The sequence below is a fragment of the Streptomyces cyaneochromogenes genome (genome assembly GCF_003963535.1).
GTDB lineage: Bacteria > Actinomycetota > Actinomycetes > Streptomycetales > Streptomycetaceae > Streptomyces > Streptomyces shaanxiensis.
In genome coordinates, this window is sequence record NZ_CP034539.1 from 7,005,605 (window position 1) to 7,120,947 (window position 115,343).

A 115,343-nucleotide genomic window follows, 5' to 3' on the forward strand; every position below is an offset into this window, starting at 1 on the left:
GCCGAGATCTCGAAGGTCTCGCCGGTCACCGCCTTCGCGGGCCTGCGCCCGTGCTGGACGATCGGGCGGACGTCGAGGACGGGTATGCGCCCGACGCCGCCGGCCGTGTCGCGCGCGGGGGGTCGCTCCGCGGCGGGCGGTCCGGTGTCGGCGGTGACGGCGCGGGGGATGGGGGGTGCTTCGGTGCGGGACGTCGGGGGTGAGGACGTCAGGGGTGAGGTCGACTGGTGGTGCATGGCGGGCATGACCGCTCCTGTCCGCGTCAACGTGGGTGGGCGGATGGCTGTGGGGAGGTGGGTCCTGCGGGGTCCTGCGGGGGTGCTGCGAGGTCCTGCGTGGTGCTGTGGGGTCCTGCGTGGTGGTGCGGGGTGTTTCCCCGGTGCGCCCGGGGGCGCACGGGTGGGGTGTACCGCTGGAGCCTTCCCACCCTATTCGGGTGGGCAATCCGGCACTTTGTTAACTACTCACGCGTATGTCTACGCACAAGACCGGCCCCGTTCCACAGGAACGGGGCCGGTACCCGCACTTCGCCGGGAAGAGACCGCTACGAGCCCGGTACCTGCAGGAGTTTGTTCGGCGAGCCGAGCCCGCGCCCGGAGACCTTGCCGGACACGGCCTGGGCCACCAGCGCCTTGGACACCTGTGCGGGACGCGCCTTGGGATGGTCGGCCAGATAGAGCGCGGCCACGCCCGCCACGTGCGGCGACGCCATCGACGTACCCGAGTAGGTCGCCTTGCTCGTGTCGCTCGCGTAGGACGCCGACGTGATCCCGACACCCGGGGCGAACAGGTCCAGCGCCGAGCCGAAGTTGGAGAAGCTCGCCTTGGCGTCCTTCTTGTCGGTGGCGCCGACGGTGATGGCCTCCTTCACCGCCGCGGGGGAGTAGAGCCCCGCCGGCAACCCGTCGTTGCCCGCGGCCACCGTGTAGGTGACGCCGGACGCGATGGAGTTGCGTACGGCGGCGTCCAGCTGCGCGTTCCGGTAGCCGCCGAGGCTGAGGTTGGCGACGGCCGGCTTCTTGGCGTGCCTGGTCACCCAGTCGATGCCCGCGATGACATCGGCGGTGGTGCCGCCACCGGCGTTGTCGAGGACCCGTACGGCGACGACCTTGGCGTTCTTGGCGACGCCGTACTTGCTGCCCGCGATGGTGCCGGCGACATGGGTGCCGTGGCCGTTGCCGTCACTCGCGGTCCTGTCGTCGCCGACGAAGTCCCAGCCGTAGCTCGCCCGGCCGCCGAAGTCCTTGTGCGAGATGCGGATGCCGGTGTCGATCACGTAGACCGTCGCGCCGGTGCCCGCGGACTCCGGCCAGGTGTAGCTGTTGTCCAGCGGAAGGTTGGCCTGATCGATGCGGTCGAGCCCCCAGGACGGCGGATTCTTCTGGCTGTGGTCCAGGGTCACGCGGGTGTCCTGGACGACCGAGGCGACGCGGGAGTCCGCCGCGAGCCGCTTGGCCTGTCTCTCGTCGGCCCGGATGGCATAGCCGTTGAGGACGGTGCCGTAGGTGTGGCTTATTTTCGCCCCGTACTTCTCGGCGAGACTCTTTCCCGCCGCCGACGGAGCCTTCGTTCCCCCCTTGAGTGTCACCACGTAACTGCCACCGACGGAGCCGGGTTCCCCGGCGCCGAGTATCTGCCCCTCCGATGCGGCGTGCGCGGGCATGCCGGTGGCCGAAAGCGCGGCGACACAGGTCACCGCGGTCAGCCCACCCGCCCAGCGCAGACGCCGTATGCGCGTCCGTGCCATGGTGTGAGTTCCCCTCCTCAACTCGGCGCACGGCGGCCCCGGATCGCCGGGTGCACCTGGCGTGGACCGGTGCGCCGATGTCACCCTCTCGTGAGGTGAGAAGTCGCCACAAGGACGCCTACGGGGGCGGAATCGGCCAAATCGGCCATGGGGGATCTGTAAAGGTTGCGGCTGCTTTCGGACGAAGGTGCTCATCGCTCCTTGCTTGACAGTCACTTGATCGCCGCAAAACGCACGGTGGTTACCAAGCCCCGCATACCGATACCGTCGGGTTCGATGACGGGACCCACACCGCCGTGGGCCCCCTGCCACGCGCTGCCCTAGGTGGAACTGTGAAGGCGATCCGTCGATTCACCGTCCGACCCGTCCTCCCCGAACCCCTCCGGCCCCTGAGCGACCTCGCGCGCAACCTGCGCTGGTCCTGGCACGCGGAGACCCGTGATCTCTTCCGGTCCGTCGATCCCGAGCGCTGGGCCTCCTCGGGACAGGACCCCGTACGGCTGCTGGGCAGCGTTCCGCCCGGGCGGCTCGCCGAGCTGGCCGAGGACCGGTCGTTTCTGCGCCGGCTGAGCGCGGCCGCGGGTGACCTCGACGACTATGTCACCGGCGGGCGCTGGTACCAGGAGCAGCCCGCCGGACTCCCCGCCGCCGTCGCCTACTTCTCCCCCGAGTTCGGCATCACGGCCGCCCTGCCCCAGTACTCCGGCGGCCTCGGCATCCTCGCCGGCGACCACCTCAAGGCGGCCAGTGACCTGGGGGTCCCCCTCATCGGGGTCGGGCTGCTGTACCGGCACGGGTACTTCCGGCAGAGTCTGTCCCGGGACGGCTGGCAGCAGGAGCACTATCCCGTCCTGGACCCCAACGAGCTGCCGCTGGCCCTCCTGAAGGAGCCCGACGGCACACCCGCCCAGGTCTCCCTCGCCCTGCCCGGCGGCAGGCAGCTGCACGCCAGGGTCTGGATCGCCCAGGTCGGCCGCGTGCCCCTGCTGATGCTCGACTCGGACGTCGAGGAGAACGACCTCGGCGAACGCGGCGTGACCGACCGGCTCTACGGCGGCGGCAGCGAGCACCGGCTGCTGCAGGAGATGCTGCTGGGTATAGGAGGGGTGCGGGCGGTCCGGACGTACTGCCGTCTGACCGGCCACCCGGCCCCCGAGGTCTTCCACACCAACGAGGGACACGCAGGCTTCCTCGGCCTGGAGCGCATCGCCGAGCTGGCCGCCGAGGGGCTGGACTTCGACTCGGCGCTGGAGGCCGTCCGCGCCGGCACGGTCTTCACCACCCACACGCCCGTCCCGGCCGGCATCGACCGCTTCGACCGCGAGCTGGTCGCCCACCACTTCGGCCCCGACGCGGAACTCCACGGCATCGACGTCGAGCGCATCCTCCGGCTCGGCATGGAGACCTACCCCGGCGGCGAACCGAACCTCTTCAACATGGCGGTGATGGGCCTGCGCCTGGGCCAGCGGGCCAACGGCGTCTCGCTGCTGCACGGCAACGTCAGCCGCGAGATGTTCTCGGGCCTGTGGCCGGGATTCGACCCCGACGAGGTGCCCATCACCTCGGTCACCAACGGCGTCCACGCCCCGACCTGGGTCGCCCCCGAGGTCTTCCGCCTCGGCGCCCGCCAGATCGGCGACCGGCGTACCGAGGACGCGCTGACCGTCGGCGGCTCGGACCGCTGGGACGCGGTCGCGGAGATCCCCGACCAGGACATCTGGGAGCTGCGCCGGAACCTGCGCGAGCAGCTGGTGACGGAGGTGCGGGAACGGCTGCGCGTGTCATGGCGTCAACGCGGCGCGGGGACGGCCGAGTTGGGCTGGATCGACGGTGTGCTGGACCCCGACGTCCTGACGATCGGATTCGCGCGCCGCGTCCCGTCGTACAAGCGACTGACGCTGATGCTCAGGGACCGCGACCGCCTGATGGACCTGCTCCTGCATCCGGAGCGGCCCATCCAGATCGTGGTGGCGGGCAAGGCGCACCCGGCGGACGACGGCGGAAAGCGCCTGGTCCAGGAACTGGTGAGGTTCGCGGACGACCCGCGGGTCAGGCACCGCATCGTCTTCCTTCCCGACTACGGCATGGCCATGGCGCAGAAGCTCTACCCGGGCTGCGACATCTGGCTCAACAACCCGCTGCGACCGCTGGAGGCCTGCGGCACCTCCGGCATGAAGGCCGCGCTGAACGGCTGTCTCAACCTCTCCGTCCTGGACGGCTGGTGGGACGAGTGGTTCCAGCCCGACTTCGGCTGGGCGATCCCCACGGCGGACGGCACCGGCACCGACCCCGACCACCGCGACGACATAGAGGCGGCGGCGCTCTACGACCTGCTGGAGCAGCGCGTCACGCCCCGCTTCTACGAGCACGGCCAGGCGGGCCTGCCGGACCGCTGGATCGAGATGGTCCGCCAGACCCTGACGCTGCTCGGCCCGAAGGTCCTGGCGGGCAGGATGGTCCGCGAGTACGTGGAACGCCTCTACACCCCGGCCGCGCACGCGCACCGCACGATGACACCGGAGGCGGCACGCGAGCTCGCCGGCTGGAAGGCGCGGGTGCGCTCGGCCTGGCACGACGTCACCGTCGACCACGTCGAGACATCGGCGGCGACACCCACCGCCGAACTCGGCTCGACGCTCAGTCTCCGGGTACGGGTGGGCCTCGGCGCTCTCGCCCCGGACGACGTGGAGGTCCAGGCGGTCTCGGGCCGCGTCGACCTCGAGGACAGCATCGCGGACGCCTCGACGGTGCCGCTGAAGCCGGTGGGGAGCCCGGACGCGGAGGGGCGGTGGGTGTACGAGGGGCCGCTGGCCCTGGACCGGACGGGGCCGTACGGGTACACGGTGCGGATTCTGCCGACGCACCGGTTGCTGGCGTCGGGGGCGGAGTTGGGGTTGGTGGCGGTGCCTTCGGAGGATGTGGGGGAGGGGGCGGGGGTGTTGATGCGGTGATCCGCGGCTCAGATCTCCTGGACCGGCGCGCACAACCGCCGCAGCACCACCCCGATCCGCCGCGCATACGCGTGCTGCAGCCCGCGCGTGGCAGCTCCCCCCGCCCGCGCGTACCACTTCGCCCCCCGGCTGAAGGCACGCACGGTCAGCCAGACCGTGCCGTCCCCCGTCCGCTCCACGACGAACGCCTCCTCGCCGCACTCCGGATGGCCGGAGAGCGTCCCGTACGCCCAGCCGATGCGCCGGTGCTCCTCCACCGTCCAGACCACCCGGCACGGCGCCTTGATGACGCCGGCGAGGGTGACCGTGACGTCCACGTCGGGGGCCGCGCGGTCGGACGACGCGTCGATGCCGACGCCCATCGCGCGGTGCATCTCCCAGGTCATGACCGCCTCGGCCGCTCTGCGGAAGACCTCCTCGCCCTCGCCGATGCGGGTGCGCACATGCAGGGGGTGGAAGCCGGGCGGGCAGAAGCCGTGCTCCCGGGTCGCGCCGACGTCGTCGTACGTGAAGGACATGGGTCCCAAGCGTAAGGCGGCACCCGGGGATGCCTTCGTCCCGGGTGCCGCCTCGGTCAGTCGTGCGTCAGTCGTGCCTCAGCAGGCCTGCGGTCAGCTGACGTTGACCGCCGACCACGCGGCCGCAACCGCCTTGTACTCGGTGCTGCTCGTGCCGCCGTACAGGGCGGACGCCGCGCTCAGGGTCGCCGTGCGGGCGGCCTTGTAGTTCGTCGTCGACGTCATGTACTCGGTCAGCGCCTTGTACCAGATCGCGGCGGCCTTGGCGCGGCCGATCCCGGTGACCGTCGAGCCGTTGGACGTCGGGGAGTCGTAGCTCACCCCGTTGATCGTCTTCGAACCGCTGCCCTCCGACAGGAGGAAGAAGAAGTGGTTCGCGGGGCCCGAGGAGTAGTGGACGTCCAGGCCGCCGAGCGAGGAGGACCAGTAGTCGGCCGAGTTGCCGTCCTTGCTCGGCTTGTCCATGTGGCGCAGCGGGCTGCCGTCGCCGTTGATGTCGATCTCCTCGCCGATGAGGTAGTCACCCACGTCGGAGGAGTTCGCCGCGTAGAACTCCACGGCCGTGCCGAAGATGTCGGAGGTGGCCTCGTTCAGGCCGCCCGACTCGCCCGAGTAGTTCAGGCCCGCCGTGTTCGACGTGACGCCGTGGGTCATCTCGTGGCCGGCGACGTCCAGCGAGGTGAGCGGCTTGACGTTGCCCTCGCCGTCGCCGTACGTCATGCAGAAGCAGCTGTCGGACCAGAACGCGTTGACGTAGGCGTTGCCGTAGTGGACGCGGGAGTACGCGGCCTTGCCGTCGTTCTTGATGCCGCTGCGGCCGAAGGTGTTCTTGTAGTAGTCCCACGTCGTCTGGGCGCCGTAGGCCGCGTCGACGGCCGCGCTCTGGTCGCTGGAGGAGCTGGAGGCCGCGCCGGTGCCCCAGGTGTCGTCCGCGTCCGTGAACAGCGTGCCCGCGGAACTGCTGGTGCTGCGCGCCTTGTTGTACGTCTTGTGGCCGCCGCGCGTCGTGTCGTACAGCTGGTACGTCGAACCCGACAGGGTCGTGCCGAGGGTGACCGTGCCGGAGTAGACGCTCTTGCCGGTGCCGGTCTCGATGCCCTGGTACTCGTAGAGCTTCTCGCCGGTGGCGGCGTCGGTGATGACGTGCAGCTCGTTCGGGGTGCCGTCCTCCTGGAGGCCGCCGACGACCGTCTCGTAGGCGAGGGTCGGCTTGCCGTTCGCGGCCCAGATCACCTTGCGGGGCGCGTTGTCCGCCTCGGTCTTCTCCGAGCCGGCCGCCTTGGCCAGCTTCACGGCCTGGCCCTCGGCCTTGGCCGCGGTGATCGCCGGCTTGAGCGAGGCGACCTTGATGGTGGCCTTCGTCGCCTTGGTGACGCCCTGGGTCCTGCCGGCCGCCGACTCGTGGACGACCAGGTCGCCGCCGAGGACGGGCAGGCCCGCGTAGGTGCGCTCGTAGCGGGTGTGGACCGTGCCGTCGGCGTCCTTGACGACGTCCTTGACGACCAGCTTCTCCTGGGAGCCGAGGCCTATCGCGTCGGCGGTCTCGGCGGCCTCGGCCTGCTGGTCCTTGATGAGCGCGGTGCGCGCGGCGGGGGCCAGCGCGACCGGGACGGCGAGCGGGGCGGCCTTTGTGCCGCCCTGCGCCTGGTCCTCGGCGGCGGAACTTCCGGCGGTCAGGCCGGTGGTGAGGAGGGCTCCGGCCGCCACGGCGGTGGCGACGGCCAGAGTGGTGCGCTTGCGACGCGCGTAGAGGGGGGTCACACGAGCTCCTTTGTGGGGGAAAAGCGTTGGTGCTGGTGCGGCGGATGAGGGAAGCGTGACACCTAGGACGCGTACATGTCAGGAGCGGATCGTGATGTTGGCCAAAATTTGACTGTCCGGTGAACGTTTCAGAAATGTAAACGGGCGCCGTCCCGGCGGGAGTTGAACCCACCGAGACGACGCCCTGTCCTGGTCAGACCGTCAACGGGCCTACGGGAAAGTGAGCTTCCAGCTGTTGATGTAACCGGTGTCGATGGCCGCGTTGTCCTGCACCCGCAGCTGCCACACGCCGTTGGCCACCTCGGAGGACGCGTTCACCGTGTACGTGGTGTCGAGGTTGTCCGAGCTGCCGCCGGTGCCGTATCCCTTCAGCGTGTAGGCCGTGCCGTCGGGGGCGACCAGGTCCACCTTGAGGTCACCGATGTAGGTGTGGACGATGTCCACGGCGACCTGGAGGTTGGACGGCGCGTTGCCGGTCCGGCCGGAGACCGTGATCGGGGAGGTCACCGCCGCCCCGTTGTCCGGGATCGACACGTCGGTGCCGCTCTCGAAGGACGTGCCGCCACCGCCGCCGCCCCCGTCGGAGCGCGTGCCCACGTTGACGCCCGCCCAGGCGTCCTGCACAGCCTTGTACTCGGCGCTCGTGGTGCCGTACAGCTCACCGGTCGCCGCGAGGGTGCCGGTGCGGGCGCCCGAGTAGTTGGTGGTGGAGGTGAACTTGGTGGTCAGCGCGCGGAACCAGATCTTCTCCGCCTTGTCCCGGCCGATGCCGGTGACCGGAAGGCCGTCCGAGGTGGGCGAGTTGTAGGTGACACCGTTGATCGTCTTGGTGCCGCTGCCCTCGCTCAGCAGGTAGAAGAAGTGGTTCGCGGGGCCCGACGAGTAGTGCACGTCGATCGAGCCGATGCCTGAGTACCAGGCGTCCTTCGACGAGCCGTCCTGGCTCGGCTTGTCCATGTAGCGCAACGGGGTGCCGTCGCCGTTGATGTTGATCTCCTCGCCGATGAGGTAGTCACCGACGTCGGAGGAGTTGTTCGCGAAGAACTCGACGGTCGAGCCGAAGATGTCGGAGGTGGCCTCGTTCAGGCCGCCGGACTCGCCGCTGTAGTTCAGGCCCGCCGTGTTCGAGGTGAGCCCGTGGGTCATCTCGTGCGCGGCCACGTCGATCGACGTCAGCGGGTTGGAGTTGCCCGAGCCGTCGCCGTACGTCATGCAGAAGCAGCTGTCGGACCAGAACGCGTTGACGTAGTTGTTGCCGTAGTGGACCCGGGAGTACGCGCCGACGCCGTCGCCGCGGATACCCGAACGCCCGTGCACGTTCTTGTAGTAGTCCCAGGTCAGCGCGGCACCGTAGTGCGCGTCGGCGCCCGCGGACTCCAGGTTGGACGGGCTGCCGTTGCCCCAGACGTCGTCCGAGCCGGAGAAGAGGGTGCCGGTGCCGGAGGTGCCGCGGTTCAGGTTGTACGTCTTGTGGTTGCCGCGCGCGCCGTCGGTGAGGTTGTACGTCGAACCGGACTGCGTGGTCGTGAGGTTGACCGTGCCCGAGTACACCGTGTTGCCGGTGCCGGTCTCGATCGCCTCCCACTCGTACAGCTTCTCGCCGGTGGTGGCGTCGGTGATGACGTGCAGTTCCTGCGGGGTGCCGTCGTGCTGGAAGCCGCCGACGACCGTCTCGTACGCCACGGTCGGCTTGCCGTTCGCGGCCCAGATCACCTTGCGCGGCGCCTTGTTGACGTCCGGGCTCTTGGCCTTCTCCGCCTTGGCGGCGGCCAGCGCCTGCTTCTCGGCCTTGGCGGTGGAAACGGCGGCCTTCGTCGTCGCCGGCTTGATGGCGGCGCGGGTGGCCTTGACGACCGCCTCGGTCGCACCGGACTTCGCGGTCTCGACGACGAGGTCGCCGCCGAGGACGGGCAGGCCGTCGTAGGTGCGCTCGTAGCGGGTGTGGACCGTGCCGTTGCCGTCCTTGAGGACGTCACGGACGACCAGCTTCTCCTTGGCACCGAGGCCCAGGTCCTTCGCGGTGTCCGCCTTCGTGGCGTTGGCCTCGCGTATCAGCGCGGCGCGCTGGGCGGGGGACAGCTTGACGGACTCGGCGCCCGGGATGACCTTGCCCGCGGCCGACGGTGCCTTCTCCGGGGCTGCGGTGGCGGCGCCCGACTGGACGGCCGCGGCGATCAGGGCGGAGACACCGACGAGGGCGACGGCGGCGGCCCGGCGGTGCGTGGTGTGACGGCGCGTGGTGTGGGGGGCGCGTCTGTGGGAGGAACTGTCTCTCAACACTGACTCCTTCTGCGCGGCCGCGGATCACGCGGCCAGGGGAGACCGGCCGGCGGGTGGGCCGTCCGGGCGACACGGGGTGGTACGCAGAACGACGTGCGCGTGCGGGAACTGACGTGCGCGTGCGGGAGTTCAGCCGCGAGCACCGCCATGTGACGGTCTTGTGGGGTTGCTGTGCCGCGGCCGTGGGAAGAGTGCCAGCTGATTGCGGTTTCTGTCAGGGGCGCGTCAGGAAGTTGGCCGGAAATCGTTCGTTGTCCGGGAGTTCATGTTCGGTATACGGACCGGAACGCCAAGGGCCCACACCGTCCCGTAAAGGACGCCGTGGGCCCGCCCGTCCCGCCGTACCGCCTACAGCTCGCCGCCCGGCAGGTCGAAGCGCGCGAGATCCCGCAACCAGGCGTGGGCCGTGCCGTCGGACGGCGCGCGCCAGTCGCCGCGCGGCGAGAGCGAGCCGCCGGCCGAGACCTTCGGTCCGTTCGGCATGGCCGAGCGCTTGAACTGTGCGAACGCGAAGAAACGGCGGCAGAAGACCTCCAGCCAGCGCCGGATCTCCGCCAGGTCGTACGCCACCCGCTTGGCCTCGGGGAAGCCGGGCGGCCAGGCACCGCCCTTCGGGTCGTGCCAGGCGTGCCAGGCCAGGAAGGCGATCTTCGACGGCCTGAAGCCGTAGCGCAGGACGTGGAAGAGCGTGAAGTCGTGCAGCGCGTACGGGCCGATCTTCGACTCGGTGGACTGCATCTCCTCGCCGGGCACCAGCTCCGGGCTGATCTCCGTGTCGAGGATCGCCGCCAGTGTCCGGCCGGTCTCCTCGTCGAACTGCTCGCTGCCGATGACCCAGCGGATCAGATGCTGGATCAGCGTCTTCGGCACCCCGCCGTTGACGTTGTAGTGGCTCATCTGGTCGCCCACGCCGTACGTGGACCAGCCCAGCGCCAGCTCCGACAGGTCGCCGGTGCCGAGCACGATGCCGCCGCGCTGGTTGGCGAGGCGGAACAGGTAGTCGGTGCGCAGACCGGCCTGCACGTTCTCGAAGGTGACGTCGTACACCGGCTCACCGGACGCGAACGGGTGGCCCATCTCCTTGAGCATCAGCCGCGCGGTCGGCGTGATGTCCAGCTCGGCCGGGGTGACGCCGAGCGAGTTCATCAGCTTGTGGGCGTTGTCCTTGGTGTGGTCGCTGGTGGCGAACCCGGGCAGGGTGAAGGCCAGGATGTCGCTGCGCGGGCGCCCGGCGCGGTCCATCGCCCGGGCGGCGACGATCAGCGCGTGCGTGGAGTCCAGGCCCCCGGACACCCCGATGACCACCTTCGGGCCGCCGATCGAGGCCAGCCGCTGCTGGAGCCCCGCGACCTGGATGTTGTACGCCTCGTAGCAGTCCAGGGCGAGGCGCTCGGCGTCGGCGGGCACGAACGGGAAGCGCTCGACCCGGCGCTTCAGGCCCAGGTCCGTCGTCGGCGGGTCCAGCCGGAACTCCACCCGCCGGAAGTCACCGGTGCGCCCGGCGTGCGCGCGGCGGTTGTCGTCGAACGTGCCCATCCGGGCCCGCTCCTGCCGCAGCAGGTCGAGATCGACGTCGGCCACCGCGAACTGGTCGCCGAGCGGGAAGCGGTCCGTCTCGGCGAGCAGGGCGCCGTTCTCGTAGATCATGGTCTGCCCGTCCCAGGACAGGTCGGTCGTCGACTCGCCCAGACCGGCCGCCGAGTAGACGTACGCCGCAAGGCAGCGCGCCGACGCCGCCCGGCACAGCAGCCGGCGGTCCTCGGCCCGGCCGACCGTGATCGGGCTGCCCGAGAGGTTGGCGAGCACGGTCGCGCCGGCCAGGGCCGCCTCCGCGCTCGGCGGCACCGGGACCCACATGTCCTCGCAGATCTCCGCGTGCAGCACCAGACCGGGGACGTCCCGCGCCTCGAAGAGCAGGTCGACCCCGAACGGCACCTCGGTGCCGCCGATGCGGATCGTCCCGCCGCGCTCGTCCTCGCCGGAGGCGATCTGGCGCCGCTCGTAGAACTCCCGGTAGTTCGGCGGGTACGACTTGGGCGCGACGCCCAGGATCCGGCCCCGGTGCACGACCACCGCGCAGTTGTAGATCCGGTGGCGATGGCGCAGCGGGGCGCCCACGACCAGCACCGGGAGCAGGTCCGCCGACCCGGCCACCACCGCCCCGAGCGCCTCCTCGACCTCGTCGAGCACCGGGTCCTGCAGCAGCAGGTCCTCGATCGAGTAGCCGGTCAGGCCCAGCTCGGGGAAGACGGCGACGGCCACGCCCTCCTGCGCGCACGCGCGTGCCTGCCGCAGGACCGCCTCCGCGTTGGCCCGCGGGTCGGCGATGACGGTGTGGCCCGTGCAGGCGGCGACGCGCGCGAAGCCGTGCTGGTAGATCGACCAGAAGTTCAACGGACTTCCCCAGGAGAAGCGGACAGTGCTGCCACCGAGCATAGATCGCCTGATCAGGCCCGCGCCGTTCCGGGCGAGGCGGGCCGCTCCCCGTGCCAGGACCGCCACAGCGCCGCGTACGCCCCGTCCGCCGCGACCAGCTCGTCGTGGGTGCCGAGCTCGGTGAGCAGGCCGTTCTCCATCACGGCCACGCGGTCCGCGTCGTGCGCGGTGTGCAGGCGGTGCGCGATGGCGATGACCGTACGGCCTTCCAGTACGGCGGCCAGGGCGCGCTCGGTGTGCCGGGCGGTCGTCGGGTCGAGCAGGGCCGTCGCCTCGTCGAGGATCAGGGTGTGCGGGTCGGCCAGGACGACCCGGGCGAGGGCGAGCTGCTGGGCCTGGGATCCGTCCGTGCGGCAGCCGCCGTCGCCCAGCGCCGTGTCGAGGCCGTCGGGCAGCAGCCGTACCCAGGCATCGGCGCCGACCGCGGTGAGCGCCGCCCACAACTCCTCGTCCGTGGCGGACGGTTCGGCGATACGGAGGTTGTCGCGGACCGTGCCGAGGAAGACGTGGTGCTCCTGGGTGACCAGGACGACCTGGCGGCGCAGCACCTCCGGGCCGAGGGCCACGACCGGTACGCCGCCGACCGTCACCGAGCCGGCGCTCGGCGCGTCCACGCCCGCCAGCAGCCGGCTCAGGGTCGTCTTGCCGGCGCCGGACGGGCCGACCACCGCGAGTCGTTCCCCCGGCCGCACGGTCAGGTCGACGCCGCCGAGGACCTCGCCGCCGCGGTCGTAGGCGTAGCGCACGCCGGTCACGTCGATGCGGTCGTCGGCGGGGGTCGGCGAGTCGGCGTCCGTCGCCCGCGGGGCCTGCGCGAGGCCCTCCACGCGGGCGAACGAGGCGCCGCTGCTCTGCAGTTGCTCGACCCGCATCAGGATCTCGTCGAGCGGACCGACCATCTGCTGCAAGTACAGGGCGGCCGCGACCACGGTGCCCAGGCTGATCGTGCCCCGGGCGTGCAGTGCCCCGCCGACGAGCAGGACCGTCGCCACGGGGACGAGGTAGGCGATCTCGACCGACGGGAAGAACACCGAGCGCAGGAAGAGGGTGTGCAGGCGGGTCCGGCGGGACGTCTCCAGCGCGTCCCGGCTCGCCGTCACCCGCCGCCGCTCCAGCCGCAGCGCCTCCACTGTGCGGGCGCCGGACGCGGTCGCCGCGAGGATCTCCGCGACGTCTGAGGTGGCCGTGCCCTCTGCCAGGTAGCCGGTGCGGGCGCGGCGCAGATACCAGCGCAGCACCGGCCAGAGTCCGGCCAGGCCGAGCAGACCGCAGGCGCCGAGCAGGGGGTCCAGCGCGACGACCGCGCCCAGCAGGAACAGGACCTGGACGGAGTTGATCAGCAGCTCGGGCCCGGCGTCGCGCAGGGTGGTGCCGACGGTGGCAACGTCCGCGGTGCCGCGCGCCGTCAGGTCTCCGGTGCCGGCGCGTTCCACGACCGACGCGGGCAGGGCGAGGGTGCGGTCCACGAACTCCTCGCGGATGCGGGCGAGGGTGCGTTCGCCGAAGCGGTGGCCTACGTAGCGGGCCCAGCGGGCCAGCAACAGCTGGGCTGTGGCCGCCATCAGGATGGCCAGGGCGAGTTTGTCCACGGCCGATGTGCCGCCGCCGCGTCTGACTTCGTCGATGATGCGGCCCACCAGCCAGGGGCTGGCCAGACCGGCGATCGCTGCGAGGGAGTTCAGGGCGAGTACGGCTGTGAAGGCTTTGGCGTCGGTTCGGATCAGGCGGACTGTGGCGCGGCGGACGTCTCGGGGCTCAGCGACGGGAAGGGTTGTGCGGCTATGAGCTCGGGACTTGGGGTTGTTTGCCGGGTGCGGGTGCTTTGTGGCTTGCCGCGCCCCGCGGCGGAGCCGCTTATTGATACGGCCCCGCGCCCCTTTGGGGAGTTTGGCTTCCGTCACCTGGCAAGCTCCTCGGCGTTCTCGTCCCGGGACACCAGGGTTCGGTAGCCCGGCTCCCCTTCCAGCAACTCGCGGTGGGTTCCTGTGGCCTCCACCTTGCCGTCGACCAGGTAGTGCACGGTGTCCGCCTGGTCCAGGAGCAGTGGGGACGTGGTGGTCACCAGCGTCGTGCTGCCCTGCCGTGCGGCGTGCAGGCGTTCCGCGACCCGTGCCTCCGTGTGGGCGTCCAGTGCCGACGTCGGCTCGATCGCCAGGAGTACCTCCGGGTCGGCCAGCAGGGCGCGGACCAGGCGGACGCGCTGGCGCTGGCCGCCGGAGAGGTTGCGGCCCTGGGCGTCGATCGGGGTGTCGAGGCCGTCGGGGAGGCCGCGGACGATGTCCTCGGCGACCGCCGTGTGCACCGCTTGGGTGATCGCCGTTTCGTCCCGGTCCGCATGGCCGGCCGCCAGCTCTCGCAGCGTGCCCGCGAACAGGTCCGCCTCGTGGTCGGCGACCAGGACGCGCGCCCGGACCTGCGCCAACGCGATCTCGCTCAGGGGCACTTCGCCCCAGGTCGCCGCCGACGGGACGTAGCGGCCGAGGCGGTCGACGACGGCCGTGGCGTCGGTCGGCAGCGCGGCGGCCAGCGCGGTGAGCCGGCCCGGCGGCACCCGCACCCCGGACTCGGGGTCGTGCAGCGCCGCCGGCTCCGCGGGCGCGTCCCGCGTGCCGGTGTCCGTCATCGGCTCCAGCCGCAGGAACCGTACGACCCGCCGCGCCGCCACCACCCCACGGCTGACCTGGTAGCCGCACTCGATGAGGAACGCCACCGGCCCCACCAGCACCGCGACGTAGCCGTACACCGACACCAGCTCGCCCACGGTGATGGCCCCCTGCGCGGCCAGCCGCGCCGCAAGCCAGGTCACCACCGCCAGGAACAGCGTGGGCAGCCCCACGCCGAGCGCCTGCACCCAGCTGGTCACCGCCCCGACCCGGTACCCCTGCGCCCGCAGCCGCTGTGAGTCGCGGTGGAAGGCGTCGGCGACCAGGCCCTTGCCGCCGAGGCCGTTGAGGACGCGCAGGCCGCCCGCGAGGTCGGCGATCCGCGCGGTCAGTACGCCCTGCCGCTCCCGGTACTCCGTCTCCGTACCCTGCAACCGTCCCAGCAGCGGCCCGACGAGCACGCCGATCAGCGGCATCCCGAGCAGCACCACGACGGCGATCGGCACCGACACCGACACCAGCAGCCCGGCGACCACCAGATAGGCGACGACGGCACCGACGCCCGGGCCGACGACGGTCATGGACTGGCTGATGGTCTGGACGTCGCCCACGCCGATGGTGACGACCTCTCCGGCCCCGATCCGGCGGGGCAGCGTGGCACCCAGTCGTACCGCGTGCCCGATGAGCACCTTGACCGTGCGGAAGTTGCTGTCCATCCGCACCCGCGTCATCGTGCGGTGCCGCATGATGCTCAGCCAGGCGTTGAACGCCCCCACCGTGAACAGCGCGGCCGTCCACGCCACCAACGCCCCGTAATCGCCGGCCGCCAGCCCGTCGTCGACGGCACGGGACATCAGGTACGGGGTCGCCGCCAGCAGCACCATCCACACGCTGGAGATCAGCGCCCCCATGGCGGACCGCATGCGCTGGCGCATGACGAGCCACCACAGATACCGCCATCCGCCGCGACAGTCCGGTGTCCCGGGATCCTCGTACGCGTCGATCATCGTTCCCCGTACCCCGTTCGTCGTCCCTCGTGCCGTTCGACTACGCCAGACTGTCCCGCCACGCCCGGTGCAGATCCGCGAACCTGCCCGTCCCGGCGACGAGTTCGGCCGGTGTGCCGTCCTCGACGATCCGGCCGTGCTCCATGACCAGGACCCGGTCCGCTATCTCGACCGTGGAGAGGCGATGGGCGATCACGACGGCCGTACGTCCGTTGAGGACCGTCGACATCGCGCGCTGCACGGCCCGTTCGCCGGGGATGTCGAGGGAGCTGGTCGCCTCGTCGAGGATGAGCACGGCCGGGTCGGCGAGCAACGCCCGGGCGAAGGCGACGAGTTGACGCTGACCTGCGGAGATACGGCCGCCCCGCTTGCGTACGTCGGTGTCGTAGCCGTCGGGCAGGGAGCTGATGAAGTCGTGGGCGCCGATGGCCTTCGCCGCCTGCTCGATCTCCTCGCGGGTGGCGTCCGGCCTGCCGATGGCGATGTTCTCGGCGACCGTGCCGGAGAACAGGAACGCCTCCTGCGTGACCATCACCACCCCGCGCCGCAGTTCGGGCACGGCCAGCTCGCGCAGGTCGACGCCGTCCAGCAGGACCCGGCCGTCGGAGGCGTCGTAGAACCGGGCGAGCAGCTTGGCCAGCGTCGACTTGCCCGCGCCGGTCGAGCCGACCACCGCGACGGTCTGGCCGGCCGGGATCGTCAGGTCGAAACGGGGCAGCACCTCGCCGCCGGTGCGGTAGCCGAACCGGACGCCGTCGAAGACGACCTCGCGGCCGGGGTGCTCCGAGGCGAGTGCCGGAAGCCGCCGGGGCGACTTCGGCTCGGGGACGGACGGCGTCTGGGCCAGCAGCCCGGCGATCTTCTCCAGGGAGGCGGCCGCCGACTGGTAGGAGTTGAGGAACATGCCGAGCCGGTCGATCGGGTCGTACAGGCGGCGCAGGTACAGCACGGCAGCCGCCAGCACACCGAGGGCCAGCGTGCCGCCCGCGACCCGGTAGGCGCCCCACAGCACGATCCCGGCGACGGCCGTGTTGGCGACGAGCCGCGAACCGACGACGTAGCGGGCCATCTCCAGCAGCGCGTCGCCGTTCGTCCGCTCGTGCCGGGTGTTGAGGACCCGGAAGTCGGCGTCGTTGGCGGCCTCGCGGCGGAAGGCGCGCACCGGGCGGATGCCGTTCATCGTCTCGACGAACTTGACGATCACGGCGGCGATCGCGGTGGACCGCAGGGTGTACACGCGGGCCGCGCGCCGCCGGTAGAGCCGTACGAGGAGATACAGCGGCACGAACGACGCCATGGCGACCGCGCCGAGCCCGAGGTCGAGCCAGAGCAGCATCGCCGAGATGTAGACGAACGACAGGATGACGGTGACGAGTTCCTGCAGGCCCTCGTCGAGCAGCTCTCGCAGGGACTCCACGTCCGTGGTGGAACGCGAGATGAGCCGTCCCGAGGTGTAGCGCTCGTGGAAGTCGACGCTCAGGGCCTGGGCATGGCGGAAGATCCGGCCGCGCAGGTCGAGCAGCACGTCCTGGTTGACGCGGGCGGAGAGCAGGATGAACGCGTACTGGAGTATCCCGGAGGCGAGTGCGCACAGCAGATAGCCGACGGCGACCGCGATCAGCGGCCCGAGGTCGTCGCGCCGGAACGCCGGTACGGCCGAGTCGATGGCGTACGCCACCAGCAGCGGGCCCGCCTGCACGGCCGCCTGCTGGAGCAGCAGCAGGAGCGTCGTGACGGCGACGCGGGCCTTCATCGGGGCGAGCAGGGAGCGCAGGAGGGCTGCGGTGGCGCCCGGGGGAGTGGGCAGGACGTCCTGGTCGAAGGGGTCGTCCGGCCTGCGTGATTCGGGTTCCTCGGCCGGTTGTTCCTTGCCCGGTGCGGTGGTGGTCGCCGTCATCGGTCGGCCTCCTCGGTCCCGGCCATCAGGTGGGCGTACTCGGCGTTCGTGCGCAGCAGTTCGTGATGCGTGCCGACCGCGGCGATACGGCCGCCGGAGAGCAGGGCGACGCGGTCCGCGAGCAGCACGGTGGACGGGCGGTGGGCGACGATGAGGGCGGTGGTGTCCGCCAGTACCTCCCGCAGGGCGGCCTCGACCGCGGCCTCGGTGTGCACGTCGAGGGCGGACAGGGGGTCGTCGAGCACGAGGAACCGGGGCCGGCCGACGACGGCCCGGGCCAGCGCCAGCCGTTGCCGCTGGCCGCCGGAGAGGCTGAGTCCCTGCTCGCCGACCTGGGTTCCGGTGCCGTGGGGCAGGGCGTGCGCGAAGTCCGCCTGCGCGACGCCGAGCGCCCGCTCCAGCTCGGGCTCTCCGGCGCCGTCCGAGGCTCCCATGAGCACGTTGTCCGCGACGCTGGCCGAGAAGAGGGTGGGTTCCTCGAAGGCGACCGCGACGAGGGAGCGCAGCTGTTCTCGGGACATGGCGGTGATGTCGGCGCCGTCCAGCGTTATCCGGCCGGACGTCACCTCGTGGAGGCGGGGGACGAGGGCGGTGAGGGTTGTCTTGCCGCTGCCCGTCGCGCCGACCAGGGCCATGGATTCGCCGGGGCGTACGTGGAGGTCTATGCGGACGAGGGCAGACGGAGAGTCGGCGGGGGCATCGGGGTAGCGGAACGAGACTTCGTGGAAGCGGATGCCGTCGTTGAAGCGGATGCCATCGTTCTCGGCTGCGGGTTTGTGGGGGCTGGTCACGCCCCGCGGCGGAGCCGCACAACGATCCAGTCCCGCGCCCCTTTGGGACGCCTCCGTCTCCGGCGTTTCATCCATGACCTCGAAGTACCGCTCCGTCGCCGTCGCCGCCTCCTGGCTCATCGCCAGCAGGAATCCGATCGAGTCCACCGGCCACCTGAGCGCCAGGGCCGTCGACAGGAACGCCACCAGCGTCCCCGCCGACAACTCGCCGTCCGCCACCTGCACGGTGCCCAGCACCAGCGCCGCCCCGATGGCCAGTTCCGGCAGTGTCACGATGACGCCCCAGATCGTGGCCAGCAGCCGGGCCTTGCGCAGTTCCGTGCCGCGCAGTGTCCGGGACAGCTCCTTGAACGCCCGCGCCTGACTGCGGTGCCGCCCGAACCCCTTGATGATCCGGATCCCGAGCACGCTCTCCTCGACGACCGTCGTCAGGTCGCCGACCTGGTCCTGCGCGCGGCGCGCCACCGCGGCGTACCGTCGCTCGAAGATCACGCAGGTGACCATCACGGGCACGGCCGGGATCAGGATCACCAGCCCCAGCGTCCAGTCCTGGAGCAGCATGATGATCACGCCGACGAGGATCGTCACGCCGTTGACCAGCAGAAACGTCAGCGGAAAGGCGAGGAACATGCGCAGCAGCATCAGGTCGGTCGTGCCCCGCGACAGCAACTGCCCGGACGCCCACCGATCGTGGAACGCCACCGGCAGCCGCTGCAGGTGCCGGTACAGATCCGCCCGCATCGCCGCTTCGACGCCCGCCAGCGGCCGGGCCACCAGCCATCGCCGCAGCCCGAACAGCAACGCCTCCGCGAACCCGAGCAGCAGCAGACACAGCGCCCCGAGCCACACCCCGGCCGGGTCCCGGTCGGCGACGGGTCCGTCCACCATCCACTTCAGGACGAGCGGGATGACCAGCGCCAGACAGGAGGCCAGGATCGCCACGAACGCGGCGGTGAACAACCGCAAACGCACGGGCCGCACATAGGGCCACAGCCGCAGCAGCGTACGTACGGCGGAACGGTCGGTCCTGTCCTCGTCGGTTGCACGTGTCGTCACCATCAGCAGCGAGCCTACGGATCGCCACTGACACTGCCCACCGAGTTTTGGCCGGTCCGCGATCGGCCGCTGGTCCTACGACCTGGCTGTTCGAGGGGTCGTACATCTGCGAAGGGCAGGGTCGTAGGGCCCCATCAACCGATCGGTCGATGCGTCTTCGAGCGCGACGGCCGATGTGCCGGCCCCGGCCCCGCCGCGACCCTGATGCCATGTCCGTCATAGAAGTCACCGACCTGCGCAAGTCCTACGGCGGCCGGACCGTCGTGGACGACGTCTCCTTCACCGTCGACGAGGGCGAGATCTTCGGCATCCTCGGCCCGAACGGCGCCGGCAAGACCACCACCGTCGAGTGCGTCGAGGGCCTGCGCGTACCCGACGCGGGCCGGGTCCGTGTCACCGGCCTCGACCCCGTCGCCGACCACGCGCGCGTGGCCCGTGTCCTCGGCGCCCAGCTCCAGGAGAGCGAACTCCAGGACAAACTCACCGTCCGCGAGGCCCTGGAGCTGTACGCCGCCCTCTACGACAAGCCCGCCGACTGGCGGCCCCTCGCCGAGCGCCTCGGCCTGACCGCCAGGCTGACCACCCGGTTCGGCAAGCTGTCCGGCGGCCAGAAACAGCGCCTGTTCATCGCGCTCGCCCTGATCGGCAACCCCAGGATCGTGGTCCTGGACGAGCTGACCACCGGCCTCGACCCGCGCGCCCGCCGCGACACCTGGGAGCTCGTCGAGGACGTCCGGGCGAACGGTGTCACCGTCCTGCTCGTCACGCACTTCATGGAGGAGGCCCAGCGCCTGTGCGACCGGATCGCGGTGATCGACAAGGGGCGGGTGGCCGCCCTGGACACCCCGGCCGGGCTGATCCGCCGCTCGGCGGGCGGCACCGTCATCAGCTTCACCCCGTCCGCACCGCTGGACGACCGTGACCTGAACGCGCTGCCCGCGCTCGCCTCCGTGGCGCACAAGGACGGCCGTATCACCCTGTCCGGCACCGACGAGACGGTCAACGCCGTCATCACCCTCCTCGCCCGCAGCCACGTCACCGCCCACCAGCTGCGCGTCAGCGACGCCACCCTCGACGACGCGTTCCTCGACCTGACCAGGGAGGAGGCGGCATGAACATCGCCGTATTGAGGACCGAGACCCGCCTGTTCGGCCGCGAACCCGGCAGTCTCTTCTGGATCCTGCTGTTCCCGACCCTGCTGCTGGTGATCCTCGGCTCGATCCCGGCCTTCCACGAGCACGAGCGCGACCTCGGCGGGCTGCGGACGATCGACGTGTACGTCCCGGTGTCGGTGCTGCTCGGTCTGATCGTCAGCGGCCTGCAGGCGATGCCGCAGACCCTCACCGGCTACCGCGAACGCGGCATCCTGCGCCGGATGTCCACCACTCCGGTCCGCCCGTCCGCCCTGCTGACCGCCCAGATGACGGTCTACGGTGCCGCCGCCCTGGCGTCCGCGCTGCTCGCCCTCGTGGTGGGCCGGCTCGCCTTCGACGTACGGCTGCCCGAGCAGCCCTTCGGATACCTTCTCGCCCTCCTCCTGACCGTCCTGGCCGCGCTCTCGCTCGGCGCGCTGGTCTCCGCCCTGTCCCGCACCACGAAGATCGCCGGTGCCATCGGGTCCGCGGTGTTCTTCCCGGCGATGTTCTGCGCGGGCGTGTGGATGCCGGTGCAGGCCATGCCGGACGTGCTGGCCGAGGCCGTCGGCTACACGCCCTTCGGGGCGGCCTCCCAAGCCCTGAACCAGGCTGCCGCCGGCGACTGGCCGGGCTGGGCCCACCTGGGCGTCGTCGCCGCCTGGATCGTGCTGCTGACGGCCGGCGCCGCGCGCTGGTTCCGCTGGGAGTAGGAGGCCGGCCGTGCAGACTGGGGGCATGACGGCGGTGGACACCGACATCGAGCGGCGCTGGGAGCTCATCCGCAGCAAGGGGCCGTACGGACTGCTCGCCGTCGCCACGCTGCTGGCGGTCGCCACCGCCGAACTGACGCCGGGTACGGCGGAACGCGGCGCGGTCGCGGTGCTGGTCGCCGCGGGGTTCGTACTCCAGCTGTGGTGGGGCCGCACGAGCCGCACCCGCCCGGGCCCGTCCACCGCGGGCACGGTGTACTACGGCGTGCGCTGGGCGCTCGGCTTCGCGCTCACCTGGTTGAACCCGTTCTTCGCGTTCTACGTGGCCGCCGGGTACTTCGACGCCGAGGAGCTGATGCCCCGCCGGAGTCTTCGGTGGGTCGGTCCCTTCGCCTGCGCGATCGCCGTCTCGGGTGCGCAGGCCGGGGGACTGCCGTTCCACGCGCCCGTGCAGTGGGCGGTGTTCGCCGGGCTCGTGGTGGTCAACAGCGTCATGCTGACGGTCGTCGGCCACCTCACCTCGCAGCAGGAGGAACGCTCCCGCGCCCGCGCCGAGACCATCGCCGAACTCGAACGCACCAACACCGCGTTGCAGCAGGCGCTCGACGAGAACGCCGCCCTCCACGCCCAACTCCTCGTCCAGGCCCGGGAAGCGGGCGTCGCCGACGAGCGGCGCCGTCTCGCCGCCGAGATCCACGACACCATCGCCCAGGGCCTTACCGGCATCATCGCCCAGCTCCAGGTCGTCGCGAACGCCCCCGACCTGCCCACCGCCCGCACCCACCTCGACCGCGCCGCGACCCTGGCCCGGCACAGCCTCGGCGAGGCCCGCCGCTCGGTGCACAACCTCGCCCCCGTGGCCCTGGAGAACGACGGACTGCCCGAGGCGCTGAAGAGCACGGTCGCCGAATGGGGCGAACGGACCGGCGTACGCGCCGAGTTCACGGTCACCGGCACCGCGGAGCAACTCCACGACGAGGTCTCGGCGACGCTGCTGAGAATCGCCCAGGAAGCCCTCTCCAACGCCTCCCGCCACGCCCGCGCGACTCGTGTGGGCGTCACTCTCACGTTCCTCGGCGACGAGGTGATCCTCGACATCCGCGACGACGGCCAAGGCTTCGACCCGCTCACCCTCCCCGAGCGCACCCTCCCCCACTCTCGAATTCGCTCGAGCGGGGGGACCCCCATCGGCGGCTTCGGCCTGGCCGGCATGCGGGCCCGCGCCGAGCGCATCGCCGGCTGCCTCACCGTCGAGTCCGAACCGGGACGCGGCACGGCCCTGTCGGCTCGCGTACCGTTGGTCCGCCATGAGTGACGAGATGATCGACGAGGCGAGTGACGGGGCGCATGACGAGGCGTCCGTCTCCTTGCTGATCGTCGACGACCATCCCGTCGTACGCGACGGCCTGCGCGGCATGTTCGAGTCCGCCCCCGGCTTCGTCGTGCTCGGCGAGGCGGCCGGCGGCGAGGAGGCCCTGGAGCTGGCCGCCGCCCTCGACCCCGACGTGATCCTGATGGACCTGCGCATGCCGGGCGGCGGCGGGGTCGCGGCGATCGCCCACCTCACCCGCACCGGCGCCCGCGCCAAGGTCCTCGTACTGACCACGTACGACACCGACTCCGACACCCTCCCGGCCATCGAGGCGGGAGCGACGGGCTACCTCCTCAAGGACGCCCCGCGCGGCGAGTTGTTCACCGCGGTGCGGGCCGCCGCCGAGGGCCGTACGGTCCTCTCCCCGGCGGTCGCCTCCCGTCTCGTCTCCGCCGTCCGTGCCCCGAAGGCCCCCGGCATCGAGCCCCTCTCCGCCCGTGAACGCGAGGTCCTGGCCCTGGTCGCCAAGGGCACGTCCAACCGCGAGATCGCCCGCGAACTGTTCATCAGCGAGGCGACCGTGAAGACCCACCTCACCCACCTGTACGCCAAGCTGGGCGTCAACGACCGCGCGGCGGCGGTCGCGACGGCGTACGAGCGGGGAATCCTCGGCTAGCTGGCTAGCTGGCTAGCTGGCTAGCTGGTCGGGTAGGGCAGGAGACCGGCGGCGATCCGCTCCCAGGACGCCTTGAGCTCCGCGAGCAACTCCGGCCTGTCGGGCGCCAGATCGGCCTGCTCGCGCTGGTCGGCGCCGAGGTCGTAGAGGTGGTCGGTGCCCTTCTCGTCCCGGTAGTACTTCCAGTTCCCGCGCCGCAGCGCCCGGTTGGCCCGCACCCGCCAGAACAGGTCCCGCTCCGGCAGCTCCGCGCCGCGCAACAGGTAGCCCGCGAGGCTCGTGCCGTCCAGCGGGTACGCGGGGTCGGGCCGGGCACCGCCGATCTCCAGCAGGGTCGCCGTCCAGTCGGGGGAGAAGTTCGGCTCATGGCTGACCTGGTGGCCGTCGATACGGGCCGGCCAGCGCACGATCGTCGGCACCCGGATGCCGCCTTCAAGCAGCACGAACTTCTCGCCGCTCAGCGGCCAGTTGTAGGAATAGCGCTCACCGCCGTTGTCGCTGGCGAAGAGCACCAGGGTGTTCTCCTCCTGCCCGGAGCGGCGCAGCGCGGCGAGCACCTCGCCGACGGCGGCGTCCAGGCTCTCGACCATCTCCTTGTACTTCTCGACCGAGCCGCCGTCGTAGTGATTGAGCGCCGTGATGACCTCGGCCCGGCTCTTGGCGGCGCGGATCCTCGCCTCGATCTCGGCGCCGGTCTCCTCGTCGCCCTCCGCGAGCCACGGCCAGTGCGGGGTGGTGAAGTTGAGGTTCAGCAGCCACGGCTTGGCGTGGTCCCGGCCGACGTACTCGACGGCCCGCTCGGTCAGGACGTTCGTGTAGTAACGCAGGTCCTTGTAGGTGGCGTCGCCCTCGTAGAGGTCGTAGTCGCCGAGCTGGCCGAGCTTGGAGAAGTACTCCAGTACGCCGCCGTGGTTGCCGAAGAACTCGTCCCAGCCGGACTTGGTGGGGCTGTAGTCGGGCAGCCAGCCGCAGTGCCACTTGCCGATCAGCGCGGTGGCGTAGCCGGCCTTCTTCAGCAGGGAGGCGAGGGTGGGGTGGTTCGGGTCGAGCCCCTGTGTCTTGTTCCCGAGCGGCTCGGCGAGGCCGCCCTGCGTACGCCCCGGATACCGCCCGGTGTAGAGGCTGAACCGGGTCGGCGAGCAGGTGGCGGACCCCGAGTACGCGTCGGTGAACCGCACGCCCTGCCGTGCCAGCCGGTCCAGGTGCGGCGTCCTGATGTGCGGGGCGCCGTACGAGGACAGGTCGGCCCAGCCGAGGTCGTCGCCGAGGATGACCAGGATGTTGGGCCGCTTGCCGGAGGAGGCGGCGCGGCGGGCCTCGAAGGGGCGTTCGGCAGGGGCGGCTTCGGCGGCCTCCGCGGTGGTCGTCGCTCCGGCGACGGCGGTCACGGCGCCCCCGCCGACGAGACCACCGAAGGCACGGCGGGATATCTCGGGCATGTGCCTCAGTCGATCAACGGACCCCGCTCTGTGACCAGTGGTCCGGCGGGGAGTTCATGAGGTTGAAACGTCGCCTCAGCCGACCACCTTCAGCAACAGCACCGCCCGCGCCGGCACCGTGATCGCCGCCCCCGCCCGGTGCTCCGTCCCGGGCGCCTCCTCCTGTTCCTCCCGCGAGGTGTCGACGACCACCTCGTACCGCTCCGCCCACGGCCGCCCCGGCAGCACGAAGCTCACCGGCCGGTCACCGGCGTGCAGCACGGCCAGGAAGCTGTCGTCCACTATCGGCGCCCCGCGCTCGTCCCGGCCCGGGATGTCCCGCCCGGACAGATACATGCCGAGCGTGGCGGCGGGCGCGTACCAGTCCCGTTCCGTCATCTCGGTGCCCCGCGCGGTGAACCAGGCCAGGTCCCGCAGCCCGTCCGCCGAGTGGGCCCGCCCGGAGAAGAACGCACGCCGCCGCAGCACGGGATGCCGGTGCCGCAGCTCGATCAGCCGGGACGTCAGATCGAACAGCGCCTTCCAGCCCGGCTCCTGAAGCAGCCCCCAGTCCAGCCAGCTGATCTCGTTGTCCTGGCAGTACGCGTTGTTGTTGCCGCGCTGCGTCCGCCCCAGCTCGTCGCCCGCGACCAGCATCGGCACACCCGTCGACAGCAGCAGCGTCGTCAGCAGGTTCCGCAACTGCCGTCGCCGCAGCGCCCGTACGCGCTCGTCGTCCGTCTCGCCCTCGGCGCCGCAGTTCCAGGCCCGGTTGTCGTCGGAGCCGTCCCGGTTGCCCTCGCCGTTCGCCTCGTTGTGCTTGCGCTCGTAGGACACCATGTCCCGCAGCGTGAAACCGTCGTGCGCGGTCACGAAGTTCACCGACGCGTACGGCCGCCGCCCGCCCCACGCGTACAGATCGCTCGACCCCGACAGCCGGTACCCCAGATCCCGCACGTCCGGCAGCGCGCCCCGCCAGAAGTCCCGTACGGCATTGCGGTAGCGGTCGTTCCACTCCGTCCACAGCGGTGGAAAGGCACCCACCTGGTACCCGCCCGACCCCACGTCCCAGGGCTCGGCGATCAGCTTCACCCGCCGCAGCACCGGATCCTGCGCGATGACGGCGAGGAACGGCGAGAGCATGTCGACGTCGTGCATGGAGCGGGCCAGCGCCGCCGCCAGGTCGAACCGGAAGCCGTCCACTCCCATCTCCGTCACCCAGTACCGCAGGGAGTCGGTGATGAGCCGCAGGACGTGCGGCTGGACGACGTGCAGGGTGTTCCCGCAGCCCGTGTAGTCGGCATACCTGCGCGCGTCCGACTGCAACCGGTAGTACCCCCGGTTGTCGATGCCCTTCAGCGACAGCGTCGGGCCCAGCTCGCCCGCCTCCGCCGTGTGGTTGTAGACCACGTCGAGGATGACCTCGATCCCGGCCGCGTGCAGCGCGTGCACCATCCGCTTGAACTCGCCGACCTGCTGACCGGTCGTACCGGAGGCGGCGTAGGCGGCGTGCGGGGCGAAGTAGCCGATGGAGTTGTAGCCCCAGTAGTTGCGCAGGCCCTTGCGCAGCAGATGGTCCTCGTGCGCGAACTGATGAACCGGGAGGAGCTCGACGGCCGTCACACCCAGCTTCACCAGGTGCTCGATCGCCGCCGGGTGCGCGAGGCCGGCGTACGTCCCGCGCAGCTCCTCCGGGATCCCCGGGTGCAGCTTCGTGAAGCCCCGTACGTGCACCTCGTAGATCACCGAGTCGGCCCAAGGCGTCTTGGGCCGCCGGTCGTCCATCCACTCGTCGTCCGGCGCGTCGTCGTGGACGACGACACCCTTCGGGACGTACGGCGCCGAGTCCCGGTCGTCGCGCACGGTGTCCGCGACATGCTGCTGGGGCCAGTCACGCACATGGCCGTACACCTCCGGCGGCAGGCTGAAGTCGCCGTCCACCGCGCGCGCGTACGGGTCGAGGAGGAGCTTCGCCGGGTTCCAGCGGCCGCCGGTCCACGGGTCCCAGCGGCCGTGCACCCGGTAGCCGTAGCGCTGCCCCGGCATGACACCCGGCACGAACCCGTGCCAGATCTCGTGCGTCAGTTCGGTGAGCCTGGCCCGCGTCTCCTTCCCCTGCTCATCGAAGAGACACAGCTCGACGGCTTCCGCGCCCCCCGCCCACAGCGCGAAGTTGGTGCCCGCCACCCCGTCCGGGCCGACCCGGAACCGGGCGCCGAGCGGCACGGGCGTGCCCGGCCACACGGGCACCGCGGGGGCCTTGCGCCGCGCGCCGTTCACGACGGCGGCCGGGCGCCCCTCCTCAGCGGCGACCGCGGCGGCCACCGCCTCCTGCTCGGCTGCGCTCGACACCTGACGGCCTCCCACGGCTCAGGGACCACACGAATGGGGAAGGAGAGCCCCGGAGTCCCGGTCCGCGGCTGCCCATCGCGTCGTCCTCCCCACTGTTCTGCCCACCGCTTGGCTCGCACTCACGTTTCCCCAGGACCACCCCGGTCGTTGGGGTCTTCGTGAGGCACGTACAAGGGCGCGCGCGGCGCGCGGGGGCCGTGTTGGCCGCCGTACTGACATGGGCCGGCCTGCTGGCCGGGGCGACCGGCTGCACGTCGGACGGGGGCGGCATCGACCAGATGCTGGGCAAACCGCCGGCGCCCGAGGAGGTCATCCGGGTCCTGCCCGACGACGGTTCCAAGGGCGCACGCCCCGACGACAGGCTGCTCGTCCGGGTGCTCAGCGGGCGCCTGGAGTCGGTGAAGGTCGTCAAGTCCCAGGACGCCCAGGAGACACCGGTGCCCGGACGCATCTCCGAGGACGGCCGGCGCTGGGAGCCCGACGACCCCGGACTCGCGCTGGCCGCCCGGTACACGGTCGACGCGGTGGCCGTCGACGGCCACGGGCGCCGCAGCGCACGGCACACGACCTTCACCACGTACGTCCCCGACGAGCGGTTCATCGGATACGTCACCCCGGAGAACCGCTCCACCGTCGGCACCGGAATGATCGTCTCCCTGGAGTTCAACCGGGAGATCGAGCACCGCGCCGCCGTCGAACGCGCCGTCCAGGTCACCGCCGAACCGGCCGTGGAGATCAGCCCGCACTGGTTCGGCAAGTCCCGCCTCGACTTCCGCCCCCAGCACCACTGGAAACCGGGCACCCAGGTCACCGTGGCGCTGCGCCTGCGCGACGTCGAGGGCGCGCCGGGGGTGTACGGCCTCCAGCACAAGACGTTCTCGTTCACCGTCGGCCGCCACCAGGTCTCCGTCGTCGACGCGACCCGGCACACCATGGAGGTACGGCGCGACGGCGAGCTCCTCGCGACCGTGCCGATCACGGCGGGCGCCCCGAAGATGACCACCTACAACGGCAAGATGGTCGTCACCGAGATGCTGGAACTCACCCGGATGAACGGCGCCACGGTCGGCTTCAAGAAGAAGAACGGCAAGGGCGAGTACGACATCCCGGACGTCCCGCACGCCATGCGCCTCACCGACTCCGGCACCTTCCTGCACGGCAACTACTGGGCGGACGCCACCACCTTCGGACGGACCAATGTCAGCCACGGCTGCGTGGGACTCAGGGACGTGAAGGGCGGCAGCTCGGAGACGCCCGCGGGCTGGTTCTTCGACCGCAGCCTGGTCGGCGACGTCGTCGAGGTCGTCCACAGCAACGACAAAAAGGTCGCTCCCGACAATGGCCTCGGAGGATGGAATATGGGCTGGAAGGAGTGGAAGGCGGGGAGTGCGGTGAAGTAACAGGACAGGGGTGTGAGTTGCTCGACCAACCGGCTATCTGCTGATGTTGGAACTGAACAGTGACAATCGCGCGGCGCCGACGCCCATGACCTTGTGGTTAATATGCGCCGATGCGCGCGGCGGGCGCGCGGGGGAACGGGCGGACCAGGCCCGAGGGCCTGGTGGCCGGGGAGGGGAGAAGGACTTGAACGTGCGGCCGATATCGGGGGCGTCGGTTGACGCGCGCGGCAGGCGTGGGCACAAGGGACTGGCGGCACTCGCCGGTGCGCTGCTGCTCGCCGTCACCGCGTGCGGCGGAGGCGGCGGATCGGACTCGGGAGCCGGTGACGGCAAGGGCAAGGACGCCGGCACGGCCCAGACCAAGAAGTCCCAGGCCGTGGTGACCATAGCTCCGGGCGACGGCGCCAAGTCCGTCGAGACCAGCGGCGCGCTGAAGGTCACCGCGGCCAAGGGCAAGTTGACGGACGTCGAGGTCAAGGACGCCAAGGGCAAGGCGATAGCCGGGGAGATATCCGGCGACGGCGGCACCTGGACGCCGTCCACGCATCTCGCGGCCGCCACGAAGTACACGGTGCACGCGGTCGCCAAGGACTCCGCGGGCCTGGAGGCGTCCAAGGAGGCCGACTTCACCACCCTGACCCCGACGAACACCTTCCTCGGCCACTTCACCCCCGAGGACGGTTCCGAGGTCGGCGTCGGAATGCCCTTCTCCGTCCGCTTCACCCGGGGCATCACCCACCCCGAGGACGTCGAGAAGGCGATCACCATCAGGACCGAGCCGGCCGTCGAGGTCGCGGGCCACTGGTTCGGCAACGACCGCCTCGACTTCCGTCCCGAGAAGTACTGGAAGGAAGGCACCAAGGTCACCGTCGACCTCAACCTCGACGGCGTCGAGGGCCGCGACGGCGTCTACGGCGAGCAGGACAAGAAGGTCACCTTCACCATCGGTCGCAACCAGGTCTCGGTCGTCGACGCGAAGGCCAAGAAGATGAAGGTCACGCAGGACGGCAAGGTCGTCAAGACCATCCCCGTCACCACCGGCGCGCCCGGGTACGAGACCTGGAACGGTCAGATGGTCATGACCGAGAAGTTCGTCCAGACCCGTATGAACGGCGACACGGTCGGCTACGAGGGCGAGTACGACATCAAGGACGTCCCGCACGCCACCCGCCTGACCGACTCCGGCACCTTCATCCACGGCAACTACTGGGCCGGCGGCGCCTTCGGCAACACCAACGCCAGCCACGGCTGCATCGGCCTGCGCGACGTCAAGGGCGCGTGGGACAAGGGCACCCCGGCGGCGTGGTTCTACAACCACTCGATGATCGGTGACGTGGTGGTCGTGAAGAACTCCGCCGACGGCACGGTGGCTCCGGACAACGGCCTGAACGGCTGGAACATGTCCTGGGAGAAGTGGAAGGCGTAAAGCGCGTCCGATCGGTGGCCCCGGCGTCCGTCCTCTCTGTGAGGTAGGGCACCGGGGCCACTGCCGTTGGACCGGTTCCCGTCAGTCCCCGTGCCCCCCGGCCGAGTGTGAGCGACCGCACCGACCCGGTTCCCGTTAGTCCCCGTTAACCTGCTCGCATGACCGTGAATCTCGAAGTCGCCGAAGGTGTCGGTACCCTCCGCCTCGACCGCCCGCCGATGAACGCGCTGGACGTCGCCACTCAGGACAGGCTCAAGGAGCTCGCCGAGGAGGCGGGCCGGCGTGACGACGTACGGGCCGTGGTGATCTACGGCGGGGAGAAGGTGTTCGCGGCGGGCGCGGACATCAAGGAGATGCAGGCCATGGACCACACGGCGATGGTCCTGCGCGCCCGGGCCCTGCAGGAGTCGTTCACGGCGGTGGCCCGGATCCCGAAGCCCGTGGTGGCGGCGGTGACGGGCTACGCGCTCGGCGGCGGCTGCGAGTTGGCGCTGTGCGCGGACTACCGGATCGCCGCGGACAACGCCAAGCTGGGCCAGCCGGAGATCCTGCTCGGCCTGATCCCGGGCGCGGGCGGCACGCAGCGCCTGTCCCGCCTGATCGGGCCGTCGAAGGCGAAGGACCTGATCTTCACCGGCCGGATGGTGAAGGCGGACGAGGCGCGGGAGTTGGGCCTCGTGGACCGCGTCGTGGCGGCGGACCAGGTCTACGCCGAGGCGCACGCCTGGGCGGCGAAGCTGGCGCAGGGGCCGGCGATCGCGCTGCGGGCGGCGAAGGAATCGATCGACACGGGCCTGGAGACGGACATCGAGACGGGCCTGGCCGTCGAACGGAACTGGTTCGCGGGCCTGTTCGCGACGGAGGACCGGGAGCGGGGGATGCGGAGTTTCGTGGAGGAGGGCCCCGGCAAGGCGAAGTTCCTCTGAGGGCCGAGGAAACCTCGGTCTGAAACTCTCCCGAATCACTTGCAATTGACGGGATGTCTGATCCGGGGTCCCTCGATGGGGCGGTTTATGGCAGCCTTAAGGCAACCTTAAGCCTGTCTTGTCGAGGGAGCCTGTCGATTGCCTCCAGCCGAGCCGTCGTCGCAGGTCGGACGGGCTGTGCATGACCCCGAACTGCCCCTGTCATATGCCGGTGGAGCCGTGCGGAATAGGGAATTCCGGGGGGTGTATTCCGCGGTAACGGCCCCGGAGGGGGCTGTCGGCGGCCATGATGGGGGCATGGCGGGGCTGGAGGGTATCGAACAGCCGCGGGGACACGGCCGTGCGACTGCGGCACGCTGGTCGCCGGGGGTCGAGGACGAAGCTGCCTCGAAGGCGCTCGAACTGTTCGGCAATCCTACGGAGGCGGAGGTTCCGCTCCCCTCCCGTCCCGAGTCCGCGGCCACGGCGCGGCGGCTCGCCCAGGTGGTGGTCCTTCGCCAGTGGGGCCTGACCCCGAAGATGACGGAGGACGCGGTCCTGCTCGTCTCGGAACTGGTCGGCAACGCCGTCCGTCACACCGGCGCCCGCGTCTTCGGCCTCCGCATGCGCCGCCGCCGCGGCTGGATCCGCATCGAGGTCCGCGACCCGTCGCGCGGCCTGCCCTGCCTGATGCCGGTTCAGGAGATGGACGTCAGCGGCCGGGGCCTGTTCCTGGTGGACAAACTCTCCGACCGCTGGGGCGTGGACCTGCTGCCGCGAGGCAAGACGACGTGGTTCGAAATGCGGGTGGCCGACCGCTAGCGTCCGGTGGCATCGCCCATGCCCCCGTGGGGGACTCCGTCCCGAACCCCCGCCCACCCTCAGCGGGCCGTCGCACTTCTGGGCGCCGGTCCCGTCATTTCAGCCTGTCCGGCGTTTGAGGACGAGGCCCTTTCGGGGCCGCAGCGGGGGTCTGGGGGCGGCAGCCCCCAGGGGCGGGACGGGTAAGGGCGGCGGGGGCGAGAAAAGGCTGTTGGGCAGCGACCCGGGACCGGCCGCCTATCGGGTGAATCATGAGTTTTTCGACGCAATCCTCATTAAATAGTCCGGTGACCTAGACCGACTCCCCGCCGGACACCCAGTCGCGGCCCCGCCAACGCCCCGCCCAACCCCGCCGCACGGAAGACCCGCCGATGAACCTCATCCACCGCACCCTCCTAGCCGGCCTCGGCCTCCTCGCCCTCGCCGCCTGCGGCACCGAATCCCCCAAGGACAAGACCCACCCCGCCACCGACCCCCACGGCACCCAGGCCGCCATCCCCGCCCCACCGAAGAAGAAACCCTTCGACGGCCTCCCCGGCATGCCCCCCGTCCTCGACCCGAAGGACGTCTACGCCGCCGACCGCCCGGGCAAACTCTCCCCCGTCGTCAAGGACTTCCCGTCCCGCGTGTACGTCCCCAACAGCGAGTCGGACACCGTCTCCGTCATCGACCCGAAGACGTACGAGATCATCGAGACGATCCGCGTCGGCCGCCAGCCCCAGCACGTCGTCCCGTCCTGGGACATGAAGACCCTCTGGGTCAACAACAACCGCGGCCACACCCTCACCCCCATCGACCCGAAGACCGGCAAGGCGGGCAAGGAGGTGGAGGTCCACGACCCGTACAACCTCTACTTCACCCCCAACGGCAAGTACGCCATCGTGATGGCCTCCCTCGACCGCGAACTGGTCTTCCGCGACCCCCACACCATGAAGCGGATCAAGACCGAGCCGGTCACCTGCTACGGCGTCAACCACGCCGACTTCTCCCTCGACGGCCGGTACTTCATCGTCTCCTGCGAGTTCAGCGGCGAACTGCTCAAGGTCGACACCCAGAGGATGAAGGTCGTCGGTCAGCAGAAGCTCCCCTTCGACGGCGCGATGCCCCAGGACGTGAAGATCTCCCCGGACGGCAAGAGGTTCTACATCGCCGACATGATGGCCGACGGTATGTGGGTCCTGGACGGTGACAAGTTCACCGAGCCCACCCTCCTGCGCACCGGCAAGGGCTGCCACGGCCTCTACGTCAGCCGCGACTCACGCGAGATGTACGTCTCCAACCGCGGCGAAGGCAGCGTCTCCGTCTTCGACTTCACGAAGAACAAGCTCACCAAGAAGTGGCGTCTTCCGGACGGCGGCAGCCCCGACATGGGCGGCGTCTCCGCCGACGGCAAGGTGCTGTGGCTGTCGGGCCGCTACGACTCCGAGGTGTACGCCATCGACACCCGCACCGGGAAACAGCTAGCCCGCGTCCCGGTCGGCAGCGGCCCGCACGGCCTCGCCGTCTACCCGCAGCCCGGCCGCTACTCCCTGGGCCACACCGGCATCTTCCGTTAACAAAACGGCAGTTGACCGGCAGTCAGCGGACACGCCGTCGTACGGGTGACGCTCCACGCCCCACCGCCGTAGGCCCGGGATGGTACTCCCATGATCACAACTCGCCTGCGGCGGCGGGCCGCTGCCGCCGTCCTGTCCCTCTCGGCGGTCCTCGCGACGACGGCCGCCACGGCTCCCGAGGCCCCCCGCACCTCGGTCGCCGATCTCCCCGCCTCGGTCGCCGCGACCGTGGCGAAGGCCGCCGTCCCCCTCCCGGCCGCCGCCCCCGTCCCGGCCGCCTGTCCCGTCCAGTACGAGGACAAGGTCAAGGCCGCCGCCGACCGCCGCGTCGACGTCGACCGCATCACCCCCGACCCGGCGTGGCGCACCACCTGCGGCACGCTCTACCGGGCCGACGGCCGCGGCCCGGAGATCGTCTTCCAGGAGGGCTTCAGGCCCAAGGACGTGGTGGCCGGCCAGTACGACCTCGAGCAGTACGTCCTGGTCAACCAGCCCTCCCCGTACGTGTCCACGACGTACGACCACGACCTGTACAAGAAGTGGTGGAAGTCGGGCTGGAACTACTACATCGACGCCCCCGGCGGCATCGACGTCAACAGGACCATCGGCGACACCCACAAATGGGCCGACCAGGTCGAGGTGGCCTTCCCCGGCGGCATCGACCGGAAGTACGTCATCGGCGTCTGCCCGGTGAACAAGACGACCAAGGTCGAGATCATGAGCGGCTGCCAGAGCAATCCGCACTTCGAGGCCTGGCACTGATCCCCGGCACCGGAAGACCTGGCCGCTCTGCTCGAACGCTCGCCCGGGTGGTCGCCGCGCTGGAAGCGCGCGCGGGCAGTTAATCTGATCAGACCTGCGGCAGTCAGCCAGCACAAAACGACAGACGCGAGCAAACGCGAGTAAAGGGGCGGAGCGGTGGCGCACATCGACATCGAGGAAGCACGCAAGCAGTTCGAGCGCATCGATGCGGACGGTGACGGCACCATCACCGCCGCCGAGTTCAAGAGCGCCCTGGCCCAGGGCGGCGACTGGAACGTGACCGAGGCGGTGGCCGAAGCGATCATCAAGAGCCGCGACCTGAACGGCGACAAGCTCCTGTCGTTCGACGAGTTCTGGGCCTTCCTGAGCAAGTGATCCATGGCGAAAGGGGCGCCCGGCCGGCCTGCTCGGCCGCCGGGCGCCCCTTTGTCATGCCGTCCGGGCGGCCTGCCTGCGGTACTGCCCCGGCGCCACCCCGTACGCCCGCTTGAAGGCCTTGGCGAACGCGAACTCCGACGTGTAGCCGGTGAGCTGGGCGATCGTGCGCAAGGGGGTGTCGTCCGCGCGCAGCAGCCGGGCCGCCGTCGTCATGCGCCACCAGGTCAGATACGCCAGCGGAGGCTCGCCCACCAGCGCCGCGAACCGGCGGGCGAAGGCCGCGCGGGAGAGGCCGGCGCGGGCGCCGAGATCCTCGACCGTCCAGGGGTGGCCAGGGTCGCCGTGGATGCAGCGCAGCGCCGCCGCGACGCCCGGGTCGGCCAGGGCGGCCGCCCAGCCCGTGGGACGCCCGGAGCGGTGCCGCTCGCTCAGCCACCAGGCGCGCAGGATGTACAGCAGCAGGGTGTCGAGGAGCGAGGCGACGACCGTGTCCGAGCCCGGCTGCGGCTCTTCCAGCTCCGCGCCCAGCAGCTCCACCGCCGTCCGCAGGGAGCGGTGGGCGCCGACGCGGGCCGGGAGATGGACGACGTCCGGGAGCTCGGCGAGGAGAGGGTGCGCGCGGGAGCGGTCCAGCATGTACGCGCCGCACAGCAGCACCGCCGGCGGGCCCGAGGGCGCGGGCGGCGCGGTGGGCGTCGCTTCGGGCCATGTGCCGTCGGGCAGCGGCCGCACGTCCTCCAGCGGTACGTCGAGACCGCCGGCCAGCCCGTACTCCCGGCCCTGCGCCAGGAACACCACGTCGCCGGGCCCCATGGCCACCGGCTCGCCCGCGGCAGGGATCAGCCATGCCGACCCCTGCAGCACGACATGGAACCCCGTCCCGTCCGAGGCCGGGAAGCGCCAGCCCCAGGGCGCGTACAAGTCCTGGCGCCTGGAGTGCGGGCGGCCGGTGCGCATGGCGGCGACGGCGTCGCTGAGCACGTCCATGTCCGCACGATAGCCGGTGGGCCGGCGGGTGAGACGTACGGACAGGAAACCGAGAGCCGCAGACATGGATCGTCTCGTACGGCGCTCATAGCGTCGTTCCCATGCCAGCCACCACCGCACGCACCGTGCTCTTCCACGACATCGGCGGACCCGAGGTCCTGACGATCGAGGACGTGCCCCTCCCCGACCCCGGCCCCGGCCAAGTCGCCGTCCGCGTCGAGGCGTTGGGCCTCAACCGAGCCGAAGCGCTCTTCCGCGCCGGAACCTACTACTACCAGCCCGCCCTCCCCGCCTCCCGCCTCGGATACGAGGCCTCGGGCGTCGTCGAGGCGATCGGTGAGGGCGTCACCGAACTCGCCGTCGGCGACCCGGTGCTGACCGGGCCCGGCATCGAGATGAGCGCGCAGGGCGTGTACGCCGAGCGGGTGGTGCTCCCCGAGACCGCCGTCCTGCGGCGTCCCGCCTCGGTGGACGCGGTGACCGGGGCCGCGGCCTGGCTGACGTACACGACTGCGTACGGCGCCCTGCTGGAAACCGCCGGACTCAAGCCCGGTGACCACGTCCTGATCACCGGCGCGTCCAGCGGGGTCGGCACCGCGGCCATCCAGGTCGCCCGCCGCATCGGCGCGATCCCCCTCGCGACGACCCGCACCGAGGCGAAACGGCAGGCCCTGCTGGATCTGGGAGCGGCCGAGGTCATCGTGTCGGGAGAGACGAGCGACGGCATGCTGACGGTGGCGAAGGAGACCAGGCGCCTCACCGACGGCCGTGGCGCCCAGGTCGTCTTCGACGCGATCGGCGGCCCGGCCTTCCGGCATCTCGGCGACGCGATCGCGCAGGGCGGGACCCTCGTCGTCTACGGCTGGCTGGACCCGCGGCCCGCCGAGATCCCCCGGACCTGGCCCTTCACCATCCACACGTACGCCAACTTCAGCCTCACCACCACACCCGGCGGACGTCGCCGCTCCACGGCCTTCCTCGACGCCGGCCTCACCGACGGCGGCTTCCGCCCGGTGATCGCCGAGGTCTTCGAGGGCCTGGACGCGATCCGCGACGCACATCGCCTGATGGAGTCCAACACCCACACGGGCAAGATCGTCGTACGGCTCTGAGCCGCACCGCGCTCCTACCTCACACGATCTCCAGCGGCCGGTGCGGCCCGTCCGGCAACTCGACGCCGACCGGGTCCCCGGCCCGCACCACACCCCCGCTGACGACCACGCTCATGATCCCGGACCTGAACCGCACCCCACCCTCGGCGTCACGCCCGACGACCTGCTTCATCAGCCCCTTCTGGAAGTCGTCGATCTGCGCACAGGGATTCCGCAGCCCGGTCACCTCGACGACGGCCTCGTCGCCGAGCCTCAGCAGAGTTCCGGTGGGCAGCCCCAGCAGATCGATCCCCCGCGTGGTGACGTTCTCCCCGAGCTCCCCGGCCCTCACCTCGAACCCGGCCGCACGTACCTCGTCGAACAACTCCGCATGAATGAGGTGCACCTGCCGCAGATTCGGCTGCGAAGGATCCTTCCGCATACGGAACCGATGCTTCACGTTCGCACCCGCGTGCACGTCGCCCTCCACCCCGAATCCGGCGATCAGCGTGATGCTCTCCCGGTTCGGCTTGGTGAACGAGTACGTCCCGTTACTGCTGACCGCGGCGACAGTCCCACCCATGAGAAGCTCCCCTGTTCTGCGGCGACGGATGATTCGCCGCAGGTCAGAGCCTATAGGGAGCTCAAAGGGGACTATGCGGCACCGGCGAGGGAGGGCGGCCCCGGATGCCACGCCGATCCACCCGCCATGCGGCTCAGGGCGCAACTCGCTGTGGCGGGCCACTGGATCGTCATGCGTTCTCGGCCCATTCCCGCAGGGCGGCCTTGCTGGGGAAGTCCGCGACGTTCTTGTCCAGCGGGTCGTCCGTGTACTGGTGGAAGCGCCACTTGGCCTTGATGCGGGGCTTGCCTGCCGTCACGTAGTCAGCGATCCAGAGGCCGTCGCCCGCGTAGGACGTTCGGTCGACATTGAGCCAGTAGTTTCTGTTTGCGTACAGGATCACCGGATTGTTCGGCCGCTTCTCCTTCACCTTCCGGATGAAGAGATCCTTCTCCGCGTTGCTCGCATGCGTCCCGTCGCTCGTCGTCTCCCAGTCGACGGCGAGGATGTCGCCGGCTCTCTCGGGGGCCTTGCTGACGAAGTACTCGGCCTGGGCGGAGAGGTTGCCGGGCCAGAGGAAGTGGTAGAAGCCGACGACCAGGCCGGCGTCGCGGGCGCGCTTGGTCTGGGCGGCGAGTTTGGGGTTGACGTAGGAGCGGCCCTCGGTCGCCTTGATGAAGACGAAGGAGAGGCCGTCCGTGTCGTAGGAGGAGGACTGGTACGCGCTCACGTCGATGCCGCGCAGCATGGGGGAGCTCCCTGAAGTGCCGGTGGGGGGACAGGGGTTGGACTTGTTGTATGCCCCACCCTGGCATGGGTGATCCGTCCATGACACGGAAATATGAACCTTCGACCGCCGGTGCACACTCCGGTGTCCGACGGTGGAGGGATTGGCGTGGGTGCGGTGACCTCGGGGCATGACGGAGAGGTTCTGGAGGGCGGCGAGCGGTCCGGCGACGCCTGGCAGGGGGTGGACGAGGCGGCACTCGCGCGGGCCGTGCGTGCGCAGGCGGCGCGGCCGGTGGCGGGCATCGACGACATGGCGGCGTATCTCGCCGACCAGGTGTCGGACGCCTCGCACCGCGAGGTCATCGGCCCGCTCCTCGACGGGCAGGGGGCCGGCGGCGTCGTGGTGCGGCGCGGCACGGTTCTCGCCTCGTGGGGCGACCCGACGCGCGCGGAGATGGCGTACAGCGCCACGAAGAGCGTGCTCTCGCTGGTGGCGGGCGTCGCCTTCGACGACGGCAGGCTGCGCCTGGACGAGCCGGTGGCGCAGGCTGTGGACCTGCCGGAGTTCGGCACCTCCCACGGCCGTGCGATCACCTGGCGCCATCTGTTGGACCAGACCAGCCAGTGGGAGGGCGAGCTGTGGTCCAAGCCGACCTGGGCGGACGTGCAGAGCACCCGTGAGGGCACGGAGTCGGCCGGGGGACCGCCCGGCGCCGGGTGGGCCTACAACGACGTGCGGGTGAACCTGACGGCACTGGCCCTCACCGTCCTGTTCGGCCGCGCCCTGCCGGACGTGCTGCGCGAGCGCGTCATGACGCCGATCGGCGCCGGGGACGGCTGGTCCTGGCACGGCTACGAGAACTCGCTGGTCGAGATCGACGGCGTGGCGGTGCCGGTGGTCTCCGGAGGCGCGCACTGGGGCGGCGGCCTGTGGATCAGCGCCCTGGACCTGGCCCGCCTCGGCCGGCTCTGTCTGCGGGGCGGGCGATGGGGCGGCCGTCAGGTCCTGTCACGGCGCTGGATCGAGGAGCTGTGGACGCCCTGTCGGGTCAAGCCCGAGTACGGCCTGTCCTGGTGGCTCAACGACGACGGCACGGTGTGGCCGCACGCCCCGCGCACGGGCCGCTGCGCCCGCGGCAACGGCGGCAACCACCTGCTGTGGGTGGATCCGGCGCGCGACCTGGTGATCGCTTCGCGATGGGGTACGCGGGTCGAGCGCCTGCTGACGGAGGTGTCGGCGGCGATCAGCACTCGATGATGTTGACCGCCGGCCCGCCCCGAGCCGTCTCCTTGCGGTCACTCTTCTTCGGGCTGTTCGGATTGACGTGGTGGCCGTGTGGTGGCCGAGCGTGCAAACCGGCTCTCGGCCAACCGTGAAATTGGAGGTTCGCAGGGGGAGCGATGGTTGTGGCATCTCGACAATCGCGCTCCACCTGCGTCCCCGTTCGGGCGGTCGCTGGCCCTGACCTGTTGTGGTGGTGCTGGGTTACAGGCACCTGGGTGCGGAAGGCGCCGTCAATACCTGACCGACCGTCAGGGAGTGGCCTGTGGGGTGGCTCACTCTTGAAATGCCCTTGATCCGGTCAAGGGCGTCCCATACGTTTCTTTCGCCACTGCTGTACAGCATGGCCACATCAATTTCATAGCGGGCTCTGGGGAGAGCCTGGGGGGAGACAAGGGTATGACCAACCCTTGGTTCCGGCGGCTTCGTGCTGCCCGGACGCTCGGCGTGCTGCTCGGCAGCGCCGTCGTCCTGGGCGCGCTGCCCGCCGCCACCAGTCCGGCCGGCGCGGCCGGCAGCACACCGCCGGCCTCGGGCGAGGCGGCCGCGTTCGCACTGGCAGAGGGGCGCGCAGCGGCATCCGGGCGGGCGGCCTGCCCGTCCGCCTCGCTGCTTCCGGCCTGGCTGATCACCGCGACTACGCCTCCTTCGCCCAGGCCTACGGCCGCGACTGGGCGCAGCGCCTGCGGCTGGTCCAACTGCCCGCCTGTGCGCTGACCACGCCGAAGGCGGCCGCCTGCCAGACGGTCACCCCGCTCGCCACGGACAACGACGTCCGCGCGCAGAAGCTCACCGCGGACGTCCCGGCCGCCGTCGCCGCCGACTCGGCGATGGTGCAGCGGCGCACCCTGCCGTTCGGCGCCTCCGTCACGCCCTACGTGAACGGCGTCAAGAACGAGGCGAACACGGAGAGAGCGTCCAACTCACGTGCGACGTGCTGGAGTTCGCCGACCCCGCCGCGTCCGCTTCGGCGCAGGTAGCGGCCGAGCGCGGAGAGGGCGAGGGTCTCGCCGATGCGGCTGCGGTGGCGCATCGCGTCGACGACGCTGCGGGCTGCGTTGTACGCGGGGATGCTCTCTCACGGAGCTGCTTCGAACCGTTCGACGCCGAGGCCGAAGGTCTTTGCGGCGTACTGCGCCACCACGGTCGGCGGGTAGGAAATCGTCGGGCGGTGTGTGCCGCGCGGCACGGCGATGTGTACTGCTGCGGGGATGTCGTCGATCAGCTCATGCAGGGCCAGGGCGGATTCACCGCACACGACGGCGCGAGGGGCCCGTGCGCACACGGCCAGCAGATCCGCGTGCGCGGTCTCCGGGGCGTCTGCCCGCCGGTACACCCCACGGGAGAGTTCGTCTATCTCCGCTTCCGTGACCAAGTGCGCCAGATCGCGAGGGGAGAGCAGGGCCTGACGTGCTTGCGCCGTCGTGAACGTGGGGGAGAGGCCGGCGAGCCGCTGTTCCAGGCGCGAGTTTTCCGCAGCGTCCATGTATCGAATGATCCGCCGCGTAAGCAAGGAAGGCCCTGACAGCGCTGAAAGAAGCGAACGTGCAGGTCAGGGCCCATCCCCTCAGCACTCGATGATGTTGACCGCCAGCCCGCCCCGAGCCGTCTCCTTGTACTTCACGGACATGTCGGCGCCGGTGTCCTTCATCGTCTTGATGACCTTGTCCAGGGACACCTTGTGCGAACCGTCCCCGCGCATCGCCATCTTCGCCGCCGTGACCGCCTTCACCGCGGCCATGCCGTTGCGCTCGATGCAGGGGATCTGGACGAGGCCGCCGACGGGGTCGCAGGTGAGGCCGAGGTTGTGCTCCATGCCGATCTCGGCGGCGTTCTCGACCTGCTCCGGGGAGCCGCCGAGCACCTCCGCCAGCGCGCCCGCCGCCATGGAGCAGGCCGAGCCGACCTCGCCCTGGCAGCCGACCTCGGCGCCGGAGATGGAGGCGTTCTCCTTGAAGAGCATGCCGATGGCGCCGGCGGCGAGCAGGAAGCGGACCACGCCGTCCTCGTCGGCGCCCGGCACGAAGTTGATGTAGTAGTGCAGGACCGCCGGGATGATGCCCGCCGCGCCGTTCGTCGGGGCGGTGACGACCCGTCCGCCCGCCGCGTTCTCCTCGTTCACGGCCATCGCGTAGAGCGTGATCCACTCCATCGCGTGCGCCAACGCATCGCCCTCCGCGCGGAGTTGGCGGGCGGAGACGGCGGCACGGCGACGGACCTTCAGGCCACCCGGCAGGATGCCCTCCCGCGACATCCCCCGCGACACGCACTCCCGCATGACCCGCCATATCTCCAGCAGGCCGGTGCGGATCTCCTCCTCGGTGCGCCACGCCCGCTCGTTCTCCAGCATCAGCGAGGAGATCGACAGGCCCGTCTCCTTGGTCAGACGCAGCAACTCGTCGCCCGTGCGGAAGGGGTACTTCAGCACCGTGTCGTCGAGCTTGATGCGATCCGCGCCGACCGCCTCCTCGTCGACGACGAAGCCGCCGCCCACCGAGTAGTACGTCTTCGACAGCAGCTCCGTCCCGGAGGCGTCGTACGCCCACAGCGTCATGCCGTTCGCGTGGTACGGGAGCGTCTTACGACGGTGCAGGACCATGTCGTCGTCGAACGAGAACCCGATCTCGTGCTCGTCGAGCAGCCGTATCCGGCCCGACGACTTGATCGTCTCGACCCGCTCGTCCGCCGTCTCCACGTTCACCGTCCGCGGCGAGGCGCCCTCCAGGCCGAGCAGCACCGCCTTCGGTGTGCCGTGGCCGTGGCCGGTGGCGCCGAGCGAGCCGTACAGCTCGGACCGTACCGACGCGACGGAGGACAGCAGGTCCTCGTTGCGCAGCCGACGGGCGAACATACGAGCCGCTCGCATCGGGCCGACCGTGTGGGAACTCGACGGGCCGATGCCGATCGAGAACAGGTCGAAGACCGAGATGGCCACGGGGACTCCTCAATTGGGGGTGGTGCAGAAGGTTCTGCGGGGTGCCCCGCCCGCTCACTGACCAGTGTGCGGGACACCCCACAAAAAGGAACTACTTGTTCAGACCGGGGTACAGCGGGTGCTTGTCGGCCAGTGCCCTGACGCGGGCCTTGAGCGCTGCGGCGTCGGCGGTCCCGAAGGGAGCGGGCGCCTTCAGCGTCTCTGCGATGACGTCGGCGACCTCGGTGAAGTCCTCGGCGGTGAAGCCGCGGGTGGCCAGCGCCGGGGTGCCGATGCGCAGGCCCGAGGTGACCATCGGCGGGCGCGGGTCGTTGGGGACCGCGTTGCGGTTGACCGTGATGCCGACCTCGTGCAGACGGTCCTCGGCCTGCTGCCCGTCCAGCTCGGACGCACGCAGGTCGACCAGGATCAGGTGCACGTCGGTGCCGCCGGACAGCACGTTCACGCCCGCCTCGCGCGCGTCGGCGGCGGTCAGACGCGCGGCGAGGATCTGCGCGCCCTCGACCGTGCGGCGCTGACGCTCCTTGAACTCCTCCGACGCGGCGACCTTGAAGGAGACCGCCTTGGCCGCGATCACGTGCTCCAGGGGGCCGCCCTGGAAGCCCGGGAAGACGGAGGAGTTCAGCTTCTTCGCGAAGGCCTGCTTGGCGAGGATGATGCCGCCGCGCGGCCCGCCGAGGGTCTTGTGCGTGGTGGAGGTGACCACGTCCGCGTACTCGACCGGGTTGGGGTGCAGCCCCGCCGCGACCAGCCCGGCGAAGTGCGCCATGTCGACCCACAGGTACGCCTCGACCTCGTCGGCGATCCGCCGGAACTCGGCGAAGTCCAGCCGGCGCGGGTACGCCGACCAGCCGGCGATGATCACCTTCGGCCGGTGCTCCTTGGCCAGCCGCTCCAGCTCGGCCATGTCGACCAGGCCGGTGGCGGTGTCGACGTGGTAGGCGACCACGTTGAACTGCTTGCCGGAGAAGTTCAGCCGCATGCCGTGGGTGAGGTGGCCGCCGTGGGCCAGGTCCAGGCCGAGGATGGTGTCGCCGGGCTGGGCCAGGGCGAACAGGGCGGCCTGGTTGGCGGAGGCGCCGGAGTGGGGCTGGACGTTGGCGTACTCGGCGCCGAACAGCTCCTTGACCCGGTCGATGGCGATCTGCTCGGCGACATCGACGTGCTCGCAGCCGCCGTAGTAACGCCGGCCGGGGTAGCCCTCGGCGTACTTGTTCGTGGCGACCGAGCCCTGCGCCTCCATGACCGCGACCGGCGCGAAGTTCTCGGAGGCGATCATCTCCAGGGTGGACTGCTGGCGCTCCAGCTCGGCGTCGAGCGCGGCGGCGATCGCCGGGTCTAGCTCGTGCAGGGGTGTGTTCAGAAGCGACTTGTCAGACATAGGGGGATGTGACTCCTCAGCCGGCGGTGTGGGCGACGTACTCGTCGGCGGTGAGCAGGTCGGCCGGCTCCTCCGTGACGCGTACCTTGAACAGCCAGCCGCCCTCGAAGGGGGCGGAGTTCACCAGCGCCGGGTCGTTCACCACGTCCTCGTTGATCTCGGTGACCTCACCGGTGACCGGGGAGTACAGGTCGGACACCGACTTGGTCGACTCCAGCTCACCGCAGGTGTCACCCGCGGTCACCGTCGAGCCGACCTCGGGGAGCTGGGCGTAGACGACATCGCCGAGCGCGTTGGCCGCGAACTCGGTGATGCCGACCGTCGAGACGCCGTCCTCGGCGGTCGACAGCCACTCGTGCTCCTTGCTGTAGCGCAGCTGCTGGGGGTTGCTCATGGCCTGAATTCTCCTGTACGCGCGGGAGTGGTGATGAATGGGGGACTGCTGGAAGCGTGCGTGAGCAGCGCGAATGTGCGCAGGGTCACGCGGTCGCCGCTGTCAGTGTGTACTTTTCGGCGCTGGATCCGCCGCTTCCACTGTTACTTCTGGCGCTTGTAGAACGGCAGCGCCACGACCTCGTACGGCTCATGACTGCCCCGGATGTCCACACCGACCCCGGCCGTGCCCGGCGCCGAGTGCGCCGCGTCGACGTAGGCCATGGCGATGGGCTTGCCCAGCGTGGGGGAGGGCGCACCGGAGGTGACCTCGCCGATCACCTCGCCGCCGGCGACGACCGGGTACCCGGCGCGCGGGACGCGACGCCCCTCGGCGACCAGGCCGACGAGGACGCGGGGCGGGTTCTCCGCGGCACGGGAGGCGGCCTCCCGCAGTGCCTCGCGCCCGACGAAGTCGCCCTCCTTCTCGAACTTCACCACCCGGCCGAGCCCGGCGTCGAAGGGGGTGAGGGAGGTCGACAGCTCATGGCCGTACAGCGGCATGCCCGCCTCGAGGCGCAGGGTGTCGCGGCAGGAGAGACCGCAGGGGACCAGGCCGACGCCCTCGCCCGCCTTGGTCAGCGCCTGCCACAGCTCGACGGCGTGCTCCGGCCTCACGAACAGCTCGAAGCCGTCCTCGCCGGTGTAGCCGGTGCGCGCGATGAGGGCGGGGACGCCGGCGACGGTGCCGGGCAGGCCGGCGTAGTACTTCAGGCCGTCCAGGTCGGCGTCGGTGAGGGACTTCAGGATGCCGGGGGACTCGGGGCCCTGGACGGCGAGCAGCGCGTAGGCGTCCCGGTCGTCGCGGACCTCGGCGTCGAAGCCGGCGGAACGCTCGACGAGCGCGTCGAGGACGATCTGCGCGTTACTCGCATTCGCCACGACCATGTACTCGGTCTCGGCGAGCCGGTAGACGATCAGGTCGTCGAGGATGCCGCCGTCCTCGCGGCAGATCATGGTGTAGCGGGCGCGGCCGACGCCAACGGAGGCGATGTTGCCGACCAGGGCGAAGTTCAGAAGGGCGGCGGCCTGGGGCCCCGTGACCGTGATCTCGCCCATGTGCGAGAGGTCGAAGAGCCCGGCCTTCGTGCGTACGGCGTTGTGCTCGTCGCGCTCGGAGCCGTAACGCAGCGGCATGTCCCAGCCGGCGAAGTCGGTCATCGTCGCGCCGAGCGAACGATGCAGGGCATCGAGCGCGGTGTGACGGAGTTCTCCTGTACTGCTCATCGGTCGGTCGTCTCCCAGGGCATGACATCGGGCGAGGTCGTTCCTCCCCATCTGTCATCGGAACCTGAGAGGTTCGCCATGACCCGCGTAGGACGAGGTCACGGCTTGCACCTTGGGTGGAGCCACTGACGACGCAGCGGCCCGCTTTTCAGATGTGCCTCGCCCGCGCGGTAACGGGGCCTGAGAGATTCAAGGGAGGGACTTGCTCCTTCGGCGCCCCAGCGACGCACTGCTGCTGGGGACTCTCCCGCGCGGATTCAAACGGCCGGTATGCAGTTGGCGCGCACATCATTGCACGCATCCCGGCGTCGCGGCAGGGGGGTCGGGTACAGGTGTCACACAGGGGCCACAGGGAAATACAGCACCCTGTAGCAGGCTTGTTGCGGTAAGAGAACGGAAACGAGAGACGCCGGGTATTACCTTCTCTTTACACTCGACGGGGAGGGGACTCGTGACCCGCCCCAGGGGAGGACGATCAAGGTGAAGAGGACCACGGCGTACGCCACGACCTCGGGCCTCGCGCTGCCGAAGCAGCCCACGACTCCCGTCCGGGAAGCGTGCGACGCGCGCCCGGCCCCCGTGGTCCGCGACCTGCGCGAGCGCTCCGGACACAGCCCGCACGCCCTGCTCTTCGGTCCCAAGGACCTCGTCGTGGTCACCGGTCTGCCCGGCAGCGGCAAGTCCACGCTGATGAAGCGGACCGTGAAGGGCGTCCGCATCGACTCCCAGGACACCCGGGACCGCTGGGAAGCCCGCATGCCCGGCTTCCTCCCCTACGGCCTCTACCGCCCCCTGGTCCGCCTCGCGCACTACGCCGGACTGCGCCGCGCCCTGCGCTCCGGCGCGGGCGTCGTCGTGCACGACTGCGGTACGCAGGCCTGGGTGCGCGGCTGGCTGGCCCGCGAGGCCCGCCGCCGCGGCGGCACCCTGCACCTGCTGCTGCTCGACGTCACCCCGCACACGGCCCTGGAGGGCCAGCGCGAACGCGGCCGAGGCGTCTCGCGCTACGCCTTCCTGCGCCACCGCAGAGCGGCCTCCGGCCTGCTGCGCTCGGTGGAGAAGGGCGACCTGCCCCAGCGGTGCGGCTCGGCGGTGCTGATCGACAGGTCGGCGGCGGACGTACTGCGCCGGATCGGGTTCGTGGGCTGAGCGGCCGCGGACCTGGCAGATCTCGCCGACCTCACGGACCTCGCGGTCGCGGACCTGCGTGGGCCGGACACCCGATAGCCTTTTGAGCCACAGACGTGGTTCACAGCAGGCGGTCATTTCAGATGGACTTCGCAGCGGATCTCCCCGCGGACTTCCCGGCACACGCACACCTCCACCCGCACGGCGGCTGGCCCGGCAACGAGCTGGAGGAGGTGCTCTCGGCCTCCCTCGGCATGCCGTCGGCGGGCGGCCGGATCATCGAGGTGCTGGGCCGCAGCTTCGTCTGGGTGCCCCTGCCCAACGGCGGCGGCCCGCACAGCGGCCCGCTGGACCTGCCCACGGTGCAGATCGAGGGCCAGGTGTACGTCCCGGTCTTCAGCTCCGAGGAACAGTTCCGCCAGGTCGTCGGCTCCCACATGTCGTACACCGTCGCCCCGGCGGTCGAGTTCGCCCGCGGCCTGCCCCCGCAGGTGGGCATCGCCGTGAACCCCGACGGCGTGGTCGGCGTCCCGCTGCCCCCGACTGCGGTGGCCGAGCTGTGCCGCGTGGGCCGCACCCCGCTGGACGGCCTCACCACCGGCGGCCGCGTCAGGCTCTACGAGCCCGACTGGCAGGACGACCCGGTCGACTTCCTGGCCGCCGCCTCGGCCGAGTTCGCGGCGACCGGCGTGGTCGCGACGGCCCGTCGCTGCCTGGCGGCCATCGAGACGGCCGCCCCCGTGATGTTCATAGGCGTCGAACTCTCCCACTGGGAGGGCGACTTGCGAGCCGCCCCCATGGATGCCCTCGCCCGCACCCTGGGCCGCGTCCCGGCCCCGTGGCCGGTCAACCTGGTCCTGTTGGACGTGGCGCAGGATCCGGTGATCGACTGGATGCGCCAGAAGGTGCGTCCCTTTTACCAGCGGGATTTCTAGCGTCCCTCGGGGCAGCGCCCCCAGGGGCGCGGGGCTGTATACATGTGCGGCTCCGCCGCGTGGGCGCGACCAGCCACAATGCACCCGCACTCGCGCACGCAGCACAAGTCCCGAGCTGCCGGGCGCCTAAGCTGTCACTCAACGCGAGGTAACTCTGAAGGGGCGGTACCACAGGTGAGCGCGAGCCTCAGCGGCAGCGTCGAGCACATGCTGCGCCAGGTGACGCCAGGGCGCTACGACGCCTACGAGGCCCTCCTGCGCGCGCTCGCGACCCCGTCCACCGGCCAGATCTGGATGCTGCTGTGGCACGGGCAGGCCGGCTCCCCGGACGCCCAGTACGGAAACATGGAGGTCGAGGGCTACGGCTACGCCCCGTGCGTCACCTCCGCCCAGGAACTGTCGGCCAGCGGCTGGAACCGCTCGTACGAGGTCGTCGACGGAGTCGACGTGGCCCGCACCCTCTACCCGGACCACTACGGCCTGTGGCTGAACCCGCACGCCCCGGGCGGCGGCGTAGGCATTCCCTGGCTCGACCTGCGCCGCATCGCCACCGGCCTGGACCGCCAGCCCGCCGGTCCCCTCCGGCTGTCCGAACCCGGGATCGAGATCCCGCAGTTCTACGCCCTGCTCGCACAGAACGCCCACCGCACGCCGGCCGTTCGCGCGCTGCGCCGTGCCTGGGTGCAGCCGGCGCTCGGTGCGCCGTATCTCGCCATCGGGCTCGACGTGTACGACACCAGCCCGCCCGCCGTGGACTCGGTGCGCTCGATGATGTCGCAGTCGATCGGCGCGGTCCCGGACGGGCTGCCCGTCTCGACCGTGGCGATGTCCGACGAGTGCGACCCGGTCGCCATGTGGATGCGCGCCAACGGCCGCCCCTTCTACGACCGCGAGGCACACGCCCCCGCCCCCGCACAGGCTCCGGCGGCCGGTTACGGCTACCCACCGGCACAGGGGCGTTACTGATCATCATCGGCTAACCTACTGTTCAGTCGGCAGGCCGGTTGTCGTAGGTCCGAACGGCCGTCAACTTCGCTTTCCGAGGCAGATCTTCGCGCGTAGATGCGATCGGAAGGTCCTAGTCCGCCCTCATACGCCCCAGCTGGCACGCGTCCGGCGGTCGTTACCTCCTGTTCGGATAACGGAACCCCCCTGCCAGCATCACGGTTACGCATACTTTCCTCGCCAACTCTGGCAACAGATCGCCAAAGCATTGAAGACTCCCGGCAAGACACGGGCCGGTCGGTCCTGTGTGCGAGTTGGAGCAACCGCTACCGCGGCAGCCAGGGGGGTCGGCAACCGCCGGCCGAGAGGGGTCAATCTCACAGTGACGGCACCGATCGAGACCAGCGGATCGCAGGCCGAGGCCCAACCCGAGGCCGTGCTGAAGGGCGTCGAGTCCAAGCGGATCGAGGGACGGTCTCTCGGGCGGATCGCCTGGACCCGCTTCAAGCGCGACAAGGTGGCGGTGGCGGGCGGCATCGTTGTCGTGCTGCTGATCCTGACGGCCGCTCTCTCCCGGCCGCTGCAGTCGATGCTCGGGCTGGACCCGAACGCCTTCAACCAGGACCTGATCGACCCCAACACCTCGCTGCCCAAGGGCGACTTCGGCGGGATGAGCTGGGATCACCCGCTGGGTGTCGAGCCGAAGTTCGGCCGGGACATCCTCGCGCGCATCCTGGAGGGCTCCTGGGTCTCCCTGGTCGTCGCCTTCGGTGCGACGATCCTGTCCAACGTGATCGGGACGGTGCTCGGCCTGATCGCCGGGTACTACGGCGGGCGGGTCGACGCCATCGTCAGCCGCCTCATGGACACCTTCCTCGCGTTCCCGCTGCTCCTCTTCGCCATCGCCATCTCCGCGACGCTCCAGGGCGGCGCCTTCGGCCTCGAAGGGCTGCCCCTGCACATCTCGGTGCTCATCTTCGTCATCGGGTTCTTCAACTGGCCGTACATGGGGCGCATCGTGCGCGGTCAGACCCTGGCGCTGCGCGAGCGGGAGTTCGTCGACGCCTCCCGGGGGATGGGGGCCGGCGGCCCGTACATCCTCTTCAAGGAACTGCTGCCGAACCTCGTCGCGCCGATCATCGTCTACTCGACGCTGCTCATCCCGACGAACATCCTCTTCGAGGCCTCGCTGAGCTTCCTCGGTGTGGGTATTCAGCCGCCCCAGGCTTCCTGGGGAGGAATGCTCAACCAGGCCGTCGACTTCTTCGAGGTCGACCCGCAATACATGATCGTTCCCGGCCTGGCGATCTTCATCACGGTGCTGGCCTTCAACCTCCTCGGTGACGGCCTCCGGGACGCACTGGACCCCCGCAGCCGCTGACGTCCGCGGTCGCGACACCCGGCTGCGACCCGACGTCCCACCCAAGTATCCAACTACGAAGGGGAATCCGACCATCATGCGAAGGTCAGCAATGGCCGCAGTTGCGGTCGCCAGTAGCGCCGGCCTGCTTCTCGCGGGCTGCAGCAAGGCCGACGAAGGCACCGACACGCCCAAGGGCGCCGGCGTCAACGCCGCGACCAAAGCAGTGGTGAACGAGTCCACCCACAAGGGCGGCACGGTCACCTACGCGAGCTCCGACGCTCCCGAGTCCCTGGACCCGGGCAACATGTACTACGCCTACGGCTACAACTTCAGCCGCCTCTACGCGCGTCCTTTGATGACCTTCAAGCCCGCCCCCGGCGAGGCGGGCAACGAACTCGTCCCGGACCTCGCCGAGAGCGCGGGCACGCCCAGCGACGGCGGCAAGACCTGGACGTACAAGATCCGCCAGGGCGTCAAGTACGAGGACGGGACCGCGGTCACCTCGAAAGACGTCAAGTACGCCGTGGAGCGCTCGAACTTCGCGCGTGACGTGCTCTCCCTCGGCCCGAACTACTTCCAGCAGCTGCTGGACGACCCGGACAAGTACAAGGGCCCCTACAAGGACAAGAGCGAAAAGGGCATCTCGTCCATCGAGACCCCGGACGACCAGACGATCGTCTTCCACCTGAACAAGGCCTTCTCCGAGTTCGACTTCCTGGTCAGTGCCCCGCAGACGGCCCCGGTGCCGCGGGCCAAGGACACGGGTGTGGACTACACCAAGAAGGTCATCTCCTCCGGCTCGTACAAGTTCGAGAAGTACGAGGAGGGCAAGCAGATCGTCCTGGTCCGCAACCCCGAGTGGGACGCCAAGACGGACCCGCTGCGCAAGCAGTACCCGGACAAGATCGTGGTGAACCTCAAGGTCAACAAGGCCACGATCGACAAGGACGTGATGTCCGGGGCCACCATGATCGACATCCAGGGAACCGGTGTCGACGCGCAGACCCAGGCGCAGATCCTGAACGACAAGGATCAGATGGCCAACACGGACAACGCGCTGGGCGGTCGCCTCATCTACACGGCGATCAACACCAAGCTGGCGCCGTTCGACAACGTCGAGTGCCGCAAGGCCGTCGAGTACGCGATCGACAAGACCGCCGTGCAGACCGCGATGGGCGGCCCGATCCGCGGTGACATCGCCACCACGGTCCTGCCCACCGATGTCTCGGGCTACGAGAAGGCCGACCTGTACGCCACCAAGGACAGCAAGGGTGACGTGGCCAAGGCCAAGGAGCACCTGAAGGCCTGCGGCAAGGAGGGCGGCTTCAAGACCTCCATCTCGGCCCGCACGGACCGGCAGGGCGAGGTCGACGCGGCCACGGCGATCGTCGGCGCGCTGAAGAAGGTCGGCATCGACGCGGACATCAAGCAGTACCCGTCCGGCAAGTACTTCTCCGACTACGCGGGCGTGCCCAACTTCGACAAGAAGAACAACATCGGCCTGATGATGATGCAGTGGGGCGCCGACTGGCCCACCGGCTACGGCTTCCTGCAGCAGATCCTGCACGGCAAGGCCATCAGCCAGTCCGGTAACACCAACCTGTCCCAGCTGGACAACCCCGAGATCAACAAGCTGCTGGACGAGGCGATCGGCAACACCGACGAGGCCGCGCGCACCAAGGCGTACACCGAGGTCGACCAGATGGCCATGGAGCAGGCCGCCATCGTGCCGCTGACCTACTTCAAGGTCCTGCTGTACCGCACGCCGCACGCCACCAACCTGGTGTCGACGTCCGCCTTCAGCGGTCAGTACGACTACCTCAACGTCGGCACCACCGAGAAGAAGTAGCCCCGGAAGGCAGGTGAAGGCATTGGCGCCCGCGGGGTTTGTCACCCGCGGGCGCCGGCGCCGGTCCTCGTGATCTCGTACATCATCCGCCGGACGATCGCGGCGGTGATCCTGCTGCTCGTCGTCACCGCGGTCACCTTCGGCATCTTCTTCATCCTGCCGAAGCTTGCAGGACAGACCGCCGACCAACTGGCCCAGCAGTACATCGGCAAGAACCCCACGCCCGAGGACATCGCGGCGGTCAAGCGCAACCTCGGCCTGGACCAGCCGGTCTACGTCCAGTACTGGGACTTCATCAAGGGGATCGTCTCCGGTGCCACGTACGACATCGGCCCCACCACGGTCCGCTGTGACGCCCCGTGCTTCGGCTACTCCTTCAAGGACCACATCGAGGTCTGGCCGCAGCTGACCCAACGGCTGCCGGTCACCCTCTCGCTGGCCCTCGGCGCCGCCGTGCTGTGGCTCGTCGGTGGTATCGCGGCGGGTGTCATCTCCGCGCTCAAGCCGGGCTCGTTCTTCGACCGGTCCGCCATGGGCGTGGCGCTCGCGGGCGTCTCCCTGCCCATGTTCTTCACCGGGCAGCTGGCCCTGCTGCTGTTCAGCTATCAGCTGGAGATCTTCGGCAGAACCTATGTGCCCTTCACGGAGAACCCCTCCCAGTGGGCCAACACCCTGTTCCTGCCGTGGTGTTCGCTGGCACTGCTCTACTCGGCCATCTACGCCCGGCTCACCCGCTCGGGCATGCTGGAGACGATGAACGAGGACTTCATCCGCACCGCACGGGCCAAGGGCCTGCGCGAGCGCAAGGTGGTCGTCCGGCACGGTCTGCGGGCCGCGCTGACCCCGCTGGTGACGGTCTTCGGCATGGATATCGGCCTGCTGCTCGGCGGCGCCGTCATCACCGAGACGGTGTTCTCCCTGCACGGCATCGGCGAGTACGCGGTCCAGGCGATCACCGCCAACGACCTTCCCCCGATCCTCGGGGTGACGCTCCTCGCGGCGTTCTTCGTCGTCTTCATGAACCTTGTGGTGGACCTGCTGTACGCCACGATCGACCCGCGGGTGAGGCTCTCGTGACCGACCTGACCAAGAGCGGTGCCGCCGTGGGCGAGCCCGCACGCACCGGTGCCGCTCCCGAGACGTTCCTCGAAGTGCGCGACCTCAAGGTGCACTTCCCGACCGACGACGGCCTCGTCAAGTCCGTCGACGGTCTCTCCTTCCAGCTGGAGAAGGGCAAGACCCTCGGCATCGTGGGCGAGTCCGGCTCCGGCAAGTCCGTGACCTCGCTGGCCATCATGGGCCTGCACCGGCTCGGCAACCGCGGCAAGAACGTGCGGATGTCCGGCGAGATCTGGCTCGACGGCAAGGAACTCGTCGCGGCGAGCCCCGACGAGGTGCGCCGGCTGCGCGGCCGCGACATGGCGATGATCTTCCAGGACCCGCTGTCCGCGATGCACCCGTACTACACGGTCGGCAACCAGATCGTGGAGGCGTACCGGGTCCACAACGACGTCGACAAGAAGACCGCCCGCAAACGCGCCGTCGAACTCCTCGACCGCGTCGGCATCCCCGAGCCGGACAAGCGCGTCGACAGCTATCCGCACGAGTTCTCCGGCGGTATGCGCCAGCGCGCCATGATCGCCATGGCCCTGGTCAACAACCCCGAGCTGCTGATCGCGGACGAGCCGACCACCGCGCTCGACGTGACCGTGCAGGCGCAGATCCTGGACCTCATCCGGGATCTGCAGAAGGAGTTCGGCTCCGCGGTCATCATCATCACGCACGACCTCGGCGTGGTCGCCGAGATCGCCGACGACATCCTGGTGATGTACGGCGGACGCTGCGTGGAACGCGGACCCGTGGACAAGATCTTCTACGAGCCGTCGCACCCCTACACCTGGGGCCTGCTCGGTTCGATGCCGCGCATCGACCGCGCTCAGACCGAGCGGCTCATCCCGGTCAAGGGCCAGCCGCCCAGCCTCATCAACGTCCCCTCGGGATGCGCGTTCAACCCGCGCTGCCCGTATGCGGATGTCCCCAAGGGCGGGATCACCCGCACCGAGCGCCCCGAGCTGCGCGAGGTGGGCAGCAGGCACTTCACCGCCTGCCACCTCTCGCAGGAGGACCGCAGCCGGATCTGGACCGAAGAGATTGCGCCGAAGCTGTGAGCGAGACCGAAACCCGGGCAGGGACGCCGGCCGTGACCAACGACGATGAGAAACCGCTGCTCAGGGTCGAGGGCCTGGTCAAGCACTTCCCCATCAAGAAGGGCCTGCTGCAGCGTCAGGTCGGGGCGGTCAAGGCCGTCGACGGCATCGACTTCGAGGTGCGCCGCGGCGAGACCCTCGGCGTCGTCGGCGAGTCCGGCTGCGGCAAGTCGACCATGGGCCGGCTCATCACCCGGCTGCTGGAGCCCAGCGGCGGGAAGATCGAGTTCGACGGCACGGACATCACGCACCTCAACACGGGCGGCATGCGTCCGCTCCGCCGCGACGTGCAGATGATCTTCCAGGACCCCTACGGCTCGCTGAACCCCCGCCACACCATCGGCACCATCGTCTCGGCGCCGTTCCGGCTGCAGGGCGTGGAGCCCGAGGGCGGCGTCAAGAAGGAGGTCCAGCGCCTCCTGGAGCTGGTGGGCCTCAGCCCCGAGCACTTCAACCGCTATCCGCACGAGTTCTCCGGCGGTCAGCGCCAGCGCATCGGCATCGCCCGGGCCCTGGCCCTGAAGCCGCGGATGGTCGTGGCGGACGAGCCGGTCTCCGCGCTCGACGTGTCGATCCAGGCGCAGGTCGTGAACCTGATGGACGACCTGCAGGACGAACTCGGCCTGACCTACGTGATCATCGCGCACGACCTGTCGGTCGTACGGCATGTCTCGGACCGCATCGCGGTGATGTACCTCGGCAAGATCGTCGAGCTCGCCGACCGGAACGCGCTGTACGAGGCGCCGATGCACCCGTACACCAAGGCCCTGCTGTCGGCGGTGCCGATCCCGGACCCGAAGCGGCGCACGGCGAAGAGCGAGCGCATCCTGCTCAAGGGCGACGTGCCCTCGCCCATCGCCCCGCCGAGCGGCTGCCGCTTCCACACCCGGTGCTGGAAGGCGACGGAGATCTGCCGGACGACCGAGCCGCCGCTCATCGAGCTGCGCCCCGGTCAGCGGGTGGCCTGCCATCACCCCGAGAACTTCGCGGACCAAGCCCCGCAGGACACGGTGCTGCTGACCGCCGCGAAGGAGGCGGCGGAGCTGGTCTCCGAGGAGGTGCTGGCGGAGGCGGCGGCGACGTCCGAGGAGGCTGTCGAGGAAGCCACGTCCGAGGCGTCCTCCGAGGAGACCTCCTCCGAGGGTTCCGCCTCCTCCGACAAGCCCAGCTCCGGCGAGTCCACCGACAAGTAACCCAAGCCGGGCCCCCGCCTTCCTTTGCAAGGCGGGGGCCTTGTGCTGCGCAAGAATGTACGGGTGCTCCAGCAACTGTTCAGCCCGTCCGTCCAGCACACGCTCGACCTGATCGGCATCTTCGTCTTCGCGATCTCCGGCGCCCTGCTGGCCGTCCGCAAGAACTTCGACGTCTTCGGCATCGCCGTCCTCGCCGAGGTCACCGCCCTGGGCGGCGGGCTGTTCCGGGACGTGGTCATCGGTGCCGTGCCCCCGGCCGCCTTCACGGATCTCGGGTACTTCCTCACCCCGCTGCTCGCCGCGCTCCTCGTCTTCTTCCTCCACCCGCACGTGGAGCGCATCCAGACCGGCGTGAACGTCTTCGACGCGGCGGGCCTCGGCCTGTTCTGCGTCGCCGGGACGACGAAGGCGTACGAGTACGGCCTCGGCCTCACCGCGTCCGCCTGCCTCGGCCTCGCGACCGCCGTGGGCGGCGGTGTGCTGCGCGACGTCCTGGCCAACGAGGTGCCGTCACTGCTGCGCTGGGACCGCGACCTGTACGCGGTCCCGGCGATGGTCGGCGCCACGATGGTCGTCCTGTGTATCCGCTACGACGCCCTGACCCCGCTCACCAGCGCTTTCGCGGCCGTCACGGCCTTCGTGCTGCGTCTGCTGGCGATGCGGTACCACTGGCGAGCTCCGCGTGCCTGGAACCGGCGCTCGACGGTGCGAGAGGAGTAGTCCCCGGCGCCGAACCGTCCTGCTGCGGGGTCCCCATCACCTGGGTCAGCCAGCGGAACGCGGGCACGACCTGCGGCTTCCACAGCGCCATGGTGTGACCGCCCGCACTCTTCGGGATGAACACCACGTCCACGGTCGTCGGCGCCTTCGCGGCCCGCTTGAGGGCCATGGCCGCCTCGTACCCGTCCTTGGGCTGGCCGGACATGTAGAGCGCGACGCGCGGCGGGACACGGGAGTCCTTGAGGATCACATACGGGTTGTTCGCCGCCCGCAGGGCCGGGGACCTGCCGGCGAGCGACTGGGGTACGGCGGCGGGGTCGTTGTAGCCGGACATGCTGACCGCGGCCCGGTAGCGGTCGGGGTGGGCGACGGCCAGCTTCGTCGCGCAGTGCGCGCCCGCCGAGTACCCGGCGACCGCCCAGCCGTTCGGCGCGGCCTGGGCCCGGAAGTTGTCCATGACCATCTTCGGCACGTCGATGCTGAGCCAGCTGTCGGCGTTTACCTGGCCGGCGATGTTGGCGCAGCCGGTGTCCTTGCCCGGCAGCAGCGTGGTGCGCGGCGAGACGATGATGAACGGCGTGATCTGCCCGCCGCGCATCAGCGGCGCCAGCTGCTCGGGCGCGTCCATCGTCCCGTACCAGGCCTTCGACGAGCCCGGATAGCCCGGCAGCACCTCGACGACCGGGAACCGGTGATTGCGGTAGGCGGGATCGTGGTACTGCGGCGGCAGCCAGACGTTGACCTCGGCGTGCACGCCGGACACCCGGCCCTTGAGGTGTGTGACGAGCACCCCGCCCTCCGCGCGCATGCCGGGACCCTTGCCCTGCTTGAAGGTCTGCTTGACCTTGGGCAGCTTCTCCAGCGCGATCCCACCGGTGCCGCTCGCCCCGAGGTCGGCCGCCTCCTGCACATGATTGCTGGTGCCGAGCAGGTCGCCCCAGTTGTCGTACAGCTGGTTGGAGTTGTTGACCATCGTGAAGACGAGGGCGACCGCCGTGCCCTGGGCGAACAGCACCATCAGCAGCCTGGCGACGCCCCGCACGGCCCTCGGTCCGCGCACCCGCGACCAGAGGACCAGCGGCAGCGCGACGGCGGCGACGCACAGCGCGATCAGCGTGTAGAGGAACGGGGTCCCGGTGAGACTCATGTCCTCATAGAGGGGGAGAACGGGCTCCGGGTTTCGGGCGAGCAGGGACACTTACCGAAAAGTTGCCCTTGTCTCCATGCTGGCCGGTCATCCGGAGGAAACAGAAAAGCTACCGCTTAGTAGTTAGTTGTTGTACCGTTCATCCATGCCAGAAGCAGCCTCCGCACCGACGGCCCCGCGGGCCACGATCGGCGACAGCGAGTTCGACCGCGACACCGCGCTCACCCTGCGCGAACCCGGCGTCTACGACATCGACCTCTCCGCCGGCTGGACCATCATCAGCGCCGTCAACGGCGGCTATCTGCTCGCCGTCCTCGGTCGCGCCCTCGGGGACGCCCTTCCGCACAGCGACCCGTTCACCATCTCCGCGCACTATCTGACGGCGTCCCAGCCGGGCCCGGCCGTCGTCCGCACGGACGTGGTGCGCACGGGCCGCACGCTGTCGACCGGCCAGGCCTCGCTCTTCCAGTACGACGAGCAGGGCCGCGAGGTGGAGCGCATCCGCGTCCTCGCCTCGTACGGCGACCTCGACACCCTCCCCGACGACGTCCGTACGACGGCCAGGCCGCCGGCGTTCCCGCCCATGGAGCACTGCTTCGGTCCCGAGGACGGCCCCGCCCCGGTGGACGGCAGCTCGGCCATCGCCGACCGCCTGATGCTCAAGCTCGACCCGTCCACCCTGGGCTGGGCCCTCGGCCGGCCCTCGGGCAAGGGTGAGATGCGCGCCTGGTTCGGCCTGGCCGACGGCCGTGACGCCGACCCGCTCTCTCTCCTGCTGGCGGTCGACGCCCTGCCGCCCACCGCCTTCGAGATCGGCATCTCGGGCTGGGTCCCGACGGTGGAACTGACGGTCCACGTACGCTGCCGCCCGGCTCCGGGTCCGCTGCGGGTGTCGATCACGACGCGCAACCTCGCGGGCGGGTTCCTGGAGGAGGACGCGGAGGTCTGGGACAGCGCGGACCGACTGGTGGCGCAGTCACGGCAGTTGGCACGGGCAAGGCTGAGCTGACGCCGGTACGGGCGGCGGTTTTTGAGGTGCGCTTTGCCCGGCGCACAGGCCGTCGACAGCAGGGCCTCAAGGAAGCCCCAAGCGGCGTTGATTGAGTCCGGCTCCAGGACTTTCCTCATCATCCTTGGAGCTGTTTCTCATGAAGCGTGCGCGTCTCCTCCCTGCCGTGGCCCTGCTGGCGCTCTTGGCCCTGGCCCTGGTGGCCTGCGGCTCCGGCGACTCGTCGTCGAACTCGAACAGCGGCAACTCCGGTCAGCAGTCGTCGTGCCAGGCGCCGAGCGGCGCTCCGTCCGGGGCGCCGGGCGGTGCGCCGTCGGGTGCGCCTACCGCGCAGGCGTCCCGCGCTCCCTCCGGCGCTCCCGGTGGTGGCCCCGGCGGCGGCCAGGGTGGGGCTCAGGGCGGCGGGCAGGGCGGCGGCTGTGGCGGTCCGGGTGGCGGCCAGGGCGGCGGGGCGGCTCCCAGCGGGGCGCCGAGCGCGGCGGCGACCGAGTCCAAGAACTGACGCAGGGCGCCTATCGGTAGTCGTACGGCAGGGGCGGCACTCCCGGTGAACGGGGGTGCCGCCCCTTGGTGTTGTCGGCGGTCGTCGCCGGTACTCACTCCAGCCAGTGCTCGCGGCCGATGCTGATCAGCCGCATCCGGCTGGTCGCGACCTGGGCGACGCGCTGCCGTTCCTCCAGGGGTGCCTCCAGGGCGTCCAGGAACAGGGAGGCCGTCATCAGCATCTGGTCGACGTAGAGGTTGGCGAGCATGAGGAGGTCGTCGTCGGTCCAGCCGTAGGAGACGGGGTCCTTGGTGAGCGCGACCTTCACCTCCTCGGCGAACTGGGCCAGTTGGCCCTGGATCGCCGCCCGAACCGACTGCACCCCGCCGTGTCGTTCGCGGGCGATGAAGCGGACGTGGGCCGGGTGCGTCTCGACGTGCCGGGCGATCAACTCGACGGCGCGCTCTATGCGCTGGTCGCTGTCACCGGCGGAGGCGACGATCGTGCGGATCATGGGGTGCAGGCTGCCGAGCGCCTCCTCGACGAGGGCGACGCCGAGGTCGGCGGTGGAGCGGAAGTGCCGGTAGAAGGCCGTGGGGGCGACGCCGACCTCGCGGGTGACCTCGCGCAGACCCAGACTGCTCAGGCTCTGCTCCTCCAGCAGTCCCAACGCGGCGTCCAGGAGCGCCTGCCGGGTCTTCTGTTTCTGGGCCTGCCGGATGCCGAGGGTGTGACTCATACCATGCAGTTAACAACTGTTCTCTGGAATTGAAAAGCCGTAGGGCGCGCTAGACTTGGAGTCAGTGAACAACTGTTACTACAACTGTTCACCGAAACGTAACGCGAGAGATCACGTGAGAGATCTCGAAGGGGGATCCGACCCATGCTGTTCCTCGTTGCCGCACTCCTGCTGCTGGGCGTGCTGCTGGGCGCCGTGGCCCACGCACCGCTCGCCTTCACCGCCGTCGCCGCCGCCGTGATCGCCGCCTGGCTGGCCATCTTCGCCGCCCGCGAGCGTCACGCCCGCCGCAACTGACTCCGCCCACCCGACCGACTCCTCGGGAGCTGACACCCATGCACCTCACCGCACCGGCCACCGCCCGCCCCGGCACGCGCACCCGCGACGCCGACGGCATGGCCGTGGCGTCCTTCGTCCTCGGCCTCCTCGGCCTCCTGGTCTTCAACATCTTCCTCGGCCCGACCGCCATCGTCCTGGCGGCGGTGTCCCTGTGGCGCGGCACGAAGCGCCGGGGCCGGGCGTTCCTGGGCATGGGCCTGGGAGTCGCCGACCTGCTGGTCCTGCTCGCGTTCATGCAGGTGGACAACACGCTGTCGTGGAGCTTCTAGGCACCGCGAGCGGGAGCGTCCCGAGCATCCAGGGCATCCCGAGCTGACGGCAAGCGGCCGGGGACGAGCCGCAGCCGCAGGCGGGGCGCAGGGAGTGCCGCAGAGGGGAAGCGGCGGGGCGCCGCAGACTGCGTGCGGTGGTTGGCCTGCCGAGTGCCGAGTGCCGAGTGCCAGGTGGCGAGCGCCAGGTGGCGAGCGCCGACTGCGGACTGTCGACGCCGACCGCCACCGCCGGCCGCCGCGTGCCGAGCCCCTCCCGCCGGGCGTTTCGAGCCCCGACCGTTGGTCGCCGGGCGCTGTCGCTGAGCGCTGTGCGCCAATCGCCGTGGGCCAAGCCCCTGCCGCCGCGCGTCGAGCCCCGGTCGTCGGCTGCCGGGCGCGGCCACTGACCGCCGTGCGCCAACCGCCGCACGCCAAGCCCCCGGCCACCCCGCGCCGAGCCCCAACCGTCGGCTGCCGGCGCCAACCCCCGTGGGCAGTCGTTCCGCAGGGCGGAACGGGTGGGCACGGCCCGCAGTGCCGGGTGCTTCGCGACCGACCTCAAGGGTGGTGCAGGCAAGGCGCAACGGCTAGCCAGAAGCTTGGCGTACCCGCCCGTGGGCGCGGCCTGAAGCACCGGGTGTGCCGGGTGTATCGCCACCCACCCCGACCCCGGCGCGGGCAAGTCGCGCGACCTGGCCGCAGCCCAGGGCAACCTTGGCACGAGGTCGGCCGACAGGGGCCCGTAGAATCGGCGTCACCATGGCTTACCTCGACCACGCCGCGACGACCCCCATGCTCCCGGAGGCGGCAGAGGCACTGACCGCCCAGCTGAGCGTCACCGGCAACGCCTCCTCCCTCCACGCATCAGGCCGCCGCGCGAGGCGCACCGTCGAGGAGGCCCGCGAAACCCTCGCGGAAGCGCTCGGCGCCCGCCCCAGCGAAGTCGTCTTCACCTCCGGCGGCACCGAGGCCGACAACCTCGCGGTCAAGGGCCTGTACTGGTCCCGCCGCGACGCCGACCCGGCAGGCATCCGCACCCGCGTCCTGGCCAGCCCCGTCGAACACCACGCCGTCCTCGACGCCGTCCACTGGCTCGCCGAGCACGAGGGTGCCGACGTCGAGTACCTCCCGGTCGACTCCCACGGACGGGTCCACCCGGACGCCCTGCGCGAAGCCATCGCCCGCAACCCCGACGACGTCGCCCTGGCCACCGTGATGTGGGCCAACAACGAGATCGGCACGGTCATGCCGGTTCGTGAACTGGCCGACGTGGCAAGGGAGTTCGGCGTCCCCCTGCACGCCGACGCCGTCCAGGCCTTCGGTCAGGTCCCCGTCGACTTCGCCACCTCCGGCCTCGCCGCGATGACGGTGTCGGGCCACAAGATCGGCGGCCCGTACGGCATCGGCGCGCTGATCCTCGGCCGTGAGTACACCCCCGTACCCGTCCTGCACGGCGGCGGCCAGGAGCGCCACGTCCGCTCCGGCACCCTCGACGTCCCCGCGATCGCCTCCTTCGCGGTCGCCGGCCGCCTCGCCGCCGAGCAGCGCGCATGGTTCACCACAGAGATCGGCGCCCTGCGCGACGCCCTGGTCGAGTCGGTCCGTACGGCCGTCCCGGACGCCATCCTCGGCGGCGACCCGGCACCCGGCGGCCGCCTCCCGGCCAACGCGCACTTCACCTTCCCGGGCTGCGAGGGCGACTCCCTGCTGCTGCTCCTGGACGCCCAGGGCATCGAGTGCTCCACCGGCTCCGCCTGCACCGCGGGCGTCGCCCAGCCCAGCCATGTCCTCCTGGCCACCGGCACCGACCCGGACCTGGCCCGCGGCACCCTCCGCTTCTCCCTCGGCCACACCTCCACGGAGGCCGACGTCGAGGCGGTCGCCAAGGCGATCGGGCCGGCGGTGGAACGGGCGCGGGCGGCGGGGCTGACGTAGGGACACGGCAGCGGGACACTCCGGGCGTGAACCTCGTATCGCAGGTCTTCGCCCTGCTCGCGGCCGTGACGCACATCGTCGTAGGCACGCTGGAGCGCTTCTTCTACGACCGTCCCGCCGTACGCGTCTTCCTCACCACCTCCGAGGCGGACGCCACCGAAGTCACCCTCTGGCGCTCGGGCGTGGCCGTCTACAACATCCTTCTCGGCCTGGGCCTCGTCGCCGGAGTCGTCGCCCTGCACACCGACGACACCACGGTCGGCCGCACACTGATCGGCTACCTGTGCGCGTTCCTGATCGCCTCCGCCGTCCTCTTCGCTGTCTCGTTCCCGAAACTGTGGCGGGGCGCGCTGGGCCAGGGGCTGGCACCCGCGGTGGCCCTCGCCGCCACGCTGTTCTGACCGCTCAGGCAGGCGCCGCCGTACCCGCCTGCCGTACGAGCTTCATGTACCGGTCCCAGTCCCAGTGCTCCCCGGGATCCGTGTGGTCGGTGCCCGGCACCTCCACATGCCCGATGATGTGCTCGCGGTCGACGGGGATGTCGTACCGCGCGCATATCCGGGCCGTCAGCCGTGCCGAGGCCTCGTACATCTCGTCCGTCAGGTCCTGCGGCCGGTCCACGAAGCCCTCGTGCTCGATGCCGATGCTGCGCTCGTTGTAGTCGCGGTTGCCCGCGTGGTACGCCACGTCCAGCTCGCGGATCATCTGCGTGATGTGGCCGTCCTTGCGGACGATGTAATGCGCGGCGGCACCATGCTCCGGGTCCTGGAACACCTTCACCGCGCTGGCGAAGCTGCCCTGGGTGACATGGATGATCACCATGTCTATGCCGTAGTCGTCGGGCCGGTCCGCCCGCCGCCAGTTCGCGTCCGACGCGGCCACCCACCGCGCCCCGGCGAAGTCGACCTCGCCCTCCTTGCGCGGCTTCTCCACGCCCGGAACCCGCCACCACAGGCGCGCCAGCTCGTCGCGGGCCAGCACGGCCGTGCCCACGGCGGCCGCCGTCCCGCCGATGAGCAACGCGCGACGGCCGACCTTCCGGTCGCCGTCCTTCGGAGCCTTCCGCTGTCCCATGTGATCGTCAACGGATACTCGCGGGCCCTGGTTCCCGCGCCCCCGTACCCTGGAAGGGTTATGACTCACACCGCGCAGCCCTCCCGCCCCCTCCGCGTCCTCGCCGCCATGTCCGGCGGCGTCGATTCCGCCGTCGCAGCCGCCCGCGCCGCCGAGGCGGGGCACGACGTGACCGGCGTCCACCTCGCGCTCTCCGCGAACCCCCAGTCCTTCCGCACGGGCGCGCGGGGCTGTTGCACCATCGAGGACTCCCGCGACGCCCGCCGCGCGGCCGACGTGATCGGCATCCCGTTCTACGTGTGGGACCTCGCCGACCGGTTCCGCGAGGACGTCGTCGAGGACTTCATCGCCGAGTACGAGGCCGGCCGCACCCCGAACCCGTGCCTGCGCTGCAACGAGAAGATCAAGTTCGCGGCCCTGCTCGACAAGGCGCTGGCGCTGGGCTTCGACGCCGTCTGCACGGGGCACTACGCGCAGGTCGTGCTGAACGACGACGGCACGCGTGAGCTGCACCGCGCCTCCGACATGGCCAAGGACCAGTCGTACGTCCTCGGCGTCCTGGACGAGAAGCAGCTGGCGCACGCGATGTTCCCGCTCGGCGACACGGTGACGACCAAGGACGAGATCCGCGCGGAGGCCGAGCGCAGGGGCCTGGCGGTCGCGAAGAAGCCCGACTCGCACGACATCTGCTTCATCGCCGACGGCGACACCCAGGGCTTCCTCGCCGGCCGCCTCGGCAAGGCGGAGGGCGACATCGTCGACGAGTCGGGCACCAAGCTCGGCACGCACGAGGGCGCGTACGGCTTCACCATCGGCCAGCGCAAGGGCCTGCGCATCGGCACCCCGGCCGCCGACGGCAAGCCGCGCTACGTCCTCGACATCTCGCCGGTGAACAACACCGTGACGGTCGGCCCGGCGGTCTCCCTGGACGTCACCGCGCTCACCGCCGTCAAGCCCCGCTGGTGCGGCGTCGCCCCGACCGGCCCCGGCACCTACACCGCCCAGCTGCGCGCCCACGGCGGCGAGACCGAGGTCACCGCCGAGCTCGTCGACGGCTCTCTCGAGGTCTCCTTCACCGAGCCGGTCCGCGGCGTGGCTCCCGGCCAGGCGATCGTCCTGTACGACGGCACGCGCGTGGTGGGCTCGGCGACGATCGCTTCGACGGTGCGGGCGACGCCGTCGGCTGTCTGAGACTGACGCAGTTTCAGACGGTGACGGCGGCGCTCGTCCGCGCCACTCGGGGGCCGCACGCGCGCGTGCAGGCTCCGGTCACCCCCCGAAGAACTCCACCAGCACCGGCGCGAGGACATCCGGCTCCACCATGTGGGTCTGCCCGGGCAGGCTCCGGTACGTCCCGCCGGGCACGGTCTCCGCGACCGCCTGTGCCGCCTCGCGCATCCAGGGCGGGCTCTCGCTGCCCGCCACGGACAGCACCGGAACGCCGATCGAGGCCAGCCGGGCCCGGGGCACCAGTCCGTCGCCCATCACGGCGTTGTCGTAGGCGAGGCTCGGCGCGATCGTCTCCATACCGGGCCACATGGGGGACTGGCGGGCGCCCTGGATCATCTCCTCAGCCAGGCCGGTGAGCCGCAGGAAGAGCACGACGGCGTCCCCGCGCCGGCCGTCCGCCAGCGCGGCGGTGAGCCGCTCGGTGTACTCCGCGCGCTCCTTCGCGCCGCCCTCGTAGACGGCGAACGGCACCTCGTACACCGCGACCTGACGCACCGGCAGCCCGCTCGCCGCCGCCTCCAGTGCGAGCGCGCCGCCCGAGGAGACGCCGTACAGCGCCGCCTCGCCGCCCACCGCCTCGATCAGCGCCGCGAGGTCCTCGACCTCCCGTTCCACCGCGTACGGCGCCGCGTCACCGCTCTCGCCCCGCCCTCGCCGGTCGTACACGACGACCCGGAAGCGGTCCGACAGAGGCACGGCCAGCGGCGCCACGGTGCCACCGGTGGACATCGCACCGCTGACCAGGATCACCGCCGGACCCTGACCGGTGCTCTCGTACGCGATCGAGGTGCCGTCGCGCGAAATGGTCTTCTTGTCCATGCCTCTGGAGACTGCCGTACGGCACGGATCTAATCGCTCACGACACTTCGACTTCGTAGAAGCAGAGGTGGTCCTTGATCGCGGCCACGTCCGGCTTCGGATCCGGATACGCCCAGACGAGGTCAGCGGCGTCCGGCAGAGACCAGTAGGAGGCCGTTCCCTTGAACGGGCAGTACGTGTGCGTGTCGGAGGGCGTCAGCAGGTCCAGTCGTACGTCCTCGGGCGGGATGTAGTAGCGCACGGGACAGCCCGTCTCCCGCAGGAGGAGTGGCCGGTCGCTCTCCGCGAGGACCTGGTCGCCGTGAAGCACCCGCACGCGTCGCGTGCCCTGCTCGATCGTGATCGTGTGTCCGTCAGCCATATCCGCAAAGCGCTCGCGGGCCCCCGGTTCTTCCCGCGTACGGTGACCTCATGCGTATCTGTGTCTTCCTCTCCGCCGCCGACCTCGACGACCGTTACACGCGCCCCGCGCGCGAGTTCGCGAAACTGCTGGGCAAGGGCGGGCACACGCTCGTGTGGGGCGGCTCCGACGTCGGGCTCATGAAGGTGGTCGCCGACGGGGTCCAGGAGGCCGGCGGACGGCTCGTCGGGGTCTCCGTCGAGTTCCTGGCGGCCAAGGCGCGCGCCGGTGTCGACGAGATGGTCATCGCCAAGGACCTCGCCGAGCGCAAGAGGCTGCTCCTGGAGAAGGCCGACGCGGTGGTGATCATGGTGGGCGGCACGGGGACCCTGGACGAGGCCACGGAGATCCTGGAACTGAAGAAGCACGGCCACACCGACAAGCCGGTGGTCCTGCTCAACACCGCGGGCTTCTACGACGGTCTGAAGGAACAGTTCCGCCGTATGGAGGACGAGGGCTTCCTGCCCCGCCCGCTGACCGACCTGGTGTTCTTCGCCGAGGAGCCGGTGGGGGCGCTGGCGTACTTGGAGGAGAGCCAGGGCGTGGAGTGAACCCCCGCTGATGCGAGCATGGCGGGCATGGCTACTCATGTGATCACCGGAGCGGGCTCCGGCATCGGCGCGGCCGTCGCCCGCCGCCTGCACGCGCGCGGGGACGAGCTCGTCCTCCACGCGCGCGACGCGGGCCGCGCGAAGGAGCTGGCGGCGGCGTTCCCCGGCGCGAAGACGCTGGTCGGCGACCTGGCGGACCCGGACAAGCTGTCCTGGGCGTTCTCCCACCAGGCGCTGCCCGACCGGGTGGACTCCCTGCTGCACATCGCCGGTGTCGTGGACCTGGGCCCGGTGGGCGACCTGACCCCGAAGTCCTGGCGCCACCAGCTCAACGTCAACCTGATCTCCCCGGCCGAACTGACCCGCCACTTCCTCCCCCAACTCCGCGCCGCCCGCGGCCACGTGATCTTCGTCAACTCGGGCGCCGGCCTCAACGCCCACGCCGACTGGTCCGCGTACGCCGCGTCCAAGCACGGCCTCAAGGCCCTCGCGGACTCCCTCCGCCACGAGGAACACGCGAACGGCGTGCGGGTCACCACGGTCTACCCCGGCCGCACGGCCAGTCCCATGCAGGCCAAGGTCCACCAGCAGGAGGGCAAGGAGTACGACGCCTCGAAGTGGATCGACCCCGAGTCGGTGGCGACGGCGATCCTGATGGCCCTGGACCTGCCGAGGGACGCGGAGGTCAACGACCTGACGGTGCGACCGGGAAGGTGACCGCACCCCTTCGACGCCGGCCCGGGCATTCCAGCCCGTCCGGCGTTTGAGGACGAGGCCCGTTCAGGGCCGAAGCGGGGGTCTGGGGGCGGCAGCCCTCAGGGACGGGACGGGTAGGGGCGGCGGGGGCGAAAACATAGGCTTCTCGTGTGAACGCAAACCTTCCCTTCGCCGCCGCCACCGGCATCGGCTCCATGCCGGGCGGCGACGCCCGCGAGGCGGCCAGAACCGTCACCGGCTCCTTCGAGGACTTCCCGTTCCTCGCCGAACTGCCGGCCCGCGGCCCCGGCGCCGACATGATCGGCCGGACCGCGGGCATGCTCGTCGAGCTGTACGCGCGCGTGGAGCCCAGCGGATGGCGGATCGGGGACCGGCCGGGACGGGACACCAGGCGGGCCAGGTCGTGGCTGGGGGAGGACCTCGACGCCCTGGAGGAGTTCACCCAGGAGTACGGGGGGCTGCTGAAGGTCCAGGCCGTGGGACCGTGGACGCTGGCCGCCGCGCTGGAGCTGAAGAACGGCGAGGCCGCCCTCTCCGACCCCGGTGCCTGCCGTGACCTCGCCGCCTCGCTCGCCGAAGGGCTGCGCCTGCATCTGGAGGAGGTCCAGCGCCGCGTGCCCGGCGCCAAGATCGTCCTCCAGCTCGACGAGCCCTCCCTCGTCGCCGTCCTGCGCGGACAGGTGAGGACCGCCAGCGGCTACCGCACCCACCGGGCCCCGGACCGGCAGATCGTCGAGGCCACGCTCCGGGACGTCGTCGGGGTTCACGGCGACGGTCCCGTCGTGGTGCACTCGTGCGCACCGGACGTCCCGTTCGCCCTGCTGCGCCGGACGGGCGTGGCGGCGATCTCCTTCGACTTCTCCCTCCTCACCGAGCGTGACGACGACGCGATCGGCGAGGCGGTGGAAGGGGGCACACGGCTGTTCGCCGGTGTCGTCCCCGGCACGGACGGCCCGTTGTCAGACCCTGCCGGTAGCGTCATGGGTGTCAGGACGCTGTGGCGCAGGCTGGGGCTGTCACCGGGGCTTCTCGCGGAGGCGGTCACGGTCACTCCGTCGTGCGGACTCGCGGGGGCCTCCCCCGCGTACGCGCGCACGGCCCTCGCCCACTGCGTCCGGGCGGCGAGATCCCTCGCGGACAACCCAGAGTAACGGGAGGACAACACGGTGGCCGGCGACAAGCAAGCGGAGACGACGGTGCCCGCCGAGGCACGGGAGCAGCACGCGAAGCTCGCTGAGCAGATCGAGGAGCACCGCTTCCGGTACTACGTGAAGGACGCTCCCGTCATCAGCGACGCGGAGTTCGACAAGCTCCTGCGCTCGCTCGAAGCGCTGGAGGACGAGTACGCGGAGCTGCGCACCCCGGACTCGCCGACCCAGAAGGTCGCGGGCGCGTACGAGACGGAGTTCACGGCGGTCCAGCACCGCGAGCGCATGCTCTCGCTGGACAACGCCTTCGACGACCTGGAGCTCGCCGCGTGGGCCGAGCGCGTCCACAAGGACGTCGGCACGTCCGCGTACCACTTCCTGTGCGAGCTCAAGGTCGACGGCCTCGCCGTCAACCTCACGTACGAGCAGGGCCGCCTCACGCGCGCGGCGACGCGCGGCGACGGCCGCACCGGTGAGGACATCACGCCCAATGTCCGTACGATCGCGGACATCCCGGACCGTCTGAAGGGCGACCGCGTCCCCGACCTCGTGGAGATCCGCGGCGAGGTCTACTTCCCGATGGAGAAGTTCGAGGAGCTCAACGCCCGCCTGGTCGAGGCCGGCGACAAGCCCTTCGCCAACCCGCGCAACGCCGCCGCCGGTTCACTGCGCCAGAAGGACCCGCGCGTCACCGCCACCCGGCCCCTGCACATGGTCGTCCACGGCATCGGCGCCCTGGAGGGGGCCGACGGCATGACCCGCCTCTCCGAGGCGTACGACCTGCTCAAGACCTGGGGCCTGCCGACCGCGCGGCACAACAAGGTGGTCGAGGACCTCGACGGGGTGCGGGAGTTCATCGCGTACTTCGGCGAGAACCGGCACTCGGTCGAGCACGAGATCGACGGCGTGGTCGTCAAGCTCGACGAGATCCGTCTGCAGGGCCGCCTCGGCTCCACGGCGCGGGCGCCGCGCTGGGCGATCGCCTACAAGTACGCGCCGGAAGAGGTCAACACCAAGCTGATCGACATCAAGGTGGGTGTCGGACGCACCGGTCGCGTCACGCCGTACGCCCAGGTCGAACCCGTCACCGTCGCCGGCTCCGAGGTCGAGTTCGCCACCCTGCACAACCAGGACGTCGTCAAGGCCAAGGGCGTCCTCATCGGCGACACGGTCGTGCTGCGCAAGGCCGGCGACGTCATCCCGGAGATCCTGGGGCCGGTCGTCGACCTGCGGGACGGCACCGAGCGCGAGTTCGTCATGCCGGCCGAGTGCCCGGAGTGCCGGACACCGCTACGGGCCATGAAGGAGGGCGACATCGACCTGCGTTGCCCCAACGCCCGTACGTGCCCTGCCCAGTTGAGGGAGCGCGTCTCCTATCTCGCGGGCCGGGAGTGCCTCGACATCGAGCACTTCGGCGACGTGGCGGCGGCCGCGCTCACGCGTCCTCTCGAACCGGTCGACCCACCGCTCGTCGACGAGGGCGACCTCTTCGATCTCACCGTCGAGAAGCTGCTCCCCATCAAGGCGTACGTCCTCGACCAGGACAGCGGCCTGCCCAAGCGCGATCCCAAGACGGGCGAGGAGAAGGTCGTCACCGTCTTCGCCAACCAGAAGGGTGAGCCGAAGAAGAACACCCTCGCCCTGCTCAAGAACGTCGAGGACGCCAAGAACCGTCCGTTCGCCCGTTTCCTCAACGGGCTCTCGATTCGCCACGTCGGTCCGGTCGCCGCCCAGGCGCTCGCCCGCGAGTTCCGCTCCATCGACCGCATCGAACAGGCCAGTGAAGAAGAGCTGGCGAACACCGACGGAGTCGGCCCGATCATCGCCGCCTCGCTCAAGGAGTGGTTCGCCGAGGAGTGGCACCAGGAGATCCTTCGCAAGTGGAAGGCCGCCGGCGTCCGCATGGAGGAGGAGGGCTCCGGAGAGGACGAGGGGCCGCGTCCGCTGGAAGGGCTTACCGTCGTCGTCACCGGCACGCTGGAGAACTTCACACGTGACGGCGCCAAGGAGGCGCTGCAAAGTCGCGGAGCGAAGGTGACCGGTTCCGTTTCGAAGAAGACGTCCTTTGTCGTCGTGGGCGACAGTCCGGGGTCCAAATACGACAAGGCGATGCAGCTCAAGGTGCCTGTTCTGAACGAGGACGGATTCAAGGTCCTGTTGGAACAGGGGCCCGAAGCGGCGGCCGAAGTTGCTCTACCTGTAGAGCAGTAACGGTTGAAGGCCACCGGATAGGCGCATACCAGATGCATACGGGTGGCTGGGGCGCATTCGGGCAACCGTCGACGACCGCTGCCCGTGGAAGCCTTCTGCCGCCTACTGTTGAGGGGTGCGCCTGCCGTGCCCAGCTGCGGTCGGGGCATCTCCTTGCTCTCGACGGGCTTTGCAGGGCGAGGGGAAGGGTTTTCCAACGCGGTGCCGTTGAAGGTTGTTGTCGGGCATCGGGCCGCGTGGCGTGGGCACCGCCGGCTGTGAGAGGGACGGGAATGGAACCGACCGAGAGCGCCGCCCCGGACTCACGGCTGCGCCGGATAGCCGGCGCATGGCGAGGGTGGGCGGCGCGGGCCGCGGAGCGTTCGCGCGCGGAAAGAGGCGTGGGGAGCGCCGCCGGGCCGCACACCGTGACGGACGGCGGCGCAGCAGCGCGGCTCGGCGCCGAGCGCACCGACGGGCTGCAGGACTCCGACCACGAACGGCACCTGTCCTGGCCCGCGCTGCCCGCGGCGATCGTCGCGGCCGCCGGGTTCGTCCTCGGCGCCGGGTTCTACCGGGCGTTCACCGGCAACCACGCCCTCTTCCCGTCCGGCACCGTGGGCTGGTCCCTGGCGGTGCTGACCGGCGTCATCGTCGGCCATCTGGTCGCGCTCGGCCGCGCCCGCTGGTGGGGCGGCACCGGCTCCGGCGCCGCCCTCACCCTCGCCGTGCTGATGCTGTACGGCTGGGTGCCCGCCGGCATGGTGAGCCTGACCGTCGTCGTCCTGGTCGGCATAGCCCGCCGGGGCCGCTGGCGCCAGGGCGTGCTGCACGGTGCGGTGGACATCCTCGGCATCGCCGCGGGCGCCCTGGTGCTGGCCGCCTTCGGCCGTGTGCCGACCGTCGAGAGCCCCTGGAACCCCGACACCTGGACGCTCTACACCGCCCCCGGCGTAGTGCTCGTCGCCGCCGCCTATCTGGCGGTCACCCGCGTCCTGCTCTGGTATCTGCACACCCCGCACGGCGGCCTGCCCACCGTCGCCCGCACCGCCCTGGTCCGACAGGGACTGGTCGCCGTCGCGCTGCTCGGCATCGCGCCGCTGGTGTGCGTGGTCGCCATCGCCAAGCCCCTGCTGCTGCCGCTGTTCTCCATCCCGCTCATCGCCCTCGACTCCACCTTGTGGATCGCGCGGGCCCGGGCGGAGGAACAGCTGCGCGATCCGCTGACCGGGCTGCCCAACCGGCAGTGGCTGCTGGAGCGCATCTGGACCGCGCTCGATGACGCCGAGCGCATCGGCGCCCGCTCCGCCCTGATGCTGATCGACCTCGACCGTTTCCGATCGGTCAACGACACCCTCGGTCATCTGGCCGGAGACCGGTTGCTGTTGCAGATAGCGGACCGGCTGCGCCTGGCCCTGCCGCGCGGAGCGGAGGCCGCGCGGCTCGGCGGCGACGAGTTCGCCGTCTTACTGCCGGTCGCCGACTCCACGACGTCCGCGACCCGGGTCGCCCGCGGCCTCGTCACCGCGCTCAGCTCCCCGCTCGACCTCGACGGGCTCACCCTGGTCCTGGAGGCCAGTGCCGGCGTCGCGGTCTTCCCCGACCACGCCCTCGACGCCGAAGGGCTGCTGCGGCGCGCGGACGTGGCGATGTACCAGGCGAAACGGGACCGTACGGGCGTAGAGGTCTACGAGTCCAAGCGGGACTCCAACACCCCGGACCGGCTGGGCCTGCTGGGGGATCTGCGCCGCGCGCTCGACGCGCAGGAGGTCGAGCTGCACTACCAGCCGAAGGTCCGCTTCGACGGGCAGGTCGCCGGGCTGGAGGCGCTGGTGCGCTGGGTGCATCCCGAACGCGGGAAGGTGCCGCCGGACGAGTTCATAGCGATCGCCGAGTCGTCGGGGCTGATGCCGCATCTGACGGAGTACGTGCTGGAGACGGCGCTCGGGCAGGTGGCGCAGTGGCGGTCGCAGGGCCTGTACGTGCCCGTGGCGGTCAACGTCTCCCCCCGTGACGTCCACACCCCCGGGTTCGCGGGCTCCGTCGCCGCGCGGCTCGCCCGGCACGGTGTTCCGGCGGGAGCGCTCCAACTGGAGATAACGGAACACGTCCTCCTGGAGGACCCGCAGCGGGCCGCCGACACGCTGGCCGGGCTGACCGGGCACGGCGTGAAGATGTCCCTGGACGACTTCGGCACGGGCTACTCCTCCCTCGTGCACCTCAGACGGCTGCCCGTCAGCGAGCTGAAGATCGACCGCTCGTTCGTGGCGCGGCTCGCGTTCGATGTCGAGGACGCGGAGATCGTGCGCTGCACGGTGGACCTGGCCCACTCGCTCGGCCTGCTCGTCGTCGCCGAGGGCGTCGAGGACGACGAGACCTGGGAACGGCTGCGGGACCTGGGCTGCGACGCCGTACAGGGGTGGCTGGTCGCGGCGGCGATGCCGGCGGAGGAGACGACGGCGTGGCTCAGGGCAAGGGGGTCGAGGGGCTGGCAGCGGCCGAGGGCGGCGCTCCCGGCAGCGGAGTGACTGTTCCGGTCCACGTGTGGTTTTTTCAGGGGCGCGGGGCTGTATCGATAGGCGGCTCCGCCGCGTGGGCGCGATCAGCCACGACGGCGCCGCAGTCGCCCAACAAGCCTCTGCGGCACCCCCTCCGCAATCCGTTTAACGGCCGGAGGCCCCCGCCCCATAGGATTGGCCCCAAACCACACACACTCACCCCAGAGGATCGCTGCATGCCTGGCATCACGCGCGAGGAGGTCGCCCACCTCGCCCGGCTGGCGCGTCTGGAGCTGAAGCCCGAAGAGCTCGAGCACTTCGCGGGACAGCTGGACGACATCATCGGCGCGGTCGCACGCGTCAGTGAGGTCGCCGACCAAGACGTGCCGCCGACCTCGCACCCGCTCCCGCTGACGAACGTCATGCGCGCGGACGAGGTCCGTCCGTCGCTCACCCCCGAGCAGGCGCTCTCCGGCGCCCCGGCCCAGGAGCAGCAGCGTTTCAAGGTGCCGCAGATCCTGGGGGAGGACTAACCGCCATGACGGACAACATCATCAAGCTCACGGCCGCCGAGACCGCCGCGAAGATCGCTTCCGGTGAACTCACGGCCGTGCAGGTCACCGAGGCCCACCTCGCCCGCATCGAGGCCGTCGACGAGAAGGTGCACGCCTTCCTGCACGTCGACCGCGAGGGCGCTCTCGCCCAGGCCCGTGCCGTCGACGAGAAGCGGGCCAAGGGGGAGAAGCTCGGTCCGCTGGCCGGTGTCCCCCTCGCGCTCAAGGACATCTTCACCACCGAGGGCATTCCGACGACCGTCGGTTCGAAGATCCTCGAGGGCTGGCTCCCGCCGTACGACGCGACCCTCACCAAGAAGCTGAAGGCCGCCGACGTCGTCATCCTCGGCAAGACCAACATGGACGAGTTCGCCATGGGGTCGTCGACGGAGAACAGCGCCTACGGGCCGACCGGCAACCCCTGGGACCTCACCAAGATCCCCGGCGGCTCCGGCGGTGGCTCGTCCGCCGCGCTCGCCTCCTTCCAGGCACCCCTCGCCATCGGCACCGACACCGGCGGCTCCATCCGCCAGCCGGCCGCCGTCACCGGCACGGTCGGCGTGAAGCCGACGTACGGCGCCGTCTCGCGGTACGGCATGGTCGCCTTCTCGTCCTCCCTCGACCAGGGCGGCCCCTGCGCCCGTACGGTCCTGGACGCGGCGCTCCTGCACGAGGTCATCGCCGGACACGACCCGCTCGACTCGACGTCGATCGACGCGCCCGTCCCGCCGGTCGTCGAGGCCGCCCGCAACGGCAGCGTCGAGGGCATGCGCGTCGGCGTCGTCAAGCAGTTCCGCGGCGAGGGCTACCAGGCCGGCGTCATCCAGCGCTTCGACGAGTCCGTGGCGCTGCTCAAGGACCTGGGCGCCGAGATCGTCGAGCTGGACTGCCCGTCCTTCGACCTCGCGCTGTCGGCGTACTACCTGATCGCGCCCTCCGAGTGTTCGTCCAACCTCGCCCGCTTCGACGGCCTGCGCTACGGCCTGCGGAGCGGCGACGACGGCACGAACTCCGCCGAGGCGGTCACGTCGATCACCCGTGAGGCGGGCTTCGGCCCCGAGGTCAAGCGCCGCATCATGCTCGGCACGTACGCCCTGTCGAGCGGGTACTACGACGCGTACTACGGCTCCGCGCAGAAGGTCCGTACGCTCATCACCCGCGACTTCGAGAAGGCCTTCGAGCAGGTCGACGTGATCGTCTCCCCGACGACGCCGACCACCGCCTTCGCGATCGGCGAGCGCGCCGACGACCCGATGGCGATGTACCTCGCCGACCTCTGCACCATCCCGACGAACCTCGCGGGCAACGCGGCCATGTCGCTGCCCTGCGGTCTGGCTCCGGAGGACAACCTCCCGGTCGGCCTGCAGATCATCGCCCCGGCGTTGAAGGACGACCGTCTGTACAAGGTCGGCGCCGCCGTCGAGGCCGCCTTCGTGGAAAGGTGGGGGCACCCGCTGCTCGAGGAGGCTCCGTCGCTGTGAGTAAGGCACTGTCCAAGGCCAAGGGCTTCAAGAAGTCCAAGTCCGGTCTGTACCTGTCCATGGCCACCACCGCGTTCGGTGCGGTCAACGTCGCCAAGCAGGCCAAGAAGGCCCGCCTGGAGAGCGACACGCTGCGGCTCGTCGACGCCGCGGTGTCCGCCGCCGCCATTGTCACCGGCCTCGCCATCCTCTACCGCGAGCTGAAGCGGCTGGGCGACGACGACGTCCTGCTGGGCTGAGAGGGAAGTTTCACCGTGACCACCACGACCGACCTGGTGTCGTACGAGGACGCACTCGCGTCGTACGACCCCGTCATGGGCCTCGAGGTCCATGTCGAACTCGGCACCAAGACCAAGATGTTCTGCGGCTGTTCGACCGAGCTCGGTCAGGACGCCAACACGCAGACCTGCCCCGTCTGCCTCGGCCTGCCCGGCGCGCTCCCGGTCGTCAACGCGACCGGCGTCGAGTCGGCGATCAAGATCGGTCTCGCGCTGAACTGCGAGATCGCCGAGTGGTGCCGCTTCGCCCGGAAGAACTACTTCTATCCGGACATGCCGAAGAACTTCCAGACCTCCCAGTACGACGAGCCGATCGCCTTCAACGGCTACCTCGACGTCCAGCTGGAGGACGGTGAGACCTTCCGCGTGGAGATCGAGCGCGCCCACATGGAGGAGGACACCGGCAAGTCGACGCACGTCGGCGGCGCGACGGGCCGTATCCACGGTGCCTCGCACTCGCTGCTCGACTACAACCGCGCCGGCATCCCGCTCATCGAGATCGTCACCAAGCCGGTCGAGGGCGCGGGCGTGCGTGCTCCCGAGGTGGCGAAGGCGTACGTCCGTGAGCTGCGCGAGCTCATCAAGGCGCTCGGCGTGTCGGAAGCCCGCATGGAGATGGGCCAGATGCGCTGCGACGTGAACCTGTCGCTGCGCCCGCACGGCACCGAGAAGTTCGGTACGCGCTCCGAGACGAAGAACGTGAACTCGCTGCGTTCCGTGGAGCGTGCGGCCCGCTTCGAGATCCAGCGGCACGCGGCCGTGCTGAGCAGCGGCGGGACGATCATTCAGGAGACCCGGCACTTCCACGAGGACACGGGGTCGACGACCTCGGGCCGCGTGAAGGAGGAGGCCGAGGACTACCGGTACTTCCCCGAGCCGGACCTGGTGCCGGTGGCCCCCTCGCGCGAGTGGGTCGAGGAGATCCGCGCCGCGCTCCCCGAGCTGCCGCTGGCCCGCCGTACCCGGCTCCTCGCGGAGTGGGGCATCTCGGCCACCGACATGCAGGCGATCCTCAACGCCGGTGCGCTGGAGCCGATCGTCGCCACGATCGACGCCGGTGCCGACGCGGCCTCTGCCCGCAAGTGGTGGATGGGCGAACTGGCGCGCAGCGCCAACGAGTCGGGCAAGTCGCTGGACGAGCTGTCCATCACCCCGGCGCAGGTCGCCCGGGTCACCGAGCTGGTCTCGAAGGGTGACCTGAACGACAAGCTGGCCCGCCAGGTCATCGAGGGCGTTCTCGCGGGCGAGGGCACCCCGGACGAGGTCGTCGACAAGCGCGGTCTGAAGGTCGTCTCCGACGAGGGCGCCCTCACCACCGCCGTCGAGGAGGCCATCGCCGGCAACCCGGGCATCGCGGACAAGATCCGCGGCGGCAAGGTGGCCGCGGCCGGCGCCCTGGTCGGCGCGGTCATGAAGGCGACCCGTGGTCAGGCCGACGCCGCGCGCGTCAAGGAGCTGATCCTGGAGAAGCTGGGCGTCAGCGAGGGCTGACACCTTGCGGTAGCGAACCCCGAGGGGGATGCGTCAACGGCGATGCATCCCCCTCGGCGCATTCTCGGACGCGACGGCCACAGGCTCAGATACGGCGTCCTACGAGCCGTACGAAGCCCAGTGCACGGCCCTCGTCCAGCCGCACCATCTCGCCGACCCGGCGGGCCATCGTGCGATGGAACTCCTCGGGGCTCTCCTCGGCGATCACGTCGCACCACAGCAGCCAGTCCCGCCAGCCGTCGTCCAGCCAGTCGGCCGCTTCGACCTCGACGGCGCCACTGCGTGTCCAGTGCCGTCGCCACCAGTCGGCGGAGTGGAAGCACCAGAAGTCCGGCTCCCACCACGGCTTGAGATGCTCCGGCGGCTCGATGCCGTCCGGTTCCTCCCGCAGCGCCGGTACGACGACGCCGATCCGCCCGCCCGGCTTCAACAGACGGGTGAGCGTGGGCAGATAGAGATCGTTCGTGCCGAAGTACTGGTACGCGTCGATGCTCACGATCGTGTCGAAGCCGCCCTCGGCGAACGGCAGGTCGTGCGCCTCGGCGTGTACGGGCAGCACACGGTCGGCGAAGCCGGCCTCGGCGATGCGCCGTGCGTTGTCGTCGGGCTTGATCCACAGGTCGGCGGCGGTGACCTGGGCGTCGTACTCCCTGGCCAGGAAGACGGAGGTCATGGCCCGGCCGCAGCCCAGGTCGAGGACGCGTGCGCAGGGCCGCAGGGCGTCCAGGCCGAGGGCGGGGGCCAGCCACTCCAGCAGCCAGAGCGCGTTGGGGCCCATCTGGTTCTCGACGACCCAGCGGGGGTCGTAGTTGTTGCTGCGCGGGTAGCGGGCGTGGGTCAGCCGCTCGGCGAGGTCCTCATTCGAGGTCCTCGGGGTGATGTCCGGCATCGGTGAAGGGGCTCCTTGAGTCCTGGAAGGCGGAGAGGGATACGGAGGAGCTCGGCCGGACGCTCAAACAATGCACCTGCCCAGGTCGGCGGCGATGTGCCGCGGGAACGGCTGACCTCCGGAAGCTAGCAGCCCGCCCTTCGGACCCGCATCCGGTTTCCCAGCGCGACGCGCTACGCTCGCCCGCCATGAGTGGACGCGGTGATTCCGAGATATCCGAGACGCGGGAGGAGCAGGAGGAGCGGTCCGAGACGCCGGAGGACGAGCGCGACGAAGACCTGGTGGACGCCGAGGATCCGGCGCAGGTGGCGCGGCGGGCCCGCTGGACGGCGGCCGGGACCGGGGTGCTCCTCGCCCTTGCGGGGCTTGCCGCCTCGGCCCTCCGTGCGACAGGTTCCGCCCCGGCCCTCGTGCCGGCCGCCTACGCCTTCGGTGCCGCCGTCTGCGCACTCGCCGCGTTCCTCGGCTCGCGGGGGCGCACCCGGCGGGCGCTGTGGCTGCTCGTCGCGGGAGTGATGGTGATGGCGATGGGCGACCAGTTCGACTGAGGTGAGAGGCGTCACGCGAGAACGACACAGTGACCGTTACTGTCCTGTGATCTGTCTCGCATTCCTGTGAATAAACCCACGAACGCGGCAAACGATCTCCGTCGCCTGCGAGAGTTTGCTTCACATCGCTCATGCGTTCTTTGCGGGCTGTTCACTTCATGAACGACTTATCCCGGTCAAAGATCCACAAATCGCCCCGGGAGCTCGTTCGTGGCAGCTCTTGCACGCTGGTGTGTCCAGCGCCGCCTCGTCGCCGTACTGCTCTGGCTGCTCGCCTTCGGCGGGGTGAGCGCGGCCGCCGCCGTCACGGGTACCGCGTACTCGAACGACTACCACGTCCCGGGCACCGAGTCCGGCCGCGCCACCCAGCTCCTCGAGGACGGCTTCCCCGGCCTCGGCGGCGACAGTGACACCGTTGTCTGGCACACCACGTCCGGCAGCGTCCGCGCCGCCGACGTCGAGCAGACCATGACCGCCACCCTGGACGAGATCGCGGAGCTGCCGGGTGTCGCGGCCGTCGCCAGCCCGTACGGCAAGCAGGGCGCCGCCCAGATCAGCGAGGACGGAGACACGGCGTACGCCACCGTCACCTTCGACGACAGCGCCGAGAACCTCGACGAGGGCGAGGCACGGGCCGTCGTGAACGCGGCCAAGGCCGCCGAGGCCGACGGGCTCCAGGTGGAGCTGGGCGGCAGCGCCGTCGGGCTCACCGAGGCGCCGGGCGGGCACATCGCCGAGATCGTCGGGGTGGCCGTGGCGGCTGTCGTGCTGTTCCTGGCCTTCGGCTCGCTCGCCGCCTCGCTGCTGCCCATCGCCACCGCGCTGGTGAGTGTCGGCACCGCGTACGCCGGGATCGCGCTGCTCGGGCACGCCATGACCGTCGCCGACTTCGCGCCCATGCTCGGCATGCTCGTCGGGCTCGGCGTCGGCATCGACTACGCGCTGTTCATCGTCACCCGGCACCGGCGCGGACTCAAACGCGGGCTCTCCGTCCCCGAGGCGATCACGAACGCCGTGGCGACCACCGGACGTGCGGTGGTGTTCGCGGGCGCGACCGTGTGCATAGCCCTGCTCGGGATGCTCATCCTGCGGCTGAGCTTCCTCAATGGCGTCGCGATAGCCGCGTCGCTCACCGTGGTTCTGACGGTCGCCGCCTCCGTGACCCTGCTGCCCGCCCTGCTGTCCTTCATCGGCATGCGCGCCCTCAGCCGCCGCGAGCGGCGCCGGCTGACCGAACACGGCCCCGAGCCCGAGCTGCCGGCCGGGTTCGCCGCCCGCTGGTCGGCCTTCGTGGAGCGCCACCCCAAGGCGCTCGGCACGATCGCCCTGGCCGTCATCACGGTCCTCGCCCTGCCCACCCTCGGCCTGCGCCTGGGCACCTCCGACCAGGGCAACAACCCGGAGACCTCCACCACCCGCCAGGCCTACGACCTCCTCGCCGACGGCTTCGGACCCGGCGTGAACGGCCCGCTCACCCTGGTCACCAACGTCGACGGCGGCGACGACAAGCTCGCCCTCGACAACCTCGACGCGACCCTGCGCGCCACCGAGGGCGTCGCGGCGGTGACCCCGGTGACGTACAACAGCGGCGGCGACACCGCGTACCTCACCGTCGTACCGGAGTCCTCCCCGCAGTCGCGGCAGACCAGCGACCTCGTCGACCGGCTGCGCTCCGAGGTCCTGCCCCGCGCCGAGACCGGCACCTCGCTCGATGTGCACGTCGGCGGCATGACGGCCGGCTACGACGACTTCGCCGACGTCATCGTCGGCAAGCTGCCGCTGTTCGTCGGGGTCGTCATCGGCCTGGGCTGTCTGCTGCTCCTGCTCGCCTTCCGGTCCGTCGGCATCCCCCTGAAGGCCGCCGCGATGAACGTCGCCGCCGTCGCGGCCGCCTTCGGGGTCGTCGTCGCGATCTTCCAGTGGGGCTGGGGGAGCGAGCTGCTGGGCCTCGGCCGCGCGGGCCCGATCGAGCCCTTCCTCCCGGTCATCATGGTGTCCGTGCTGTTCGGCCTCTCCATGGACTACCAGGTCTTCCTGGTCAGCCGGATGTACGAGGAGTGGCTGGAGACCGGCGACAACCGGCGGGCCGTCAGGATCGGCCTCGCCGAGACGGGCCGGGTGATCAACTCCGCCGCGGTCATCATGATCTCGGTCTTCCTCGCCTTCGTCCTCAGCGGCGACCGCGTGATCGCCATGTTCGGCATCGCCCTCGCCGCCGCGGTGGCCCTGGACGCCTTCGTGCTCCGCACCCTCCTCGTCCCCGCCCTGATGCACATGCTCGGCGGCGCCAACTGGTGGCTTCCCCGCTGGCTCGACAAGCGCCTGCCCCGCATCAGCATCGAGCCGCCCGAGTCCCGTGCCGCCCATGAGAGGCTGGCCGCCGCGACGGACGCCGAGGTGGCGGACGTGCTGGCGGAGGAGGAGCGACAGCGGGATGTACGCGATATCGCTGGGTGACGACGGAGCCGAACTGCGCCCCCTGGAGCCGTGGCACGCGGAGGAGTTCTTCGCGCACCTGGAGCGGGGGAGGGAGTTCATCAACCAGTACGTCCCGTTCGGCTCCAAGGCCGTCGACGTGGACTCCGCGCGCGAGACGCTCCAGCGGTACGCCGACATGCGCGCCGCCGACACCGGATCCCTGCACGGCCTGTGGCTGGAGGGAAAGCTGGTGGGCGGGGTGCTCTTCCTCAACTTCGACGCCGAGAACGCCAACTGCGAGGTCGGCTGCTGGCTGGAGCCCGCCGGCACCGGGCGCGGGCTCGTCACGCGCGCGATGCGCGTCCTCATCGACTTCGCGATCGAGGGGCGCGGCATCCACCGCGTCGAGTGGATCGCGGCCGCCGGGAACACGCCGAGCCTCAATGTCGCCCGGCGGCTCGGAATGACCCGCGAAGGAGTGCGCCGGGAGAGCTACCCCTATCGTGGGGTGCGGCACGACCTCGAGGTGTGGTCGATCCTGGCCCCCGACTGGCGTGAGGCACGCGCGCGTGCCGCTCACAAGGATCATTAAGAAAGCTCTCAGACAGCGTCCGTACGGTGCGAGGCATGGGAACGAAGACAGTGGACGAGACCGGGGCCGACACGGGCACCGAGGCGAAGACCGACGAGGAGAAGGTGGACGTCACCAAGACGACCGACGCCACTGCCTCCGACGAGGTCACGGAGAACGACGAGGCCGGGGCCGGGGACGAGGTGACCGCCGAGGCCACGGAAGAGGGCCCCTCCGGCGTGGGCCAGGGCGCGGGCGCGATCGTCTCCGCGGCGCTCGGCCTCGTCTCCCTGACCGGCGGCTGGATCGGTACGGTCGCCGCCGCCCGCGAGACCCTCGTCGGCCAGCTGGAGACCGCTTCGAACGCGAGCGTCGCCAAGCAGATCAAGGAGGTCTACGGCGACGCCTGGCAGACCTCCGCCCTGTGGGCCGGCCTCTTCGCGCTCGCCGCGCTGATCGTCGGCGTCGTCGTGCTCGCCCGTCCGGCGTTCGGCGCGCCCGGCAAGCCGCAGGCCCCGTGGATCAAGTCGGTCGCCTGGGGCGGCGTCATGCTCGGCGTCATCGGCCTGCTGCTGGCCGTGCTCAAGTACACCGACGCGTTGCTCGGCCTGCCCTCGGCAGGCTGACTCACCGCAGGCCCTGAGGGGCCTCAGGGCCGCCGTAAGCACTTCGGACGGCGCTCTGAGGCCCCTTACGCGTGTCTAAGGCCCCGCCCACCGCCGAAGATGCGGAACTCTCCCGATGTGGCGGACCCCCCTGGGAGACGAAGGTTGAGGCATCGCTGAAAGCGACGCCGAGATCCGATCCTCACCAGGAAAAGCCAGGGGGACCTGCCATGTACGAGTTTGAACTCCACCACCTCCGTGCCGCCGAACTGATCCGCCGGGCCGAGCAGGAGCGGCTGGCCCGCGAGGCCGCCCGCGTCCGCAGGGCGGCACGCCGCGAGGCGGCGGAACGCTCCGGTGAGGGGGTGAGAGAGAAGGAGGCGCATACCTCACGCCGTCGCAGGCACCAGCATCCGCATGCCGCGTGAAAACCGGGGAGACGAGAGTCGACGGTGGCTCCTGCGCGTCGGCCCGGGCACAGTCGGCCCGTCCGGGGTCTGAGGACGAGGCCCTGCCAGGGCCGAAGCGGGGGTCTGGGGGCGTCAGCCCCCAGCAGACGGCAGCACCGACGCCGAGCCCGGCGAAAACCGTTGCCCTGCTTCCCGCACCGCGTGCGATGCTCGCCCCCGTGGAGAGCCGGTCCGTCAGCCCCGTGTTCGTCGGTCGCGCAGCCGAGTTGGAGACGCTGCACGACGCCCTCGCCCATGCCTCCGGGGGAGAGCCCCAGGCGTTGGTGATCGGAGGAGAAGCCGGGGTCGGCAAGACCCGCCTCGTCGAGGAGTTCGCCGGCGCCGCCGCCCGCGAGGGCGCCGTCGTCGTGCTGGGCGGCTGTGTCGAGATCGGCGCCGACGGCCTGCCGTTCGCCCCGTTCTCCACCGCGCTGCGCGCCCTGCGCCGCGACCTGCCCGAGGAACTCGCCGCCGCGGCCGCCGGCCAGGAGGAGGAACTGGCCCGGCTGCTGCCCGAGTTGGGCGAGGCGCCGCCCTCCCGAGGAGCGGACCGGTCCGACGAGGAGGGCATGGCCCGCCTCTTCGAACTCACCGCCCGCCTCCTGGAGCGCGTCGCAGCCGACCGCACCGTCGTCGTCGCCCTGGAGGACCTGCACTGGGCCGACGCCTCCACCCGCCACCTCCTCTCCTACCTGTTCCGCACCCTGCGCACCGGCCGCCTCGTCGTCCTGGCCACCTACCGCTCCGACGACATCCACCGCCGCCACCCGCTGCGCCCCCTCCTCGCCGAACTCGACCGGCTGCGCACGGTCCGCCGTATCGAACTCGGCCGCTTCAACCGCGCCGAGGTCGGCCGCCAGATCGCCGGCATCCTCGCCACCGAACCCGACCCCGCCCAGGTCGACGAGATCTTCGAACGCTCCGACGGCAACGCCTTCTTCGTCGAGGAACTCGCCGTCGCCACCCATGAGGACTCCTGCTCCGGCCTCACCGACTCCCTGCGCGACCTGCTCCTGGTCCGCGTCGAGAGGCTGCCCGAGAGCGCCCAGCGGGTCGCCCGGATCGTCGCCGAGGGCGGCTCCACCGTCGAGTACCGGCTGCTCGCCGCCGTCGCCCGGCTCGCCGAGGACGACCTCATCGAGGCACTGCGGGCCGCCGTCAACGCCAACATCCTCATCGCCGCACCAGGCGGTGACGGCTACCGCTTCCGGCACTCCCTGGTCCGCGAGGCCGTCGGCGACGACCTGCTGCCCGGTGAGCGCTCCCGCCTCAACCGCCGCTACGCCGAAGCCCTGGAGGCCGACCCGACACTCGTCCCGGCCGACGAGCGGGTCATGCGGCTGGCGAGCTACTGGTACCACGCCCACGACCCGGCCAAGGCCCTGCCCGCCGTCCTGGACGCCTCCGTCACCGCCCGCCGCCGGCACGCCCACTCCGAGCAACTGCGGCTGCTGGAACGCGCGATGGAGCTGTGGGACTCCGCCCCCGAGGACGTACGGGCCACGCTGCGCCCCGTCGACTACACCGAGGTCTATCCGCCCTGCGGCTGCGACCCCGCCACCACACCCCTGCGCTACCTCGACCTGATGGCCGAGGCCGCCGTCGCCGGACGGCTCTGCGGAGAGCGCGAACGCGCCCTGAAGATCACCAAGCGGGCCCTGCACCTCCTGGAGGAGGAGGGCGATCCGCTGCGCGCCGCGTGGTTCTGGGTCCAGCGTTCCCGACTGGTCCAGGCCCAGGCCCGCGGCGACGGCTGGAAGGAACTGGCCACTGCGCAGCAACTGGTGCGCGGACTGCCGCCGTCCGAGGTGCACGCCGAGGTCCTTGCCGCCGCCGCCAACTGGTCGATGCTGCACGACCCCGGCCCCGACGCCATGACGGCCGCCGAGCGGGCCGTCGAGTACGCGCGCATGGTCGGCGCCGAGGACATCGAGTTCAACGCGCGCCTCACACTCGGCGGACTCATGGTCGACGCCGGCCAGATCGAGGCCGGCCTGGCCGAGATGTACGAGGTCAGGGACGAGGCGGTGGCGCGCGGCCTCACAGCCGTGGTCGGGCGCAGCCATGTGAACCTGCCGTCCGCCCTGGAAGGCATCGGCCGCTCCGAGGAAGCGGTGGCCCTGTTGCGCGAGGGCCTGCGACTGACCCAGAACATGGGCCTGCGCGACTCCGAGGCCTGGATCTGGGCCAACCTCGCCGAATCACTGTTCTCCCTGGGCCGTTGGGAGGAGGCCGCCGAGGCCGCGGTCAACGCCCAGCGCACCGGACAGTCGGCCAAGCCGCGCGGCGGCGGCTCCAACTGGCTCGCCCACCTTGCGCTCGCCCGCGGCGAGGTCGCCGAGGCCGCCCACCATCTCGCCGCCGCCCGCGCCTCCTACGGCACTCATGACCCCATGCCGCAGAACAACCTGCCGATGGCCTACGTCACCATCGGCACCGCCGCCGCCGAGGGCCGTGTCCTCGACGCGCGCGCCGAGGCCGACCGGGCCCTGAGCGCCGGCTTCCCGCCCGGCACCCAGCGCTACGCCTGGCCGCTGCTGCTGGCCGCCGCCCTCGCCGAGTCCGACGCCCGCGCCCCCGCACCGCCCGCCGCGCAGGAGGGCCGAGCCGCCTTCCTAAAACGGCTCTTCGAGGCCGTCCGCAAGCTCACCACGGGCGCACCTCTGTGGCTGGCCTACGACAAGTGGACCCGAGCCGAACTCGACCGCGCCGAGAGCCGGGCCACCCCCGACACCTGGTCGGACGTGGTCACCGCCTTCGAGGCCCTGGAACGCCCCCACGACCTGGCCCAGGTCCGCCACCGCCTCGCCGAGGCCCTGCTCGCGATCGGCGGCGACGACGAGCGCGCCCGCGCCACGGAACTGCTCCGCCTGGCCCGGGCCACCGCCACCCACCTGGGAGCCCGCCCCCTCGCCGACGCCACGGCCCACCTGGCCCAGCGAGCCCGCCTCTCCCTGACGGCAGCCCCGCCCCCGACCGACCCTGCCGACTCCCTCGGCCTCACCACCCGGGAACGGGACGTCCTGCGTCTGGTCTCGGCCGGCCGGACCAACCGCCAGATCGCCGAGGAACTCTTCATCTCCCCGAAGACGGCCAGCGTCCACGTGTCGAACATTCTGGGGAAGCTGGGCGTCTCCGGGAGGGGCGAAGCCGCCGCGATGGCGCATCGGCTGGGGTTGTTCTCGGCAGAAACGGTCACATCCGGAACGAGAAGCTGAGGTATACGCTGTAAGGGACGTAGGCCTAGGGAGGTTGCGTGTTCAACGCCTTCGAAGAACTCTTCGCCCCCGGCCGCAAGCACACCCGCGACGAGCAGAACCGTCTGGAACTGACCCGCGAGGACGTCGGGGACAACGACCCCGGCCGAGGGCCGATAGATCTCGCGTCCGGGAAGGTGGTCGTCCGCCGGCAGCCCGAGCCGTCGGCGGAGGGAGCGGAGGCGGACGGGGAGGAGTGAGGGGCTCTCAGCTCACCTGCACCTCCAGAATCCGGTCGTCGCCGTCCTTGGGGCTGCCCCGTCCGTCGGTGTTGCTCGTCGTCAGCCACAGCTTGTCGCCGCCCGCCGGGACGACCGTGCGCAGACGGCCGTACTCGCCCTCCAGGAACGCCTGCGGGTCCGCCGAGGCCTCCGTGCCGTTCAGCGGGACGCGCCACAGGCGCTGGCCCTTGAGACCGGCCATCCAGACGGAGCCCTCGGCGTAGGCGATGCCGCTGGGGGAGGCGTCGTCGGTGCCCCACTGGGCGAGTGGATTGTGGTACGCGGAGTCGTCCGACTTGCCCTCGACCTCCGGCCAGCCGTAGTTGCCGCCCGGCTTGATCGCGTTCAGCTCGTCCCAGGTGTCCTGGCCGAACTCGGCGGCGAACAGACGCTGTTGGGAGTCCCAGGCCAGGCCCTGCACATTGCGGTGGCCGTACGAGTACACGGCGGAGTCGGGGAAGGGATTGCCGGGGGCCGGTTCGCCTTCCGGAGTCAGGCGCAGGATCTTGCCGCCCGTGGAGTCCTTTTTCTGGGACAGCCCGGTGTCACCGCTCTCGCCCGTGCCCGCGTACAGCATCTTGTCCGGGCCGAAGGCGATGCGGCCGCCATTGTGGATATAGCCCTTGGGGATGCCCTTGAAGATCGTGTCGGGCGCGCCCAGTTGATCGCCGGACGGCCGCTGCTCGTCGTAGAGCATGCGCACGATGCGGTTGTCGGAGGCCGAGGTGAAGTACGCGTAGACCATGTGGTCCGAGGCGTAGTCCGGCGACAGCGCCAGGCCCATCAGGCCGCCCTCGCCCGCCGGTGACACCCCCGGTACCTCGCCCAGCTCGGTCTTCTTGCCCGTCTCACCGTCGACCCGGGTGATCGTGGCGTCGTCGCGGGAGGAGACGAGCAGGTCGCCGTCGGGGAGCGGGGCCAGGCCCCAGGGGGTGTCCAGGCCCTCGGCGACGGTGCGCACCACCTTGACCGAGCCCTGCGCCGGCGGGGTCTCGGCAGCCTTCCGGGTGGGTGACGATCCCGGGTCCGCATTGCTGGATGTCCCGCTCTTGCCCCCGCCCGGTGATCCCCCGTCGTCGGAGGAGCAGCCGGCCGTCAGCAGGAGTGCGGCCGCGGCCATCACGGCCGTCACAGCTCGACGTTGCACGATCAAGGTCCCTTCGACGCGGCGGGTTCTACTTTTCTTACACCGCTCGCGCCTCAGAGGTTCCCGATCCATGAACCTTGAATCAGCGCCGCCCGGCTCCGGCCGGTTTCCGCCCCGGAGCCCCGGAATCCTCGCGGCGTCAGTCCCAGGATCCCCGCGCCCCCGGCAGCTCCGCCACCTCGGCCAGGTCCTCCGCGGTCAGCCGCAACCCCTGCGCCCCCGCGTTCTCCGTCACCCAGCGCTCCTGCTTGGCCCCGGGCACGGCGACCACGTGCCGCCCCTGCGCCAGCACCCACGCCAGCGCCACCTGCGCGGGCGTGACCCCGTCCCCGTGGCGGGCCGCGATCCGGCGCAGGACGACGACTATCGGCTGGTTCGCCGCCATCATCTCCGCGGTGAAGCGCGGGTGCCGGGCGCGGACGTCGTCCGGTTCGAAGCCCTGGCCGGGCGTCAGGGTGCCGGTCAGGAAGCCGTTGCCCAGGGGCATGGCCGACAGGAAGCCGACGCCGCGCGCCTCGCACCACGGCAGCAGCGTCTCCAGCGCCTCCGGTGACCACACCGACAGCTCCGCCTGCACGGCGCTCACCGGGAAGACCTGCTGCACCCGCTGCAACTGCCTGATCGTCCCGTCGTGCAGGCGCGTCCCGGAGCGACGGCCACCGCGCGCACCCACCGCGCACAGCCCCAACGCCCGTACCTTTCCGGCCTGGACGAGCTCCGCCATCGCGCCCCACGTCTCCTCGACGGGGACTTCGGGGTCCGCGCGATGCAGTTGGTAGAGGTCGATGACGTCCGTCTGCAGGCGGCGCAGAGAGGCGTCGCAGGCCCGTTTCACATAGCCGGGGCGGCCGTTGGCCACGATGTGCTGCTCGCCGACCAGCAGACCGACCTTCGTCGAGACGAACGCGTCCTGGCGGCGCTCCTTCAACACCCGTCCCACCAGCAGCTCGTTGGTGAACGGGCCGTACATGTCGGCCGTGTCCAGCAGCGTCGAGCCCAGATCGAGCGCCCGGTGCACCGCCCTGACCGACTCCTCGCCCCGCTGCCGCGACGAGCTGTAGGCCCAGCTCATCGGCATGCACCCGAGCCCGACGGCTCCCACCGCGAGTGCCGCCGCGCCGATCGTCCTGCGCTCCACCTGGCCGTAACCCTCCCTCTTCCGGCACCCCAACCTAACCTCTGCACTCCTGTTCGCCTGACATAGCCTCCTGAGCATGACTGCTGACGTGTGGCTCCCCGTCCCGCCGGACGAGATCGAGGGTCTCCCCGAGGGCCCCAACTACCGCTTCTGGGACGGGGCCGAGGACTTCCCCGCCGACCCGGCCGAGTGCGTCTTCTACGTCGTCCCGTACATGAAGCCGCCGGCGCTCGGACAGCGTCCCCTGCCGGAGATGAGTTCCGTGGAGGTCGTGCAGACGCTCTCCGCGGGCACCGACCACGTGGAGCCGGGTCTCAAGCACCTGCGGCCGGGCGTGCGGCTGTGCAACGCGCGCGGGGTGCACGAGGCGAGCACCGGTGAACTCACCCTCACCCTGATCCTCGCCTCACTGCGCGGCATTCCCGACTTCGTGCGGGCGCAGGACAAGGGGGAGTGGCTCGGCGGGTTCCGGCCCGCGCTGGCCGACAAGAACGTCCTCATCGTGGGATACGGCTCGATCGGCGCCGCGATCGAGGACCGGCTCGCACCTTTTGAACTCGCGCGGGTGGCGCGCGTCGCGCGCTCTGAGCGCACCACGGCGCGCGGACCTGTGCATCCACTCACCGAACTGCCCGCTCTGCTCCCGGAAGCAGACGTCGTCATCCTGTCCACGCCCCTGACGGAGGCCACCCGGCACCTGGTCGACGCCGACTTCCTCGCCCGCATGAAGGACGGCGCGCTGCTGGTCAACGTCGCCCGAGGAGCGGTGGTCGACACCAAGGCGCTGCTCGCCGAGCTGGAGACCGGGCGCGTCACCGCAGCCCTGGACGTCACCGACCCCGAACCACTGCCGCGCGAACACCCACTGTGGCGTGCGCCGGGCGTGCTGATCAGCCCGCATGTGGGCGGGCCGACGTCGGCGTTCCTGCCGCGCGCCAAGCGGCTGCTGGTGGACCAGTTGCGTCGTTACGTGAACCGGGAGCCCCTGCGCAACGTGATCCTTACGACGGGCGAGACGCGCGAGTGATGCCCACGGGCCGAGCATCGCGCGGGTGCCTCGCACGCCGCGTGCAACAGCCTCTTCATCCGGTTCGAGTACCCTCCGCAACCCTGTGGAAGCGGTCCGTGCTCGCATATGCGCTGGTCGTCACGGAGCGTAGAGGCACTATGTCCCTGAGTGACGAGACTGGTGTATCGTCCCGACAGGGGTTGCGCCGCACCGTTCGGCGCCGGGGATGGACATTTCAGATTTGTGAGGGGGGCGACGGGCGATGCACGGCCTATGGACGAGCGATCCGACGCGGCGGGGCCGCCGCCGGCGACCCTGGAGCACGGCCGCACGCAGACGCGGTCACCATGGCGGCCCCGGCTGTCATCACGGCCATCACCACCGCCGGCACGGCAGCCGCAGGCGGCATGCGCAGCCGGCGCCCCGGGACACTCGGGACCCCGGATCGGCGCGGACCGGGAGGACCTGGTGAGCCCGCCGCCGACCTCCACGACCACTCTCGACTCGGTGCTGCGGGCGCGGCCTTCGTCGGGCGCGATGCTGCCCCGTCTGTCGTCCTCCGACGGCGGTTCGGGACTGCTCCCGCAAGTCGTTCTGGCCCTGGTGTGCGCGGGATACGCCGTCGGTTCCGCGCTCGGCTGGGGATCGGGTCAACTCGCCCTGATCATGGGCGACTTCGGGCTGGCGGCCGCGGCCGGCGCAGCAGCCGTGTCCTGCTTCCGCTACGCCCGTAGCAGCCGTATCCGCTTTCGACCCGCCTGGCTGCTGTTCGCCCTCTCCTCGGCGATGGCCGCCCTCGGCAACCTGGTCTGGGGGTGGTACGAGGTCGTCCTGGAGCGGCCCGTGCCCAGCCCCTCGTACGCCGACGGGTTCTTCCTGTGCTTCGCGCCGCCCGCCATCGTGGGCCTCCTGGTGCTCGCCAAGCGGCCGCTGACCAAGGCCGGCTGGGTCTGCCTCGGGCTGGACGCCTGGCTGATCGGCGGCTCGCTGCTGACGCTGGCCTGGAGCCTCGCGCTCGCCCAGGCGGCCAAGTCCGAAGGCTCGAGCGTCGCGCACACCGCGCTGTCGCTGGCCTACCCCCTGCTCGACATCGCCCTGGTCAGCATGGTGCTCGCGCTGCACTTCCGCCGCTCCTCGGCGAACCGCACCGCGGTCAACACCGCGATCGGCGCGCTCGCCCTGACCGTGATGTGCGACGCCCTGTTCACCTCGCCGCTGCTGCACAACAGCTACCGCTCCGGCCAGCTGCTCGACGCGGGCTGGTTCGCCGGCTCGCTGCTCCTGGCGTACGCCCCGTGGGCCACGCCCCGACGCGGGCACGAGGAGGCCGACCGGCATCACACGGGGCACACGCGCGTGGTGCACGAGCACGTGCCCGGACAGCGCGGCGGAAGCCACCACCACACACCCCCTCAGGGAGAACACACCCGGTACCCGGTCACCCGGCCGATCGCCGGCTCCCTGGCCGCGCTCACGCCGTACCTCGCGGCCGCCGTCTGCACGCTGGGGATCCTCTACAACGTCCTCAACGGCCGCAGCGTCGACCGCGTCGTGCTCATCACCGGGGGCACGGTCGTCCTCGCCCTCGTGGTGCGCCAGGGCATCATGCTGCTCGACAACATCACCCTCACCCAGGAACTGGCGCAGAAGGAGAACCACTTCCGCTCCCTGGTGCAGGGCTCCAGCGACGTCATCATGATCGCCGCGACCAACGGCATGCTCCGGTACGTCTCCCCGGCCGCCGCCGGGGTCTACGGCCGCTCCGCAGAGGAGCTCGTGGGTACGGAACTGGCCAATCTCATCCACCCGGAGGATCTGGGCTGCGTGGTGCACGAGGTGCGCCGCTTCCTCGCCGCCAGCCCACTTGAGGAACCCACTACGCGCATCGAATGCCGCTTCCGGTCCGGTGAGGACGGCTGGCTCAACGTCGAGTCGACCGTCAACCGGCACCACGGCGGCCTCATCTTCAACAGCCGGGACGTGACCGAAAGAGTGCGCCTGCAGGCGCAGCTCCAGCACAACGCCGAGCACGACCCGCTCACCGACCTGCCCAACCGCGCGCTGTTCACCCGGCGCGTCCAGCAGGCGCTGTCCGGCCGCCGAGCCACCGACCGGGGCCTCGCCCTGCGCAACACGGCCGTCCTCTTCATCGACCTCGACGGCTTCAAGGGCGTCAACGACACGATCGGACACCAGGCCGGGGACGAACTGCTCGTCCAGGCCGCCCGCAGACTCCAGGACACGGTCCGGCGCGGGGACACCGCGTCCCGGCTGGGCGGCGACGAGTTCGCGGCACTGATCGTCGGGGACAACACCCGCGACCGCACCGCCCGCGAACGCCACATCCTGGAGCTCGCCGACCGCCTCAGGGTGACGCTGTCACAGCCCTACCTCATCGACGGCAACGATGTCCGGGTGAACGCCTCCATCGGCGTCGCCTTCGCCGAGCCGGGCCTCGGCGCGGGCGAGCTGCTGCGCAACGCCGACCTGGCCATGTACCGGGCCAAGGCGGGCGGCAAGGGCCGCGTCGAGCTGTACAAGCCGCAGATGCAGCAGGACGTCGTACGCAAGGCGGAGCTCGCCACGCGTCTGCGTGCCGCGCTGCACGACGGCGAGTTCGCGCTGCTGCACCAGCCGGTGGTGTGTCTGCAGGACGGCCGGATCATGTCGGTCGCCGCCCAGGCGCGCTGGCGGTCCTCGCAAGGGGTGCTGTTCACGCCCGCCGAGTTCCTGCGGGTGGCCGAGGACAGCGACAAGACCGCGGAGCTGGGCCGCTGGATGCTGGAGGAGGCCGTCGAGCAGGCCGCCGAGCGCACCGCGACCGGACTCGCCGTACCCGTCGCCGTACGGATGGGCGCCCGCCGGCTGCTGGACCGGTCGATGCCGCTCGGCTCGATCGAGGCGCTGCTGACCCGGCACGGGCTGCCGTCCGGGTCGCTGCTCATCGAACTGTCGGATCTGGACCCCCGTGTCTCGCTGGACGAGCTGGAGCGCCGCCTCAGCGGCCTGCGCAGACTCGGTGTCCGGGTCGCCCTGGACGGCTTCGGCAGCGGGTACGGGGCGATCACAGCCCTGCGCCGTCTTCCCGTCGACGTCCTCAAACTCGACCGCGGCCTGGTCGAGGGAGTCGTCGAGTCCGCGCGGCTGCACAAGATCACCAGTGGGCTGCTGCGGATCGCCGGCGACCTCGGGCTGCAGTCCGTGGCCGACGGCGTGGACCTGCCGGAGCAGGTCGTCGCGTTGCGCGCGATGGGATGCACGCACGGGCAGGGCATGGCGTTCTCCGGGCCGCTGGACGAGTACCGGCTGCGCAGAGCGCTCAGTTCCGGCCATTATCCGGTTCCGAACGGACCGGCGGAGCCCGCGTTCGCGGGGGGCGGTTCGGGGGTGTACACCAGTGGTGTGCCCGCCGTTCTGGGAGGCGGAAGTGCCCTTCGCTCACATAATGAGACTCCCGTCCCACCCACTTGACAGTGAGTGTGTGCCGGGGGGAGGGTCAGTGCCATGCGCACCCGAATCCTCGTACTTGGAAAGCGCGTCGGCTGAAGCTGGTGACGTCCGGACGGACCCGGAACTCCCAGCGACCACACCCGGCGCGCTCCCCTCGCTTGCCTTATGGCACGAGGGGTTTTTTGTTGCACAGGCGCCAGTCGTGCAGCATCGAAACTCCGCCCAAACCTCGCAAAAACCCTCAGCATCGAGAAGAGAATGCCGATGACCGAGCAGGCCACCGGGGCCCATAATCCGCAGCCGCGGCCCCGATCCGGAGGACAGCAGTCCGCCCCCGAGCACGTCACGGGTGCGCAGTCCCTCATCCGTTCGCTCGAGGAGGTCGGCGCCGACACGGTATTCGGCATTCCCGGCGGTGCGATCCTGCCTGCGTACGACCCGCTGATGGACTCCACCCGGGTGCGCCACGTCCTGGTCCGCCACGAGCAGGGCGCCGGACACGCCGCCACCGGCTATGCGCAGGCCACCGGAAAGGTCGGCGTCTGTATGGCGACCTCCGGCCCCGGCGCCACCAACCTGGTCACGCCGATCGCGGACGCCCACATGGACTCGGTGCCGCTCGTGGCGATCACCGGGCAGGTGGCCTCCAAGGCGATCGGCACGGACGCCTTCCAGGAGGCGGACATCGTCGGCATCACCATGCCGATCACCAAGCACAACTTCCTGGTCACCAAGGCCGAGGACATCCCGCGGGTGGTCGCGCAGGCGTTCCACATCGCCGCCACCGGCCGCCCGGGCCCGGTCCTGGTCGACATCGCCAAGGACGCCCTCCAGGCGCGGACCACGTTCTCCTGGCCGCCCACCATGGACCTGCCCGGCTACCGGCCCGTCACCAAGCCGCACGCCAAGCAGATCCGCGAGGCCGCCAAGCTGATCACCGCCGCCAAGCGGCCTGTGCTCTACGTCGGCGGCGGTGTCATCAAGGCCGGCGCCACCGCCGAGCTGAAGGTCCTCGCCGAACTCACCGGAGCGCCCGTCACCACCACCCTGATGGCGCTCGGCGCATTCCCCGACAGCCACCCGCTGCACGTGGGAATGCCGGGCATGCACGGTGCGGTCACCGCCGTCACCGCGCTGCAGAAGGCCGACCTGATCGTCGCCCTCGGAGCCCGCTTCGACGACCGCGTCACCGGCAAGCTGGACAGCTTCGCCCCGTACGCCAAGATCGTCCACGCCGACATCGACCCGGCCGAGATCGGCAAGAACCGCGCCGCCGACGTGCCGATCGTCGGGGACGCCCGCGAGGTCATCGCCGACCTGGTCCAGGCCGTCCAGAAGGAGCACGCCGAAGGCCACCAGGGCGACTACTCCGCCTGGTGGAAGGACCTCAGCCGCTGGCGCGAGACCTACCCGCTCGGCTACGACCAGCCCGAGGACGGCTCCCTGTCCCCGCAGCAGGTCATCGAGCGGATCGGCCAACTCGCCCCGGAGGGCACGATCTTCGCGGCGGGCGTCGGCCAGCACCAGATGTGGGCCGCGCACTTCGTCCAGTACGAGAAGCCCGCCACCTGGCTGAACTCCGGCGGCGCGGGGACGATGGGCTACGCGGTCCCGGCCGCGATGGGCGCCAAGGCCGGAGCCCCGGCCCAGACCGTCTGGGCGATCGACGGCGACGGCTGCTTCCAGATGACCAATCAGGAACTCACCACCTGCGCCCTGAACAACATCCCGATCAAGGTCGCCATCATCAACAACGGCGCCCTCGGGATGGTCCGCCAGTGGCAGACCCTCTTCTACAACCAGCGCTACTCCAACACCGTGCTGCACTCCGGCCCCGAGGCCGACGGCAAGCAGCCGAGCGCCGGCACCCGCGTCCCCGACTTCGTGAAGCTGTCGGAGGCCATGGGCTGCTACGCGATCCGCTGCGAGTCGCCGGAGGACCTCGACAAGGTCATCGAAGAGGCGAACTCCATCAACGACCGCCCCGTCGTCATCGACTTCATCGTCCACGAGGACGCGATGGTGTGGCCGATGGTCGCCGCCGGCACCTCCAACGACGAGATCATGGCCGCCCGGGACGTCCGCCCCGACTTCGGCGACAACGAAGACGACTGAGCGAGAGAGACGTAAAAAGACCATGTCCAAGCACACGCTCTCCGTCCTGGTGGAGAACACCCCGGGCATCCTCGCCCGGATCGCCGCCCTGTTCTCCCGTCGCGGCTTCAACATCGACTCGCTCGCGGTCGGTGTCACCGAGCACCCCGACATCTCCCGCATCACCATCGTGGTGAGCGTCGCCGACCTGCCGCTGGAGCAGGTGACGAAGCAGCTCAACAAGCTCGTCAACGTGCTGAAGATCGTCGAGCTGGAGCCCGGTTCGGCCGTTCAGCGCGAACTCGTTCTGGTGAAGGTGCGGGCCGACAACGAGACCCGCTCCCAGATCATCGAGATCGTCCAGCTGTTCCGCGCCAAGACCGTCGACGTCTCCCCGGAGGCCGTCACCATCGAGGCCACCGGCTCCAGCGACAAGCTGGAGGCGATGCTGAAGATGCTGGAGCCGTTCGGCATCAAGGAACTCGTCCAGTCCGGCACGATCGCGATCGGACGCGGCGCGCGTTCGATCACGGACCGCTCGCTGCGCGCGCTGGACCGGTCGGCGTAACGATGGATACGGGCGGCCGGGGGACACCGGCCGCCCGTATACCGAGACCCCGCAACTTCACTTCCGCCCCCCGTCATACGGTGGGACGCAACACCTGCACACAAGGAGAGAACCCAAAGTGGCCGAGCTGTTCTACGACGCCGACGCCGACCTGTCCATCATCCAGGGCCGCAAGGTCGCGGTCATCGGTTACGGCAGCCAGGGCCACGCCCACGCGCTGTCGCTCCGTGACTCGGGTGTCGACGTGCGTGTCGGTCTGCACGAGGGCTCCAAGTCCAAGGCGAAGGCCGAGGAGCAGGGCCTGCGCGTGGTGACCCCGTCGGAGGCCGCCGCCGAGGCCGACGTCATCATGATCCTCGTCCCGGACCCGATCCAGGCCCAGGTCTACGAGGAGCACATCGCCCCGAACCTGAAGGACGGCGACGCGCTGTTCTTCGGTCACGGCCTGAACATCCGCTACGGCTTCATCAAGCCCCCGGCCGGCGTCGACGTCTGCATGGTCGCCCCCAAGGGCCCGGGCCACCTGGTCCGCCGCCAGTACGAGGAGGGCCGCGGCGTTCCGTGTATCGCCGCCGTCGAGCAGGACGCCACCGGCAACGCCTTCGCGCTGGCCCTGTCGTACGCCAAGGGCATCGGCGGCACCCGCGCCGGCGTCATCAAGACGACCTTCACCGAGGAGACCGAGACCGACCTGTTCGGTGAGCAGGCCGTCCTCTGCGGTGGTACGGCCGCGCTGGTCAAGGCCGGTTTCGAGACGCTGACCGAGGCCGGCTACCAGCCGGAGATCGCGTACTTCGAGTGCCTGCACGAGCTGAAGCTGATCGTGGACCTCATGTACGAGGGCGGCCTGGAGAAGATGCGCTGGTCGATCTCCGAGACCGCCGAGTGGGGCGACTACGTCACCGGCCCGCGGATCATCACCGACGCCACCAAGGCCGAGATGAAGAAGGTCCTCGCCGAGATCCAGGACGGCACCTTCGCGCAGGCCTGGATGGACGAGTACCACGGTGGTCTGAAGAAGTACAACGAGTACAAGCAGCAGGACTCCGAGCACCTGCTGGAGACCACCGGCAAGGAGCTGCGCAAGCTCATGAGCTGGGTGAACGAGGAGGCGTAAGCCTCGGACAACGGGGCCGGAGCATGATGCTCCGGCCCCGTTGTCCAACCCGTCGCATCACGGACGGGTGATCCTTCCACAGAGGCGCAGGGCGACTCCGCAAGCGCCACTACACTGCCGTACTACATACGCGTCAGGCCCACAGCGTCGTGCGTCTTCCACGCGGCCACCACCCTCCCTCGCTTGCGGCCGTCGGGACGGCCGTCCGCATTGGACTTGTGAGGACTCACGTGAGCTCGAAACCCGTCGTACTCATCGCCGAAGAGCTGTCGCCCGCGACCGTGGACGCGCTCGGCCCCGACTTCGAGATCCGCCACTGCAACGGAGCGGACCGGGCCGAGCTGCTGCCGGCCATCGCCGACGTGGACGCGATCCTGGTCCGTTCCGCCACCAAGGTCGACGCCGAGGCTATCGCCGCCGCGAACAAGCTCAAGGTCGTCGCACGAGCCGGCGTCGGCCTGGACAACGTCGACGTCTCCGCCGCCACCAAGGCCGGCGTGATGGTCGTCAACGCCCCCACCTCGAACATCGTGACCGCCGCCGAGCTGGCCTGCGGCCTCCTCCTCGCCACTGCCCGCAACATCCCGCAGGCCAACGCCGCGCTGAAGAACGGCGAGTGGAAGCGCAGCAAGTACACGGGTGTGGAGCTCGCGGAGAAGACCCTCGGTGTGGTCGGCCTCGGCCGTATCGGCGCGCTCGTCGCGCAGCGCATGTCCGCCTTCGGCATGAAGGTCGTCGCGTACGACCCCTATGTGCAGCCCGCGCGCGCCGCGCAGATGGGCGTGAAGGTGCTGTCGCTGGACGAGCTGCTCGAGGTCTCCGACTTCATCACCGTCCACCTGCCCAAGACCCCCGAGACCCTCGGCCTCATCGGCGACGAGGCGCTGCGCAAGGTCAAGCCGAGCGTGCGCATCGTCAACGCCGCGCGCGGCGGGATCGTCGACGAGGAGGCGCTGTACTCGGCGCTCAAGGAGGGCCGCGTAGCCGGCGCCGGTCTCGACGTGTACGCGAAGGAGCCCTGCACGGACTCCCCGCTGTTCGAGTTCGACCAGGTCGTCTCCACCCCGCACCTCGGTGCCTCCACCGACGAGGCGCAGGAGAAGGCCGGTATCGCCGTCGCCCGCTCGGTGCGCCTCGCCCTCGCCGGTGAGCTCGTGCCCGACGCGGTGAACGTCCAGGGCGGCGTCATCGCCGAGGACGTCAAGCCGGGTCTGCCGCTCGCCGAGCGCCTGGGCCGGATCTTCACCGCGCTCGCCGGTGAGGTCGCGGTCCGCCTCGACGTCGAGGTGTACGGCGAGATCACCCAGCACGACGTGAAGGTGCTGGAGCTCAGCGCCCTCAAGGGTGTCTTCGAGGACGTCGTCGACGAGACCGTCTCGTACGTCAACGCCCCGCTGTTCGCCCAGGAGCGTGGCGTCGAGGTGCGGCTGACCACCAGCTCGGAGGCGACCGACCACCGCAACGTCGTGACCGTGCGCGGCACGCTCGGCAACGGCGAGGAGGTGTCGGTCTCCGGCACGTTGGCCGGTCCGAAGCACCTGCAGAAGATCGTCGCGGTCGGTGACTACGACGTGGACCTCGCGCTCGCCGAGCACATGGTCGTCCTGAAGTACGAGGACCGTCCGGGTGTCGTCGGCACGGTCGGCCGCATCTTCGGCGAGGCCGGCATCAACATCGCCGGTATGCAGGTGTCGCGGTCCGTGGCCGGCGGCGAGGCGCTGGCCGTCCTGACGGTCGACGACACGGTGACCCAGGCGGTGCTGACGGAGGTGGCCGAGGAGATCGGCGCGACGTCGGCGCGGTCGGTGAACCTCGTCTGACACAGCCTTCTCAAACGCCGGACGTGCTGAGTTCGCTCGGCTCGTCCGGCGTTTCGCATGCCCGCTCCCGCGTCTCGACCCGCCGTAGCGTGACCGCCGCCAGCACCGCCGCCCCCGCCAGGAGCACGGCCCCCGCGACAGCCGCCCCCTGCATGCCGCTGGTGAACGCCTGCCGCGCGGCCGCGGCCAGCCCCGGGACCTGATCGGCGACCGCCAGCGCTCCGCCCAGCGTCTCGTGCGCCACGTCCGGGGCCGAGGCCGGGATCTCGTGGCGGTAGATCGCCGTGCCGATCGAGCCGAGGACGGCCATGCCCAGCGCCCCGCCGAACTCGGCGCCGGTCTCCATCAGGGAGGACGCTGTGCCCGCCCGCTGCACCGGGGCGGTGCTCAGCGCGAGGTCCATGATCTGGGACATCACCGTGACGCCTCCGACGGCGAGGACCGCGGACGAGGTCAGCACCAGCCACATCGAGTCCGTTCCGGCGAGGGTCAGCAGCGCGAAACCGGCCGCGGCGATCGCGAAGCCCGCCGTGACGACGTAGGCGCGGTTGACGCCCCGCTGTACCAGCTGGGTCGCGATCGGCCCCGCCGCCCCGATCGGCACCGACGGCAGCAGCGCCCACAGGGCCGCCTCCAGAGCGCCCTTGCCGAGCACCGACTGCAGGTACTGCGTGGTGAAGTAGGCCGAGCCCATCGTCGCGAACATGCACAGGAGGTTCAGGGCGACCGACGGGGCGAAGCCACGCCCCCGGAACAGGGCCGGGGAGATCATGGGTTCGGCGGCCGTGCGCTGGCGGTGCACGAAGAGCGCCGCGAACAGCAGGCCGACGGTGATCGAGACGACGTAGCGGACGTTCCAGCCCTCGGACGGGATCTCCTTCAGGCCGTAGATCACGGGGAGTACGGCGGCCATCGACAGCGGGATGCTCAGCCAGTCGAAGCGGCCGGGCTCGGGGTTCCTCGACTCGGGGAGCAGCAGCGGGCCGAGGATCAGCAGCAGTGCCATCGCCGGCAGGTTGACCAGGAAGACCGAGCCCCACCAGAAGTACTCGACCAGCACCCCGCTCATCACCGAGCCGAGCGCGATCCCGGCCGTCATCACGCCGGACCACGCGCCGACCGCCTTCGCGCGCTGGTCGGGGTCCGTGAACATCGTGCGGACCATGGCCATCGTCGACGGCATCAGGGTGGCGCCGCCGATGCCGAGGACCGCGCGTGCCGCGATCAGGGTCTCGGCGCTGTTCGCGTACGCCGCCATCAGTGAGGCGGTGCCGAAGGCGGCGGCGCCGATCAGCAGCAGGCGACGGTGGCCGATGCGGTCGCCGAGCGAGCCCATCGTCATCAGCAGGCCGGCCAGGACGAAGGCGTAGATGTCGAAGATCCACAGCTGCTGGGTGCCGCTCGGTTCCAGGTCCGCGCTGATCGACGGGATCGCGAAGTAGAGGACCGAGACGTCCATCGAGACCAGCAGCAGCGGAAGCATCAGCACGCCGAGGGCGGTCCATTCGCGGCGGCCGGCGCGGGCGGGCGGGGGCGTGGTGCTCGTCGGGTTCGTTGTCATGGCGGTGAATGTACGCGCGTCTTAAACGCTTGTCTAGAACGACTGTATGAGACGAGCGTATGGGACGGATGTATGGATCGGGGGTAGGGTGGGGCGTCATGGGACACCGTGAGGATCTGCTCGAAGGCGCCAAGCGCTGCCTGTTGGCGAAGGGTTTCGCGCGTACGACCGTGCGCGACATCGTCAAGGAGTCGGGGACCAACCTGGCGTCGATCGGCTACCACTACGGCTCGAAGGACGCCCTGCTTGCGGAGGCGTACCTGGCGTTGGTCGGGGAGCTCTCCGAGGCCTTCGACGGTGAGGAGGGCGACGCCGACGCCGCCCCCGGCTCGGTCGAGCGGTTCGAGCAGGTGTGGTCGAACATCATCGGCACCATGCGGGTGCCGGGGTCGATGTGGCACCTCAGTATCGAGATCGTGGCCATGGGCGATCAGCTGCCCGCCGTACGAGATCATCTGGCGCGGCAGCAGCGCGACGCAGAGCGGGCTCTCGTCGCGCTGTTCATGGGAGTGCCGGAGGAGGAGGTCTCGGACGAGACCCTGGACACCCTCGGCAGGTTCTACACGACCCTCATGACGGGGCTCATCGCACAGTGGAACTTCGACCCCGAGCGCGCGCCCGACGCCCAGGCGCTCACCGAAGGCCTCCGCCAGGTGATCGAGTCCGCTACCCGGAAATGACGCGTCCCTCGCGCATCTCGATCACCCGGTCCGCGAAATGCCGTACGACCGCCCGGTCGTGGCAGATGAACAGATAGCCGAGGCCGAGGTCGTCCCGCAGGTCGGCGAGCAGGTTCAGCACGCCGGCCCGGACGGAGGGGTCGAGGGACGACACCGGCTCGTCGAGCACCAGCAGGCGCGGCTCGGAGGCCAACGCGCGGGCGATTCCGACGCGTTGGCACTGGCCGCCGGAGAGTTCGTGCGGGCGACGGTCACCGTACGAGGGATCCAGGCCGACCCGGTCGAGGAGTTCGGCGACCCGGGCGGGGCCGTCGGTGGCGCTCCAGACGCCCCGCACCTTCAGCGGCTCCGCCACCGCGTCGCGGATGCGGTGGCGGGGGCTCAGTGAGCCGTACGGGTCCTGGAAGACGGGCTGCATCCGTGGGCGGACCGGGCGCAGCTCGCGTTCGGTGAGGGCCGTCAACTCCCGTCCCTCGAATCGGACTTCACCGGCATCCGGGCGGCGCAGCTGGAGGACCGCCAGGGCCGCGGAGGACTTGCCGCAGCCGGAGGGGCCGTCCAGGGCGAGGGTCTCGCCGGCGGCCAGGGCGAACGAGACATGGTCGACGGCGGTGACGTCGCCGTAGCGGACCACGAGGTCGCGGACGTCGAGCAGGGCGTCGTCGTTCATGCGGGCTACCGCTCTTCCTTGCTCATGCGGGCTGCTGCTCTTCCTTCTGCGCTAAGAACAACTCCGTTGCCGGATACGGGAGTTCCTGCCACCGATGGCAGGCCACCAGGCGGCCCTCCACCTGCTGTGGCTCCGGGTCCGCCGTACGGCAGGGGTCGGCCGCGAGCGGGCAGCGCGGGGCGAAGGCGCAGCCCGGGGGGAGGGCGGCCGGGGGCGGTGGGGTGCCGCGCAGGGTGGGGAGGCGGCGGCCCGGGGGCGCGTGCTGGGGGAGGGAGGCCAGCAGGCCCGCCGTGTAGGGGGCGCGGGGGCGGCCCAGCACCTCGTCCGCCGGGCCGAGTTCGGTGAGCCGGCCGGCGTACATGACCAGCACACGGTCCGCGTGGTCCCGTACGACGTCCATGTCGTGCGTGACCAGGACGAGCGCCGCCCCGACGGCCTCCCGCTGCTCGGCGAGCACCCGCAGCACCTGGTCGCGGCGCTCCTCGTCCAGGGCGGTGGTGGGTTCGTCGGCGACGACGACGTCCGGTTCGTTGACGGTCGCCATGGCGATGACGGCGCGCTGCCGCATGCCGCCGGAGTACTCGTGCGGATACGCCCGTGCCGTGCGGGCGGCGTCCGGGATGCCGACCCGGTCGAGCGCGGCGACCGCCCGGGCCCGGGCCTCCTTGCGGGAGACGCCGGCCACCGACCGTACGGCGGCGGCGAGTTGGTCGCCGACCGGGTGCACGGGGGAGAGGGCGGACAGGGCGTCCTGCGGGACGAGGGAGATACGGCGGCCGCGGTGGGCGGACAGGTCCGGCTCGATCGCGCCGCTCGTGGTCGCGCCGCGCGGCAGCATGCCCAGCAGCGCCCGGGCCGTGAGGGACTTGCCCGCGCCCGACTCCCCGACGATCGCGAGGGCTTCGCGGGGGCGGACGTCGAAGGACAGGCCGCGCACGGCCTCGACGCCGTCGAAGGCGATCCGCAGGTCGCGCACCGAGAGGAGCACATCAGACGGCAACGGAGGTCTCCTTCTTCTGCTGCGCTGCCGGCGTAACTCGCCGTACTCCCCGGCCCTGCACGGCCGCCGCCCCCGACACCGCGAGCCCCGCCAGCAGGGCCAGCGCGACCGCCGGGGCGAGGCCCGCCCACGGTGCCCGCTCGACATAGGCGCGGGACTCGTCGAGGAGCAGGCCCCACTCGGGGGCGGGCGGCTGGGCGCCGAGGCCCAGGAAGCCGAGGGAGGCCAGGGCGAGCGCGATGCCGGGCAGGCGGAGCAGGGCGTGGCGGGCGACCGGGGCGGCGACGGACGGCAGGACGTGCCGGGTGAGGATCCAGAACGGGGTCGCGCCCATGGCCCGTTGGGCGGTCAGGAACGCCGACGCCCGCACCTCCTGCACGAGTGCCGCCGCGTGCGCGGACAGCGCGGGCCAGGAGATCAGGGCGACGGCGAGGGCCGCGCCGCCGGTACCGGGATCGGCCGCCGCCGCGACCAGGATGCCGACGATCACCGGGGGCAGGGCGTTGGCGATGTCCGCCGCGCCCGCCGCGACGCCGGGCAGGAAGCCCAGCGCGAGGGCGACCAGGAGGCTCAGCGCACAGATGGCGGCGGCCGTGCCGACCGTCGAGGCGGCACCGTGGCCGAGCCGGGCCAGTACATCGCGGCCGAGGGCGTCGGTGCCGAGCGGGTGTGCCCAGGAGGGGGCCGTGAGGCGGGCGGCGGTGTTCACCGTGTACGGGTCGCGCAGCAGGCCCCAGCCGATGGACACGGCGAGGACCGCGAACAGCGTCAACGGGATCGCCGGGTGGGTGCGGACCGGGCGGGCCGGGGGCAGCGTCAGACCGGCGTCACGCAGCGCGGGGCCCAGCAGGCGCCGCCGGGTGAGCGCCGCCGCCGCGCCGGCGACCAGGCCGAGCAGCAGCAACGCCAGGACCGAGCCCTGCAGCAGCGGCAGGTCCTGCGACTTGGCCGCGCCGAGTGCCGTACGGCCGATGCCGGGCACCGCGAACACCATCTCCACGGCGACGGCGCCCCCGGTCAGCCCGACGGCGGCCATCCCGAACTGCGGTACCAGGGGCGGCAGTACGCGCTTGAGGGCGGCCGCCGAGATCGTCGTACGGCTCACTCCCGCACCCCGCCACAGCTCCACCCACCGCTCCTCGAGCACGGCGGGCAGCGCGTCCGCGACCAGCCGGCCGAGCAGACCGCCCGCCGGCACGCCGAGGGCGATCGCGGGCAGCACCAGATACTCGAAGCCCGCCCACCCGGCCGTCGGCAGCCACCCCAGCCACACCCCGCACACCAGCAGCGCGACGGTGGCCAGCAGGAACTCGGGCACGGCGGCCAGCATCGCGGCGAACGCCCCCGCCGACCCGCGTCCCCGCACCAGCACCGGCGCCACCAGCAACGCGGCCAGCACGACCGCCACGCCGAGCGCCGCGCCCATCAGGCCCAGCGACACCTGGAGGCCGGCCACGACGGAGGGCAGGACGTCGGTGCCCGACACCCAGGAGGTGCCGAGGTCGCCGTGCAGCAGGTCCGAGGCCCAACTCCCCAGCAGGGAAAAGGGACCGGCGTCCAGCCCGAGGTCCTGGCGGATCGCGGAGAGGGCCTCCTCGGTCGGCTCCTGCTCGGCCGACCGGGCGCGCAGTACGGTCAGCGCCGGGTCCCGGTGCGAGAGCCAGGGCAGCAGGCCGACGGCGGCCAGGACGGCGACGAGACAGACGAGACGGGTCAGCCCGGCCGGGCTGACCGCGTTCCTTGCCGCGAGCCTCACCTGACGTACGTGTCGATGGTGACGAGTTCACGCTCGCGCGGGTCGTGAGCCGCCTTCACCACACCTTCGGCGTCACCCTGGATCACGCGCTCGTGGAGCATCGGCACCGCCGCGTCCTGGGCGAGTACGGCGGCCTCGGCCGCGATGACCGCCTTGCGGCGGGCGTCGCCGACCTCGGTGTCGGAGGCCTTGCGCAGGGCGCCGTCCACCTTCTTGTCGGCGAACTGCGACAGGTTGAAGGTGCCGTTCGAGGCGAAGTCGCTGTACAGGTACGCGGCCGGGTCGCCGGAGTCGAGGACGGTGGCACGGGAGAGGATGAACGCGTCGAACTTGCCGGCCAGGGCGTCGGCCTCGATGTTGGTGTACTCGCGGACGTCGAGCTTCACCTTGAACCCGGCCTTCTGGAGCTGCTGTTGCAGTGTGGCCGCGACCTCGGGCATCTCGGCCCGGTCGCTGTACGTCCCGATGGTGATCGCCTCGCCGTTCGGCTCACCGGCCTTGGCGGCCCGCGTGACGGGCCCCCGCAACTCGGCCGCCCACGGCAGCGCGGGCCCCAGCAGCCCCTCGGCGACATCGGCGCGGCCCTCGTACACGCCCTTCACGATCGCCTCGGCGTCGATCGCCTCCCTTGCCGCCGCCCGCAGCGAGGCGTCCTCGAAGGCGCCCTTCCCGTTGTTGAGGTACAGCGTGTTGGTGCGCGGCATCGGCACCTCGGTGATCAGCTTCTGATCGAGCACGGCGGCCTGGGAAACCGGTATCGCCTCGACGATGTCGGCCTCGCCGCTGCGCAGCGCCGCCGCGCGTGCGGTGCCGTCGGGAACGAACGTCACGTCGATTCCCGGGGCCTTGGCCTTGCCGCCCCAGTAGGCGTCGTAGCGGTCCAGGGTGGCGGAGGCGGTGCCGCCCACCTTCGTGAGCTCGAAGGGGCCGGTGCCGGCGCCGACGGGGTTCACCGTCTTGCCGCGGTACGCCTTGGCCGCCAGGACCGACAGCTGGGGGGAACTGAGGCGCTGCGGAACCAGAGGGTCCTCGGTGGCGGTGGTGACCGTGACGGTGTCGGCGTCCTCGGCCTTCGCGGTCAGGTCGACGCCGTCGAGGATGCGCGGCTTGGGGGAGGCGGTGGCCGCCTTGGTGAGGGAGCGTACGACGGCCTCGGCGTCCAGCTTCGTGCCGTCGTGGAAGGTGACGCCGTCGCGTATCTCGAAGGTCCAGGTGCGGCCGGACTGCTGCCACTCGGTGGCGAGCGAGGGCTGGGCGTCGCCGTCCGCGCCCAGCTTCACCAGGGTCTCGGCCGTCGACCAGCGGGACAGCTTGAACGCGTCGTCGGAGAGCGGGGACAGCCCGGAGCGCGGGGGCAGCATCATCGCGACACGGATGCGCTTGCCGTCCGCCTCCGTGTCCGTGGACGACTCCGCTCCGGCGAAGCAGCCGGTGAGCAGTGCGGAGGCCGCGGTGACGGCGGTGACGGGGAGCAGGTGGCGGGCGGGCAGGCGCAAGGGACCCTCCGGGTAAAAGGGCGATCAAGAGAGCGGTTGCCGTGACCGTAGCATGATGACAATCATTTCCAATAATGCGGGGTGTCGTTGCGGCGGCCCGCTGGGCGCGGATGATTGACCTCATGCAGCCCGACATGCCGGTGCCAGGCGCCGAGGTGGAGGTACTGATCGTCGGCGGCGGGCCCGTCGGGCTCACCGCACGGGCACTGCTCGAACGGTGGGGAGTGCGGGTCCTGCTGGTCGAGAAACACCGGGAACTGTCGCCGTTCCCCCGCTCCCGGCTGGTCAACGTGCGCTCGATGGAGATCTTCCGCCAGCTCGAACTCGCCGAGCGCATCACGGCCGCCGCGTTCGCGCCGGAGTACGGCCGGATCCGCTTCCGCGACACGCTGCACGCCCCCGACTTCGCCACGGCGGCCATGATCGGGGTCAACGCGCCGGTGCCCGAGAGCCCCGCGATCGGTGTGGTCACCTCGCAGGACCGGCTGGAGCCCGCCCTGCTCGAAGCGGCGGAATCTCCGACGCGGTTCGGCGTCGAGCTGGTCGGCCTGGCCGAAGAGGACGAGAGCGTCGTGGCCCTGCTCCTCGACCGGCGCAGCGGCGCGGAGTCCCGCGTGCGCGCCCGCTACGTACTCGCGGCCGACGGCGCGAACTCCACCGTCCGTGAACGGCTGGGCATCGACACCACGGGCCCCGGCGCGGTCGGCCGTGTCACCACCGTCGTGTTCGACGCCGACCTCGACCACTGGTCCGCCCGGCAGCCCGCCGGCGTCTACCTCACCTCGCAGGGATCGTTCCTGCCGCTGTACCCCGAGGGAGGCTGGGCCTGGTTCGTGCCGACGCCCGAGGACACCGCGGGCGCCGACTGGCCCGGCCTCGTCGCGCGCTCGCTCGGCGCCGACGTGGCCGTCGACGTGCTGCGGGTGCAGCACTGGGTGGTGAACGCGTTCGTCGCCGAGCGCTTTCGCCACGGCCGGATCCTGCTGGCCGGCGACGCCGCGCACGCGATCCCGCCGGCCGGCGGCCTGGGCATGAACGCCGGAGTCGCCGATGTGCACAACCTCTGCTGGAAACTGGCGGGCGTGCTGCGCGGGTGGGCCGGACCTGGCCTGCTGGACAGCTACGAGACGGAACGGCAGCCCGTCGCCCACCGGACCCTCGGCCAGGCGGTGGAGAACTCCAAGCTCATGTTCCAGGTGCAGGACGTGCGCCGCGAGCAGCTCCGGGCGGGCGCGGACGCGGCGCCGGACCGGATCGAACCGCCCTGGTCGGAACAGTACTTCGCCCAACTCGGCCTGGTACTCGGCGTCGCCTACCGCTCCGCCGCCGTACTGTCCGACGACGGCGCTCCGCCCGAGCCGCCCGGCACGGGCACGACCTATGCCCCCACGGCGAAACCGGGCCACCGCATGCCGCATCTCTGGCTCACGGACGGCCGCTCCACGCTCGACGCCCTCGGCGCATGGTTCACCCTCCTCACCCCGGCCCCCGCCCCCTGGACGCCCCGCGCCACCGCACCGTGGCCGCTGCGCGTCGAACCCCTTCCCGACGAGCACGCCGACCTCTGGGGCCTGGGCCGGCAGGGAGCCCTGCTGGTCCGCCCCGACGGCCACGTCGCCGCCCGCTGGAGCGACGGCCCACCGGGCGACGGCACGCTGCACGACGCCCTCGCCGCCGTCACCTCCGGCTGATGCTGATCGGGGGCTCGGCGGCTCGGCGGCACCGCGGCGCGTCTACAGTCGCGCCGCTTTCAGCGCCATGTGCAGCAGCAGCCGGTCCTCGCCGTCGTCCAGGTCCAGGCCCGTGAGCTGCTCGACGCGGGAGAGGCGGTAGTACAGGGTCTGCCGGTGGATGCCCAGCTCGGCCGCGGTGCGGCCGGCCTGGCCCGCGCAGTCGAGGTAGGCCTCGGCGGTGCGGGCGAGTTCCTGGTGGGTGGGGGAGAGGAGCGGGGCGACCGCGGGGTCGAGGGCCGTCCGCGGGGAGAGCGCGGTCAGCAGGCGGTACGGCCCGATGCGCGACCACTCGGCCACCGGCCCGAGCCGCGGTTCCGCCAGCGCCGCGCGGGCCGCGGCCGATGCCTCCTGCCAGACGGTGCCGAGCTCGGCGAGCCCGGTGCGCGGTTCGCCGAGGCCGGCCGCCACCGGTGCCCGGCCCGGCGGGAGAGGCCGGGATGCGGGGGCGTCCTTCAGCAGCCGGGTCGCCGCCGCCAGCGCCGCCGTACGCACCTCGGGCGAGCGCAGCCGTACGAGCACCGCGAGGCTCTGTCCGCTCGGCCCCCACGGGACCGTGCACAGCGCGGTGGCGTGCGGCACCGTCCGCACGGACGGGGCGTCGTCGGGGTCGGCCGACGGCCAGGGAGCCACGCAGACCACCGTATGGACGCCGTCCGCACGTGCGCCCAGGGCCGTACGCAGTTCGGCGACGGCCATGTCCCTGGGCCAGCCGCGCTCGGCGGTCAGGGCGGCCCGCAGCTCCCGGCTGAGGTCCGCGCCGTGCTGTGCCTCGTCCGCGAGCAGCGCGCCGATGCGGGCGGTCACCTCCATGGCGGCCGTCAGCTGCTGGTCCGTCGGGCCCGGATCGTCCTCCAGGAGCCAGACGTAGCCCAGCACCACACCCCGATGGCGTACGGGGAGACAGATACGGCCGCGATAGACCCCGGCCTCCGGGGTGGGCGGGATGCGTACCGGTCCGGTGGCGCGCGTGATGCCGAAGCCCTCGAACCAGGTGCGGACGGTCGCCGTGGACCGGCGGGTCAGGATCGAGCGGGTGCGCACGGGGTCCAGGGCCGACGCGTCGAGCTCGCCCTCACTGTCGTACGCACCGAAGGCGATCAGCTCGAAGTCCCGGTTCTCCAGGGTCGCGGGCACGCCCAGCAGCTCCGAGATCTCGTCGACCAGCTCCTGGTAGTCGCCTTTGTAATCGGCTGTCACCCGGTAATTCTCCCGCATGACCCCAGGGGCTTCATACATCTGTCTGAGATCTGCGGCACGGATGCGTGACAGCTGTCGATGGTCGACGATCGGAGGGATCCTTAGGTTTCACGGTGGTTCTATCTGCTGGTTTGTGGAGGTGCCCCGTGCTGGGTCCCGTGATTCTTGCCGCGTCGCGCAGCGACCGGATGCGACGCCTGATCTCGGCGGCACCGGTGACCAAGCAGGTCGTCGACCGGTTCATCCCCGGCGAGACCGTCGACGAGATCGTGCCGATCATCGAGGACCTCACCGGCAAGGGCCTGGAGCTGACGATGGACGTCGTCGGCGAGGACATCACCCGTCCCGAACAGGCCGCCGCCGCCCGGGACGCCTATCTGCATCTGGTCGACCGGATCAAGGACCTCGGCCTCGGCGAACGCGTCGAGATGTCCGTGAAGCTGTCCATGTTCGGTCAAGCGCTGGAGGGCGGCCACGACCTGGCCCTCGCCAACGTCCGCCCGGTCGTCGAGGCCGCCGCCGCCATCGGTACGACGGTCACGCTCGACGCCGAGGACCACACCACCCTCGACTCGATGTTCGCCATCCACGAGGAACTGCGCCGGGACTTCCCGCAGACCGGCTGCGTCATCCAGGCCTACCTCTTCCGCACCGAGGCCGACGCCCGCCGCCTCGCGGAGAACGGCAGCCGGGTACGGCTCGTCAAGGGCGCCTACAAGGAGCCCGCCGAGGTCGCCTACCAGCAGAAACACGAGATCGACAAGGCGTACGTGCGGATCCTGAAGGTTCTGATGGAGGGCGCCGGGTACCCGATGATCGGGTCCCACGACCCGCGCCTGATCTCCGTCGCCCAGGAACTCGCGCGGCGCGCCGGGCGAAAGCTCGACGAGTACGAGTTCCAGATGCTGTACGGCATCAGGAGCGACGAGCACCTGCGGCTGGCCGCGGAGGGCCACCGCATGCGCGTCTACACCGCCTACGGCACCGACTGGTACGGCTACTTCATGCGCCGGCTCGCCGAGAAGCCCGCCAACCTGCGGTTCTTCGTGCGAAGCATGATCACCAAGGGCTGAACCACCACCGCTCAGTAAGGAGTTACGGAACCCATGGACGCTGTGACCCAGGTCCCCACCCCCGTCAACGAGCCGGTGCACGGCTACGCCCCCGGCTCGCCCGAGCGCGCCCGGCTGGAGGTCAAGCTGAAGGAGCTGGCCGAGAACCCGATCGACCTGCCCTGCACCATCGGCGGCGAGCGGCGGATGGGCGGCGGTGAGCGCTTCGACGTCGTGCAGCCGCACAACCACAAGGCCCGCCTCGGCACCTACGGCAACGCCACCCAGCAGGACGCCCAGGACGCCATCGACGCGGCCCTCGCCGCCGCGCCGGCCTGGCGTGCGATGTCCTTCGACAACCGTGCCGCGATCATCCTGCGCGCCGCCGAGCTGCTGGCCGGCCCGTGGCGCGAGACGCTGGCCGCCTCCACCATGCTCGGTCAGTCCAAGACCGCCCAGCAGGCCGAGATCGACACCCCCTGCGAGCTCGTCGACTTCTGGCGCTTCAACGTCAAGTACGCCCGTGACCTGCTCGCCGAGCAGCCCCCGGCGAACTCCCCGGGCGTCTGGAACCGCCTCGACCACCGTCCGCTGGAGGGCTTCGTCTACGCGATCACGCCCTTCAACTTCACGGCGATCGCGGGCAATCTGCCGACGGCCCCGGCCCTCATGGGCAACGTCGTCGTCTGGAAGCCGTCCCCGACGCAGACCCACGCCGCCGTGCTGCTGATGCAGCTGCTGGAGGAGGCCGGGCTGCCCAAGGGCGTCATCAACCTCGTCACCGGTGACGGCATCGAGGTCTCCAAGGTCGCCCTGGAGCACCGCGACCTCGCCGGCATCCACTTCACCGGCTCGACCAAGACCTTCCAGTACCTGTGGAAGACGGTCGGCAACAACATCGAGAAGTACCGCTCCTACCCGCGCATCGTCGGCGAGACCGGTGGCAAGGACTTCGTCGTCGCCCACCCGAGCGCCGACAAGGCGATCCTGAAGACCGCCCTGACCCGCGGCGCCTTCGAGTACCAGGGCCAGAAGTGTTCGGCGACGTCCCGGGCGTACATCCCGGCGTCGATCTGGAACTCCGGCTTCAAGGAGGAGTTCGCCGCCGAGGTCGACTACCTGACCATGGGTGATGTCACCGACCTGTCGAACTTCATCGGCGCCGTCATCGACGACCGTGCCTTCGCCAAGAACAAGGCCGCGATCGACCGCGCGAAGTCCGACCCGACCTGCACGATCGTCGCGGGCGGCTCCTACGACGACTCGGTCGGCTACTTCGTCCGCCCGACCGTCGTCGAGTGCTCCGACCCGGAGCACGAGGTCTTCACCACCGAGTACTTCGGCCCGTTCCTCGCCGTGCACGTCTACGAGGACGACAAGTACGACGAGATGCTGGAGCAGATGGAGTCGGTGTCCGCGTACGCGCTGACCGGCTCGGTCATCGCGGGCGACCGCGCCGCCGCGGCCCACACCATGGACAAGCTGCGCTACGCCGCCGGCAACTTCTACATCAACGACAAGTCGACCGGTGCCGTCGTCGGCCAGCAGCCCTTCGGCGGTGGCCGCGCCTCCGGCACCAACGACAAGGCCGGCGCCCCGCAGAACCTGATGCGCTGGACGCTGACCCGCGCCATCAAGGAGACGCTGGTCCCGCCGACCGACTACACGTACCCGCACATGGGCTGACGGTCGGTCAGCGTGCATGAGGGGCCGGGCGACTCGCCCGGCCCCTCGCTCACTTTCCGGCCTACTCGGCGATCTCCGTCCGCTCCCACCACTCGTACACGGGCAGCGCGCCCTCGGGGGTGTCCTCCTGTCGTGAGGTCGGCCTGAAGTGCTCGTATCCCCCGCGGTGCTTGATCTTCACATCCGGGCCGGGGAACGGCGTCGGGACGATCCGTTCGGGCAGATCGTCCGGGCCGCCTGCGAGAAACACTTTCACCGTGTCGGTCATGACCACACCGTTCCGCTCGCCGTCGCGGTGTGTCCCGTGCCGCGCTGAGGATCGGCGGAGGATCAGCCGACTGGGCGAGCACCGCATCGCTAGGACTCGGCGCGCAAGCGCAGGTCAGCGGCGTGTGACCTACTCCACCGTCTCAGATAGTAGGAAGTCCGAGTAATTGTGGAGACAGACGCGCCGTCCTCGCTTAGCTTTGTAGAAGCCGAACGTCTCGCTCGATCAAGCGAATGGCGGTCGTGAGCCGGGCCCCGTGCAGGCAACCCCTGCGGCACCGCTCCCCGCCCCATCCGGCGTCTCGTAACCCCTTTGTGCACTCCAGGTCTGTGCACTCCAGGATCAGAAGGAGCCGATTCCTCATGGCCGAGACGACCGCCCGCCGTCGAGTCCGTCACCTCTCCCGGACGACCGAGTCCGACCGCAAGAACGCAGCGGCCGCCCTGCAGCGCGCCCTCGACCGCCGCGACAACGGCGGTTCGACCGGCCACTGAGCCGGACACCAGCCCCTTTCGGCAGAGCCGGGAGCCGCACCCGCCGGGGTGCGGCGCGGGCTCACGCTCCGCGCCGCACCTCGAAATGGTCGATGCGGTCACCGCTCTGCGCCAGCGCCGACACCTTCAACTTCGGTGCCGTACCGCTCTCCGCCTCCACCTTGAGGAAGGAGAAGCCCTGGTAGCGCACCCGCGACCACTCCACGGTCTGCGCCTTCGAGGCCCGCGACTTCGTCCACTCGAAGGTGTCGACGGAGTCGCGGTCGCGCACGTGCCCCTCGTAGCTCTCCTCGACGCCCGCCGGGAAGCCGTACAGATCCTTCCCGCCGCCGCCCGCGGTGACGTACACGGTCCCGTCCCGCGTCGGGTCGGTCGACGCGCCGATCGGCACGCGCCGGCCCACCTCGCCGCCCTTGATGGCGTCCGTCCGCTCGTAGACGTGGTTGTGCCCGTTGATCACCAGGTCCACCTGGTGCTTGGCGAACAGCGGCAGCCACTCGTCGCGCACCCCGCCGTCGGAGGCGTGCGACGAGGTCGAGTAGGCACAGTGGTGGAAGAAGACGACGACGAAGTCGACCGTGGAATCGGCGCGCAGCGCGGCCAGCCTGTCGTCCAGCCAGGCCGTCTGCTTGCCGCCCGTGTAGCCGAAGTTGGCGGGGATCTCGTACGACACGTCGTTGGCGTCCAGCGCCACGAAGCCGACGTTGCCGTAGGTGAACGCGTACACGCCCGGTGCCCTGCGCGGGTCGAAGCCGTTGTCCGGCAGGGACCAGCGGGCGAGTTGGCCGCCGTAGCCGTCGGGGGAGTACCACGCCTCCATGTCATGGTTGCCGGTCGTCACCATCCACGGCACCGACCGCGCGACCTCCTCGTTCTGCTTGAGGAACAGGTCCCAGAAGCCGGGGTCGTACCCGTCCGACTCCTCGCCCCGGCCCTTGACGTTGGCGTAGCAGATGTCGCCCGCGTGCAGATGGAAGGCGGGCTCCTGGCGCAGCAGTATGTGGTCGTTGGCGGCCGCGGCCTTGCTGACGCCCTGGTCGCCGAAAGCGGTGAAGACGAACCTCTCCGGGCGCGACGGCGCCGTGCGGAAGGACGCGATCGTCGAGCGGTGCGCAGCCGAGGCGGGGTCGAAGCCGTCGTGGCCGACGCCGTAGTAGTACGTGGCGCCGGGCAGCAGGCCGTCCAGGGCCGTGTGCACGTAGTACTGGTCCAGGGGCGGGCGGACGCCCGTGACCCCCGGCGTGTGCAGATCGCGCACCTCGGCCTCGATCCTGCGGCTCAGGTCGTCCGGCCGGGTCCCGATCCGGACGAACGGCTTCTTCACCGCGACCGGTACCTGCCACGAGATCCGCATCTGTGTCCTCGGGTCGGCGCCGAAGGCGAGATGGCGGCCGAAGGGGGCGACGGCCGAGCCCGGCACCTTCGTGGCGGAGGAGGCGGACGTCGAAGCGGAGGGCTTCGCACCGGACGTGCCCTGCTCCGAACCCGCACAGCCCGTCAACAGCCCGCCCGCCACCGCACCCGCGGTCACCAGCGTGCGGCGCCGGGACAGTTTGGTGCGCAGGTACTCGTGCTGCTCCGCCATGCTCATACGGCGGGCCAGCTGCGGGGGAATGCCGAAGTCGGGGATGTCCATGGTGGGAAACTTCCCAGCGACGGCCAACACCCGCCCCACATACGGGTGAACGTCAGTCGACACGCAAACGCCGTCCCCCATCAGGGTGTCCGTATCGCGGACACCGCATGTCATCCCATGGGACGGGGAGTAGGGTGCCGACATGTCTCGCAGCCTCAATCTCGCAGTCATTCCGGGTGACGGCATCGGCCAGGAGGTCGTGACCGAAGGCCTGAAGGTCCTCTCCGCCGTCCTTCCGCAGGACGTGAAGCTGGAGACCAAGGAGTACGACTTCGGCGCCCGTCGCTACCACGCCACCGGTGAGACCCTCACCGACGCCGACCTCGACGCCCTGAAGCAGCACGACGCCATCCTGCTCGGCGCGATCGGCGACCCGGGCGTCCCCTCCGGTGTCCTGGAGCGCGGCTTCCTGCTCAAGCTCCGCTTCGCCTTCGACCACCACGTCAACCTGCGTCCGTCGAAGCTCCTCCCGGGTGTCGCCACCCCGCTCGCCGGTCAGCCCGAGATCGACTTCGTCGTCGTCCGTGAGGGCACCGAGGGCCCGTACACCGGCAACGGCGGCACCATCCGCAAGGGCACCGAGCACGAGGTCGCCACCGAGGTCTCCGTGAACACGGCCTTCGGTGTCGAGCGCGTCGTCCGTGACGCCTTCGCCCGCGCGCAGGCCCGCCCGCGCAAGAAGCTGGCGCTCATCCACAAGAACAACGTGCTGACCTTCGCCGGTCACCTGTGGACGAACATCTTCAACAAGGTGGCCGAGGAGTTCCCCGAGGTCACCACCGAGTACATGCACGTCGACGCGGCGACCATCTACCTGGTCACCCAGCCCGAGCGCTTCGACGTCATCGTCACCGACAACCTCTTCGGCGACATCATCACCGACCTCGCCGCGGCCGTCTCCGGCGGCATCGGTGTGGCCGCCTCCGGCAACATCAACCCGTCCGGCGACTTCCCGTCCATGTTCGAGCCCGTGCACGGCTCGGCCCCGGACATCGCCGGCCAGGGCAAGGCCGACCCCACCGCCACGGTCCTGTCCGTCGCCCTGCTCCTGCGCCACCTCGGCTACGACGCCGAGGCCGCCCGCATCGACGAGGCGGTCTCCGCGGACCTCGCCGAGCGCACCGGCAAGCCCGCCCGCAGCACGTCGGAGATCGGCGACGCGCTGGCCGTACGAGTAGCCGGCTGACCCTGCCGCGCCACTCGAACCCCTTTCGAAGCCGTCGGGTCACTTCGCACCCGGCGGCTTCCCCACGTCCGCCGCCGGGTGACACCATCAGCCCCTGGGTCGCGATTCACGCCGATCACGCCGTACCGGCCGATTTCTTCCACGGCAGCCGCTTGCGATAATCGAACGCGGAGCCGCGGAATGAAGGAATGCTCGGACGTCCTAGCACTGGCCACTGGCAGTCATGGCGTGAGCGCGGCCCGCCACAACGAAACCGGTGAAGGACATCCACTCATGACGACGCCCACGATCGAGCTCAAGCCCTCCGCCAGCCCGCTCGCCGCCGCCGAGCGCGAGGCGATACTGGCCAACCCGGGGTTCGGCCGCCACTTCACCGACCACATGGTGACGATCAAGTGGACCGAGGGCCGGGGCTGGCACGACGGCGAGCTCGTGCCGTACGCGCCGCTCTCCCTCGACCCGGCCACCATGGTCCTGCACTACGCGCAGGAGATCTTCGAGGGCCTCAAGGCCTACCGCCAGCCCGACGGGACCGTGGCCTCCTTCCGCCCCGAGAAGAACGCCACGCGCTTCCAGGCCTCGGCCCGGCGGCTCGGCATGCCGGAGCTGCCGGTCGAGACGTTCATCGAGGCGTGCGACGCGCTGGTGCGGCAGGACGAGGCCTGGGTCCCGGCCCACGGCGGCGAGGAGTCCCTCTACCTGCGCCCGTTCATGTTCGCGACCGAGGTCGGCCTCGGGGTGAAGCCCGCCAGTGAGTACCTGTTCCTGGTCATCGCCTCCCCGGCCGGCGCCTACTTCCCCGGCGGCGTGAAGCCGGTGTCCATCTGGGTCTCCGAGGACCACGTCCGCGCCGTCCCGGGCGGCATGGGCGACGCCAAGACGGGCGGCAACTACGCCGCGTCCCTGCTGGCCCAGGCCGAGGCCGCGGCCAAGGGCTGCGCCCAGGTCTGCTACCTCGACGCGGTCGAGCGCAAGTGGGTCGAGGAACTCGGCGGCATGAACCTGTACTTCGTGTACGGCGACAAGATCATCACCCCGTCCCTCACCGGCTCCATCCTGGAGGGCGTCACCCGCGACTCCCTCCTCGCCGTCGCCCGCGACCTCGGCTACGAGGCCGAGGAGGGCCGCGTCTCTGTCGACCAGTGGCAGCGCGACTCCGAGAACGGCACCCTGACCGAGGTCTTCGCCTGCGGTACGGCCGCCGTCATCACGCCGGTCGGCACGGTGAAGCGCACGGGCGCGGAGTGGCAGCAGGGGGACGGGGAACCCGGCGAGGTGACGCTGAAGCTGCGGCAGGCGCTGCTGGACATCCAGCGGGGCACGGCGCAGGACACGCACGGCTGGATGCACAAGCTGGGCTGATCCTTCCAACTGGCGGACGGGCAGAGGCCGTTCGTTCGACGCGTACCGGTTCCCCCGCGCGGGTATCCACCCATTCCGCGGGGGAGCGTGAGCCTCCCCCTGCCCGCGTCAGGGGGAGGGGTGCACGGGTGAGCGGACGGTCACCGATACCCAGGTTGCGCTGGCTGATGCGGGCGTTACGCACCCCGCGCCGCCCCCAGAGCCTCACGGTGCTCGCCCTGCTCGCGGCCTGCGCGGCGCTGCTGCTGTGGCGCAGCAAGGGTATGGACAACTACGACGAGAACCTCGCCCTCAACCTCGGCACGGACATCCTCGGCGTCGTGGTCACCGTCTTCGTGATCGGCCCGCTGATCTCCCGGGCCCAGGAGGGCCGGGTGCGCGAGCACCACCGGCTCGACTACGAGTGGTTCAGCGCCCAGGTCCACGGCTCCACCTCGAACGTCAAGGTGCTCGACACCTTCTCCAACCTCTTCGGCCCGCAGTTCTCCGAGCGGCTCTTCCGGGGCGTGCGGGCGGCCACCGCGCACGGCGCCCGGGTGCAGATCCTGCTGCTCGACCCCGACTCCCTCGCCGTCATCCTGCGCGGCCGTGAACTGGGCGAGCAGAGTGCCGTCATCCGCCGCGACATCCTGCGCAACCTGCGCACCCTGGACCGGTTCGCACAGCGGCTCGACGAGAACGCGCGCCAACATCTCGAGGTACGGCTGTGCTCCACCTCGCCGGGCGTCACGCTCTACCGCTGGGACGAGCGCTGTCTGGTGTCCTTCCTCACCGTCGGCCGGCTCTCCGGCGAGGGGGTCCAGCTGGAGGTGGCGGTCCGCTCGCCGCTCGGCACCTTCGTGGAACAGCGGTTCGACGAACTGTGGCAGCAGGGCAAACCGATGGAACGGTTCACCCGTCTGCCGGTCACACTCGTCCACGCGACTGACGGACGACGGCAGTTCACCTGCCACTTCGTGTCCGTCGAAGACAGTCTGTACGTCTCCGGACCCGACCTCGTCACCTATCTCGCCCGGCACCACCTGGACCAACTCTCCGCGTACAGCGAGGCCTTGAGCATTCCG

General features: G+C 70.7%; 98 protein-coding genes and 2 riboswitches (2 of these 100 running past the window's edge). Of the genes, 60 read left to right on the plus strand and 38 right to left on the minus strand.

Features of this window, described 5'->3' with window-relative positions; all coding sequences use genetic code 11:
* Together EJ357_RS32055 and EJ357_RS32060 are read right to left on the minus strand one after the other, a co-directional pair.
* Window positions 1-245, minus strand: partial view of an alpha-1,4-glucan--maltose-1-phosphate maltosyltransferase gene (locus EJ357_RS32055; protein ID WP_126395166.1) — the beginning only. The gene continues 1,882 nt to the left of window position 1, outside the view; the window shows 245 of its 2,127 coding nt (coding positions 1-245); its start codon is at window positions 243-245; its stop codon lies off the left edge, out of view.
* Window positions 246-544: 299 nt separating this feature from the next.
* Entirely contained in the window at window positions 545-1,747 is a 1,203-nt protein-coding gene (locus tag EJ357_RS32060; protein WP_126395167.1) for a S8 family peptidase, read from the minus strand.
* A 332-nt stretch (window positions 1,748-2,079) separates the two neighbouring features.
* Between EJ357_RS32060 and EJ357_RS32065 the strand changes: the two genes are divergently transcribed.
* A complete protein-coding gene (locus EJ357_RS32065) occupies window positions 2,080-4,698 on the plus strand; it encodes a glycosyltransferase family 1 protein (RefSeq protein ID WP_126395168.1) in 2,619 nt (872 codons plus the stop codon).
* A gap of 8 nt (window positions 4,699-4,706) precedes the next feature.
* Here the strand turns inward: EJ357_RS32065 and EJ357_RS32070 are convergent, their stop codons facing one another.
* The 8 genes from EJ357_RS32070 to EJ357_RS32105 all read right to left on the minus strand — a co-directional run bounded on the left by EJ357_RS32070 (window position 4,707) and on the right by EJ357_RS32105 (window position 19,050).
* Window positions 4,707-5,216 (minus strand): DUF1990 family protein, encoded by a 510-nt coding sequence (locus EJ357_RS32070; protein WP_126395169.1) that lies wholly within the window; start codon window positions 5,214-5,216, stop codon window positions 4,707-4,709.
* A 93-nt stretch (window positions 5,217-5,309) separates the two neighbouring features.
* Complete coding sequence (locus tag EJ357_RS32075; RefSeq protein ID WP_126395170.1) at window positions 5,310-6,977, minus strand: M4 family metallopeptidase; 1,668 nt, start codon at window positions 6,975-6,977, stop codon at window positions 5,310-5,312.
* Window positions 6,978-7,187: 210 nt separating this feature from the next.
* Window positions 7,188-9,254 (minus strand): M4 family metallopeptidase, encoded by a 2,067-nt coding sequence (locus EJ357_RS32080; RefSeq protein WP_126395171.1) that lies wholly within the window; start codon window positions 9,252-9,254, stop codon window positions 7,188-7,190.
* A 351-nt stretch (window positions 9,255-9,605) separates the two neighbouring features.
* Window positions 9,606-11,651 (minus strand): NAD(+) synthase, encoded by a 2,046-nt coding sequence (locus EJ357_RS32085; RefSeq protein WP_126395172.1) that lies wholly within the window; start codon window positions 11,649-11,651, stop codon window positions 9,606-9,608.
* Window positions 11,652-11,704: 53 nt separating this feature from the next.
* Window positions 11,705-13,417, minus strand: coding sequence for an ABC transporter ATP-binding protein (locus EJ357_RS32090; protein ID WP_228473215.1), 1,713 nt, complete (start codon window positions 13,415-13,417; stop codon window positions 11,705-11,707).
* A gap of 173 nt (window positions 13,418-13,590) precedes the next feature.
* Entirely contained in the window at window positions 13,591-15,303 is a 1,713-nt protein-coding gene (locus tag EJ357_RS32095; protein ID WP_126395173.1) for an ABC transporter ATP-binding protein, read from the minus strand.
* A gap of 40 nt (window positions 15,304-15,343) precedes the next feature.
* Window positions 15,344-17,200, minus strand: a complete 1,857-nt coding sequence (locus tag EJ357_RS32100) for an ABC transporter ATP-binding protein (RefSeq protein WP_126395174.1) — start codon at window positions 17,198-17,200, stop codon at window positions 15,344-15,346.
* Window positions 17,197-19,050, minus strand: coding sequence for an ABC transporter ATP-binding protein (locus EJ357_RS32105; RefSeq protein ID WP_126395175.1), 1,854 nt, complete (start codon window positions 19,048-19,050; stop codon window positions 17,197-17,199). Before EJ357_RS32105 ends, EJ357_RS32100 begins: the two co-directional genes overlap by 4 nt.
* Before the next feature lie 206 nt (window positions 19,051-19,256).
* On the opposite strand from EJ357_RS32105, the gene EJ357_RS32110 reads away from it, so the two are divergent.
* Genes EJ357_RS32110 through EJ357_RS32125 form a run of 4 tightly spaced genes read left to right on the plus strand, consistent with a single transcriptional unit; the run spans window position 19,257 to window position 22,881 of the window.
* Window positions 19,257-20,162, plus strand: a complete 906-nt coding sequence (locus EJ357_RS32110) for an ABC transporter ATP-binding protein (protein ID WP_126395176.1) — start codon at window positions 19,257-19,259, stop codon at window positions 20,160-20,162.
* Window positions 20,159-20,893: an ABC transporter permease gene (locus EJ357_RS32115; RefSeq protein ID WP_126395177.1), complete on the plus strand. Its 735-nt coding sequence runs from the start codon at window positions 20,159-20,161 to the stop codon at window positions 20,891-20,893. Before EJ357_RS32110 ends, EJ357_RS32115 begins: the two co-directional genes overlap by 4 nt.
* Before the next feature lie 25 nt (window positions 20,894-20,918).
* Window positions 20,919-22,208 (plus strand): sensor histidine kinase, encoded by a 1,290-nt coding sequence (locus tag EJ357_RS32120; protein WP_126395178.1) that lies wholly within the window; start codon window positions 20,919-20,921, stop codon window positions 22,206-22,208.
* The gene (locus tag EJ357_RS32125; RefSeq protein ID WP_126395179.1) at window positions 22,201-22,881 is read left to right on the plus strand and encodes a response regulator; all 681 of its coding nucleotides are present in this window, start codon (window positions 22,201-22,203) and stop codon (window positions 22,879-22,881) included. The genes EJ357_RS32120 and EJ357_RS32125 overlap by 8 nt, the downstream gene beginning before the upstream one ends.
* Window positions 22,882-22,901: 20 nt before the next feature.
* Here the strand turns inward: EJ357_RS32125 and EJ357_RS32130 are convergent, their stop codons facing one another.
* Both EJ357_RS32130 and glgX read right to left on the minus strand, forming a co-directional pair.
* Complete coding sequence (locus tag EJ357_RS32130; RefSeq protein WP_126395180.1) at window positions 22,902-24,320, minus strand: sulfatase family protein; 1,419 nt, start codon at window positions 24,318-24,320, stop codon at window positions 22,902-22,904.
* A gap of 75 nt (window positions 24,321-24,395) precedes the next feature.
* Complete coding sequence (gene glgX / locus EJ357_RS32135; protein WP_126395182.1) at window positions 24,396-26,651, minus strand: glycogen debranching protein GlgX; 2,256 nt, start codon at window positions 26,649-26,651, stop codon at window positions 24,396-24,398.
* Window positions 26,652-26,809: 158 nt separating this feature from the next.
* Between glgX and EJ357_RS32140 the strand changes: the two genes are divergently transcribed.
* The 7 genes from EJ357_RS32140 (at window position 26,810) to EJ357_RS32175 (ending at window position 33,897) form a co-directional block, all read left to right on the plus strand.
* Window positions 26,810-28,051, plus strand: coding sequence for a L,D-transpeptidase (locus EJ357_RS32140; protein WP_126395184.1), 1,242 nt, complete (start codon window positions 26,810-26,812; stop codon window positions 28,049-28,051).
* Window positions 28,052-28,235: 184 nt separating this feature from the next.
* Window positions 28,236-29,477 carry a L,D-transpeptidase gene (locus tag EJ357_RS32145; protein WP_175647598.1) on the plus strand — a complete coding sequence of 414 codons (1,242 nt, stop codon included), beginning with the start codon at window positions 28,236-28,238 and terminating at the stop codon, window positions 29,475-29,477.
* A 158-nt stretch (window positions 29,478-29,635) separates the two neighbouring features.
* Entirely contained in the window at window positions 29,636-30,403 is a 768-nt protein-coding gene (locus EJ357_RS32150; RefSeq protein ID WP_126395188.1) for an enoyl-CoA hydratase/isomerase family protein, read from the plus strand.
* 297 nt (window positions 30,404-30,700) lie between these two features.
* Window positions 30,701-31,204 (plus strand): ATP-binding protein, encoded by a 504-nt coding sequence (locus tag EJ357_RS32155; RefSeq protein WP_093911899.1) that lies wholly within the window; start codon window positions 30,701-30,703, stop codon window positions 31,202-31,204.
* 371 nt (window positions 31,205-31,575) lie between these two features.
* Entirely contained in the window at window positions 31,576-32,760 is a 1,185-nt protein-coding gene (locus tag EJ357_RS32165; protein ID WP_126395190.1) for a YncE family protein, read from the plus strand.
* Between the two features lie 90 nt (window positions 32,761-32,850).
* Complete coding sequence (locus EJ357_RS32170; protein WP_126395192.1) at window positions 32,851-33,522, plus strand: ADP-ribosyltransferase; 672 nt, start codon at window positions 32,851-32,853, stop codon at window positions 33,520-33,522.
* 156 nt (window positions 33,523-33,678) lie between these two features.
* Window positions 33,679-33,897: an EF-hand domain-containing protein gene (locus EJ357_RS32175; RefSeq protein WP_126395194.1), complete on the plus strand. Its 219-nt coding sequence runs from the start codon at window positions 33,679-33,681 to the stop codon at window positions 33,895-33,897.
* Between the two features lie 54 nt (window positions 33,898-33,951).
* Here EJ357_RS32175 and EJ357_RS32180 read toward each other — a convergent pair whose 3' ends face one another.
* The gene (locus EJ357_RS32180; RefSeq protein ID WP_126400336.1) at window positions 33,952-34,887 is read right to left on the minus strand and encodes an AraC family transcriptional regulator; all 936 of its coding nucleotides are present in this window, start codon (window positions 34,885-34,887) and stop codon (window positions 33,952-33,954) included.
* Between the two features lie 101 nt (window positions 34,888-34,988).
* Between EJ357_RS32180 and EJ357_RS32185 the strand changes: the two genes are divergently transcribed.
* Complete coding sequence (locus tag EJ357_RS32185; RefSeq protein WP_126395196.1) at window positions 34,989-35,999, plus strand: zinc-dependent alcohol dehydrogenase family protein; 1,011 nt, start codon at window positions 34,989-34,991, stop codon at window positions 35,997-35,999.
* A gap of 19 nt (window positions 36,000-36,018) precedes the next feature.
* On the opposite strand, the gene EJ357_RS32190 is transcribed toward EJ357_RS32185, so the two are convergent.
* Both EJ357_RS32190 and EJ357_RS32195 read right to left on the minus strand, forming a co-directional pair.
* On the minus strand, window positions 36,019-36,561 hold the full coding sequence (locus tag EJ357_RS32190) for an MOSC domain-containing protein (RefSeq protein ID WP_126395198.1): 543 nt from the start codon (window positions 36,559-36,561) through the stop codon (window positions 36,019-36,021).
* Between the two features lie 169 nt (window positions 36,562-36,730).
* Window positions 36,731-37,288, minus strand: a complete 558-nt coding sequence (locus tag EJ357_RS32195; protein ID WP_126395200.1) for a glycoside hydrolase family 25 protein — start codon at window positions 37,286-37,288, stop codon at window positions 36,731-36,733.
* A 147-nt stretch (window positions 37,289-37,435) separates the two neighbouring features.
* On the opposite strand from EJ357_RS32195, the gene EJ357_RS32200 reads away from it, so the two are divergent.
* Complete coding sequence (locus EJ357_RS32200) at window positions 37,436-38,527, plus strand: serine hydrolase domain-containing protein (RefSeq protein ID WP_228472674.1); 1,092 nt, start codon at window positions 37,436-37,438, stop codon at window positions 38,525-38,527.
* Between the two features lie 682 nt (window positions 38,528-39,209).
* On the opposite strand, the gene EJ357_RS48520 is transcribed toward EJ357_RS32200, so the two are convergent.
* The 7 genes from EJ357_RS48520 to gcvT all read right to left on the minus strand — a co-directional run bounded on the left by EJ357_RS48520 (window position 39,210) and on the right by gcvT (window position 44,526).
* Complete coding sequence (locus EJ357_RS48520; RefSeq protein ID WP_175647599.1) at window positions 39,210-39,422, minus strand: hypothetical protein; 213 nt, start codon at window positions 39,420-39,422, stop codon at window positions 39,210-39,212.
* A gap of 3 nt (window positions 39,423-39,425) precedes the next feature.
* Window positions 39,426-39,584 carry a hypothetical protein gene (locus tag EJ357_RS49595; protein WP_228472675.1) on the minus strand — a complete coding sequence of 53 codons (159 nt, stop codon included), beginning with the start codon at window positions 39,582-39,584 and terminating at the stop codon, window positions 39,426-39,428.
* Between the two features lie 45 nt (window positions 39,585-39,629).
* Window positions 39,630-40,037 (minus strand): type IV toxin-antitoxin system AbiEi family antitoxin domain-containing protein, encoded by a 408-nt coding sequence (locus EJ357_RS32215; protein WP_228472676.1) that lies wholly within the window; start codon window positions 40,035-40,037, stop codon window positions 39,630-39,632.
* A gap of 81 nt (window positions 40,038-40,118) precedes the next feature.
* Entirely contained in the window at window positions 40,119-41,486 is a 1,368-nt protein-coding gene (locus EJ357_RS32220; protein WP_126395206.1) for an L-serine ammonia-lyase, read from the minus strand.
* 91 nt (window positions 41,487-41,577) lie between these two features.
* On the minus strand, window positions 41,578-42,867 hold the full coding sequence (glyA, locus tag EJ357_RS32225) for a serine hydroxymethyltransferase (RefSeq protein WP_126395209.1): 1,290 nt from the start codon (window positions 42,865-42,867) through the stop codon (window positions 41,578-41,580).
* A 16-nt stretch (window positions 42,868-42,883) separates the two neighbouring features.
* On the minus strand, window positions 42,884-43,261 hold the full coding sequence (gene gcvH, locus EJ357_RS32230) for a glycine cleavage system protein GcvH (RefSeq protein ID WP_126395211.1): 378 nt from the start codon (window positions 43,259-43,261) through the stop codon (window positions 42,884-42,886).
* A gap of 143 nt (window positions 43,262-43,404) precedes the next feature.
* Window positions 43,405-44,526 carry a glycine cleavage system aminomethyltransferase GcvT gene (gene gcvT / locus EJ357_RS32235; RefSeq protein ID WP_126395212.1) on the minus strand — a complete coding sequence of 374 codons (1,122 nt, stop codon included), beginning with the start codon at window positions 44,524-44,526 and terminating at the stop codon, window positions 43,405-43,407.
* Window positions 44,527-44,567: 41 nt separating this feature from the next.
* Window positions 44,568-44,684, minus strand: a riboswitch (glycine riboswitch).
* Window positions 44,685-44,786: riboswitch (glycine riboswitch) on the minus strand.
* 214 nt (window positions 44,787-45,000) lie between these two features.
* Between gcvT and EJ357_RS32240 the strand changes: the two genes are divergently transcribed.
* The 9 genes from EJ357_RS32240 to EJ357_RS32280 all read left to right on the plus strand — a co-directional run bounded on the left by EJ357_RS32240 (window position 45,001) and on the right by EJ357_RS32280 (window position 54,866).
* On the plus strand, window positions 45,001-45,675 hold the full coding sequence (locus tag EJ357_RS32240) for an AAA family ATPase (protein WP_175647863.1): 675 nt from the start codon (window positions 45,001-45,003) through the stop codon (window positions 45,673-45,675).
* Window positions 45,676-45,797: 122 nt separating this feature from the next.
* Window positions 45,798-46,589, plus strand: coding sequence for an enhanced serine sensitivity protein SseB (locus tag EJ357_RS32245; protein ID WP_126395216.1), 792 nt, complete (start codon window positions 45,798-45,800; stop codon window positions 46,587-46,589).
* Between the two features lie 207 nt (window positions 46,590-46,796).
* Window positions 46,797-47,555, plus strand: a complete 759-nt coding sequence (locus tag EJ357_RS32250; RefSeq protein ID WP_126400338.1) for an enhanced serine sensitivity protein SseB C-terminal domain-containing protein — start codon at window positions 46,797-46,799, stop codon at window positions 47,553-47,555.
* 361 nt (window positions 47,556-47,916) lie between these two features.
* On the plus strand, window positions 47,917-48,915 hold the full coding sequence (locus tag EJ357_RS32255; protein WP_126395218.1) for an ABC transporter permease: 999 nt from the start codon (window positions 47,917-47,919) through the stop codon (window positions 48,913-48,915).
* A gap of 76 nt (window positions 48,916-48,991) precedes the next feature.
* Window positions 48,992-50,746, plus strand: coding sequence for an ABC transporter substrate-binding protein (locus EJ357_RS32260; RefSeq protein WP_456114815.1), 1,755 nt, complete (start codon window positions 48,992-48,994; stop codon window positions 50,744-50,746).
* A 69-nt stretch (window positions 50,747-50,815) separates the two neighbouring features.
* Window positions 50,816-51,823, plus strand: coding sequence for an ABC transporter permease (locus tag EJ357_RS32265; protein WP_126395222.1), 1,008 nt, complete (start codon window positions 50,816-50,818; stop codon window positions 51,821-51,823).
* Window positions 51,820-52,914, plus strand: coding sequence for an ABC transporter ATP-binding protein (locus tag EJ357_RS32270; protein ID WP_126395224.1), 1,095 nt, complete (start codon window positions 51,820-51,822; stop codon window positions 52,912-52,914). Before EJ357_RS32265 ends, EJ357_RS32270 begins: the two co-directional genes overlap by 4 nt.
* The gene (locus EJ357_RS32275) at window positions 52,911-54,146 is read left to right on the plus strand and encodes an ABC transporter ATP-binding protein (protein WP_126395226.1); all 1,236 of its coding nucleotides are present in this window, start codon (window positions 52,911-52,913) and stop codon (window positions 54,144-54,146) included. Before EJ357_RS32270 ends, EJ357_RS32275 begins: the two co-directional genes overlap by 4 nt.
* A gap of 63 nt (window positions 54,147-54,209) precedes the next feature.
* The gene (locus EJ357_RS32280) at window positions 54,210-54,866 is read left to right on the plus strand and encodes a trimeric intracellular cation channel family protein (RefSeq protein ID WP_126400341.1); all 657 of its coding nucleotides are present in this window, start codon (window positions 54,210-54,212) and stop codon (window positions 54,864-54,866) included.
* Here the strand turns inward: EJ357_RS32280 and EJ357_RS32285 are convergent.
* Window positions 54,775-56,013 (minus strand): alpha/beta hydrolase, encoded by a 1,239-nt coding sequence (locus EJ357_RS32285; RefSeq protein WP_126395228.1) that lies wholly within the window; start codon window positions 56,011-56,013, stop codon window positions 54,775-54,777. The genes EJ357_RS32280 and EJ357_RS32285 overlap by 92 nt on opposite strands.
* A gap of 145 nt (window positions 56,014-56,158) precedes the next feature.
* On the opposite strand from EJ357_RS32285, the gene EJ357_RS32290 reads away from it, so the two are divergent.
* Both EJ357_RS32290 and EJ357_RS48525 read left to right on the plus strand, forming a co-directional pair.
* Window positions 56,159-57,022, plus strand: a complete 864-nt coding sequence (locus EJ357_RS32290) for a thioesterase family protein (protein ID WP_126395230.1) — start codon at window positions 56,159-56,161, stop codon at window positions 57,020-57,022.
* Window positions 57,023-57,161: 139 nt separating this feature from the next.
* Window positions 57,162-57,524: a hypothetical protein gene (locus EJ357_RS48525; protein WP_175647600.1), complete on the plus strand. Its 363-nt coding sequence runs from the start codon at window positions 57,162-57,164 to the stop codon at window positions 57,522-57,524.
* A 94-nt stretch (window positions 57,525-57,618) separates the two neighbouring features.
* Here EJ357_RS48525 and EJ357_RS32300 read toward each other — a convergent pair whose 3' ends face one another.
* A complete protein-coding gene (locus EJ357_RS32300) occupies window positions 57,619-58,245 on the minus strand; it encodes a TetR family transcriptional regulator (RefSeq protein ID WP_126395232.1) in 627 nt (208 codons plus the stop codon).
* Window positions 58,246-58,389: 144 nt separating this feature from the next.
* Here EJ357_RS32300 and EJ357_RS48530 point away from each other — a divergent pair, with 144 nt between their 5' ends.
* From EJ357_RS48530 to EJ357_RS32315, 4 genes are all read left to right on the plus strand, one after another.
* Entirely contained in the window at window positions 58,390-58,542 is a 153-nt protein-coding gene (locus EJ357_RS48530; protein ID WP_175647601.1) for a hypothetical protein, read from the plus strand.
* A gap of 38 nt (window positions 58,543-58,580) precedes the next feature.
* Window positions 58,581-58,853 (plus strand): DUF4190 domain-containing protein, encoded by a 273-nt coding sequence (locus EJ357_RS32305; protein ID WP_126395234.1) that lies wholly within the window; start codon window positions 58,581-58,583, stop codon window positions 58,851-58,853.
* A gap of 741 nt (window positions 58,854-59,594) precedes the next feature.
* Window positions 59,595-60,770, plus strand: coding sequence for a cysteine desulfurase family protein (locus tag EJ357_RS32310; protein ID WP_126395236.1), 1,176 nt, complete (start codon window positions 59,595-59,597; stop codon window positions 60,768-60,770).
* Window positions 60,771-60,796: 26 nt separating this feature from the next.
* A complete protein-coding gene (locus tag EJ357_RS32315; protein WP_126395237.1) occupies window positions 60,797-61,171 on the plus strand; it encodes a DUF1304 domain-containing protein in 375 nt (124 codons plus the stop codon).
* Window positions 61,172-61,175: 4 nt separating this feature from the next.
* Here EJ357_RS32315 and EJ357_RS32320 read toward each other — a convergent pair whose 3' ends face one another.
* Entirely contained in the window at window positions 61,176-61,844 is a 669-nt protein-coding gene (locus EJ357_RS32320; RefSeq protein ID WP_126395239.1) for an N-acetylmuramoyl-L-alanine amidase, read from the minus strand.
* Window positions 61,845-61,904: 60 nt separating this feature from the next.
* On the opposite strand from EJ357_RS32320, the gene mnmA reads away from it, so the two are divergent.
* Window positions 61,905-63,035 (plus strand): tRNA 2-thiouridine(34) synthase MnmA, encoded by a 1,131-nt coding sequence (gene mnmA / locus EJ357_RS32325; RefSeq protein WP_126395241.1) that lies wholly within the window; start codon window positions 61,905-61,907, stop codon window positions 63,033-63,035.
* 78 nt (window positions 63,036-63,113) lie between these two features.
* On the opposite strand, the gene EJ357_RS32330 is transcribed toward mnmA, so the two are convergent.
* Both EJ357_RS32330 and EJ357_RS32335 read right to left on the minus strand, forming a co-directional pair.
* Window positions 63,114-63,893 (minus strand): alpha/beta fold hydrolase, encoded by a 780-nt coding sequence (locus EJ357_RS32330; RefSeq protein ID WP_126395243.1) that lies wholly within the window; start codon window positions 63,891-63,893, stop codon window positions 63,114-63,116.
* Between the two features lie 37 nt (window positions 63,894-63,930).
* A complete protein-coding gene (locus EJ357_RS32335) occupies window positions 63,931-64,254 on the minus strand; it encodes a DUF427 domain-containing protein (protein ID WP_126395245.1) in 324 nt (107 codons plus the stop codon).
* A gap of 50 nt (window positions 64,255-64,304) precedes the next feature.
* Here EJ357_RS32335 and EJ357_RS32340 point away from each other — a divergent pair, with 50 nt between their 5' ends.
* The 9 genes from EJ357_RS32340 (at window position 64,305) to gatB (ending at window position 75,201) form a co-directional block, all read left to right on the plus strand.
* A complete protein-coding gene (locus EJ357_RS32340; RefSeq protein WP_126395247.1) occupies window positions 64,305-64,844 on the plus strand; it encodes an LOG family protein in 540 nt (179 codons plus the stop codon).
* An 18-nt stretch (window positions 64,845-64,862) separates the two neighbouring features.
* Window positions 64,863-65,561, plus strand: coding sequence for an SDR family oxidoreductase (locus EJ357_RS32345; RefSeq protein ID WP_126395249.1), 699 nt, complete (start codon window positions 64,863-64,865; stop codon window positions 65,559-65,561).
* A gap of 149 nt (window positions 65,562-65,710) precedes the next feature.
* Window positions 65,711-66,712: a methionine synthase gene (locus EJ357_RS32355; RefSeq protein WP_126395251.1), complete on the plus strand. Its 1,002-nt coding sequence runs from the start codon at window positions 65,711-65,713 to the stop codon at window positions 66,710-66,712.
* A 15-nt stretch (window positions 66,713-66,727) separates the two neighbouring features.
* Entirely contained in the window at window positions 66,728-68,920 is a 2,193-nt protein-coding gene (ligA, locus tag EJ357_RS32360; RefSeq protein ID WP_126395253.1) for an NAD-dependent DNA ligase LigA, read from the plus strand.
* A gap of 272 nt (window positions 68,921-69,192) precedes the next feature.
* Complete coding sequence (locus EJ357_RS32365) at window positions 69,193-71,427, plus strand: putative bifunctional diguanylate cyclase/phosphodiesterase (RefSeq protein WP_126395255.1); 2,235 nt, start codon at window positions 69,193-69,195, stop codon at window positions 71,425-71,427.
* A gap of 206 nt (window positions 71,428-71,633) precedes the next feature.
* Window positions 71,634-71,930: an Asp-tRNA(Asn)/Glu-tRNA(Gln) amidotransferase subunit GatC gene (gene gatC / locus EJ357_RS32370; RefSeq protein WP_007384860.1), complete on the plus strand. Its 297-nt coding sequence runs from the start codon at window positions 71,634-71,636 to the stop codon at window positions 71,928-71,930.
* Window positions 71,931-71,935: 5 nt separating this feature from the next.
* Window positions 71,936-73,432, plus strand: a complete 1,497-nt coding sequence (gene gatA / locus EJ357_RS32375; protein ID WP_126395257.1) for an Asp-tRNA(Asn)/Glu-tRNA(Gln) amidotransferase subunit GatA — start codon at window positions 71,936-71,938, stop codon at window positions 73,430-73,432.
* Window positions 73,429-73,671 carry a hypothetical protein gene (locus EJ357_RS32380; RefSeq protein ID WP_126395259.1) on the plus strand — a complete coding sequence of 81 codons (243 nt, stop codon included), beginning with the start codon at window positions 73,429-73,431 and terminating at the stop codon, window positions 73,669-73,671. Before gatA ends, EJ357_RS32380 begins: the two co-directional genes overlap by 4 nt.
* Before the next feature lie 15 nt (window positions 73,672-73,686).
* Window positions 73,687-75,201: an Asp-tRNA(Asn)/Glu-tRNA(Gln) amidotransferase subunit GatB gene (gatB, locus tag EJ357_RS32385; RefSeq protein ID WP_126395261.1), complete on the plus strand. Its 1,515-nt coding sequence runs from the start codon at window positions 73,687-73,689 to the stop codon at window positions 75,199-75,201.
* A gap of 85 nt (window positions 75,202-75,286) precedes the next feature.
* Here gatB and EJ357_RS32390 read toward each other — a convergent pair whose 3' ends face one another.
* The gene (locus tag EJ357_RS32390) at window positions 75,287-76,090 is read right to left on the minus strand and encodes an SAM-dependent methyltransferase (RefSeq protein ID WP_126395263.1); all 804 of its coding nucleotides are present in this window, start codon (window positions 76,088-76,090) and stop codon (window positions 75,287-75,289) included.
* A gap of 188 nt (window positions 76,091-76,278) precedes the next feature.
* Here EJ357_RS32390 and EJ357_RS32395 point away from each other — a divergent pair, with 188 nt between their 5' ends.
* The 7 genes from EJ357_RS32395 to EJ357_RS32425 all read left to right on the plus strand — a co-directional run bounded on the left by EJ357_RS32395 (window position 76,279) and on the right by EJ357_RS32425 (window position 84,138).
* Window positions 76,279-76,638, plus strand: a complete 360-nt coding sequence (locus tag EJ357_RS32395; protein WP_126395264.1) for a hypothetical protein — start codon at window positions 76,279-76,281, stop codon at window positions 76,636-76,638.
* Between the two features lie 210 nt (window positions 76,639-76,848).
* The gene (locus EJ357_RS32400; protein ID WP_126395265.1) at window positions 76,849-79,095 is read left to right on the plus strand and encodes an MMPL family transporter; all 2,247 of its coding nucleotides are present in this window, start codon (window positions 76,849-76,851) and stop codon (window positions 79,093-79,095) included.
* The gene (locus EJ357_RS32405; RefSeq protein ID WP_126395266.1) at window positions 79,073-79,648 is read left to right on the plus strand and encodes a GNAT family N-acetyltransferase; all 576 of its coding nucleotides are present in this window, start codon (window positions 79,073-79,075) and stop codon (window positions 79,646-79,648) included. Before EJ357_RS32400 ends, EJ357_RS32405 begins: the two co-directional genes overlap by 23 nt.
* A 35-nt stretch (window positions 79,649-79,683) precedes the next feature.
* Window positions 79,684-80,253 (plus strand): hypothetical protein, encoded by a 570-nt coding sequence (locus tag EJ357_RS32410; RefSeq protein WP_126395267.1) that lies wholly within the window; start codon window positions 79,684-79,686, stop codon window positions 80,251-80,253.
* 209 nt (window positions 80,254-80,462) lie between these two features.
* Window positions 80,463-80,660 (plus strand): hypothetical protein, encoded by a 198-nt coding sequence (locus EJ357_RS32415; protein WP_126395268.1) that lies wholly within the window; start codon window positions 80,463-80,465, stop codon window positions 80,658-80,660.
* Window positions 80,661-80,848: 188 nt separating this feature from the next.
* Window positions 80,849-83,899, plus strand: a complete 3,051-nt coding sequence (locus EJ357_RS32420) for a helix-turn-helix transcriptional regulator (RefSeq protein WP_126395269.1) — start codon at window positions 80,849-80,851, stop codon at window positions 83,897-83,899.
* A gap of 38 nt (window positions 83,900-83,937) precedes the next feature.
* Window positions 83,938-84,138 (plus strand): DUF6191 domain-containing protein, encoded by a 201-nt coding sequence (locus EJ357_RS32425; protein ID WP_126395270.1) that lies wholly within the window; start codon window positions 83,938-83,940, stop codon window positions 84,136-84,138.
* A 7-nt stretch (window positions 84,139-84,145) separates the two neighbouring features.
* Here EJ357_RS32425 and EJ357_RS32430 read toward each other — a convergent pair whose 3' ends face one another.
* Together EJ357_RS32430 and EJ357_RS32435 are read right to left on the minus strand one after the other, a co-directional pair.
* The gene (locus EJ357_RS32430) at window positions 84,146-85,279 is read right to left on the minus strand and encodes a PQQ-dependent sugar dehydrogenase (RefSeq protein WP_228473216.1); all 1,134 of its coding nucleotides are present in this window, start codon (window positions 85,277-85,279) and stop codon (window positions 84,146-84,148) included.
* Between the two features lie 166 nt (window positions 85,280-85,445).
* Window positions 85,446-86,444: an aldo/keto reductase gene (locus tag EJ357_RS32435; RefSeq protein ID WP_126395272.1), complete on the minus strand. Its 999-nt coding sequence runs from the start codon at window positions 86,442-86,444 to the stop codon at window positions 85,446-85,448.
* Between the two features lie 76 nt (window positions 86,445-86,520).
* Between EJ357_RS32435 and EJ357_RS32440 the strand changes: the two genes are divergently transcribed.
* The 6 genes from EJ357_RS32440 (at window position 86,521) to serA (ending at window position 96,502) form a co-directional block, all read left to right on the plus strand.
* The gene (locus EJ357_RS32440) at window positions 86,521-87,471 is read left to right on the plus strand and encodes a 2-hydroxyacid dehydrogenase (protein WP_175647602.1); all 951 of its coding nucleotides are present in this window, start codon (window positions 86,521-86,523) and stop codon (window positions 87,469-87,471) included.
* Between the two features lie 450 nt (window positions 87,472-87,921).
* On the plus strand, window positions 87,922-90,924 hold the full coding sequence (locus EJ357_RS32445) for a putative bifunctional diguanylate cyclase/phosphodiesterase (RefSeq protein WP_175647603.1): 3,003 nt from the start codon (window positions 87,922-87,924) through the stop codon (window positions 90,922-90,924).
* 237 nt (window positions 90,925-91,161) lie between these two features.
* Window positions 91,162-93,018 carry an acetolactate synthase large subunit gene (locus EJ357_RS32450; RefSeq protein WP_126395274.1) on the plus strand — a complete coding sequence of 619 codons (1,857 nt, stop codon included), beginning with the start codon at window positions 91,162-91,164 and terminating at the stop codon, window positions 93,016-93,018.
* A 22-nt stretch (window positions 93,019-93,040) separates the two neighbouring features.
* On the plus strand, window positions 93,041-93,565 hold the full coding sequence (gene ilvN, locus EJ357_RS32455; protein WP_030051183.1) for an acetolactate synthase small subunit: 525 nt from the start codon (window positions 93,041-93,043) through the stop codon (window positions 93,563-93,565).
* 118 nt (window positions 93,566-93,683) lie between these two features.
* Window positions 93,684-94,682 carry a ketol-acid reductoisomerase gene (gene ilvC, locus EJ357_RS32460; protein ID WP_126395275.1) on the plus strand — a complete coding sequence of 333 codons (999 nt, stop codon included), beginning with the start codon at window positions 93,684-93,686 and terminating at the stop codon, window positions 94,680-94,682.
* Between the two features lie 230 nt (window positions 94,683-94,912).
* A complete protein-coding gene (serA, locus tag EJ357_RS32465) occupies window positions 94,913-96,502 on the plus strand; it encodes a phosphoglycerate dehydrogenase (RefSeq protein ID WP_126395276.1) in 1,590 nt (529 codons plus the stop codon).
* Window positions 96,503-96,512: 10 nt separating this feature from the next.
* On the opposite strand, the gene EJ357_RS32470 is transcribed toward serA, so the two are convergent.
* Window positions 96,513-98,063 (minus strand): MFS transporter, encoded by a 1,551-nt coding sequence (locus EJ357_RS32470; protein ID WP_126395277.1) that lies wholly within the window; start codon window positions 98,061-98,063, stop codon window positions 96,513-96,515.
* Between the two features lie 98 nt (window positions 98,064-98,161).
* Between EJ357_RS32470 and EJ357_RS32475 the strand changes: the two genes are divergently transcribed.
* Window positions 98,162-98,743, plus strand: a complete 582-nt coding sequence (locus tag EJ357_RS32475; RefSeq protein ID WP_126395278.1) for a TetR/AcrR family transcriptional regulator — start codon at window positions 98,162-98,164, stop codon at window positions 98,741-98,743.
* Here EJ357_RS32475 and EJ357_RS32480 read toward each other — a convergent pair.
* The 4 genes from EJ357_RS32480 to EJ357_RS32495 are packed head-to-tail and all read right to left on the minus strand — an operon-like array spanning window position 98,730 to window position 103,665.
* Entirely contained in the window at window positions 98,730-99,413 is a 684-nt protein-coding gene (locus EJ357_RS32480; protein ID WP_126395279.1) for an ATP-binding cassette domain-containing protein, read from the minus strand. The two genes, EJ357_RS32475 and EJ357_RS32480, sit on opposite strands and share 14 nt — an antisense overlap.
* 22 nt (window positions 99,414-99,435) lie before the next feature.
* Window positions 99,436-100,413 (minus strand): ABC transporter ATP-binding protein, encoded by a 978-nt coding sequence (locus EJ357_RS32485; protein WP_126395280.1) that lies wholly within the window; start codon window positions 100,411-100,413, stop codon window positions 99,436-99,438.
* Window positions 100,403-102,169: an ABC transporter permease subunit gene (locus tag EJ357_RS32490; protein ID WP_126395281.1), complete on the minus strand. Its 1,767-nt coding sequence runs from the start codon at window positions 102,167-102,169 to the stop codon at window positions 100,403-100,405. The genes EJ357_RS32485 and EJ357_RS32490 overlap by 11 nt, the downstream gene beginning before the upstream one ends.
* Window positions 102,166-103,665, minus strand: a complete 1,500-nt coding sequence (locus tag EJ357_RS32495) for an ABC transporter substrate-binding protein (RefSeq protein ID WP_126395282.1) — start codon at window positions 103,663-103,665, stop codon at window positions 102,166-102,168. Before EJ357_RS32495 ends, EJ357_RS32490 begins: the two co-directional genes overlap by 4 nt.
* Before the next feature lie 122 nt (window positions 103,666-103,787).
* Between EJ357_RS32495 and EJ357_RS32500 the strand changes: the two genes are divergently transcribed.
* On the plus strand, window positions 103,788-105,356 hold the full coding sequence (locus tag EJ357_RS32500) for an FAD-dependent monooxygenase (RefSeq protein WP_228472679.1): 1,569 nt from the start codon (window positions 103,788-103,790) through the stop codon (window positions 105,354-105,356).
* Between the two features lie 42 nt (window positions 105,357-105,398).
* Here EJ357_RS32500 and EJ357_RS32505 read toward each other — a convergent pair whose 3' ends face one another.
* Window positions 105,399-106,613 carry a PucR family transcriptional regulator gene (locus EJ357_RS32505; RefSeq protein ID WP_407698430.1) on the minus strand — a complete coding sequence of 405 codons (1,215 nt, stop codon included), beginning with the start codon at window positions 106,611-106,613 and terminating at the stop codon, window positions 105,399-105,401.
* A gap of 128 nt (window positions 106,614-106,741) precedes the next feature.
* Between EJ357_RS32505 and EJ357_RS32510 the strand changes: the two genes are divergently transcribed.
* Window positions 106,742-107,668, plus strand: coding sequence for a proline dehydrogenase family protein (locus EJ357_RS32510; protein WP_126395284.1), 927 nt, complete (start codon window positions 106,742-106,744; stop codon window positions 107,666-107,668).
* Between the two features lie 33 nt (window positions 107,669-107,701).
* Window positions 107,702-109,333: an L-glutamate gamma-semialdehyde dehydrogenase gene (pruA, locus tag EJ357_RS32515; RefSeq protein WP_126395285.1), complete on the plus strand. Its 1,632-nt coding sequence runs from the start codon at window positions 107,702-107,704 to the stop codon at window positions 109,331-109,333.
* 61 nt (window positions 109,334-109,394) lie between these two features.
* Here pruA and EJ357_RS32520 read toward each other — a convergent pair whose 3' ends face one another.
* The gene (locus EJ357_RS32520) at window positions 109,395-109,601 is read right to left on the minus strand and encodes a DUF5988 family protein (RefSeq protein ID WP_126395286.1); all 207 of its coding nucleotides are present in this window, start codon (window positions 109,599-109,601) and stop codon (window positions 109,395-109,397) included.
* A gap of 362 nt (window positions 109,602-109,963) precedes the next feature.
* Between EJ357_RS32520 and EJ357_RS50295 the strand changes: the two genes are divergently transcribed.
* Window positions 109,964-110,095, plus strand: coding sequence for a hypothetical protein (locus EJ357_RS50295; protein ID WP_126395287.1), 132 nt, complete (start codon window positions 109,964-109,966; stop codon window positions 110,093-110,095).
* 61 nt (window positions 110,096-110,156) lie between these two features.
* Here the strand turns inward: EJ357_RS50295 and EJ357_RS32530 are convergent, their stop codons facing one another.
* Window positions 110,157-111,731 carry a purple acid phosphatase family protein gene (locus EJ357_RS32530; protein ID WP_126395288.1) on the minus strand — a complete coding sequence of 525 codons (1,575 nt, stop codon included), beginning with the start codon at window positions 111,729-111,731 and terminating at the stop codon, window positions 110,157-110,159.
* Between the two features lie 142 nt (window positions 111,732-111,873).
* Between EJ357_RS32530 and EJ357_RS32535 the strand changes: the two genes are divergently transcribed.
* From EJ357_RS32535 to EJ357_RS32545, 3 genes are all read left to right on the plus strand, one after another.
* The gene (locus tag EJ357_RS32535; protein ID WP_126395289.1) at window positions 111,874-112,917 is read left to right on the plus strand and encodes a 3-isopropylmalate dehydrogenase; all 1,044 of its coding nucleotides are present in this window, start codon (window positions 111,874-111,876) and stop codon (window positions 112,915-112,917) included.
* 273 nt (window positions 112,918-113,190) lie between these two features.
* On the plus strand, window positions 113,191-114,279 hold the full coding sequence (locus EJ357_RS32540; RefSeq protein WP_126395290.1) for a branched-chain amino acid aminotransferase: 1,089 nt from the start codon (window positions 113,191-113,193) through the stop codon (window positions 114,277-114,279).
* A gap of 128 nt (window positions 114,280-114,407) precedes the next feature.
* Window positions 114,408-115,343, plus strand: the 5' portion of a protein-coding gene (locus EJ357_RS32545; protein WP_126395291.1) for a hypothetical protein. The gene runs 135 nt beyond the window's last position; the window shows 936 of its 1,071 coding nt (coding positions 1-936); its start codon is at window positions 114,408-114,410; its stop codon lies beyond the right edge, outside the window.

Excerpts from the sequence above, each read along its gene's own strand:
- EJ357_RS32060 (WP_126395167.1), bottom strand. The coding sequence starts at position 1,747 with ATGGCACGGACGCGCATACGGCGTCTGCGCTGGGCGGGTGGGCTGACC.
- EJ357_RS32070 (WP_126395169.1), bottom strand. The coding sequence starts at position 5,216 with ATGTCCTTCACGTACGACGACGTCGGCGCGACCCGGGAGCACGGCTTC.
- EJ357_RS32095 (WP_126395173.1), bottom strand. The coding sequence starts at position 15,303 with ATGATCGACGCGTACGAGGATCCCGGGACACCGGACTGTCGCGGCGGA.
- EJ357_RS32100 (WP_126395174.1), bottom strand. The coding sequence starts at position 17,200 with ATGACGGCGACCACCACCGCACCGGGCAAGGAACAACCGGCCGAGGAA.
- EJ357_RS32105 (WP_126395175.1), bottom strand. The coding sequence starts at position 19,050 with ATGGTGACGACACGTGCAACCGACGAGGACAGGACCGACCGTTCCGCC.
- EJ357_RS32110 (WP_126395176.1), top strand. The coding sequence starts at position 19,257 with ATGTCCGTCATAGAAGTCACCGACCTGCGCAAGTCCTACGGCGGCCGG.
- EJ357_RS32115 (WP_126395177.1), top strand. The coding sequence starts at position 20,159 with ATGAACATCGCCGTATTGAGGACCGAGACCCGCCTGTTCGGCCGCGAA.
- EJ357_RS32120 (WP_126395178.1), top strand. The coding sequence starts at position 20,919 with ATGACGGCGGTGGACACCGACATCGAGCGGCGCTGGGAGCTCATCCGC.
- EJ357_RS32125 (WP_126395179.1), top strand. The coding sequence starts at position 22,201 with ATGAGTGACGAGATGATCGACGAGGCGAGTGACGGGGCGCATGACGAG.
- EJ357_RS32130 (WP_126395180.1), bottom strand. The coding sequence starts at position 24,320 with ATGCCCGAGATATCCCGCCGTGCCTTCGGTGGTCTCGTCGGCGGGGGC.
- EJ357_RS32150 (WP_126395188.1), top strand. The coding sequence starts at position 29,636 with ATGACCGTGAATCTCGAAGTCGCCGAAGGTGTCGGTACCCTCCGCCTC.
- EJ357_RS32155 (WP_093911899.1), top strand. The coding sequence starts at position 30,701 with ATGGCGGGGCTGGAGGGTATCGAACAGCCGCGGGGACACGGCCGTGCG.
- EJ357_RS32165 (WP_126395190.1), top strand. The coding sequence starts at position 31,576 with ATGAACCTCATCCACCGCACCCTCCTAGCCGGCCTCGGCCTCCTCGCC.
- EJ357_RS32170 (WP_126395192.1), top strand. The coding sequence starts at position 32,851 with ATGATCACAACTCGCCTGCGGCGGCGGGCCGCTGCCGCCGTCCTGTCC.
- EJ357_RS32180 (WP_126400336.1), bottom strand. The coding sequence starts at position 34,887 with ATGGACGTGCTCAGCGACGCCGTCGCCGCCATGCGCACCGGCCGCCCG.
- EJ357_RS32185 (WP_126395196.1), top strand. The coding sequence starts at position 34,989 with ATGCCAGCCACCACCGCACGCACCGTGCTCTTCCACGACATCGGCGGA.
- EJ357_RS32190 (WP_126395198.1), bottom strand. The coding sequence starts at position 36,561 with ATGGGTGGGACTGTCGCCGCGGTCAGCAGTAACGGGACGTACTCGTTC.
- EJ357_RS32195 (WP_126395200.1), bottom strand. The coding sequence starts at position 37,288 with ATGCTGCGCGGCATCGACGTGAGCGCGTACCAGTCCTCCTCCTACGAC.
- EJ357_RS49595 (WP_228472675.1), bottom strand. The coding sequence starts at position 39,584 with ATGCGCCACCGCAGCCGCATCGGCGAGACCCTCGCCCTCTCCGCGCTC.
- EJ357_RS32215 (WP_228472676.1), bottom strand. The coding sequence starts at position 40,037 with ATGGACGCTGCGGAAAACTCGCGCCTGGAACAGCGGCTCGCCGGCCTC.
- glyA (WP_126395209.1), bottom strand. The coding sequence starts at position 42,867 with ATGTCTGACAAGTCGCTTCTGAACACACCCCTGCACGAGCTAGACCCG.
- gcvH (WP_126395211.1), bottom strand. The coding sequence starts at position 43,261 with ATGAGCAACCCCCAGCAGCTGCGCTACAGCAAGGAGCACGAGTGGCTG.
- gcvT (WP_126395212.1), bottom strand. The coding sequence starts at position 44,526 with ATGAGCAGTACAGGAGAACTCCGTCACACCGCGCTCGATGCCCTGCAT.
- EJ357_RS32245 (WP_126395216.1), top strand. The coding sequence starts at position 45,798 with ATGGACTTCGCAGCGGATCTCCCCGCGGACTTCCCGGCACACGCACAC.
- EJ357_RS32250 (WP_126400338.1), top strand. The coding sequence starts at position 46,797 with ATGCTGCGCCAGGTGACGCCAGGGCGCTACGACGCCTACGAGGCCCTC.
- EJ357_RS32260 (WP_456114815.1), top strand. The coding sequence starts at position 48,992 with ATGCGAAGGTCAGCAATGGCCGCAGTTGCGGTCGCCAGTAGCGCCGGC.
- EJ357_RS32285 (WP_126395228.1), bottom strand. The coding sequence starts at position 56,013 with ATGAGTCTCACCGGGACCCCGTTCCTCTACACGCTGATCGCGCTGTGC.
- EJ357_RS32290 (WP_126395230.1), top strand. The coding sequence starts at position 56,159 with ATGCCAGAAGCAGCCTCCGCACCGACGGCCCCGCGGGCCACGATCGGC.
- EJ357_RS48525 (WP_175647600.1), top strand. The coding sequence starts at position 57,162 with ATGAAGCGTGCGCGTCTCCTCCCTGCCGTGGCCCTGCTGGCGCTCTTG.
- EJ357_RS32300 (WP_126395232.1), bottom strand. The coding sequence starts at position 58,245 with ATGAGTCACACCCTCGGCATCCGGCAGGCCCAGAAACAGAAGACCCGG.
- EJ357_RS48530 (WP_175647601.1), top strand. The coding sequence starts at position 58,390 with ATGCTGTTCCTCGTTGCCGCACTCCTGCTGCTGGGCGTGCTGCTGGGC.
- EJ357_RS32305 (WP_126395234.1), top strand. The coding sequence starts at position 58,581 with ATGCACCTCACCGCACCGGCCACCGCCCGCCCCGGCACGCGCACCCGC.
- EJ357_RS32310 (WP_126395236.1), top strand. The coding sequence starts at position 59,595 with ATGGCTTACCTCGACCACGCCGCGACGACCCCCATGCTCCCGGAGGCG.
- EJ357_RS32320 (WP_126395239.1), bottom strand. The coding sequence starts at position 61,844 with ATGGGACAGCGGAAGGCTCCGAAGGACGGCGACCGGAAGGTCGGCCGT.
- mnmA (WP_126395241.1), top strand. The coding sequence starts at position 61,905 with ATGACTCACACCGCGCAGCCCTCCCGCCCCCTCCGCGTCCTCGCCGCC.
- EJ357_RS32330 (WP_126395243.1), bottom strand. The coding sequence starts at position 63,893 with ATGGACAAGAAGACCATTTCGCGCGACGGCACCTCGATCGCGTACGAG.
- EJ357_RS32335 (WP_126395245.1), bottom strand. The coding sequence starts at position 64,254 with ATGGCTGACGGACACACGATCACGATCGAGCAGGGCACGCGACGCGTG.
- EJ357_RS32340 (WP_126395247.1), top strand. The coding sequence starts at position 64,305 with ATGCGTATCTGTGTCTTCCTCTCCGCCGCCGACCTCGACGACCGTTAC.
- EJ357_RS32345 (WP_126395249.1), top strand. The coding sequence starts at position 64,863 with ATGGCGGGCATGGCTACTCATGTGATCACCGGAGCGGGCTCCGGCATC.
- EJ357_RS32365 (WP_126395255.1), top strand. The coding sequence starts at position 69,193 with ATGGAACCGACCGAGAGCGCCGCCCCGGACTCACGGCTGCGCCGGATA.
- gatC (WP_007384860.1), top strand. The coding sequence starts at position 71,634 with ATGCCTGGCATCACGCGCGAGGAGGTCGCCCACCTCGCCCGGCTGGCG.
- gatA (WP_126395257.1), top strand. The coding sequence starts at position 71,936 with ATGACGGACAACATCATCAAGCTCACGGCCGCCGAGACCGCCGCGAAG.
- EJ357_RS32390 (WP_126395263.1), bottom strand. The coding sequence starts at position 76,090 with ATGCCGGACATCACCCCGAGGACCTCGAATGAGGACCTCGCCGAGCGG.
- EJ357_RS32395 (WP_126395264.1), top strand. The coding sequence starts at position 76,279 with ATGAGTGGACGCGGTGATTCCGAGATATCCGAGACGCGGGAGGAGCAG.
- EJ357_RS32405 (WP_126395266.1), top strand. The coding sequence starts at position 79,073 with ATGTACGCGATATCGCTGGGTGACGACGGAGCCGAACTGCGCCCCCTG.
- EJ357_RS32410 (WP_126395267.1), top strand. The coding sequence starts at position 79,684 with ATGGGAACGAAGACAGTGGACGAGACCGGGGCCGACACGGGCACCGAG.
- EJ357_RS32415 (WP_126395268.1), top strand. The coding sequence starts at position 80,463 with ATGTACGAGTTTGAACTCCACCACCTCCGTGCCGCCGAACTGATCCGC.
- EJ357_RS32420 (WP_126395269.1), top strand. The coding sequence starts at position 80,849 with ATGCTCGCCCCCGTGGAGAGCCGGTCCGTCAGCCCCGTGTTCGTCGGT.
- EJ357_RS32430 (WP_228473216.1), bottom strand. The coding sequence starts at position 85,279 with ATGGCCGCGGCCGCACTCCTGCTGACGGCCGGCTGCTCCTCCGACGAC.
- EJ357_RS32440 (WP_175647602.1), top strand. The coding sequence starts at position 86,521 with ATGACTGCTGACGTGTGGCTCCCCGTCCCGCCGGACGAGATCGAGGGT.
- EJ357_RS32450 (WP_126395274.1), top strand. The coding sequence starts at position 91,162 with ATGCCGATGACCGAGCAGGCCACCGGGGCCCATAATCCGCAGCCGCGG.
- ilvN (WP_030051183.1), top strand. The coding sequence starts at position 93,041 with ATGTCCAAGCACACGCTCTCCGTCCTGGTGGAGAACACCCCGGGCATC.
- EJ357_RS32470 (WP_126395277.1), bottom strand. The coding sequence starts at position 98,063 with ATGACAACGAACCCGACGAGCACCACGCCCCCGCCCGCCCGCGCCGGC.
- EJ357_RS32475 (WP_126395278.1), top strand. The coding sequence starts at position 98,162 with ATGGGACACCGTGAGGATCTGCTCGAAGGCGCCAAGCGCTGCCTGTTG.
- EJ357_RS32480 (WP_126395279.1), bottom strand. The coding sequence starts at position 99,413 with ATGAACGACGACGCCCTGCTCGACGTCCGCGACCTCGTGGTCCGCTAC.
- EJ357_RS32500 (WP_228472679.1), top strand. The coding sequence starts at position 103,788 with ATGCAGCCCGACATGCCGGTGCCAGGCGCCGAGGTGGAGGTACTGATC.
- EJ357_RS32505 (WP_407698430.1), bottom strand. The coding sequence starts at position 106,613 with ATGCGGGAGAATTACCGGGTGACAGCCGATTACAAAGGCGACTACCAG.
- pruA (WP_126395285.1), top strand. The coding sequence starts at position 107,702 with ATGGACGCTGTGACCCAGGTCCCCACCCCCGTCAACGAGCCGGTGCAC.
- EJ357_RS32520 (WP_126395286.1), bottom strand. The coding sequence starts at position 109,601 with ATGACCGACACGGTGAAAGTGTTTCTCGCAGGCGGCCCGGACGATCTG.
- EJ357_RS50295 (WP_126395287.1), top strand. The coding sequence starts at position 109,964 with ATGGCCGAGACGACCGCCCGCCGTCGAGTCCGTCACCTCTCCCGGACG.
- EJ357_RS32530 (WP_126395288.1), bottom strand. The coding sequence starts at position 111,731 with ATGGACATCCCCGACTTCGGCATTCCCCCGCAGCTGGCCCGCCGTATG.
- EJ357_RS32535 (WP_126395289.1), top strand. The coding sequence starts at position 111,874 with ATGTCTCGCAGCCTCAATCTCGCAGTCATTCCGGGTGACGGCATCGGC.
- EJ357_RS32540 (WP_126395290.1), top strand. The coding sequence starts at position 113,191 with ATGACGACGCCCACGATCGAGCTCAAGCCCTCCGCCAGCCCGCTCGCC.